Source organism: Motilibacter peucedani, from assembly GCF_003634695.1.
GTDB classification, from domain to species: Bacteria; Actinomycetota; Actinomycetes; order Motilibacterales; family Motilibacteraceae; genus Motilibacter; species Motilibacter peucedani.
The window spans coordinates 56391-171733 of sequence record NZ_RBWV01000017.1 but is presented as its reverse complement, the minus strand read 5'-3'; the positions used below and the strand labels follow the sequence as shown (position 1 = coordinate 171733).

101 protein-coding genes, 1 tRNA gene and 2 pseudogenes (1 of these 104 only partly in view) are annotated in these 115343 nt (G+C 74.4%); 53 read left to right on the top strand and 51 right to left on the bottom strand.

The genetic code is table 11. The features are described from left to right. On the bottom strand, positions 1-835 hold the 5' portion of the coding sequence (locus CLV35_RS19405; RefSeq protein ID WP_121195157.1) for an MFS transporter. The gene continues 626 nt to the left of window position 1, outside the view; the window shows 835 of its 1461 coding nt (coding positions 1-835); the start codon lies at positions 833-835; the stop codon falls past the left edge of the window. Positions 836-940: 105 nt separating this feature from the next. Here CLV35_RS19405 and CLV35_RS19400 point away from each other — a divergent pair, with 105 nt between their 5' ends. Further along, positions 941-1687 (top strand): sulfite exporter TauE/SafE family protein, encoded by a 747-nt coding sequence (locus tag CLV35_RS19400; protein ID WP_121195156.1) that lies wholly within the window; start codon positions 941-943, stop codon positions 1685-1687. Between the two features lie 22 nt (positions 1688-1709). Then, positions 1710-2513, top strand: a complete 804-nt coding sequence (locus CLV35_RS19395) for a TrmH family RNA methyltransferase (RefSeq protein ID WP_407938228.1) — start codon at positions 1710-1712, stop codon at positions 2511-2513. Here CLV35_RS19395 and CLV35_RS19390 read toward each other — a convergent pair. Continuing rightward, the gene (locus CLV35_RS19390; protein WP_121195155.1) at positions 2510-2761 is read right to left on the bottom strand and encodes a DUF6480 family protein; all 252 of its coding nucleotides are present in this window, start codon (positions 2759-2761) and stop codon (positions 2510-2512) included. The genes CLV35_RS19395 and CLV35_RS19390 overlap by 4 nt on opposite strands. A gap of 83 nt (positions 2762-2844) precedes the next feature. Between CLV35_RS19390 and CLV35_RS19385 the strand changes: the two genes are divergently transcribed. Continuing rightward, entirely contained in the window at positions 2845-3375 is a 531-nt protein-coding gene (locus CLV35_RS19385; RefSeq protein ID WP_121195154.1) for a DUF6328 family protein, read from the top strand. Here the strand turns inward: CLV35_RS19385 and CLV35_RS19380 are convergent. Both CLV35_RS19380 and CLV35_RS19375 read right to left on the bottom strand, forming a co-directional pair. Further along, positions 3352-4383, bottom strand: a complete 1032-nt coding sequence (locus CLV35_RS19380; protein ID WP_121195153.1) for an NAD-dependent epimerase/dehydratase family protein — start codon at positions 4381-4383, stop codon at positions 3352-3354. The two genes, CLV35_RS19385 and CLV35_RS19380, sit on opposite strands and share 24 nt — an antisense overlap. A gap of 4 nt (positions 4384-4387) precedes the next feature. Beyond that, entirely contained in the window at positions 4388-4609 is a 222-nt protein-coding gene (locus CLV35_RS19375; RefSeq protein ID WP_121195152.1) for a DUF6158 family protein, read from the bottom strand. A gap of 115 nt (positions 4610-4724) precedes the next feature. Between CLV35_RS19375 and CLV35_RS19370 the strand changes: the two genes are divergently transcribed. Then, entirely contained in the window at positions 4725-5285 is a 561-nt protein-coding gene (locus tag CLV35_RS19370; protein ID WP_147432018.1) for a hypothetical protein, read from the top strand. Here the strand turns inward: CLV35_RS19370 and CLV35_RS19365 are convergent. Then, entirely contained in the window at positions 5282-6145 is an 864-nt protein-coding gene (locus tag CLV35_RS19365; protein ID WP_121195150.1) for a putative RNA methyltransferase, read from the bottom strand. The two genes, CLV35_RS19370 and CLV35_RS19365, sit on opposite strands and share 4 nt — an antisense overlap. Before the next feature lie 37 nt (positions 6146-6182). Between CLV35_RS19365 and CLV35_RS19360 the strand changes: the two genes are divergently transcribed. The 6 genes from CLV35_RS19360 (at position 6183) to CLV35_RS19340 (ending at position 11321) form a co-directional block, all read left to right on the top strand. Next, entirely contained in the window at positions 6183-6980 is a 798-nt protein-coding gene (locus tag CLV35_RS19360; protein WP_121195149.1) for an SDR family NAD(P)-dependent oxidoreductase, read from the top strand. Between the two features lie 146 nt (positions 6981-7126). Then, positions 7127-7891: a GAF domain-containing protein gene (locus tag CLV35_RS19355; RefSeq protein WP_121195148.1), complete on the top strand. Its 765-nt coding sequence runs from the start codon at positions 7127-7129 to the stop codon at positions 7889-7891. Between the two features lie 50 nt (positions 7892-7941). After that, positions 7942-8706, top strand: a complete 765-nt coding sequence (locus tag CLV35_RS19350) for a S8 family serine peptidase (protein ID WP_183062087.1) — start codon at positions 7942-7944, stop codon at positions 8704-8706. 104 nt (positions 8707-8810) lie between these two features. Then, positions 8811-8957 carry a hypothetical protein gene (locus CLV35_RS20260; RefSeq protein ID WP_183062086.1) on the top strand — a complete coding sequence of 49 codons (147 nt, stop codon included), beginning with the start codon at positions 8811-8813 and terminating at the stop codon, positions 8955-8957. A 15-nt stretch (positions 8958-8972) separates the two neighbouring features. Further along, complete coding sequence (locus tag CLV35_RS19345; protein ID WP_121195146.1) at positions 8973-9632, top strand: Crp/Fnr family transcriptional regulator; 660 nt, start codon at positions 8973-8975, stop codon at positions 9630-9632. Positions 9633-9668: 36 nt separating this feature from the next. Then, complete coding sequence (locus tag CLV35_RS19340) at positions 9669-11321, top strand: MFS transporter (RefSeq protein ID WP_121195145.1); 1653 nt, start codon at positions 9669-9671, stop codon at positions 11319-11321. Here CLV35_RS19340 and CLV35_RS19335 read toward each other — a convergent pair. From CLV35_RS19335 to CLV35_RS20255, 3 genes are read right to left on the bottom strand one after another with little or no spacing between them, the layout of a single operon-like run. After that, positions 11318-15412 carry an Ig-like domain repeat protein gene (locus tag CLV35_RS19335; protein ID WP_121195144.1) on the bottom strand — a complete coding sequence of 1365 codons (4095 nt, stop codon included), beginning with the start codon at positions 15410-15412 and terminating at the stop codon, positions 11318-11320. The two genes, CLV35_RS19340 and CLV35_RS19335, sit on opposite strands and share 4 nt — an antisense overlap. Positions 15413-15450: 38 nt before the next feature. Continuing rightward, complete coding sequence (locus tag CLV35_RS19330; RefSeq protein WP_183062085.1) at positions 15451-19065, bottom strand: tetratricopeptide repeat protein; 3615 nt, start codon at positions 19063-19065, stop codon at positions 15451-15453. A gap of 41 nt (positions 19066-19106) precedes the next feature. Continuing rightward, positions 19107-19574 carry an SRPBCC family protein gene (locus CLV35_RS20255; protein WP_183062084.1) on the bottom strand — a complete coding sequence of 156 codons (468 nt, stop codon included), beginning with the start codon at positions 19572-19574 and terminating at the stop codon, positions 19107-19109. 79 nt (positions 19575-19653) lie between these two features. Between CLV35_RS20255 and CLV35_RS19325 the strand changes: the two genes are divergently transcribed. Beyond that, positions 19654-20580, top strand: coding sequence for a Rieske 2Fe-2S domain-containing protein (locus CLV35_RS19325; RefSeq protein ID WP_231122074.1), 927 nt, complete (start codon positions 19654-19656; stop codon positions 20578-20580). After that, the gene (locus CLV35_RS19320; RefSeq protein ID WP_121195141.1) at positions 20577-20864 is read left to right on the top strand and encodes a CDGSH iron-sulfur domain-containing protein; all 288 of its coding nucleotides are present in this window, start codon (positions 20577-20579) and stop codon (positions 20862-20864) included. Before CLV35_RS19325 ends, CLV35_RS19320 begins: the two co-directional genes overlap by 4 nt. Here CLV35_RS19320 and CLV35_RS19315 read toward each other — a convergent pair. After that, complete coding sequence (locus CLV35_RS19315) at positions 20803-21780, bottom strand: iron-containing redox enzyme family protein (RefSeq protein WP_231122073.1); 978 nt, start codon at positions 21778-21780, stop codon at positions 20803-20805. The two genes, CLV35_RS19320 and CLV35_RS19315, sit on opposite strands and share 62 nt — an antisense overlap. Positions 21781-21816: 36 nt before the next feature. On the opposite strand from CLV35_RS19315, the gene CLV35_RS19310 reads away from it, so the two are divergent. After that, a complete protein-coding gene (locus tag CLV35_RS19310; RefSeq protein ID WP_183062083.1) occupies positions 21817-22416 on the top strand; it encodes a DUF1990 family protein in 600 nt (199 codons plus the stop codon). Here CLV35_RS19310 and CLV35_RS19305 read toward each other — a convergent pair. Then, positions 22359-22916, bottom strand: coding sequence for a GNAT family N-acetyltransferase (locus CLV35_RS19305; RefSeq protein WP_121195138.1), 558 nt, complete (start codon positions 22914-22916; stop codon positions 22359-22361). The genes CLV35_RS19310 and CLV35_RS19305 overlap by 58 nt on opposite strands. A 9-nt stretch (positions 22917-22925) precedes the next feature. Further along, on the bottom strand, positions 22926-23939 hold the full coding sequence (gene mgrA / locus CLV35_RS19300; protein WP_121195137.1) for an L-glyceraldehyde 3-phosphate reductase: 1014 nt from the start codon (positions 23937-23939) through the stop codon (positions 22926-22928). 45 nt (positions 23940-23984) lie between these two features. Between mgrA and CLV35_RS19295 the strand changes: the two genes are divergently transcribed. The 4 genes and pseudogenes from CLV35_RS19295 to CLV35_RS20700 form a co-directional block, all read left to right on the top strand. Next, positions 23985-25097, top strand: a complete 1113-nt coding sequence (locus CLV35_RS19295) for an AI-2E family transporter (RefSeq protein ID WP_121195136.1) — start codon at positions 23985-23987, stop codon at positions 25095-25097. Between the two features lie 12 nt (positions 25098-25109). Then, the gene (locus tag CLV35_RS19290; RefSeq protein ID WP_121195135.1) at positions 25110-26006 is read left to right on the top strand and encodes a DMT family transporter; all 897 of its coding nucleotides are present in this window, start codon (positions 25110-25112) and stop codon (positions 26004-26006) included. Between the two features lie 54 nt (positions 26007-26060). Then, positions 26061-26732 carry a VC0807 family protein gene (locus CLV35_RS19285; protein ID WP_121195134.1) on the top strand — a complete coding sequence of 224 codons (672 nt, stop codon included), beginning with the start codon at positions 26061-26063 and terminating at the stop codon, positions 26730-26732. Further along, positions 26666-27292, top strand: a pseudogene (locus CLV35_RS20700) (SDR family NAD(P)-dependent oxidoreductase); the annotation flags it as partial. The gene CLV35_RS19285 and the pseudogene CLV35_RS20700, both read left to right, overlap by 67 nt. A gap of 20 nt (positions 27293-27312) precedes the next feature. Here the strand turns inward: CLV35_RS20700 and CLV35_RS19275 are convergent. From CLV35_RS19275 to hpnC, 8 genes are read right to left on the bottom strand one after another with little or no spacing between them, the layout of a single operon-like run. Further along, positions 27313-29178, bottom strand: coding sequence for a 1-deoxy-D-xylulose-5-phosphate synthase (locus CLV35_RS19275; RefSeq protein WP_121195132.1), 1866 nt, complete (start codon positions 29176-29178; stop codon positions 27313-27315). A 1-nt stretch (position 29179) separates the two neighbouring features. Beyond that, complete coding sequence (gene hpnH / locus CLV35_RS19270; protein WP_121195131.1) at positions 29180-30184, bottom strand: adenosyl-hopene transferase HpnH; 1005 nt, start codon at positions 30182-30184, stop codon at positions 29180-29182. Between the two features lie 2 nt (positions 30185-30186). After that, positions 30187-31662 carry a 4-hydroxy-3-methylbut-2-enyl diphosphate reductase gene (gene ispH, locus CLV35_RS19265; protein WP_231122072.1) on the bottom strand — a complete coding sequence of 492 codons (1476 nt, stop codon included), beginning with the start codon at positions 31660-31662 and terminating at the stop codon, positions 30187-30189. Beyond that, positions 31659-33542, bottom strand: a complete 1884-nt coding sequence (shc, locus tag CLV35_RS19260; RefSeq protein ID WP_121195130.1) for a squalene--hopene cyclase — start codon at positions 33540-33542, stop codon at positions 31659-31661. Before shc ends, ispH begins: the two co-directional genes overlap by 4 nt. Continuing rightward, positions 33532-34530: a polyprenyl synthetase family protein gene (locus CLV35_RS19255; RefSeq protein WP_231122071.1), complete on the bottom strand. Its 999-nt coding sequence runs from the start codon at positions 34528-34530 to the stop codon at positions 33532-33534. The genes shc and CLV35_RS19255 overlap by 11 nt, the downstream gene beginning before the upstream one ends. Continuing rightward, positions 34527-35864, bottom strand: coding sequence for a hydroxysqualene dehydroxylase HpnE (gene hpnE / locus CLV35_RS19250; RefSeq protein ID WP_121195129.1), 1338 nt, complete (start codon positions 35862-35864; stop codon positions 34527-34529). Before hpnE ends, CLV35_RS19255 begins: the two co-directional genes overlap by 4 nt. After that, positions 35861-36721 carry a presqualene diphosphate synthase HpnD gene (gene hpnD, locus CLV35_RS19245; RefSeq protein WP_121195128.1) on the bottom strand — a complete coding sequence of 287 codons (861 nt, stop codon included), beginning with the start codon at positions 36719-36721 and terminating at the stop codon, positions 35861-35863. Before hpnD ends, hpnE begins: the two co-directional genes overlap by 4 nt. Then, positions 36718-37548, bottom strand: coding sequence for a squalene synthase HpnC (gene hpnC / locus CLV35_RS19240; RefSeq protein ID WP_121195127.1), 831 nt, complete (start codon positions 37546-37548; stop codon positions 36718-36720). Before hpnC ends, hpnD begins: the two co-directional genes overlap by 4 nt. A 120-nt stretch (positions 37549-37668) precedes the next feature. Here hpnC and CLV35_RS19235 point away from each other — a divergent pair, with 120 nt between their 5' ends. Beyond that, a complete protein-coding gene (locus tag CLV35_RS19235) occupies positions 37669-38895 on the top strand; it encodes a PucR family transcriptional regulator (RefSeq protein WP_231122070.1) in 1227 nt (408 codons plus the stop codon). Here the strand turns inward: CLV35_RS19235 and CLV35_RS19230 are convergent. From CLV35_RS19230 to pgm, 3 genes are read right to left on the bottom strand one after another with little or no spacing between them, the layout of a single operon-like run. Further along, a complete protein-coding gene (locus CLV35_RS19230) occupies positions 38793-40790 on the bottom strand; it encodes a bifunctional phosphatase PAP2/O-acyltransferase family protein (RefSeq protein ID WP_121195125.1) in 1998 nt (665 codons plus the stop codon). The two genes, CLV35_RS19235 and CLV35_RS19230, sit on opposite strands and share 103 nt — an antisense overlap. After that, complete coding sequence (locus tag CLV35_RS19225; RefSeq protein ID WP_121195124.1) at positions 40778-41479, bottom strand: phosphatase PAP2 family protein; 702 nt, start codon at positions 41477-41479, stop codon at positions 40778-40780. The genes CLV35_RS19230 and CLV35_RS19225 overlap by 13 nt, the downstream gene beginning before the upstream one ends. Positions 41480-41491: 12 nt before the next feature. Further along, positions 41492-43135: a phosphoglucomutase (alpha-D-glucose-1,6-bisphosphate-dependent) gene (gene pgm, locus CLV35_RS19220; RefSeq protein ID WP_121195123.1), complete on the bottom strand. Its 1644-nt coding sequence runs from the start codon at positions 43133-43135 to the stop codon at positions 41492-41494. Between the two features lie 133 nt (positions 43136-43268). Between pgm and CLV35_RS19215 the strand changes: the two genes are divergently transcribed. Then, entirely contained in the window at positions 43269-43478 is a 210-nt protein-coding gene (locus tag CLV35_RS19215; RefSeq protein ID WP_121195122.1) for a hypothetical protein, read from the top strand. Between the two features lie 3 nt (positions 43479-43481). After that, a complete protein-coding gene (locus tag CLV35_RS19210) occupies positions 43482-44504 on the top strand; it encodes an NADPH:quinone reductase (protein ID WP_121195121.1) in 1023 nt (340 codons plus the stop codon). On the opposite strand, the gene CLV35_RS19205 is transcribed toward CLV35_RS19210, so the two are convergent. Then, complete coding sequence (locus tag CLV35_RS19205; protein WP_121195120.1) at positions 44494-46605, bottom strand: FUSC family protein; 2112 nt, start codon at positions 46603-46605, stop codon at positions 44494-44496. The genes CLV35_RS19210 and CLV35_RS19205 overlap by 11 nt on opposite strands. Positions 46606-46665: 60 nt before the next feature. Between CLV35_RS19205 and CLV35_RS19200 the strand changes: the two genes are divergently transcribed. Then, a complete protein-coding gene (locus CLV35_RS19200; RefSeq protein ID WP_121195119.1) occupies positions 46666-47574 on the top strand; it encodes a hypothetical protein in 909 nt (302 codons plus the stop codon). 40 nt (positions 47575-47614) lie between these two features. On the opposite strand, the gene CLV35_RS19195 is transcribed toward CLV35_RS19200, so the two are convergent. Both CLV35_RS19195 and CLV35_RS19185 read right to left on the bottom strand, forming a co-directional pair. After that, a complete protein-coding gene (locus CLV35_RS19195; protein ID WP_183062082.1) occupies positions 47615-49288 on the bottom strand; it encodes an HNH endonuclease signature motif containing protein in 1674 nt (557 codons plus the stop codon). Positions 49289-49413: 125 nt separating this feature from the next. Further along, positions 49414-50433, bottom strand: a complete 1020-nt coding sequence (locus tag CLV35_RS19185; protein WP_121195209.1) for a Gfo/Idh/MocA family protein — start codon at positions 50431-50433, stop codon at positions 49414-49416. Positions 50434-50559: 126 nt separating this feature from the next. Between CLV35_RS19185 and hrpA the strand changes: the two genes are divergently transcribed. Together hrpA and CLV35_RS19175 are read left to right on the top strand one after the other, a co-directional pair. Next, positions 50560-54486, top strand: a complete 3927-nt coding sequence (hrpA, locus tag CLV35_RS19180; protein ID WP_121195116.1) for an ATP-dependent RNA helicase HrpA — start codon at positions 50560-50562, stop codon at positions 54484-54486. Continuing rightward, entirely contained in the window at positions 54486-55310 is an 825-nt protein-coding gene (locus CLV35_RS19175) for a phosphotransferase (protein ID WP_121195115.1), read from the top strand. The genes hrpA and CLV35_RS19175 overlap by 1 nt, the downstream gene beginning before the upstream one ends. A 7-nt stretch (positions 55311-55317) precedes the next feature. Here CLV35_RS19175 and CLV35_RS19170 read toward each other — a convergent pair whose 3' ends face one another. The 3 genes from CLV35_RS19170 to CLV35_RS19160 are packed head-to-tail and all read right to left on the bottom strand — an operon-like array spanning position 55318 to position 57956. After that, positions 55318-56070, bottom strand: a complete 753-nt coding sequence (locus CLV35_RS19170) for an SDR family NAD(P)-dependent oxidoreductase (protein ID WP_121195114.1) — start codon at positions 56068-56070, stop codon at positions 55318-55320. Positions 56071-56085: 15 nt separating this feature from the next. Continuing rightward, complete coding sequence (locus CLV35_RS19165; protein ID WP_121195113.1) at positions 56086-57099, bottom strand: zinc-dependent alcohol dehydrogenase; 1014 nt, start codon at positions 57097-57099, stop codon at positions 56086-56088. Continuing rightward, positions 57096-57956, bottom strand: coding sequence for a fumarylacetoacetate hydrolase family protein (locus tag CLV35_RS19160; RefSeq protein ID WP_121195112.1), 861 nt, complete (start codon positions 57954-57956; stop codon positions 57096-57098). The genes CLV35_RS19165 and CLV35_RS19160 overlap by 4 nt, the downstream gene beginning before the upstream one ends. A gap of 65 nt (positions 57957-58021) precedes the next feature. On the opposite strand from CLV35_RS19160, the gene CLV35_RS19155 reads away from it, so the two are divergent. Beyond that, on the top strand, positions 58022-58843 hold the full coding sequence (locus tag CLV35_RS19155) for a putative protein N(5)-glutamine methyltransferase (RefSeq protein ID WP_121195111.1): 822 nt from the start codon (positions 58022-58024) through the stop codon (positions 58841-58843). On the opposite strand, the gene CLV35_RS19150 is transcribed toward CLV35_RS19155, so the two are convergent. Beyond that, positions 58797-60197 (bottom strand): Tat pathway signal sequence domain protein, encoded by a 1401-nt coding sequence (locus tag CLV35_RS19150; RefSeq protein WP_121195110.1) that lies wholly within the window; start codon positions 60195-60197, stop codon positions 58797-58799. The two genes, CLV35_RS19155 and CLV35_RS19150, sit on opposite strands and share 47 nt — an antisense overlap. Positions 60198-60313: 116 nt before the next feature. Between CLV35_RS19150 and CLV35_RS19145 the strand changes: the two genes are divergently transcribed. From CLV35_RS19145 to CLV35_RS19115, 7 genes are all read left to right on the top strand, one after another. Continuing rightward, positions 60314-62245, top strand: coding sequence for a discoidin domain-containing protein (locus tag CLV35_RS19145; protein WP_121195109.1), 1932 nt, complete (start codon positions 60314-60316; stop codon positions 62243-62245). A gap of 119 nt (positions 62246-62364) precedes the next feature. Further along, positions 62365-63753, top strand: a complete 1389-nt coding sequence (locus CLV35_RS19140; RefSeq protein WP_121195108.1) for a nitrate/nitrite transporter — start codon at positions 62365-62367, stop codon at positions 63751-63753. 49 nt (positions 63754-63802) lie between these two features. Then, the gene (locus CLV35_RS19135; protein WP_121195107.1) at positions 63803-65149 is read left to right on the top strand and encodes an FAD-dependent oxidoreductase; all 1347 of its coding nucleotides are present in this window, start codon (positions 63803-63805) and stop codon (positions 65147-65149) included. 37 nt (positions 65150-65186) lie between these two features. After that, the gene (locus CLV35_RS19130) at positions 65187-65732 is read left to right on the top strand and encodes a GNAT family N-acetyltransferase (protein WP_231122067.1); all 546 of its coding nucleotides are present in this window, start codon (positions 65187-65189) and stop codon (positions 65730-65732) included. A 97-nt stretch (positions 65733-65829) separates the two neighbouring features. Then, positions 65830-69282 carry an ATP-binding cassette domain-containing protein gene (locus CLV35_RS19125; protein WP_231122066.1) on the top strand — a complete coding sequence of 1151 codons (3453 nt, stop codon included), beginning with the start codon at positions 65830-65832 and terminating at the stop codon, positions 69280-69282. Between the two features lie 72 nt (positions 69283-69354). After that, positions 69355-70401 (top strand): right-handed parallel beta-helix repeat-containing protein, encoded by a 1047-nt coding sequence (locus tag CLV35_RS19120; protein ID WP_121195106.1) that lies wholly within the window; start codon positions 69355-69357, stop codon positions 70399-70401. 12 nt (positions 70402-70413) lie between these two features. Then, the gene (locus tag CLV35_RS19115; RefSeq protein ID WP_121195105.1) at positions 70414-71328 is read left to right on the top strand and encodes a dihydrodipicolinate synthase family protein; all 915 of its coding nucleotides are present in this window, start codon (positions 70414-70416) and stop codon (positions 71326-71328) included. 7 nt (positions 71329-71335) lie between these two features. Here the strand turns inward: CLV35_RS19115 and CLV35_RS19110 are convergent, their stop codons facing one another. From CLV35_RS19110 to CLV35_RS19090, 5 genes are read right to left on the bottom strand one after another with little or no spacing between them, the layout of a single operon-like run. Then, positions 71336-71716: a VOC family protein gene (locus CLV35_RS19110; protein WP_121195206.1), complete on the bottom strand. Its 381-nt coding sequence runs from the start codon at positions 71714-71716 to the stop codon at positions 71336-71338. A gap of 10 nt (positions 71717-71726) precedes the next feature. Continuing rightward, entirely contained in the window at positions 71727-72530 is an 804-nt protein-coding gene (locus CLV35_RS19105) for a GntR family transcriptional regulator (protein ID WP_121195104.1), read from the bottom strand. After that, positions 72527-73297 carry a 3-oxoacyl-ACP reductase FabG gene (gene fabG, locus CLV35_RS19100; RefSeq protein WP_121195103.1) on the bottom strand — a complete coding sequence of 257 codons (771 nt, stop codon included), beginning with the start codon at positions 73295-73297 and terminating at the stop codon, positions 72527-72529. Before fabG ends, CLV35_RS19105 begins: the two co-directional genes overlap by 4 nt. Before the next feature lie 44 nt (positions 73298-73341). Then, the gene (locus tag CLV35_RS19095) at positions 73342-74334 is read right to left on the bottom strand and encodes a phosphotransferase enzyme family protein (RefSeq protein WP_121195102.1); all 993 of its coding nucleotides are present in this window, start codon (positions 74332-74334) and stop codon (positions 73342-73344) included. Continuing rightward, positions 74331-75605: a class-III pyridoxal-phosphate-dependent aminotransferase gene (locus tag CLV35_RS19090; protein ID WP_121195101.1), complete on the bottom strand. Its 1275-nt coding sequence runs from the start codon at positions 75603-75605 to the stop codon at positions 74331-74333. Before CLV35_RS19090 ends, CLV35_RS19095 begins: the two co-directional genes overlap by 4 nt. A 141-nt stretch (positions 75606-75746) precedes the next feature. Between CLV35_RS19090 and CLV35_RS19085 the strand changes: the two genes are divergently transcribed. The 4 genes from CLV35_RS19085 to CLV35_RS19070 are packed head-to-tail and all read left to right on the top strand — an operon-like array spanning position 75747 to position 80543. Then, positions 75747-77351: an APC family permease gene (locus CLV35_RS19085; protein WP_121195100.1), complete on the top strand. Its 1605-nt coding sequence runs from the start codon at positions 75747-75749 to the stop codon at positions 77349-77351. A 5-nt stretch (positions 77352-77356) separates the two neighbouring features. After that, positions 77357-78361: an acetamidase/formamidase family protein gene (locus tag CLV35_RS19080; protein ID WP_121195099.1), complete on the top strand. Its 1005-nt coding sequence runs from the start codon at positions 77357-77359 to the stop codon at positions 78359-78361. Next, entirely contained in the window at positions 78358-79749 is a 1392-nt protein-coding gene (gene eutB, locus CLV35_RS19075) for an ethanolamine ammonia-lyase subunit EutB (RefSeq protein ID WP_121195098.1), read from the top strand. The genes CLV35_RS19080 and eutB overlap by 4 nt, the downstream gene beginning before the upstream one ends. Further along, the gene (locus CLV35_RS19070; RefSeq protein ID WP_121195097.1) at positions 79746-80543 is read left to right on the top strand and encodes an ethanolamine ammonia-lyase light chain EutC; all 798 of its coding nucleotides are present in this window, start codon (positions 79746-79748) and stop codon (positions 80541-80543) included. Before eutB ends, CLV35_RS19070 begins: the two co-directional genes overlap by 4 nt. Here the strand turns inward: CLV35_RS19070 and CLV35_RS19065 are convergent. Continuing rightward, positions 80476-80922: a MarR family winged helix-turn-helix transcriptional regulator gene (locus CLV35_RS19065; protein WP_231122064.1), complete on the bottom strand. Its 447-nt coding sequence runs from the start codon at positions 80920-80922 to the stop codon at positions 80476-80478. The genes CLV35_RS19070 and CLV35_RS19065 overlap by 68 nt on opposite strands. Beyond that, positions 80903-82330, bottom strand: coding sequence for an MFS transporter (locus CLV35_RS19060; protein ID WP_231122063.1), 1428 nt, complete (start codon positions 82328-82330; stop codon positions 80903-80905). The genes CLV35_RS19065 and CLV35_RS19060 overlap by 20 nt, the downstream gene beginning before the upstream one ends. Before the next feature lie 73 nt (positions 82331-82403). Between CLV35_RS19060 and CLV35_RS19055 the strand changes: the two genes are divergently transcribed. Next, positions 82404-84119 (top strand): cyclic nucleotide-binding domain-containing protein, encoded by a 1716-nt coding sequence (locus CLV35_RS19055; protein ID WP_121195096.1) that lies wholly within the window; start codon positions 82404-82406, stop codon positions 84117-84119. Between the two features lie 85 nt (positions 84120-84204). On the opposite strand, the gene CLV35_RS19050 is transcribed toward CLV35_RS19055, so the two are convergent. Further along, positions 84205-84289: transfer RNA gene (locus tag CLV35_RS19050), tRNA-Leu, on the bottom strand. 89 nt (positions 84290-84378) lie between these two features. Between CLV35_RS19050 and CLV35_RS19045 the strand changes: the two genes are divergently transcribed. After that, positions 84379-85710: a M20/M25/M40 family metallo-hydrolase gene (locus tag CLV35_RS19045; RefSeq protein ID WP_121195095.1), complete on the top strand. Its 1332-nt coding sequence runs from the start codon at positions 84379-84381 to the stop codon at positions 85708-85710. 40 nt (positions 85711-85750) lie between these two features. On the opposite strand, the gene CLV35_RS19040 is transcribed toward CLV35_RS19045, so the two are convergent. The 3 genes from CLV35_RS19040 to CLV35_RS19765 form a co-directional block, all read right to left on the bottom strand. After that, positions 85751-86011 (bottom strand): hypothetical protein, encoded by a 261-nt coding sequence (locus tag CLV35_RS19040; protein ID WP_121195094.1) that lies wholly within the window; start codon positions 86009-86011, stop codon positions 85751-85753. Continuing rightward, entirely contained in the window at positions 86008-86730 is a 723-nt protein-coding gene (locus CLV35_RS19035; protein ID WP_121195093.1) for a GAF and ANTAR domain-containing protein, read from the bottom strand. The genes CLV35_RS19040 and CLV35_RS19035 overlap by 4 nt, the downstream gene beginning before the upstream one ends. An 83-nt stretch (positions 86731-86813) precedes the next feature. After that, positions 86814-86999 carry a DUF5703 family protein gene (locus CLV35_RS19765; RefSeq protein WP_147432016.1) on the bottom strand — a complete coding sequence of 62 codons (186 nt, stop codon included), beginning with the start codon at positions 86997-86999 and terminating at the stop codon, positions 86814-86816. Between the two features lie 50 nt (positions 87000-87049). On the opposite strand from CLV35_RS19765, the gene CLV35_RS19030 reads away from it, so the two are divergent. Beyond that, entirely contained in the window at positions 87050-87412 is a 363-nt protein-coding gene (locus CLV35_RS19030; protein ID WP_121195092.1) for a primosomal protein, read from the top strand. Position 87413: 1 nt separating this feature from the next. Here CLV35_RS19030 and CLV35_RS19025 read toward each other — a convergent pair whose 3' ends face one another. Continuing rightward, positions 87414-88514: a hypothetical protein gene (locus tag CLV35_RS19025; protein WP_121195091.1), complete on the bottom strand. Its 1101-nt coding sequence runs from the start codon at positions 88512-88514 to the stop codon at positions 87414-87416. Continuing rightward, positions 88511-89446, bottom strand: a complete 936-nt coding sequence (locus CLV35_RS19020) for an aldo/keto reductase (RefSeq protein WP_121195090.1) — start codon at positions 89444-89446, stop codon at positions 88511-88513. Before CLV35_RS19020 ends, CLV35_RS19025 begins: the two co-directional genes overlap by 4 nt. Before the next feature lie 175 nt (positions 89447-89621). Between CLV35_RS19020 and CLV35_RS19015 the strand changes: the two genes are divergently transcribed. The 5 genes from CLV35_RS19015 (at position 89622) to mshC (ending at position 93912) form a co-directional block, all read left to right on the top strand. Beyond that, on the top strand, positions 89622-90479 hold the full coding sequence (locus CLV35_RS19015; RefSeq protein ID WP_231122062.1) for an undecaprenyl-diphosphate phosphatase: 858 nt from the start codon (positions 89622-89624) through the stop codon (positions 90477-90479). After that, a complete protein-coding gene (locus CLV35_RS19010; RefSeq protein ID WP_121195089.1) occupies positions 90476-91174 on the top strand; it encodes a histidine phosphatase family protein in 699 nt (232 codons plus the stop codon). Before CLV35_RS19015 ends, CLV35_RS19010 begins: the two co-directional genes overlap by 4 nt. Before the next feature lie 23 nt (positions 91175-91197). Further along, a complete protein-coding gene (locus CLV35_RS19005; protein WP_121195088.1) occupies positions 91198-91764 on the top strand; it encodes a DUF3090 domain-containing protein in 567 nt (188 codons plus the stop codon). A gap of 10 nt (positions 91765-91774) precedes the next feature. Further along, the gene (locus CLV35_RS19000; RefSeq protein ID WP_231122061.1) at positions 91775-92623 is read left to right on the top strand and encodes an SCO1664 family protein; all 849 of its coding nucleotides are present in this window, start codon (positions 91775-91777) and stop codon (positions 92621-92623) included. Positions 92624-92688: 65 nt separating this feature from the next. Beyond that, positions 92689-93912 carry a cysteine--1-D-myo-inosityl 2-amino-2-deoxy-alpha-D-glucopyranoside ligase gene (mshC, locus tag CLV35_RS18995; RefSeq protein ID WP_121195087.1) on the top strand — a complete coding sequence of 408 codons (1224 nt, stop codon included), beginning with the start codon at positions 92689-92691 and terminating at the stop codon, positions 93910-93912. Between the two features lie 31 nt (positions 93913-93943). Here the strand turns inward: mshC and CLV35_RS18990 are convergent, their stop codons facing one another. Further along, positions 93944-94807 carry a PAC2 family protein gene (locus CLV35_RS18990; RefSeq protein ID WP_121195086.1) on the bottom strand — a complete coding sequence of 288 codons (864 nt, stop codon included), beginning with the start codon at positions 94805-94807 and terminating at the stop codon, positions 93944-93946. Between the two features lie 137 nt (positions 94808-94944). Here CLV35_RS18990 and metH point away from each other — a divergent pair, with 137 nt between their 5' ends. After that, complete coding sequence (gene metH / locus CLV35_RS18985; protein WP_121195085.1) at positions 94945-98415, top strand: methionine synthase; 3471 nt, start codon at positions 94945-94947, stop codon at positions 98413-98415. A gap of 112 nt (positions 98416-98527) precedes the next feature. Then, a complete protein-coding gene (locus tag CLV35_RS18980) occupies positions 98528-99190 on the top strand; it encodes an HAD family hydrolase (RefSeq protein ID WP_231122060.1) in 663 nt (220 codons plus the stop codon). Between the two features lie 13 nt (positions 99191-99203). Here the strand turns inward: CLV35_RS18980 and CLV35_RS18975 are convergent, their stop codons facing one another. The 7 genes from CLV35_RS18975 to CLV35_RS18945 all read right to left on the bottom strand — a co-directional run bounded on the left by CLV35_RS18975 (position 99204) and on the right by CLV35_RS18945 (position 107358). Then, entirely contained in the window at positions 99204-99563 is a 360-nt protein-coding gene (locus CLV35_RS18975; protein ID WP_121195084.1) for a phage holin family protein, read from the bottom strand. 19 nt (positions 99564-99582) lie between these two features. Beyond that, positions 99583-102081, bottom strand: coding sequence for an ABC transporter permease (locus CLV35_RS18970; RefSeq protein ID WP_121195083.1), 2499 nt, complete (start codon positions 102079-102081; stop codon positions 99583-99585). Positions 102082-102086: 5 nt separating this feature from the next. After that, a complete protein-coding gene (locus CLV35_RS18965; RefSeq protein ID WP_121195082.1) occupies positions 102087-102851 on the bottom strand; it encodes an ABC transporter ATP-binding protein in 765 nt (254 codons plus the stop codon). 196 nt (positions 102852-103047) lie between these two features. Continuing rightward, entirely contained in the window at positions 103048-104781 is a 1734-nt protein-coding gene (locus CLV35_RS18960) for an MFS transporter (protein WP_231122059.1), read from the bottom strand. Then, positions 104778-105254, bottom strand: coding sequence for a MarR family winged helix-turn-helix transcriptional regulator (locus CLV35_RS18955; RefSeq protein ID WP_121195081.1), 477 nt, complete (start codon positions 105252-105254; stop codon positions 104778-104780). The genes CLV35_RS18960 and CLV35_RS18955 overlap by 4 nt, the downstream gene beginning before the upstream one ends. A gap of 147 nt (positions 105255-105401) precedes the next feature. After that, positions 105402-106088: a response regulator gene (locus tag CLV35_RS18950; RefSeq protein ID WP_121195080.1), complete on the bottom strand. Its 687-nt coding sequence runs from the start codon at positions 106086-106088 to the stop codon at positions 105402-105404. A gap of 52 nt (positions 106089-106140) precedes the next feature. Beyond that, positions 106141-107358, bottom strand: a complete 1218-nt coding sequence (locus CLV35_RS18945; RefSeq protein WP_147432015.1) for a sensor histidine kinase — start codon at positions 107356-107358, stop codon at positions 106141-106143. A gap of 157 nt (positions 107359-107515) precedes the next feature. Between CLV35_RS18945 and CLV35_RS18940 the strand changes: the two genes are divergently transcribed. From CLV35_RS18940 to CLV35_RS18915, 6 genes and pseudogenes are all read left to right on the top strand, one after another. Beyond that, positions 107516-108430, top strand: coding sequence for an SPFH domain-containing protein (locus tag CLV35_RS18940; RefSeq protein ID WP_121195078.1), 915 nt, complete (start codon positions 107516-107518; stop codon positions 108428-108430). A 13-nt stretch (positions 108431-108443) separates the two neighbouring features. Next, on the top strand, positions 108444-108641 hold the full coding sequence (locus CLV35_RS18935; protein WP_121195077.1) for a hypothetical protein: 198 nt from the start codon (positions 108444-108446) through the stop codon (positions 108639-108641). Between the two features lie 51 nt (positions 108642-108692). Next, the gene (locus tag CLV35_RS18930) at positions 108693-109877 is read left to right on the top strand and encodes a M50 family metallopeptidase (RefSeq protein ID WP_183062081.1); all 1185 of its coding nucleotides are present in this window, start codon (positions 108693-108695) and stop codon (positions 109875-109877) included. Positions 109878-109939: 62 nt separating this feature from the next. Beyond that, positions 109940-110905 (top strand): tRNA (adenine-N1)-methyltransferase, encoded by a 966-nt coding sequence (locus tag CLV35_RS18925; RefSeq protein ID WP_121195199.1) that lies wholly within the window; start codon positions 109940-109942, stop codon positions 110903-110905. A gap of 151 nt (positions 110906-111056) precedes the next feature. Continuing rightward, a pseudogene (gene arc / locus CLV35_RS18920) lies at positions 111057-112646 on the top strand (proteasome ATPase); the annotation flags it as partial. A gap of 2 nt (positions 112647-112648) precedes the next feature. After that, entirely contained in the window at positions 112649-113020 is a 372-nt protein-coding gene (locus CLV35_RS18915; RefSeq protein ID WP_121195074.1) for a VOC family protein, read from the top strand. A 23-nt stretch (positions 113021-113043) separates the two neighbouring features. Here the strand turns inward: CLV35_RS18915 and CLV35_RS18910 are convergent, their stop codons facing one another. Continuing rightward, positions 113044-113307 carry a DUF2277 domain-containing protein gene (locus CLV35_RS18910; protein ID WP_121195198.1) on the bottom strand — a complete coding sequence of 88 codons (264 nt, stop codon included), beginning with the start codon at positions 113305-113307 and terminating at the stop codon, positions 113044-113046. A 107-nt stretch (positions 113308-113414) separates the two neighbouring features. Here CLV35_RS18910 and dop point away from each other — a divergent pair, with 107 nt between their 5' ends. Continuing rightward, positions 113415-114944, top strand: coding sequence for a depupylase/deamidase Dop (gene dop / locus CLV35_RS18905; RefSeq protein ID WP_121195073.1), 1530 nt, complete (start codon positions 113415-113417; stop codon positions 114942-114944). A 52-nt stretch (positions 114945-114996) separates the two neighbouring features. Beyond that, positions 114997-115212 carry a ubiquitin-like protein Pup gene (locus CLV35_RS18900; protein ID WP_121195072.1) on the top strand — a complete coding sequence of 72 codons (216 nt, stop codon included), beginning with the start codon at positions 114997-114999 and terminating at the stop codon, positions 115210-115212. The last annotated feature ends 131 nt before the right edge of the window (positions 115213-115343 follow it).

Genomic DNA, 115343 nt, shown 5'->3' with positions numbered 1-115343 from the left:
TCCCCACGCCCACGAGCAGCGCGACCAGGTTGGTCGTCCAGACGGCCGGCTGGCGCATCATCCGCATGTCGATGAGCGGCGAGGCCGAGCGCTGCTCGACCGCAACCCACACTCCGGCGAGCACGACGGCTCCGGCGAGCAGCCCGAGCACGCGCCCGGAGCCCCAGCCCCAGGAGGGCGCCTCGCTCAGCGCGACGAGCAGGCAGACCAGCCAGGCGGAGAGGAGCACGGCCGGGAGCACGCTGATGCGGCCCTCGGTGCGCACCGGCGACTCCGGCACGAACAGCTGGGCCGCGACCGCGGCGAGCACCACGACGATGAGCGGGATCCAGAACAGCCAGTGGTAGTCGAGCGCGTCGACGATCGGCCCGGCGAGCACGATGCCCAGCCCCGCGCCGACGGCGGTGAGGGCGGCGAGGACCCCGACGGCTCCCGCCACCTTCTCGCGCGGGAACTCGTCGCGCACGATGCCGAACGACAGCGGCAGCACGCCGCCGCCCACGCCCTGGATGACGCGGGCGACGATCATCACGCCGATGTTGGTGGCCAGCGCGGCGAGCAGCGACCCTGCGCCGAGGGCGACCAGGGTCACGACGAGCATGCGCTCCTTGCCGACCTTGTCGCCGACGCGGCCCATGATCGGGGTGAACACCGACGCCGAGAGCAGGTACGCGGTGAGCACCCACGTGACGGTCGCCTGGTCGGTGTGCAGGTCCTCCTGGATCGTCGCGAGGACCGGTGTGACCAGCGACTGGAGCAGTGCGTAGGCCGCGACCGAGGCCGCGAGCACGACGAAGGTCACCTGGTGGTGGGCGCGCTGCGCGCTGCCGAGCATGAGAAGAGCCCTCCCGGAGGAAGCGGACCCTCCACTCCTCTTGTTGCCGAGCGTAGCAGAACCGGACCGCGCACTCCGGTTCGCGCCCCAGTAGGCTGCCCTCCCGTGACGCCCCTGCACGCCCTGGCCGTCGCGGCCGCAGGGGTCTTCGCCGGGGCCATCAACACGCTGGTCGGCTCGGGCACCCTGGTGACCTTCCCGACCCTGCTGGCCATCGGGCTGGGGCCGGTCGTGGCCAACACGTCCAACACGGTGGGCCTGGTCGTCGGCTCCGTCAGCGGCGCCATCGGCTACCGCCGCGAGCTCGCCGGGCAGCGCGACCGGCTGCTCCGGCTCGGCGCCGCCTCGGTCGTCGGTGGGCTGGTCGGCGGCGTCCTGCTGCTCCAGCTGCCCAGCTCGGCGTTCGAGGCGGTCGTCCCCGTGCTCGTCGGCATCGCGTGCGTCCTCGTGCTGGTGCAGCCGCGCATCGCCGCCCGTGCCCGAGCGCGGGGAGGGCGGCGCGAGGGCGGACCACTGCTGACCACTGGCGTGCTCGCCTCCGGCGTCTACGGCGGCTACTTCGGCGCTGCCCAAGGGGTTCTGCTGCTCGGCATGATGGGCTCGCTGCTCGACGAGAGCCTGCAGCGCATCAACGCGACCAAGAACGTGCTGGCAGCGCTCGTGAACGGCACGGCTGCGGTGCTCTTCATGGTGACCGCGCCGATCGACTGGTCGGTCGCGGGCATCCTGGCCGTCGGCTCGGCGGTGGGCGGCACGCTCGGCGGGCGCTACGGCCGCCGCCTGCCCGCCGGCGCCCTGCGCGTCCTGGTCTTCGTCGTCGGCGTCATCGCGATCGTCGAGCTCGTGACGTGAGAGGACGGCACACGTGAGCGAGCTGCAGGTCGTGCGCGTCGACCACCCCGCCGACCCGCGGCTGAGGGACTACACCTCACTGACCGACGGCGCGCTGCGCCGGGTGATGGAACCGGCCGAGGGGCTGTTCATCGCCGAGGGGGAGAAGGTCGTGCTGCGGGCGCTCGAAGCCGGTTACGCGCCGCGCTCGGCGCTCATGGAGGAGCGATGGCTCCCGGGGCTCGCCGAGCCGCTGGCCCGCGCCGGGGTGCCCGTCTACCTCGCCGACCAGCCCCTGATGGAGGCGCTGACCGGCTACACCGTGCACCGGGGTGCGCTGGCCTCGATGCAGCGCCGGCCGCTGCCGAGCACCGCCGAGCTGATGGCGCGCTGCCGCAGCGTCGCCGTGCTGGAAGACGTGGTGAACCACACCAACGTCGGCGCGGTCTTCCGGGCGGCGGCCGCGCTCGGGATCGAGGGCGTCCTGCTGACCCCGCGTTGCGCCGACCCGCTCTACCGGCGCTCGGTCAAGGTGTCGATGGGGGCGTCGTTCACGCTGCCCTACGCCCGGTTCGAGCGCTGGCCCGACTGCTACCGCGAGCTGTCGGAGGCCGGCTTCCGGCTGCTGGCCATGACGCCCGCCGCCGACGCCGTGGCGCTGCCCGAGCTCGTGCCCGGGTCCAAGGACGCGCTGCTGCTCGGCACCGAGGGGGAGGGGCTCTCCCCGCAAGCGCTGGCCGCGGCGGACCTGCGTGTGCAGATCCCGATGGAGGCGGGCATCGACTCGCTCAACGTGGCCTCAGCCGCCGCGGTGGTGTTCTACGCGATGCGCTGGAACCGCTGCTAGAGCGAGACCAGCCGCACGATCGCCCAGACGACGAACAGCGCGCCCACGAGCAGGCCGCCGGCGAGCACCGCGATCATCCCGAAGCGGTTCCAGAACCCGTCGTGCGGGACCTCGGGCTGCCGGTAGGCGACGCCCCCGGCCCCGCTCTCGCTGCCCTCGGCCGGAGGGGTCTCGCCGGGCGGCACGCCACCGCCGGGCTCGAGCCCGGTGATGCGCTCGTGCGGGGACTCCGCGGGGGGGACGCTCATGCTGTCAGGCTGCCCCGGCGAGGCGCCCGCCTAACCCCTGGTGCCGCACCCCACAATGGCGGACCCACACCGAGGAGGATCCGATGGCGGGCGACGGCACCAGTGAGGACGTCGGAAGCGACGGCTCGCCGCAGCGCGACGAGAGCCCGGCCGAGCGGCTCGACCGCAACCTCTCCGAGCTCCTGCAGGAGCTGCGCGTCGCGCAGATCTTCGTGCAGTTCCTGTTCGCGGCGCTGCTGGCGATCCCGTTCCAGCAGCGGTTCGAGGAGCTGAGCGACTTCCAGCGCGACGCCTACGCGGTGACGCTGGTGCTGACGCTCGCGGCGGCCGTGCTGCTGGTGGCGCCGGTGAGCTTCCACCGCACGGTGTTCCGCCACGGGCTCAAGAAGCAGCTGGTCGAGGCCTCGGACCGCCTCATGAAGGTGGGCCTGCTCGCCCTCGCGGGGGCGATGACGAGCGGGCTCGTCCTCGTGCTCGACGTCGTGGGCGGGCGCGACGCGCTGTTCTGGACCGTCGTCCCGCTCACCGTCCTGGCGTTCGCGCTGCTGTGGTACGCGTGGCCGATCTCGGTGCGCCGCGCTCACCAGCGCTCAGCGCGGCGCCAGGATCGGTGAGTCGCCGCCGGTCCCGTGCCCCACGGCGGCCACGAGGGACGCGAGCGCGTCGGCACCGGAGCGCACGGGCGCCCAGCCCAGCAGCGACTTGGCGCGTGCGGTGTCCATGAGCGGGACGCCGCGCGCGAGGTCGAGCCACCCGGGGTCGGTGGGCTGCAGGTGCGTCCGCCACGAGGACGCGACGAGCGCCCGCAGCGCTGCGTACGGTGCCGGCACCCGCCGCGCCCGGAAGGCCGACGCGAGCACCTCCGGCGTGACGACGTCGTCCGCGGCGATGTTGAAGGCGCCGGGCGCCCGGCGGTCGACGATGCGGACGATCGCGTCGCCGAGGTCGTCGGCGTGGACGACGTTCGCCACCAGCCCCGAGGGCAGCGGCAGCACCGGCACGGCGCCGCGCACCAGGCGTACGGCGGGGGCCCAGAGGCCGACGAAGTAGCGCCCTATCTCCGCACCGGCGTCCGGCTGGAGCACGAGGCCGGGACGCACCCGGCTGACCGTCTCGAAGAAGCCGTGCCCGTCGAACTCGTCGAGCAGGTGCTCGACCGCGGCCTTCTGCCGCGAGTAGAGCGAGGTGGGGATGCCGTCGTTCGACCAGCTCTCGTCGGTCACCGGCTTGGGCAGGCGGCCGCGCGGCACGGGGGCGTAGGTGCCGACGCTGGACATGTGCACCAGGTGCGGCACACCGGCGTGGGCGGCGGCCCGGAAGACCTGGCGGCTGCCGGCGACGTTCACCGTCTCGAGCAGCGCCGGGTCGCGGGACGGCATGATGGCCCACGCGAAGTGCACCACCGCGTCGGCCCCGCTCATCAGCTCGCGCAGGCGCTCCTCGGCACGCGGCGACGAGAGGTCCACCGCGTGCCAGTCGACGCCGGTGTAGGGCTCGCCCGCGTCAGGCTCCGGGGGCCGGCGGACCACGCCGGCCACGTCCCACTCGGGGTGGGAGCTGCGGACGGCGCGGAGGAAGGCGGTGCCGACGTTGCCGCTGGCGCCGGTGACGACGAGCCGCACGCGACTACGCCCGCGCCCGTGCGCCGGAGCGCAGCCGCTCGGGGTCGACCTCGCGGCCGGGCACGCGGCGCTGGTACTCCTGCTCCAGCGCCTGCGTGCGCGCGGTGTGGCTCTCGAGCGCGTCGTCGGAGCCGTGGCGCAGCGTCTCGAGCCGGGTCTCGTAGAGGTGGGCGAGCTCGCGGTGGAGGTCGTCGTCCGACAGCTCGACGGTGGGGATCCCGGTCATGGGGTGTGGAACCTCTCGCTGGGGGCCGTGTGCGCTCGACGATCGCTCGCGCACGTGCTGCCTACCCAGGCGCCGCCCAGGCATGCCGCTGATCATCCGGGGGTACGGCGGTGGCATGAGTTCACGAGTCCCCCTCGACGCGCTGTTCGCCGCCTACCTGCACGACCTCGCCGAGCTCGCCCGGCTCGCGCGCAAGGAGCAGGAGGAGGGGCTGCGCTCGGCCCAGTCGCTGGTCGGCAAGCTGGTGCTCGAGAGCGTGCGGGTCAGCGTCTACGAGCGGGTCTTCCTGCTGCCGGTCGTGGCCGACGTGCTCCCCGACGGCTCGGCCCGGGCCCAGTCGGCCGTCGGCGCCCTCGACTCGCTCGAGACGCGCGCCGCGGCCCTGGAGGGCCTCGACCACTCCTCCGCCGACGCGCTCGCGCCGCTGACGGCGCTGGTCGACGTGGTGGAGGACCTGGCGCGCGACCAGCTCACGACGCTGCTGCCCGCGGTCGCCGAGGCGCTGCCCGAGCGCGACCTGATGGCGCTGGGCGAGCGGGTCACCCCGACCATGGAGTCGGGGGCGACGCACTCGCACCCGAAGGTCACCGGCGGGCACGACCTCACGCTGTGGCCGCAGCGCGGTGTCACGAAGGCGCTGCGCGACGTGCTGAGCGCCGAGGCGGCGACCCGCTAGTCCCGCGCGTCCGACGAGCGCGGGCGCCACAGGCTGAGGGCGAAGTCCGCGGTCACGGCCACCTGCTCCGGCAGCGCGGCGACCCGCTCGGCCAGTTCTGTCGGCGAGATGTGGCGTGCGCTCGGGCCCATGCCCGCGAGGGTGGCGGCGTCGGCGCGCGCGACGGCCATCTCGTAGCGCAGGCCCTCGTTGTGGCGCAGGGAGAAGTCGGACCCGAGCGTGTCGAGCAGCCGCGCCTGCTTGCCCTCCTGCACGTCGAGCAGCCCCAGCGGCCGCCGCAGCTCGCGCAGGTGGTCGGGCCCCGGGACGACCACCACCAGCGCGCCGTCGGCGCGCAGGACCCGCGCCAGCTCGGCGGAGTTGCGCGGTGCGAACACGTCGAGGGCGACGCCGACCGAGGAGTCCCTGACGGGCAGCGACTTCCACGCGTCGGCAGCGACGGCTCCGAGCCGGGGGTCGAGGCGGGCGGCCACGCGCAGCGCCGGCTTCGAGGTGTCGATGACCACGCCGACGCGGCCGGGCAGCGCGGCGAGGACGTCGGCGGCGTACCACCCCGTGCCACCTCCGAGGTCGAGCACGCCGCCCGCCGGTGCCAGCCCGCCGGTCGTGCCGGTCGCCAGGGCGCGGACACGGGCGCGCAGCCGGTCGTAGTGCCCGGCCGCCAGGAAGTCCTGCCGGTTGCGCACCATCGCGGCGTCGTCGCCCGAGCCGGTCAGCGCCCCCGGCTGGAGCAGGCTGAGGTAGCCCTGCCGCGACAGGTCGAAGCTGTGGCCCTGGGGGCACGCGGCGCCCGCCCCGCTCGGCGCCAGCGCCGCCGCGCAGTGCGGGCAGGCGAGCAGGTCGAAGACGGCCGCGAGCACCTGGTCAGACTAGGCGTGCTGCGCGTACGGTGCCGGGATGGGCCGCTCGTCGCCCCGGACGCTCGACGGTCGCGTCGTGCTCGTCACGGGCGGCAGCGCGGGCATCGGCCGCGCCGTCGCCGAGACGCTGCACGCGCGCGGTGCGACGGTGGCGGTCTGCGCGCGCGGCGCCGAGCGCCTGCGCGCGACCGCGCAGGCCCTCCCCGGTGTGCAGGCGGTGGTCGCCGACCTCACGGTGGAGGAGGACCGTACGCACCTGTTCGACGCGGTCCTCGCCGCCCACGGCCGGCTCGACGCCGTCGTGCTCAACGCCGGTCAGGGCTGGGTGGGGCTGGTCGAGGACATGCCGGCCTCCGCGGCTGAGCGCATGGTGGCGGTCAACCTGACCGCGACCGTCCAGACCTCGGCGCGCGCGCTCCCGCACCTGCTCGAGCGCGGGGGAGACCTGGTGTTCGTCTCCTCGGTGCTCGCGTGGTGCCAGGTGCCGCCCTTCACGGTCTACGCGGCGAGCAAGGCGGGCGTCGCCGGCTACGTGCGCGGCCTGCGCCGCGAGGTCACCGGCCGCGGCGTGCGCGTGCACACCGTCAACCCGATGTTCGTCGCGACCGAGTGGCTCTCGGACAGCGGCCGAGCGTCCTGGGGCATCCCGCCGCGGCTCGTGGCGGCCGCGGTGGCGCGCTGCCTCACCAGCCGCCGGTCGCGCACGCTCTCCGTGCCGCGCGTCGTCGGCGCCGCGCGGCTCGGCGAGGTGTGGCCGGTCGACCGGGCGCTCGACGTCGTCGTGTCGGCGCGCCCGTCGCTGCTGGCGTGGACGGCCCGCAAGCTCGCGCGCTGACCCTGTCACCACGCTGACACCCGCGCTGTCACGAGGGCGACTGCTGGACCGTGCTGAGCGGAGCATCCTCGAGGCACGTGCACAGCGAGGAGGTGGGGACAGTGGCGTTCACGGGGATCCTCTTCCGTCCGTAGCAGAATGCAGCCGTGCAGCAGCCGCCCCCCGACGCAGCGGAGCTCGCCCGCCAGCTGGGGGAGCTGGCAACACGGCTGGGCCCCGCGGTGCGGCCCGTCGGCACCGAGGCGCTGCTGAGCAGCATCACCGAGACCGCGCGCCGGCTCTTCGGCGCCACCGCCTGCTCCCTCGCCCTGCTGAGCGCGGACGAGAGCGAGCTGGTCTACACCACCGCTGCCGGCGACGGCGCCGACAGCGTCACCGGCATGCGCCTGCCGTCGGGCACCGGAGTCGCGGGCTGGGTGGTGCTCTCCGGCCAGCCGGTCGCTGTCGCCGACGCGCAGGCCGACTCCCGCTTCGCCCGCGACGTCGCCGAGCACACCGGCTACGTGCCGCGGGCGCTGCTCGCCGTGCCGGTGGTCGCCGACGAGCGCGTGCTGGGCGTCCTGACCCTGCTCGACCGCGACGAGTCCCGTCCCGGTGCCGAGGACGACATGGCGCTGCTCTCGGTCTTCGCCGACCAGACCGCCCTGACCCTGCAGCACGAGCGCGCGTTCGCCGACCTCGGTGGCGTCCTGCTCCGCGCGCTGGCCTCCGCCGCCGGGGGCGGCACCCTCCAGGACGCGCTCGAGGCGGCCGCCGAGCAGGAGCAGGAGAGCGACAGCGACCTCGCCGAGCTGGCGTCGTTGATCGGCGAGCTGGGGCGCCAGGGCCCGGCCGAGCGCCGGCTCGCCCTGCGCCTGGTGCGCGAGGTCGCCGGCTACACCGCCCGGAGGTCGCCACGGCCGGCGGGCTGAGACCGGCGTGGTCCGAGGCGTTCGCGCCCGGGGCCCTGCAGCAGGTCGCCGTGCCCGCCACCGGCGTCAGCGCCGAGTGGGCCTTCGGCGGTGCGGCCGGGGCCGGGGTCGACGTGGTGGTCGTCGACAGCGGCATCGACGCGAGCCACCCCGCGGTCGGCGGCCTGGCCGGCGGCGCGGCCCTGCACTGGGACGCGGGCGCGCAGCGCGTGGTCACCGTCGAGGGGCCGCACGACGACCTCTTCGGCCACGGCACGGCGTGCGCCGGCATCATCCGCCGCGCGGCCCCCGACGCGCGGCTGCACAGCGTGCGGGTGCTGGGCGAGCGGCTCACCGGCAAGGGGCTCGTCTTCGCCGAGGGCCTGCGCTGGGCGGTGCGCTCCGGCGCCCGCGTCGTCAACCTGAGCCTGAGCAGCAGCAGCCAGGAGCTGCACCCGCTCTTCCACGACGTGGCCGACGAGGCGTACTTCGCGGGCGTGGTGCTGGTCTGCGCCGTCAACAACGTGCGGCGTCCGAGCTTCCCGTCGCAGTACGCCGCGGTCGTCTCGGTCGCGGCCAACGACGCGACCGGCCCCTTCGACATCGACTGCAACCCGCACCCGCCGGTCGAGTTCGGCGCACCGGGCATCGACGTCGAGGTCGCCTGGCCGGGCGGCGGGACGCTGGTCACGACCGGCAACTCGTTCGCCGCGCCGCACGTGACCGGGCTGGTCGCCCGGCTGCTCAGCAAGCACCCCGAGCTCTCGCCGCCGGAGGTCAAGGCGGTGCTGCGCGCCGTCTCGCGCAACGCCGTACCCGCCGTGTCACCGACATGACAGGTGCGCGGTCACCGAAGCGACTGACGCGGTGCACTGCGAGGAGCAGAGTTCTCCTCGAGGCCGGATCCACCGGCCGAGGCATCCCAGGGAAGGGCACCGCGATGAGCGAGACGCCGTACGACACCGCACCCGTCGAGACGCCGGCCGACGCCGCCGTCGAGGACGACACCGACGACACCGCGGGCCACATGGAGAGCTTCCTCTCGCGCCGCGCCGGTGCCGATGACCTGGAGGAGCCGCTCCGCTAGCCCTACGCTGCGGGCGTGGACAACGCCGGCGTGCTGGGTGCGACCCCGCTGTTCGGCGGGCTGGGCGAGCGCGAGCTCGCCGGCCTCGCGGGGCGCTCCACGGCACGCCGGCTGCGCAGGGGCCAGCTGCTGTTCGTCGAGGGCGAGCTCAGCGAGCACCTGTACGTCGTGGCGAGCGGGCGGGTCAAGGTGCTCGTCACCTCGCCGCGCGGCGAGGAGCTGCTGCTCTCGGTCGTGGGCCCGGGCGACGCGCTCGGGGAGCTCAGCGTCCTCGACGGGCTGCCCCGGTCGGCGACGGCCGAGGCGATCGAGGACACGACGCTGGTCAGCGTCCCGTCGGTCGTCGTGGCCGAGCTGCTCGCCAGCTCGCCCGGGCTCGCGCTCTCGTGGGCGCAGGAGCTCTCGGCCAGCGTGCGCCGGCTCACCGGCTCCACCAGCGACCTGGTGTTCCTCGACCTGCCGCGCCGGCTGGCGAAGTTCCTGCTGGGGGCCGACTCCGGCGGCACGGTCGAGCTCGGCCTGTCGCAGAGCGAGCTCGCGGCGCGCCTGGGGGTGGCGCGCCAGTCGCTCAACCGGGCCCTGTCCTCGCTGCAGAACCGCGGCTGGGTCCGCGTCGACGGCGCCCGCGTGGTCATCCACGACCGACCCGCGCTCGAGCGGTTCTCCAGCTCCTGACACGCACTCCTGACCGAGCAGAGAGGCAGCACCCCCATGGCGGGTCCCGCAGGTGGACGCTTCGGCAACGCCCTCCGCTCGCGCGACCTGCGCCTGCTGCTCGCCGCCTTCGGCGTCGACGCGGTCGGCGGCTGGGCCTACAACGTGGTGCTCGTCATCTACGTCTACGAGCGCACCGGCTCGGCCCCTATGATCGCGGCGACGACGGCCTGCGGCTGGGTGCCCCGCCTGCTGTTCTCCGCCTACGCCGGCGTGCTGGCCGACCGCTACGAGCGCACCCGCGTGATGGTCGCCTCGGCGCTGGCGTGCCTGGCCACGACCGCGGTGCTGGCGGCGGTGGTCTTCACCGACGGGCCGGTGGTGCTGGTCCTCGCGCTGCACGTGCTCACCGCGTCCGCCGCGACGGCCTACGGCCCGGCCGCCCGCGCGATCGTGCCCGAGACGGTGCCGGAGAAGGACCTGGCCTCGGCCAACGCGCTCTTCACCGTGCTCGAGAACCTCGTGGTGGTCGTGGGTCCGGCCATCGGGGGACTGCTGCTCCTCACGGGCGAGCCCGGCTGGGGGGTCGTCGTCAACGCCGCGACCTTCGTCGTGTCGGCGCTGCTCGCCCGCTCGCTCCGGGTCCGCAGCGCCGGCGGGGCGGCCGACGAGGACGGCGGCCTGCTCGCGCAGGTGCGCACCGGGCTCACCGCACTGCGCAACGAGCCCGTCGCCCTCGTGCTGGTGCTCTACTGCGCGCTCGACAGCGGCATCTACGGCGCGCTCGCCGTTCTCTACGTGCCGATGAGCGAGCAGTTCGGCACCGGGCCCAAGGGCTACGGCTACCTGCTCGCCAGCATGGCGCTCGGCGGCGTGCTCGCCGGCGGCCTGGTCAACCGGCTCGCCTCGTCGTCGCGGCTGGCGCCCGTCATCGTCGGCGGCATGTGCGTCATGGCGCTGCCGGTGGCGGCCTCGGCGCCGGTCACCTCGCCGGTCGTCGGTGCGCTGCTGCAGGTCGTCGCCGGCACGGGCATGGTCGCGGTCGACGTGCTGGCGATCACCGCGCTGCAGCGCGACCTGCCGCGCACCGTGCTCAGCCGCGTCTTCGGCGTGCTCGACACGGTGGTGCTGGCCGGGATCCTGCTCGCGAGCGCCCTGGCGAGCGCGGTGCTGGCGCTCACCTCGCCGAAGGCGACACTCGTCATCATGGGGCTCGGCTTCGCAGCGGTCAGCGTCGCGGCGGTCCGCCCGCTGCTGCGCGCCGACCGCACCGCCGCCGCGGAGCACGCCGCACTGCGTCCCCGCGTCGCGCTGCTCGAGGTGCTCGACCTGCTGGCCGCCGCCCCGACCGGCGTGCTGGAGCAGCTCGCCCGGGCGGTCCAGGAGGTCGAGCTGGCCGCCGGCGCCGTCGTCGTGCGCGAAGGGGAGCCGGCCGACGCCTTCTACGTCGTCACGAGCGGAGAGGTGGCGGTGACCGCCGCGGGCGACGAGCTGCTGCGTACGCTCGGCGACCGCAGCTACTTCGGCGAGATCGGCCTGCTGCGCGGCCTGCCGCGCACCGCGACCGTCACGACCACCGAGCCCACGACGCTGTGGCGCATCGCGGCTGCCGACTTCTCCGCGGCGCTGGAGACCAGCGCCCCCAGCGCCTCGATGCTGCGGGTGGCCGGTGCCCGGCTCGCACGCAGCGGCCCGGCCCTCGCCGCCTAGCGACCCATGACCACGGTGGCCGAGGCGCTCGCTCCGTAGAGCGGGTCGGCCGGGGAGCCGGGGACGTCGGCACCGAAGACGGCGGTCACGGCGAGCACCCCTGGGACCAGCGTCAGACCACTGAGGTCCACCCGACCGTCGGCGTCCGTGCGGCGCACGGCGTGCACGACATGGACGACGCGGCCCTTGCTCGTCCCCCAGGCGTCGACGAGCACCGCCTTGTCCTGCAGCCGCGTGCTCCCGCTGGTGAGCGTGAAGGTGCGCGCGACGGTGGCGCCGGGCGTCAGGAGCGTCAGCGCCTTGCCCACCGTGAACGCGGTGCGGGTGGCGCTCGCAGGCGCGTGCGTGGCGTCACCCGCGTAGGAGGCGGTGACCGCGTACGACCCCGGAGTGGTACGCAGTGGCAGCCGCACCGTCGCGCTGCCGTCGGCAGCCGTGGTGCCCGTGGCGCTGGTCGCGCCGAGGGCGACGGTGACCGTGCTGCCGGTCGGAGCGCCCGTCACGCGGGTGGTGAAGGCGACCGTGTCGCCGTAGCGGCCGCTGCGCGGCGAGGTGCCCAGCGACAGCGACGTGGGCGCCTGCACCGGCGGGACGGCGCTCGGCACGACGGGCGCATAGCCGTCGTCGGAGGCGTCGTCGAAGGCGACGAGCCCGACGCCGTTGACCGCCTGCACCACGAAGCGCACGTCGGCCGCGGACTGCCCGGCAGGCAGCGCGAGCTCGCCGGTCCACACCCGCGAGTCGGTCGCCGACTGCCGCAGGTCGAGGGAGGCCCACGTGCCGTGCAGCGGGCCGGCGCCTGCGGTGTAGGTGATCCACGCGGACTGGATGCCGGCCGACGGGTCGCCGGTCACCGTGGCGGTGACCGCCACCCTGGTGCCGTCGGCGCTGGCGGTGCCGCTCACCTGCGAGATCGAGGGCGGCGCCGCGAGGGCCGGGGTGTTGGCGCCGTAGGTCGAGATGTTGCTGCTGTAGAACAGCTGCAGCCCCAGTGAGGAGTAGCGCCGCTCGGTCGAGGTGGTCGCTCCGGGCTCCGCGCGGTACTGCGCCGGGGTCACCACCAGTCGGGTCCGCCCGTCACCGGTGCTGGTCAGCGCGCCCGACCAGTTCGGCGTCGCCAGCCGGTGGGGGAAGAACGAGCTCGACGCGAAGCTGGTGTGGATGCCGTTGTGCTCGGTGCCCGGCGCTCCGGTCAGCGGCGTCGTGCCGGGGGTGTCGGCGTACGTGCCGCTGCGGAACCCGACCCCGCGCAGGACCGAGCCGTCGGCGCTGGTCACGTCGAGCACCTGCTGCGGCAGCGCCGGCAGAGCCGGCGCGGTCTGCACGCCGTCGGGGCCGGTGAGCCAGCGGTAGGAGGCGCCGGTGGGGGTCCCGTCGAGCCCGAGCACCGCACGCGAGGCGACGGTGGTCGCGGGGGCGTCGTCGAGCGGGGCGGTACGCAGCCCCAGCACCGCGCCCGGCGTGCCGTCCGCGACGGGCGCGGTGCTCAGCGCCGGCGTCGCCGGGACGGGAGAGGCCCGCCCGGGCAGGTCGAGCCCCGTCATGGGCAGGCCGTAGACGGAGGCCTCGAGCAGCGTCTTGACGTCGATGCCGGTGAGGCTGCCGAGACCGGCGAGGTAGTCCTGCTTGGCCTGCACGAGGGCGGGCCCGACCCGCACGGCGGTGCCGGCGGTGCCCGAGCGCAGCTGGTGGGCGAACTGGGCGTAGAGCTTGGCGCTGTAGGCCAGGAAGTCGGTGTCGGCGTACTGGTAGCCCGTGCCGGCCACCAGTGTGGCGCCCTGCTGCGCCATCTCCTGCGCCCAGTCGAGGCCGTTCGTGAGCCCGGCGATGCCGTCACCGTCGGCGAGGCTGTAGCCCGAGTGGCAGCCGGCGCTGAAGACCAGCGAGCCGGCGAGGAGGCCGGGACGGGCTGCGAGGTCTGCAGTGGTCACGGTCGTTTCGTAGTCGGCGGCCAGGGCGTCGGAGCTGCCGAAGTGCCCGGCGAGGAAGACGATGTCGTGGCGTGAGCCGAGCAGCGCGCTCTTCAGGTCTGTGGCGGTCCAGGAGTGCTGGCGGTCGGGCCGACCGCTGACGGTCGTGGTCGTGGTCGGCACGCCCTGCGCGGTCACCAGCGCATCGGTCGTCGCCCCGGAGCCGAGGCCGGCGACGAGGTCGGCCTGCACGGCGTCGGCGGCGCTGGTGAGGAAGTCGTAGCCGGTGACCAGCGAGCGCTTCGGCGTCGGCAGCGTCCCGCCGGCGAGGCCCAGGAACCGGTCGACCTGTGCGGTGATCTCGGCCGGCGTCTCGACCAGCCTCCCGACGGCGAGGTCGGGAACCGGCAGCACGCTGCCTTTGACGTTGAGGTCGTTGAGCGTGCCGTAGGCGTCCTGCCCGAGCACCAGGTTGCTGCGCAGGCTGGCCTGCGAGCCGGAGTCGTCGCGCACCGGCGGCACGAAGTCGGACTCGGGCCCGAGCCCGGCGTCGTCGGCGTAGCGGAAGAACGGCACGACCGGGTCGGCTCCGGCGATGACGACGTACTTCAGCGTCGAGCCGGCGCCGCGGTAGGCGTTCACCACGTCGCGCAGCGACTGCGCCACGAGGTTCTTCGCGTAGGCGCAGCGCGGATGGGCGTCGGCCTGGGCGTTCAGCAGCCGGGTGCGCGCCACGTCCGCCGCGTCGACCACGACGCCGCGCTGGTCGGCGGCCAGGCGCCCCAGCGTCGCGAGGTAGGAGGTCTTCGCCGTGCCCGTCAGCCCGAGCCGGGCGGTGTCGGTCAGCACGACGGTCGCCGGCGTGCCCGACACGGCCGGCAGCGGCGTACCCGACCCGGTGTCGAGGGTGAACCCGGTGCACGGGCCACCGGTCGTCGTGAGCCGTACGGTGAACGGCGTCGGGCCCGCGCCGTCGCGCGACTGCACCCGGACGTAGAAGCGCCCGGTGCTGTTCCAGGTCCCTGCGCTCACCGACTCCGCCGCCACGCCGTCGTTCGCCGAGACGGCGATGAGGCTGCGGGTCTGCGCGCCGGAGAACGCGTCGAGGAAGGCCTGGTCAGGGCTGTAGATCGACGGCGAGTAGATCGACGGCGAGTAGATGGACGGCGAGTAGATGGAGGGGCTGTAGATCGACGGCGAGTAGATCGAGGGCGAGTAGATCGAGGGGCTGTAGATCGACGGCGAGTAGATGGACGGCGAGTAGATCGAGGGGCTGTAGATCGACGGCGAGTAGATGGACGGGCTGTAGATCGACGGCGAGTAGATCGACGGCGAGAACGCGTCGCCCGACTGCTCCGACCCCAGTCGCGCCAGGTCCGAGGTCGAGCGCAGCGAGGTGAAGGCCGCGCCGATGTCGGTGTAGAGCGTGAGGTCCGCGTCGGCCGACAGGCCGGTCAGCCCGACGGTCACCGTGCTGCTCGGGACGACGGGGAAGGAGTACCACCGGGCCTCGCCCGTGCCGCCCAGCCGGCCCGCGGTGTCCGTGCCCTCGGCCAGCGGGGCCGCATTGGTCCACGAGGTGTTCTGGGCGACGGCGACGGGGTCGTAGTCAGGCACCGGGACGAGGCTGACGGCGTCGACGAGGGTGCCGAGGGTGTCGCTGACGCTGCGGTCGGCGAGCTCGACCGTCATCGTGCCGGAGCTGGCGCGCACCGTCTCGGTGAAGACGTGCCAGTCGGCGTCGGACAGCGCCGACCCGTCGGCCGTGCGCTCGGCGACGACCGTGCCGTCGACGCGCACCTTCAGCGCGTTGTCGGCGACGCCCGGCCGCGCGCTGAAGGCGTAGCTCAGCTGGTAGGCGGCACCCGGCGTCACGTCGACGTCCTGGGCGAACGAGGTCGAGCAGTCGCTGTCGAGCTCGGCGACCTGGTCGCCGTCGTACGCAGTGACCGTCGAGCGGTTCTCCACCTCGATGCCGCACGGGCCCGTCTGCCGCCAGGCGCCTGCGGAGGGCAGCACGTCGTAGGTGCCGACCGCCACGGCCGGGTCCTCGAACGAGCCGTTGGAGAGCAGGTTCCCGGCGGGCGCCGCAGCGGCAGCCCCGGCGGTAGCGGGGAGCACCGCGACGGCGAGCAGCAGGGCGGTCAGCAGGGCCGCGGGGCGGACGGGCAGGGAGCGCATGCGCTCACGGTAGGTCTGCGGGACAGGCCTGCGACGGGCTATTGGGCAATCCGCCGGACGAGGGACACCAGGCCGGTCCGGTCGAGCGCCCGGCCGGCCTCGACGAGCCCGTCGGCGCCCGGCAGCTGCAGGGCGCCGGCCATCGCGTCGGCCAGCAGCCGCTCCGTCGCGGGCGGCCGCTCGGCACCGAGCTCGTCGCGCAGGGCGTCGGCCGCTCCGAGCAGCGTGAGCGCGTCCTCCGCCGCGCCCTCGCGGGCCGCGAGCGCCACGACGTCCTCCACCAGCAGCGCCAGCGACCACGAGTCGTCGTGGTCGAGGTAGGCCTGCAGCGCCGCGCGGTAGTGCCAGGCGGCCTCACCGGGCTCGTCGAGCCCGAGCAGGGCGTTGCCGAGGTTGTGCTCGCCGACCGCGACCACCCACAGGTCGCCGACCTGGGCCGCGAGCCGCATGGACTCCTCGACGTGCTCGGTCGCCTGCTCGTAGTCGTGGCGCAGCAGGGCGACCATGCCGAGGTTGTTGCGCGAGACGCAGACGGCCCACGGGTCGCCGACCTCCTCGCGCACCGCGAGCGCCTGCGAGCCGAGCTCCCAGGCCTGGTCGAGGTCGCCCTCCTGCTCGGCGACGACCGCGAGGTTGCTCAGCAGTGCGCCGACCGCTGCCCGGTCGCCCAGCCGGTCGCGCACCTCGAGGCTGCGCCGGTAGGCGGTGCGGGCCTCGGCGTACCTGCCCTGCTGCGAGGCGAGCGTGCCCTCCAGGTGCAGCACCGCGGCCAGCTCGGCCTCGTCGAGCTCGCGCTCGCGCGCCTCTGCCAGCCGCTCGGCGGCCTCGGGGAAGCGGCCCTGCTTGCGAGCCACCTCGGCCAGGTCGAGCAGCACGCGCACCGCGCCGGCGCGGTCGCCCTGCGCAGTGCAGCCCTCCCACGCCTCGAGGTAGGTCTCGCGCGCCTCGGCCCACTGGCCGCGCAGCTCGAGCACCTTGCCGAGCCGCTCGAGCAGCGACGGGCGGTCGTCGTCGAGCACGACCTCGAGCGCCTGGCGGTAGTAGGCGACCGCCGCGTCGTTGGCGTACCTCGCCTGCGCCGCCTCGCCCGCACGCACGAGGTAGTCGCGCTTGCGGGCGGCGTCGGACCCGCGGCCGAAGTGGTGCGCCAGCAGGTCGAGCGCCGCGTCGCCCGACGTGCGCTCGATCCACCCGCCGATGCGGTCGTGCAGCACCCTGCGGGTCGCGAACGGCAGGCTGGCGTAGGCGACCTCCTCGGTCATGGCGTGCCGGAACGCGTAGCGCCCGGGCTCGGGCTCCGGCAGCACGAGCGTGGCGAGCGACGGGTCGGCCAGCGAGCCCCGCACGTCGTCGTCGCCACCCAGCTCGGGGTAGGCGCCGGCCAGCACGTCGGTGCCGAAGCGGCGGCCCACGACGCTGGCGACCTTGACCGTGCGCCGCGGGTGCTCGGCCAGGTCGTCGATGCGGGTGAGCACGAGCCGCTGGAGGCTGCTCGGGAGCTCCAGCGTGCCGCTGGCCGCGCTGCGCAGGTCGACCCCGCGGTCGACCAGGTGGGCGAGCAGCTCCTCGACGTGGAACGGGTTGCCCGACGCGCGTGACACGACGCTGCGCAGCACGTCGGGGGCCACCTCGTCGGCCGGGTGCCCGGTGAGGTCCTCGACGCGCAGGCGGGCGAGGCGCAGCGCGGTGGGCTCGTCGAGCTCGCGCAGCTCCAGGCGGCGTACGTGCTCCGCGCTCGGCAGCGCGGCGTCCGGGCCCGGCGCCGGGCGCCCCGAGACGACCAGCAGCAGCGGCAGCCGCGCGGCCGCGCGCGCGACGGTGGCGAGCAGGTCGAGCGAGAGCGAGTCGAGCCACTGCGCGTCCTCGAGCACGAGGACGAGCAGGGAGTCCTGCGGACGCGCCAGGAGGTACTGCACGACCAGTGCCTCGAGCGAGGTCTTGCGCAGCTTGGCGTCGAACGACGCGGTCAGCGCGGTGTGGGCGATCTCGACGCCCAGCACCGCGCCGACCAGCGGGAGGCGGGGGAGCAGCGTCGGGTCGGCCGCCAGCAGCAGCTCGCGGGCGCGCGCCTCCACGACGGTCGCGTCGGCGGTGGCAGACAGGCCCAGCGCGGAGCGCAGCGCCGGCCGCCAGCCGCCGTAGCCGCCGTCGGCCCCGAAGGCGGGCGCGACGCCCTCGTGCACCGGCACCTCGCGCGCCGCGAGCGCGTCGGACAGCGCGGCGAGCAGCCGGCTCTTGCCGAGCCCGGCCTCGCCGACCAGCTGCACGACCTGCCCGGAGCCGCTGGCCGCGAGCTCGGCGGCCTCGACCAGCGCCGCCAGCTCGACCGACCGGCCCAGCATCGGCCCGGCGTAGCGGCGGGCGCGCGGCGGGGGAGCAGCCAGCCGGTCGAGCAGCCGCCACGCTGCGACGGGCTGCGCCTTGCCCTTCACCGCGACCGGCGCGAGCTCCTCCCACACGAACCCCTCGCCCGCCGCCCGGCGCAGCTCGTCGGAGACCCACACCGTGCCGCCGGGGGCTGCCGTCATCAGCCGCGCGGCCAGGTTGACCGCGTCGCCGAGGCAGCAGAACGTACGCCGCTCGGCGCTGCCGTAGGTGCCGCTGCGCAGGCGCCCGGTCGAGAGCCCGACGGCGAGGCCGCGCTCGCCGTCCGGGTCGGTGGCCAGCAGCTCGAGCGCGCTGGCGCACGCCCGGGCCGCGTCGTCCTCGTGCGCGACCGGGGCGCCGAACACGGCGTAGAGGTAGGCGCCCTTGTCGCCGATCGTGAGCTGGAGGACGTTGCCGCCGTTGGCGTGCACGATGCGCTGCGCGCGGGTGACGAGCGCGTCGAGCGCCGCCGGCGCACCGGGGTCGTCGTCGAAGTCGAGCCCGCCGAAGCGCACGAACACGGGCACCGCCGGGCGCAGGTCGGCGAGGAACTCGCCGCGACCGGCCGTCAGCCGCTCGTAGACCGAGGGCAGCACCCACGAGCGCACGTCGCGCTCGGGCAGCCGGGGAGGGGAGGGACGCTGCTCCGGCAGGCGGACGCGGTGCCTCGTGCGCAGCGCCACCGCGCCGTCGAGCTCGACGGCGCTCCCTACCGAGCGCACGGCGCCCGGGTCGAGCACCACCTGGCCCGGCAGGGCGGCGCCCTCGGCGACCGCGAGGGCGTCGACCACCCGCCCGGCGAGCACGTCGATGAGCTGGATGCCCGGGTCGCCGACGACGAAGCGGTGCGCGGCGCCGACGGCGACCGCGACCTTGAGCCGCAGTCGTACGCTGCGCCCGCCCGGCGTCGTGCGCTCGCCCACCCGCTCGATCGCGTCCTGCATCGCGAGCCCGCAGGCGGTGGCGCGGGTGCCGTCGTCGCCGTCGAGCCAGCAGGTCACCGCGTCGCCGCTGAAGTAGATCGCCTCGCCGCCGTGGGCGTCGAGCACCCCGAGCAGCGCGTCGAAGACCTGCTCGAGGGCGGCGGTGACCTCCTCGGCACCGCGCGCCGGCCCCAACTCGGCGGCCAGGGTCTCGGTCAGCGGGGTGAAGCCGGAGATGTCGGCGAACAGCGCGGCGCCGCGCACCCTCTCGGGCAGCGCGGCGCCGTCGGCGAGCGCCCGCCGGCGGTCACCGGGGATGTAGGCCTGCACGTTGTCGGCGGGGAGCAGGTCGGCGTGGTCCACGACCCGGCCAGGGTCGCACAGCGGGCCGCCGCCGCGGGCGACTAGGCGGTCGGCGGCGCGTCCACGTCGCCGCGCCAGGCGCCGGTCTCCTGGCCGCCGCGCGACTCGATGAAGGTCTTGAACCGCTGGAGGTCGCCCTTGACGCGGCGCTCGACGAAGCCGAGCTTGTCGCCGGCCTGCTCGACGACGCCCTCCGGCTCGAAGTCCATCTGGACCATGATCCGGGTCTTGGCCGCGTCGAGCCGGTGGAACGTCACGACGCCGGCGTTGCTGGAGCCGTCGACCGACTTCCAGGCCACGCGCTCGTCGGGGTGCTGCTCGGTGATCTCGGCGTCGAACTCGCGCTGCTGCCCGGCGATCTTCGTCACCCAGTGGGTCATGGTGTCGCTGGTCTGGTCGATGCGCTCGACGCCCTCCATGAACTCGGGGAAGGTCTCGAACTGGGTCCACTGGTTGTAGGCGGCGGACACGGGGACCTCGACGTCGATGCTCTGCTCGACGGTGCTCATGGGCTCTCTCCTCTGCAGTGCGGGTACGTGCTTCCTCCCCACCCCTGCCCCGTGGCAAAGTTGTCCAAAACTGGTTCAAGTGGCCGCACGTTCGCTGTGGCCGGGCCGGGGGAAGTGGGACAGCATGCGCCTCACCACGACGATCGAGCGGTCCATGGAGAAGGTGGAGGACGCCGGCGTCCTCGACAAGGTCTCCCAGCCGCTGCTCACCGCTGTCCGCCGGCTCACGGGCGCCTCGCCCGCGGTCACCGACCTGCTCCACGGCGTGCCGGTCGGCCACCCGGTGCACCCCGCGATGGTGCTGCTGCCGGCCGGCGCCTTCATCTCGGCCAGCACCCTCGACTTCGTGCCGCGCACCGGCAGCGCCGTGCCCGTCCTGATCGCCACCGGCATCGCCACCTCGGTCCCCGCGGCCGCCGCCGGCTTCGCCGACTGGTCCGAGCTCCACCCCCAGCAGCAGCGCGTCGGGCTCGTGCACGCCGCCTCCAACGGGCTCGGCGTCGCCTTCTACGCCGCCAGCCTGGTGGCGCGGCTGCGCGGGCGGCCCGTGTCGGCGCGGGTGCTCGGCCTGGCCGGCCTCAGCGCGATCGGCGTCGGCGGCTACCTCGGCGGCCACCTCGCCTACCGGCAGGGCGCGGGGGTCAACCACGTCGAGGACGTGCCGCACCTGGTGCCGCCGGGATGGAACGACGTGTGCGCCATCGACGACCTGCCCGAGGGGCGACCGGCGCTCCAGCACCTGGGCGACGTGCCGCTGCTCGTCGTGCGGCGCGGCAAGCAGATCGACGTGCTCTCCGACCGCTGCTCGCACCTGTCGGGCCCGCTCCACGAGGGCACGCTCTCCGAGGTCGACGGCGCCACCTGCGTGACCTGCCCCTGGCACGGCAGCACCTTCGCCCTGGCCGACGGCAAGGTCGTCCGTGGTCCGGCGACCGTCAAGCAGCACTCCTTCGACGTCCGGGTCGAGGCCGGCCGCCTGCAGGTGCGCCTGCCCCACGCCGGATGAGCGACGAGCCCACGATCACGCCCTACCGCGACGGCCCGCTCATCGTGCGCGGGAGCTTCCGGCTGGTCGACGAGGACGGCGCCGAGATCGACCCCGGTCGGGAGACGGTCGCGCTCTGCCGCTGCGGCAAGTCGGGCGTGAAGCCCTTCTGCGACGGCTCGCACCGGCGCGCGGGCTTCCGGGCGGGCAGCTCGCCCGCCCGGCCCCGCCCGGCCGCCGAGCTCAGGCGGCGAGAGCTGACCAGCCCTGCAGCAGGTGCAGACCCATCCGCGCCTCCACCGTGAGGTAGGCCGCGGTCCCGAACAGCACGTCGGCCCGCAGGCCCGGCTCGGCCGCCACCAGCGAGCCGGCCAGGTCCTTGGAAGCCAACTGCTCGTGCACGGCGTCGGCCTCGACGTGCTCGTCGTAGTAGACGGTGCTCGCCTCGCTGCAGCGCAGGCGCCGCAGCCCGGCGCCCAGCCGGCGGCAGGGCTCGGTCGAGGTCATCTCGATGCCGCACAGGTGCCCGACCGCCGCGCCGCGCCAGCGCCGCGAGATGCCGAACATCGTCATCAGCGTCGTGGCCGCGAGGGAAGGGGCGCTCGTCGTGTCGACGTGCGCGCCGTAGGTGTCGACGAGGCCGAACTCGCGCATCATCCGCGCGAACAGTGCCGAGTGCATGCGAGCGGGGCTGCCGCCGCCGTACTCGTCGGACTGGATCTCGACCAGCGCGGCCTTGGCCCGCCCGCTGATGCGCGGGATGACGAACGTGTGCGGGTCGGCCTCCTTGAGGTGGTAGACCGACTTCTGGGCCAGGAAGTCGGCCCACTGCTCCCGCGTCCCGTGGCGCGAGAGGTGGCGCGAGAGCGACGGACCGCTGTCGAGCTGCTCGATCACCGACTCCAGCGCCAGGTCGACCGGCCCGCCCGGGTCGCGCACGTCGGCCACCAGCGGGCGCAGGTCGCGCTCGACCGCGCGCTCGAGCGTCCGGGCCGCCCGCACCACCTGCGGGTCCCACTCCGCGTCGTCGGGGACGCCCTCGAGGCCGCTGTGGTGCAGCTCGTAGAGCGCGAACAGCGAGACCTGCAGGTCGTCGTCGGCGAGCGCGTCGGAGGTGTCCGCCGCCAGCTCCGCCGCGAGCGCGAGGGTGGGCTCGGAGACGGTGCCGGTGGGTAGGTCGTGGAGGAGCGCCGACGACACGGGGCCGCGGGAGAGAGGCATGCGCATGGACCCCCTATGCCCCCAAGAGGTGCGCTGATGCGCTCGGTGCGCCTCCGCCGCCCCTCGCGCGCCCAGCTGGCCGCGCTGCTCGCGCAGCGCGCGGACGCCCCGCAGTCCTACGCCGAGGTCGGCATCAGCCTCGAGGACGTGGCGCCGCCGCGGGGCTGGGGCCAGAGCGTCGGCCGCCGCTCGCTCGGGAGCGGGGAGCAGGTGTGGCTCGCCGCCCGGGAGGCGCTGCTGGCGTGGGACGCGCACCGCGGCGCACGCGTACGCGTCGAGCCGCCCGCCGCGCCGCTGGCGGTCGGCACCGTGGTGGCGGTCACGGCGGGGGCGCCGCTGGGCGCGATCGTCGGGGTGTGCCGCATCGTGCGGGTCGTCGACGAGCCGCACCGGTTCGGCTTCGCCTACGGCACCGTGCCGCCGCACCCCGAGGTGGGCGAGGAGAGCTTCCTGGTGACCCGCGACCCGGTCAGCGGCGAGGTGGTGTTCACCGCGCGCTCGGTGTCGCGGGCCGTCGCGCTGCTCGCGCGCCTGGCCCCGCCGCTGGCGCGGCTGGCGATCGCGGGCTACACCCGGGCCTACGCCCGGGCGGTGTCGCGCTCGACCGCGTCGAGGTCGGAGGGCCGCAGCCGGTAGACCTGCAGCACCAGGTCGTAGTACTTGTCGGTCTCGCCGACCCACTCCATGCCCAGGCGCTTCGCGACCGCACCGGCGCGCTCGTTGCCGGGGCGCACGACGGCGAACACCTCGTCGGTCGCCTGGCTGAACGCGTAGCGCGCGAGCGCGCGGGAGGCCTCGGTCGCGTAGCCGTGGCCCCAGGCGCCGGGGGCGAGCTGCCAGCCGATCTCGACGTCCTCGTCGTGCGGCGGCAGCGGGCGCAGCTCCATGCCGCCGATGACCGCGCCGTCCTCGCGGCGCACCACGGCCCACCGGCCGTAGGGCGGCACGAGCCCGGGAGCCTCGGCCGCCCAGCGCGCCAGGTGCTCGCGCATAGCCTCCACGTCGCCCGGGCGTTCGAGCGCAGGGGTCAGCCAGCGGGCGACGGAGGCGTCGCCGAAGACCGCCAGCGCAGCCTCGGCGTCGTCGGCGGTCCAGTCGCGCAGGACCAGGCGGTCGGTCGTCAGCAGGTCGGCCACGAGCGCAATCTACCGGCCCGCGCCGTCCTCCCCACCGGCGGCCAGCGCGTCCTCGATCATGGCCAGCTCGTCGTCGGCGAACTCGAGGTCGGCCACCGCGGCGACGTTGGCCTCCAGCTGCGCCACGCTGCTGGCGCCGACCAGCGCCGAGGTGACCCGGCCGCCGCGCAGCACCCACGAGACCGCCAGCTGGGCGAGGCTCTGGCCCCGGCTGCGGGCGAGCTCGTCAAGGGCGCGCACCCGCCCGAGCGTGGCCTGCACCTGCTCGGCCGACAGGAACGGGCTCGAGCCGGCCGCCCGGGAGCCCTCGGGGATGCCGTCGAGGTAGCGGTCGGTCAGGATGCCCTGCTCCAGCGGCGAGAACGCGATGGAGCCCGCGCCCACCTCGTCGAGCGCGTCGAGCAGGCCGTCCTCGACCCAGCGGTCGAACATCGAGTAGCGGGGCTGGTGGATGAGCAGCGGGGTGCCGAGCCCGGCGAGGATCCGCGCGGCCTCGCGCGTCTGCTCGGGGGAGTACGACGAGATGCCGACGTAGAGCGCCTTGCCCTGCTGCACCGCGCTGGCCAGGGCGCCCATCGTCTCCTCGAGCGGGGTGTCGGGGTCGGGCCGGTGCGAGTAGAAGATGTCGACGTAGTCCAGGCCGGTGCGCGCCAGGCTCTGGTCGAGGCTGGCGAGCAGGTACTTGCGCGAGCCCCACTCGCCGTAGGGCCCGGGCCACATGCGGTAGCCCGCCTTCGTCGCGATCACCAGCTCGTCGCGGTAGGGCTTGAGGTCGGTGCGCAGCACCTCGCCGAACCCCGTCTCCGCCGATCCGGGCGGCGGGCCGTAGTTGTTGGCGATGTCGATGTGGGTGACGCCGAGGTCGAACGCCCGGCGCAGGATCGCGCGCTGGGTCTCGAGGGCCGTCCCCTCGCCGAAGTTGTGCCACAGGCCCAGCGACACGGCGGGCAGCAGCAGCCCGCTGCGCCCCACGCGGCGGTAGGCCATGGTGTCGTAGCGGGTCTCGGCGGCGTCGTAGGGCACGGTTCCTCCAGCAGGGGTGGCGTCGGGAGTAGTTTCCTGCCCACCATGGACGTCGAGACACCAGGCCCCAGCGGGGTGCCCGAGAGCCTGCAGACCGCCGCCGCGTGGACGTGGCGGGTGATCCTGCTCGGCGTGGGGGCGTGGCTGCTCCTGCGCGTCGTCGAGCGGCTCTCGCTGGTGGTGCTGCCGATCATCGCCGCCGTGCTGCTCACCGCCCTGGCCATGCCGGCCGTGCGGCTGCTGCGCCGGATCGGCGTCGGCGCGGCCGGCGCCGCCGGGATCGTGCTGGTCGTCGGCCTGGGCACGATCGGGCTGGTCGTCTGGTGGATCGCCAACCGCGCCATCGCCGAGTCCGGCGAGATCGCCGACGAGCTCGGCAAGGCGCTCGACCGGCTCCCGGTGCGCAGCGAGACGCTCGCCGGGTGGCGCAACGACGCGGTCGACGCGCTGCGCCGCAGCAGCGGCGGGGTCGGCGGCGTGCTCAACGGGCTCGAGGTCGCGAGCCATGTCCTCGCCGGCACGGTGCTCACCCTGTTCATCACCTTCTACCTGCTCTACGACGGCGCCCGGGTCTGGTCGTGGGTCGTCGCGATGCTGCCCCGCGGCCGGCGGGCCACCGCCCACGAGGCCGGCGCGCAGGCGTGGCAGCGGCTGGCCGGCTGGGTGCGCGGCACCGTGATCATCGGCGTCATCCACGGCGTGGTGGTCGCCGTGTCGCTGGTGGTGCTCGACGTGCCGCTCGTGGCTCCGCTCTCGGTGCTGGTGTTCCTCGGCAGCTTCATCCCGATCGTCGGCGCCTTCATCTTCGGCGGTGCTGCGGTGCTGGTGACCTTCGCCGCCCACGGCTGGGTGTCTGCGGCCGTCCTCGTCGGCATCCTGACGCTCGACAACCAGCTGGAGGCCCACGTCCTGCAGCCCTTCCTCGTCGGGCGCTACGTGCGCCTGCACCCGCTGGCGGTCGTCATCGCGGTCACGGTGGGCGAGGTGCTCGAGGGGCTCGTGGGCGCGGTCCTGGCCGTCCCGCTGACCGCCGCCGCGTACGCCGCCTTCAGCTACGCGCGCGGCACCGCCCCCGCGGTGGTGCTGCTGCCCTCGGAGGCTGGGCCGCCGGGCGAGCTGCCGGGCCGCCCGACCGGCGGCGGCGTCCCCCTCCTCTAGCAGACTGTCCCCGTGCCGACCGTCGTCGTGCTGGGCCTGCTCGCCGCGTTCCTGTTCGCGGCGGCAGCGAGCCTGCAGCAGCACTCGGCGCACGGCATCGCGCGCGCCGCCGGGCCCACCTCCTCGGCCCTGCCGGTCGTGACGCTGGTCCACAGCCTCGTGCGCTCGCGGGTCTGGCTGCTGGGCTGGGTCGTCAACCTCGGCGGCTTCCTCAGCCAGGCGGCGGCCCTGCACCTCGGCAGCGTCTCGGTCGTGCAGCCGCTGCTGGTCACCCAGCTGCTCTTCACGCTGCCGCTGGCCTCGGCGTGGGCACGCCGGTGGCCGGCCCGCCGCGACTGGCTCGCCGCCGCCACGGTCTGCGCCGGCGTGGCGCTGTTCCTCTCGGTCGGGCACCGCTCCGAGACCGACGCGCAGCCCGACCGCGCCAAGGTGCTGCTCGCGCTGGCCACCACGCTGGTGCTGGTGACGGTGCTCGTACGCGTCGCCGCCGGCCGCCCCCGCGCCCGGCACGCCTTCCTGACCTCGGTCGCCGCCGGGCTCTGCTTCGCGCAGAGCGCCGTGCTCATGAAGCTCACCGCGACCGACCTGCTGCACCGCGGGGTGGCCGCCACGGCGGTCGACTGGCCGGGCTACTGCCTGGCCGGCTCGACGCTGCTGGGCCTGCTGCTCGAGCAGCAGGCCTTCACCGCCGGTGCGCTGCCCCTCGCGATCTCGGCGATGACCATCACCAACCCCGCGGCGAGCTACCTGGTCGGCGTGCTGGCGTTCGACGTGAGCCTGCCCGACAGCCCCGGGGCGCTGGCGACCCTGTCGGCGTCAGGCCTGCTGCTCGTCGTCGGCGTCGTGGGCCTGGCCCACAGCCCCTACAGCCGAGCGGGCGCTACAGCCGCGGTTCCCGTGTCACGATAGGGACAGAGACCCGAACACCCGCAGACCGCACGCCCGCAGGGACCGAGGAGCTCGATGACCGCACCGCAGCACCACCGCAGCCCGGCCGAGGGCCACGTCGTCGTCGAGCTCGCGGCGCTCCGGCCCACGCTGGTGCGCGCCGGGCGCCTGCTGCTCGAGACGGTGCTCGTGCCGACACTGCTGCTGGCGGTCCTCATCCACGTCGTGGGCGTCGTCCCCGCGCTGGGTGCCGCGCTCGGCTGGTGCTACCTCGCGCTGCTCGTGCGCTGGGTCGTGACCCGCCACGTGCCCGGAACGCTGCTGCTCAGCACCAGCATGCTCACCGGCCGCGCCGGCATCGCCATGGCCACCTCGAGCGCGCTGCTCTACCTCGTGCAGCCCGCGGTCGGCTCGGGCGTGCTAGCCCTGCTCTTCCTGGGCAGCGCCGCGCTCGGCCGGCCCATCACCATGCGGTTGGCCCGCGACTTCGTGGCCCTGCCGCCGCACGTGCTCGAACGGCGGGCGACCCGGCGGATGTTCACGCAGGTCGCGCTCGTCTGGGGCGTGTCGCGGCTGCTCGACGCCACGATGAGCGTCGGGTTCCTGCGCTCCTCGCTCGACCTCGCGCTGATCGGGCGCGGGCTCTTCAGCCCGCTGCTCACCCTGCTGACCGTCGGGCTGTGCTCGGTGCTGGGCTGGCGGGCGCTGGCCCGCGACGGCATCCGCCTGCGCTTCTCCGCGGCCTGAGCGCCCGGTCCGGGGTGCAGCTCGCCGACGCGGTCGTCCTGGTCACCGGCGCGAGCCGCGGGCTCGGCGCCGCCACCGCGCGCGAGCTCGACGACCGCGGGGCCGTCGTGGTCGCCGCCGGCCGCGACCGGGGGGCGCTCGACCGCGTACCCGCCGGTCTGCGGCTCGTCGCCGACCTCGCCGAGCGCGACGCCGCCACCAGCCTGGTCGGCCGGGTCCTGCAGCACTACGGCCGGCTCGACGGCGTCGTCGCCAACGCCGGCGTCGGCTGGGCGGGGCCGTTCGCCGAGATGCCCGAGGACCGCTTGGCGTCCTTGGTCGACGTGAACGTCCGGGCCCCGCTGCTGCTGGCACGCGCGGCCCTCCCCCCGCTGCTCGAGCGTCCGCAGGCCGGCATCGTGCTGGTCGGCTCGATCGCGGGACACGTCGGCGTGCCGGGGGAGGCGGCCTACAGCGCCACGAAGGCGGCCCTCGCGGTGTTCGCCGATGCCCTGGGCGACGAGCTCGTAGGCACGGGCGTCTCGGTCTCGACCGTCTCGCCAGGGGTCGTCGACACGGAGTTCTTCACGACCCGCGGCGCCTACGACCGCCGGTTCCCGCGGCCCAGGAGCGCCGAGCGCGTGGCGCGCGTCGTGGTCGACTCGCTCGAGTCGGGCAGGCCGCGCAGGCTCGAGCCGCGCTGGCTGACGATCCCCGCGCGGCTCGCCGGGGCCGCACCGGGCACGTACCGCCGCCTGGCCCGACGCTTCGGCTGAGACGTCAGCACCGCGGCCACGATGCCGTCGGCGTCCAGGCCGTGCTCGGCCAGCAGCACGTCGCGCTCGGCGTGGCGCACGAACTCCTGGCGCACCGCGAGGGGCACGACCCGGGCGTCCGAGCCCGCCAGGGCGCGGGCCACCGCGTCGCCGAAGCCGCCGACCGCACCGCCGTCCTCGACGGTGACGACCAGGCGGTGGCGCGCGGCCGCCGCGATCACCTCGGGGTCGAGGGGGAGGACCCAGCGCGGGTCGACCACCGTGACGCCGAAGCCCGGCAGCCGCCGGGCCGCCTCCACCGCGGCGTGCGCCGACGGGCCGGTCGCCAGGACGAGCACCTGTGCTCCGTCGCCGGCGACCAGCACGTCGGCCTGCCCGAGCCGCCCGGTCCCCTCCAGGTCGGGCGGGGTGCAGCCCTTGGGGTAGCGCAGCGCCGTGGGCCCGGCGGTGTCGAGCGCCTCCCTCAACAGCTCACGCAGCCGCGTCGCGTCGCGCGGCGCGGCCACCCGCATGCCGGGGACCATGGCCAGCAGCGCGAGGTCCCACAGGCCGTGGTGGCTGGGCCCGTCAGGTCCGGTGACTCCCGCGCGGTCGAGCACCAGCGTCACGGGCAGCCGGTGCAGGCCCACGTCGAGCAGCGTGGAGTCGAAGGCGCGGTTGAGGAACGTCGCGTAGAGCGCGACCACCGGGTGCATCCCTCCCATCGCCAGCCCGGCCGCCGAGGTGACCGCCTGCTGCTCGGCGATGCCGACGTCGCGCACCCGCTCCGGCGCCACCGCCGCGAGCCGGTCGAGCCCGGTCGGCGCGACCATCGCGGCGCTGAGCGCCACCACGTCGTCGCGCACGGCCGCGACAGCCGCCAGCTCGGCACCGAACACCGAGGTCCACGAGGGCCGGTCGCTCGGGGCGGGCGCAGACACCGCGTGCATGCGGTCGACGTCGTCGGCGAGCGCGGGCGCGTAGCCCTCGCCCTTGCGCGTCACGCAGTGCACGACCACCGTGCGCCGCGAGCGGCGGGCGTGGCGCAGCGCCGCCTCGAGCGCGCCGACGTCGTGGCCGTCGACGGGCCCGAGGTAGCCCAGGCCGAGCTGCTCGAACACCGAGGGCGCGTCGCCGGCGCGCAGCCGCGCCAGGTGCTCGGCCAGGCCGCCGACGGTCGGGGCGTAGGAGCGCTCGTTGTCGTTGAGCACGACGACCAAGGGGCGCCTGGGGGTGCGGGCGCAGTTGTTCAGCGCCTCCCACGCCATGCCGCCGGTGAGCGCGCCGTCGCCGACGACCGCCACCACCGTGCGGTCGTCCTCGCCGCGCAGCGCGAACGCCGCGGCCAGCCCGTCGGCGTAGGCCAGCGAGGTCGAGGCATGGCTGTTCTCCACCAGGTCGTGCACGCTCTCGGCGCGCGACGGGTAGCCCGAGAGGCCGCCGTCGCTGCGCAGCCCGCCCATCGCGGCAGCGCGCCCGGTGAGCATCTTGTGGACGTAGGCCTGGTGCCCGGTGTCCCAGACGAGCGGGTCGCGGGGGCTCTCGAACACCCGGTGCAGCGCCAGGGTCAGCTCCACGACGCCGAGGTTCGGGCCCAGGTGGCCACCGGTACGCGGGACGACGTCGACGAGCACGTCGCGCAGCTGCGCGGCGAGCTCCGGGAGGCGGTCGGCCGGTAGGGCGCGCAGGTCGGCCGGGCACCGTACCGTCACCTCAGGCTCCGACCGCGGCCCGCACCGACTCCCGCAGCGAGCCCATCGTGGCGATCACGGCCGTCGGCTCGTAGCCGCAGTGCGCCATGCAGTTCTCGCACCGCGGGTCCTTGCCGCGGCCGAACTTCGACCAGTCGGTCTCCTCCACCAGCTCGCGGTAGGTCGCCGCATAGCCGTCGTCGAGCAGGTAGCACGGCCGCTGCCACCCGAGCAGCGAGTAGGACGGGATCCCCCACGGTGTGCACTCGAAGTCGGTCTTGCCCTCGAGGAAGTCGAGGAACAGCGGCGAGTGGTTGAGGCGCCAGCGCTTGCGCCGCCCGTCGGCGAACGCCTTGGAGAACAGCGCGCGGGTCTGCTCGACGCCGAGCCAGTGCTCCTGGTCGGGGGCCTTCTCGTAGGCGTAGCCGGGGGAGATCTGCATGTTGTCGACGCCGAGCTCGTCGTTGAGGAAGTCGAGCACGTCGATGACGTCCTGCGGCGAGTCGGTGTCGAAGAACGTGGTGTTGGTCATGACGCGGAAGCCGCGCGCCTTGGCGTCCTTGATGGCCGCGACGGCCTGGTCGAAGACGCCGTCCTTGCAGACGGAGGCGTCGTGCCGGTCGCGGAGGCCGTCGATGTGCACCATCCACGCGAAGTTGCGGTGCGGGGTGAACTTGTCGATGTGCTTGGGCAGCAGCACGGCGTTGGTGCACAGGAAGACGATCTTGCGCTTGGCGAGCAGCTGGCGCACGATCTCGTCGATCTGCTTGTGCATCAGGGGCTCGCCGCCGGCGATGGACACCGCCGGCGCGCCGCTCTCCAGCACCGCACCGACCGCCTGCTCCACCGACATGCGCTGTCGCAGCACGGATGCGGGCTGCTCGATCTTGCCGCAGCCGGCGCACTTGAGGTTGCACGCGAACAGCGGCTCGAGCTCGACGAGGAGGGGGTACTTCTCGCGGCGCAGCGCCTTCTGCTTGAGCAGGTAGGCACCGATCTTCAGGTTCTGGCGCAGCGGCATCGCCACGGTCAGGACACCTCCCGAGGCAGGGTGAAGCGGACGTCCTCGTCGACGACGGAGGACTCTCGGACAGTGGTGGTCCCCAGCCCCGACAGGGCGGCGACCACCTCGTCGACCAGGTGGGGAGGCGCAGAAGCGCCTGCAGTGACGCCGATCCGGCTCACTCCCGCGAGCCAGCGCAGATCGATGTCGCCGACGTCGTCGACGAGGTACGCAGTGGTGCCGCACCGCTCGGCCACCTCGACCAATCGGCGCGAGTTGGAGGAGTTCGCCGAGCCGACCACGAGGACGAGCTCGGTCTGGGCGGCCACGGCCCGCACCGCCTGCTGGCGGTTGGTGGTGGCGTAGCAGATGTCGTCGCGCCGGGGGGCCGACAGGGTGGGGAACCGCTCGCGCAGGACGCCCGCCACCTCCTCGGCCTCGTCGACGGCGAGGGTCGTCTGCATGACGTAGGCGACCCTTCCCGCGTCCCGTGGCGCGATCACGCGGGCGGCGGCCGCGTCCTCGACGACCAGCACGTCGCCGGGGGCCTCGCCGACGGTGCCCTCGACCTCCTCGTGGTCGCGGTGCCCGATGACGAAGACCGTGTCGCCGCGACCGGCGTAGCGCCGCACCTCGGTGTGCACCTTCGCCACCAGCGGGCAGGTGGCGTCCACGACGGTCAGCCGCCTCGCCTCGGCCTGCGCGCGCACGGCAGGACTGACGCCGTGAGCCGCGAGGACCACCACCGCGCCCTCGGGCACCTCCTCGAGCTCCTGCACGAACACCGCGCCGCGCTCCTCGAGAGAGCGCACGACGTGGGCGTTGTGGACGATCTGGCGGCGCACGTGGACAGGCGCGCCGTAGCGGTCGAGCGCGCGCTCGACGATGTCGATGGCGCGCTCGACACCGGCGCAGAACGAGCGCGGCCCGGCCAGGACCACCTCTCGCGGACCCAGGGCGGCGGCCCACTGCTCGAGCGCCGGGGCCGCCGCCCGCAGGGACGCCAGGGCGCGCAATCCGCGGGCGGGCGTGCCGGGGGAGACCAGCGGGCGGTCGGGGGTGTCGACGACGGCGCGCACCACGGCGTACGGTCCCTCGCCGGTCACGAGCCCGGCGGACTCCATGTCGACCAGCACCGCGCCGGACGTCGCCAGAGCTCGGCGTTCGGCGGTGCCGTCGACGATCGCGGCCGTCGAGGCGACGGGCCCGAGGTGCACCCGCAGCCCGGTGCGCCTCAGCGCCGCGGCGAGCAGCGGTGCGGAGGGAATGAGGACCGCGTCCCCGTCACCGCGCACCTCGGTCGCCACGACGAGGTCGCCCGGCTCGAGCCCGGCCACCAGCGCACCGCCGACCCCTGCCACCACCGCGGGTCCCTGCAGCGTGGAGCCGGCGCGGGCGGAGCGCGCAGGTCCCATGCCCGTGCGCACGACGCGCAGGCCCGGCAGGACGCCGCACAGCGCCGCCTGCTCGACGGCCAGCGGGGTGCAGACGGTGACGGTCACGACCCGCCTCCCGAGACGTAGCGGCCGAGCGCCGAGACGGGGAAGACCATCCGGTAGAGGTGGTAGTTGATGTAGAAGTCGCCGGGGAAGCCGGTGCCGGTGAACTGCGGCTCGTCCCAGGTGCCGTCGTCGCGCTGGTGCTCGACGAGCCAGCGAACCCCGGCGTCGAGAGCAGCCGAGCGCTCACCGGCGGCGAGCAGCGCCAGCAGCGCCCACGCGGTCTGCGAGGCGGTCGAGTCGCCGCGCCCGACCCACGACGGATCGGTGTAGGAGCGCAGGTCCTCGCCCCACCCGCCGTCGTCGTTCTGGTGCTCCTCGAGCCAGCGGACTGCCCGCCAGATGGTCGGTGAGGTCACCGCGACGCCGGCAGCGACGAGAGCGGGCACCACGGCAGCGGTGCCGTAGACGTGGTTGGCGCCCCAGCGCCCGAACCACGACCCGTCGGCCTCCTGCGCCGCGAGCAACCACTCGACACCACGCCGGCACTCTGCCTCGTCGGCGCGACCGGCCGCGGCTAGCATCTCGACCACGTGCGCGGTCACGTCGGCCGACGGCGGGTCGATCACGGCGCCGAAGTCGCAGAAGGGCAACCGGTAGGCCAGCTCGCGGGTGTTGTCGGCGTCGAAGGCGCCCCAGCCGCCGTCACGGCTCTGCATGCCCGCGGTCCACGTGATGCCACGTGAGACCGCCGCGTCCAGCCGCGCCTGGTCGGGCACGCGGACGCGCTGCAGCGCGAGCACGATCTCGGCGGTGTCGTCGGTGTCGGGGTAGCCGTCGTTCTCGAACTCGAAGGCCCAGCCGCCCGGCTGCAGCTCCGGCCGGCGCACGGCCCAGTCGCCGCGCACCCGGATCTCCTCGTCGACCAGCCACTCCGCCGCCGCCACGACCGCGGGATCGTCGGCGGGTGTGCCCGCGTCGAGCATCGCGGTCAGCGCCAGGGCGGTGTCCCACACCGGTGACTGGCACGCCTCGAGGCGGCGCACGGTGCCCTCGGGCGTCTGCTCGCGCACCAGGAAGCCCTCGAGCCCGGCGATCCCGCGGGCGACGGCCGGGGAGTCGAGCGGGTGCCCGAGGAGCACCAGGGCGAGGATCGAGTAGACCCATGGCGGCTGGATCCCGCCCCACGAGCCGTCGGCCTCCTGGCGCGCCATGACCCAGTCGGCAGCCCGCCGCATCGCGCGCCGGCGCAGCGGCCGCACCGGGTGGCGGCCGTAGGCCCGCAGCACCCGGTCGAGCCGCTCGAACGCGCCCTCCCAGGTCCACGGCCGCCGGAGCCCGAGGGGTCCGGCTCCCGAGCGGAGCTCGTCGATGCCGAAGGGCAGCGGGCGGCTCGGGCGCAGCGTCGCCACGACCGTCAGCGGGACGACCGTCTGACGGGCCCAGCACGCCCAGTCGTAGACGTTGAAGGGGAACCACCGGGGCAGGAGCACGAGCTCCGGCGGCAGGGTGGGCAGGTCGTCCCAGTCGACCAGCCCGAACAGCGCGAACCACAGTCTCGTGAACACCCGCGTGCGCTCGACACCGCCGGCACCACGGACGAAGGCTGCTGCCGCGCGCATGTGCGGCTCGTCGGGGGAGTCGCCGGCCAGGCGCAGCGCGACCCACGCCTCGGCTGTGGTCGAGAGGTCGCCCGGGCCACCGAAGAACGTCGCCCAGGTGCCGTCGTCGCGCTGCTGCGAGCGGATCCAGCGGGCGGTCTGCTCGGTCTCCTCGGCGCCACGGATGCCGAGGAACTCGCGCACGAGCAGGTCCTCGGCGTCCATCGTCACGTTGGTCTCGAGCTCGCCCTTCCACCAGCCGCGCGGGTCCTGCAGGCGGCGCAGCGCGTCGACGCCGCGGCTCAGCGCGGCCTCGACGGTGGTGAGGGTCTCAGTGGTCACGGGACCCCACGAACCTGGCCAGCGCCACGAGCTCCGCGCACGGGCCCGCCTCGAGCCCGGGCTCGTCGAGCGCCTGCTCGGCGCGCTCGAGCAGCTCGTCGACCAGCTCGCCGGCCCAGGCGCGGGCGCCCGCCGCCTCGACCAGGTCGCTGGCCCGGGCCACCTGCTCGGCGTCGAGCGGACCTCCCGCGGACACGAGCGCCGCCAGCTCGGCGGCCTCGGGACCCGCGGAGCTCAGCGCGTAGGTCACCGGCAGGGTCTTCTTGCGCGCGTGGAGGTCGGCGCCGACCGCCTTGCCGGTCACCTGCGGGTCGCCCCAGATGCCCAGCAGGTCGTCGACCAGCTGGAAGGCCAGGCCGACGCTGTCGCCGAAGCGCGAGAGCGCGTCGACGCTGCGCGGCGGCGCCCCGGCCAGCACGGCGCCGATGGCCGAGCTCGCCGAGATCAGCGCCGCCGTCTTGCCGCGGGCCATGGCCAGGCACTCCTCGAGCGTCACGCTCCCGCGCGACTCGAAGGCGACGTCGTCGTACTGCCCGCGGATGAGCTCGCGGGTGGCCGAGGCCAGCAGCCGCATGGCCGCCGGCGCGTGCGGGGAGGCGGCGTCGAGCAGCGCCTCGTAGGCGGCAGAGAGCATCTCGTCGCCGGCCAGGATGGCGGCCGGCGCGCCCTCGAGGGCCCAGACCGTCGGCCGGTGCCGGCGCTCGACGTCGCCGTCCATCACGTCGTCGTGGAGCAGCGAGAAGTTGTGCACCAGCTCGACCGCGGCCGCGCCCGGCAGCGCGGTCGACGCGGGAGCGCCCACCGCCTCGGCGGAGAGCAGGGCGAGGGCCGGCCGCAGCGCCTTGCCGCCGCCGCCCTCGCGGGGCGTGCCGTCCACCTCGGCCCAGCCCAGGTGGTAGGCGCACAGCCGCGCGCTCTGCGGGCTCATCGAGGCGACCGCCCGGCGCAGGGTGGGCAGGACGGTCTCCTGGGCGCGAGCTGTGATCACAGGGCGGTCCTCTCCGGGGTCGGCGCGTGCGCGAGCAGCCGGGCCGCCTCGAGCCCGCTGCGCACCGCTCCCTCCATCGTGGCGGGCCAGCCGGTCGCGGTCCACGCCCCGGCGAGGACGACGCCGGGCACCGAGGTGGCCGCGGGCGGGCGGTCGGCGGCGCTCCCGGGCGCCGGCCGGAACGTCGCCTGCGGCTCGCGGGTGACGAACGCGTCGAGGACGCCCGCGCCGCGGGCGGCAGGCAGCAGCTCGCGCAGCGCCGGCACCATCCGCGCCAGCAGCTCGGCCGAGGGCAGGCGCACCTCGCGGTCGGCGGCGGACAGGCTCACCGCGAGGTACTGCGCGTCGGGCGAGTGCGCCCGCAGGCCTGACTGCCCGCTGCGGTCGAAGACGAACTGCACGGGCGTGCCGACCCCGGCCACGAGCTCGCCGTCGAGCACGCGGCGGTCGAGCACCACGTGCACGTTGACGATGGGGGAGGCGCCCAGCCGGCCGGCCCACCCCGGCCGCAGGTCGAGCGCGCTCGGTGGCAGCAGCCGCTCGGCGGCCGCGGGCGGCACGGCCAGCACGACCGCCCTACCATCCAGTTCCAGCGACGCGACCCGCGAGCCGAGGCGCACGTCGACGCCCGCCGTCCGCAGCGCGGCGAGCGCCGCGTCGCCGTGGATGCGCCCGAGCGGCACCCGCGCCCACCCCAGGTCGGCGCCGCCGGGCTCGCCGAGCAGGCCGGTCTGGAACACGGTCGCCGCCAGCGCGAGCGAGGCGTCGTCGGCCCGCGCGTTGAGCGTGGCGACGCCCACGAGGTCCCACAGCGCCTCGACCGCCCGCGAGCCCTGGCCGTGCGCCGCCAGCCACGCTCCGAACGACGTGCCGTCGGCGGCGCTGCGCTCGACCCTGCCGAGCGCCAGTGCAGCGCGTGCGGCCGCCAGCCGCTCGGCGAGCGTGAGCGGCGCGTAGCCGAGCAGGCTGCGCGCGAGGTGCAGCGGCACGGGCAGCGCGGCGCGGCGGACGTGCGACGTACGTGCAACGCCCGGCCGCCGGACCGGCACGTCGAGCCGCCGCTGCAGGTGCGTGTCGCCCTCGGCGCCCAGGCGGCGCAGCAGCCCGCGGTAGGCCGAGCAGCACCGCATGAAGACGTGCTGGCCCGTGTCGACCTGCAGGTCGACGCCGAGGCCGGACGTCTCGGCCGAGCGGACGAACGAGCCCGCCAGCCCGCCGAGCCGCGGGCGCGCCTCGTGCAGCACGACCTCGAAGCCGTCGTCCGCGAGCCGCAGGGCGGCCGAGATGCCGGCCAGACCACCTCCGACCACGGTGACCGGGCGCGCGGCGCTCATGCACCCAGCCCGGTCAGCGCCCGCGCGGCCACGACGGCCTTCTCGCGGCCGGTGAGCGAGAGCCGCGCACCGAACACTGCGGACGGCTGCTCGTCGATGCGCTCGAGCAGCCGCCGGTAGATGCCCGCCATGGCCGCGCAGCACGCGGCGGAGCGCCGGTCGAGGAGGGGCACGAGACGGAGGCCGTCGGCGTACCAGTCCCTCGCCCGCGCCGCGCTGTGGTGCACCAGCCGCGTCAGCCCGCCGTCGACGTCGACCAGCGTCCCCCGCTCGTCGAGCTCGAGCTGCACGCCGAACGCGTCGAGGTCGGACTGCGGCACGTAGACCCTGCCGTTGAGGAGGTCCTCGCGCACGTCGCGCAGGATGTTGGTCAGCTGCAGGGCGATGCCGAGGTTGTCGGCGTAGGACTCGGCGTCCGGGTCGGGCCGGCTGCCGAAGACGCCGAGGCAGAGCCGTCCGACCGTGCCCGCCACCCGCCGGCAGTAGCCGACGAGGTCGTCCAGGTCGGCGTAGTGGTGGCCCACGACGTCCATCTCGACCCCGTCGACCAGCTCGAGGAACGCCTCGACCGGCACGGGGTAGCGGCGTGCGGCGTCGGCCACCGCGCACAGCACCGGGTCGCTGCTGGCGTGCAGGTGCTCGATCTCGGCGCGCAGCGCCGCGAGGCCGGCGACCTTCTCGGCCTGCGCCAGCTCGCCGTCGCCGATGTCGTCGATGCGCCGGGCGAGCGCGTAGAGCGCGCACAGCGCGTCGCGCTTGACCGGCGGCAGCAGCCGGATGCCGTAGTAGAAGTTGCGCGCCTGCTCGCGGGTGATGCTCGTGCAGACCGAGTAGGCGCTGACGGTCGTGGTGCTCATGCCGCCCGCCGGAGCAGGTGTCGTAGGCCGTGGCGCACCGCGTCGCGCCGCTGCGGTCTCGGGGTGGCCGAGAGGACGTCGCCGCCGCTGCGGCGCAGCGCGTCGACGGTCGCCCAGCCGCCGGCGACGTAGCCGGTCACGGCGAGCCTCGCCCAGCCGTGCAGCTCGCGGGTCAGCGACGCGCCCGCCGACAGCAGCTGCGCGGCCCGGTCGGTCTCGTGCAGCACCAGCGCGCGCAGCGCGGGCGTCGCCGCGAGACGGTCGAGGTCGGACTCGAGCACACCCCACGCACGCAGGTCCTCCTGCGGCAGGTAGACCCGGCCCGCCCGGCGGTCCTCGCCCACGTCCTGCCAGTGCTCGAGCAGCTGGAGGGCCGTGCACACGCGGTCGGAGCGCTCGACGCGCGAGGGCGTCGACTCCCCGAACAGCGCCAGCACCAGGCGTCCGACGGGAGCGGCGGACAGGGCGCAGTAGCCGAGCAGGTCGTCCCACGTCTCGTAGGTGCCGACGCGCTGGTCCATGAGGTTGGCGGCGACGAGGTCCTGGAAGGGCTGCTCCGGCAGCCGGCGCCGGCGCGCGGTGGGCACGAGCCCGACCAGCGCGGGATGGCCGGGCCGCGCGGTCCACACCCGGTGCAGGTCCGCGGAGAACTCCTGCAGCAGCGCGGTGCGGTCGCCCTCGGCGGAGTCGCCCAGCTCGTCGATCGTGCGCACCACGTCGTAGACGGCCAGCAGGTCGGTCCGGGTCGCGGCAGGCAGCACGCGCAGGGCGACGGGGAAGTTCTCGCCCGCCGCGGCTGCCGGGTGGAGCTCGGCCGTGGAGTGCACGGACCCATCCTTCGAGCAGCGGCGCGCGGGCGTCTGCACCCCAGGAGCACAATAAGTCGCTGGGAATTGTCACGGCCGTACAAGATGCTTCGTCCTACGGACGCGTCGAGAGGAGCCGGTGTGGCGGGCAGCGAGCGCACGGTACGCCTGCCCTCCAGCCGTGCGCCGGACGACGGTCGCGACCGCCTGCTGGGGGCGCTCGTGGCCGGCCTCCCGCCGCTGCTGGGCGAGCTCGCCGAGACGCTCGCCGACGTGCTGCCCGACTACTCGGCCTTCGTGCGCGACAACCTCGACGAGGTCACCAGCACTGGCCGGCTGGGCATCGAGCGCCTGGTCGAGCTGGCTCGCGAGATCGCCGCCACGGGCACCGGACCGCTCCCGCGCTCGGACGAGCCGGAGGTGCAGCACGCGGTCTTCGAGGAGATCGGGCGCGCCCAGTGGCGCGAGGGCCGGGAGCTGCGCTCGTTGCTGGCGGCCTACCAGGTGGGGTCGCGCCTGGCCTGGCGGCACATCTCGCGGACGGCCCTCGGCGCCGGGGTGGACGCGGGCGGTCTGGCGGCGCTGGCCGAGGCGCTGTTCCTGCTCGTCGACCAGCTGTCCTCGGCGTCGGCCGAGGGGTTCCTCCAGGAGCAGACCGATGCCGCCGGTGCCCGGGCGCGGATGCGCGACGAGCTCGTGGAGCTGCTGCTCTCGGACCGCTCCGACACCGGTGCCGTCGCCGCCGCGGCGGCGCGCGCGGGCTGGCGGCTGCCGGTGAAGGCAGCCGTGGTCTTCCTCGACCCGACCCTGCCGGCGGCCGAGCGCATCGTCTCCCGGCTCGAGCCCTCGATGCTCCCGGTGCGGCGGCTGCGGATGCTCGGCGCGATCGTCCCCGACCCGCCCGAGCAGGGTCGGCGCGAACGGCTGGCGACGCGGCTGCAGGGCGCCGGCGCCGTGATCGGGCCGCTCGTGCCGGTCAAGGACCTGCCGGCCAGCCTCCACGTCGCCGAGGCCGCGGCGCTGCTGCGCCGCAGCGGCGTGCTGCGCGAGGATCCGCTCTTCGTCGACGAGCACCTCGACGCGATCATCGTCTGGCGCGACCCCGCGCTGCTCGCGGCCCTGCGCGAGCAGGTGCTGCGCCCGCTCGACGGGCTCGCCCCGGCGACGCGCGAGCGGCTGGTCCAGACGCTCGCCTCCTGGCTGCTGCACCTCGGCGACCGGCAGGCTGTCGCCTCGGAGCTCCACGTGCACCCGCAGACGGTCCGCTACCGCATGGGCCAGCTCCACGACCGCTTCGGCGACTCGCTCCAGGACCCCGCCGTGCGCGCCCGGCTGGTGCTGGCGCTCGCCTGGTCGCCCTCGGCCTGAGCCGCCAGCTCGTCGAGCACCGCCGCGACACCCGCGGCCAGCGCACCGGCGTCCACAGCTCCCGGGTCGGTGCCCACCCCGATGCAGAAGTCGCCGTCCCAGCCCAGGGCGCCGACTCCCACGGCGGTGCCGGGCGCCAGCGGCACGAGCGGGAACGCGGCCAGCAGCGGCGCACCGGCCAGCGCCAGGCGCTCGTCGGCACCAGGCATGTTCGAGACCACCGCCTGCAGGAAGCCCGGCCCGTAGACCGCCCGCGCGAACGCGGCGTGCGCCCGCGCCGGGAGCAGCGCGCCGACGCGCTGCTGGACGAACCGCGACGCCAGCGCGCGCGTGGGCGTGCGCAGCCGACCCGTACGCGCCGCGACCTGCCGCAGCCGGTGGTCCTCGGGCTGCGGACCCAGCGGCACGTCGACCATGACCGCCGAGGTGGCGTTGCCCTCGGCGCCCGGCCGCCGGACCATCAGCGGCACCGCTGCGCGCAGCTCGCCGACTTCCCCGACGCCCGCCCGCGACAGCCCGCCGGCGACCGCGCTGAGCAGCACGTCGGTCACCCGAGCGCCGTGGGCGCGGGCGGTGCGGCGCACCTGCTCCATGGGCACGACGACGGTGGCGAACGCACGCGACGGCCCGCCCCCCGGCAGCTGCAGCCGCGGGCGCCCGTCGGTCGCCAGCTGCGCCAGCCCGACGACCGTCGCACCCGCCCGCGCGAGCATCCCGGGCCGCCGGTCGCGGCCCGGCGCGGCGGCCGGCCCGGGTGGAGGCTCGAGCAGCAGCCGCGCCTGCGCGACCACGCCGATGCCGTCGGCGACGACGTGGTGGACGAGCAGCACGAGCGCCGCCCGGTCGGGCGCCAGGCCGTGCACGAGGACGACGCGCCAGAGCGGCCGGTCGCGCGGGAGCGCCGAGCCGGCCAGCTCGCCGACCAGGTCGAGGAAGCCCTGCTCACCCTCGACCGTGCGCAGCTCGACGTGCCGGTCGAGCTCGAGCGTCGCGTCCTCGACCCAGCGCGGCCGCCGCCAGGCCGAGTCGGTCGTCAGGCGCTGGCGGAAGCGCGGGAGCGCAGGCAGCGCGGACCGCACGACGCCGCGCACCTGCTCGAGCGTCGGGGCCGGTCGCTCGGAGGTGTCGAGCAGGACCACCCCTCCCACGTGCTGGGGCGCCGCGGGCGTCTCCACCCGCAGGAAGAACAGGTCGGGCGCGGCCACCCGGTCCGGTGCCGTCAGCGAGGTCGAGAGCCACACCAGCACCGCGCCCGCCACCGCGTCGAGCAGGAAGTGGTTGCCGGTGGCGAGGATGACGAACAGCGTCAGCAGCACGTGCAGGGCGCTGAGCACCTGCGTGCGCCGGCCGCCGGCGATGAGCGCGAGCACCGCGCTCACCCACATCGCCCACGCCAGGTGCAGCGAGGGCATGGCCGCCAGCTCGTTGGCGTGGCTCACCAGCGGCGACCCCCACGACCCCCACGTGCGGCCGAGCCGCACGGTGTCGACGATGCCGCTGCCCGGCAGCAGGCGCGGTGGCATGAGCGGCCACAGCGCGAAGCAGGCCACGCCCAGCAGGTTGAGGACCACGAACGACGTGCGGGCCCAGCGGTAGGTCTCGGGCCGGCGCCACCAGAGCCAGAACAGCAGGGCGAAGCTGCTGATGACGTACGTGGTGGCGTACTCGTAGTTCGCCAGCACCCGCAGGGTGGAGTGCGGCGCCAGCCAGGAGTTGAGCGCGCGCTCCGGGTCGAGGTGGAGGGCGTGCTCCAGGCGCCGCAGGCGGTGGGCGTGGTCCTCGGCGGTCTGCCGGCGACCCGACCAGTCCAGCCCCGAGACGACGCTGTAGACGGCGAAGACCGCGAGCCCCAGCGCCAGCTCGCGCCGCCACGGCGGCCGCGTCACCGGCGCCATCTGCTGCACGCTGCCCAGGCGACGAGCAGGCAGAGCACGCCGACGATCCCGTCGACCCAGTAGTGGTTGCCGGTGACGACCACGACCCACGTGGTCGCCACCGGGTCGAGCAGCATCAGCCACCGCCACCGCGAGCGTGCCGCCCAGATGACGGTGCCGGCGAACAGGAACGCCCAGGCCACGTGCATCGAGGGCATCGCGGCGTACTGGTTGAGCAGCCCGTGGTTGTGCGGGTCGGCGCCGTAGACCGACTGGCCGAAGCGCACGCCGGTGTCGACGATGCCGAAGTCCGGCCGCATCCGCGGCGGCATCAGGGGATAGACGACGTGCCCGACGAGCGCGAGGGCCGTGGTCGCGACCAGCACCCGCCGGAACGCGTCGTACTTCTCCGGACGCACCAGCAGCAGGTAGAGGCTGACCAGGCCGAGGGTGACGAAGTGCTCGAACTCGTAGTACACGTTCGCGACCCTGACGAGGTCCTCGGAGTGCAGGGCGAAGCGCTGGAGCGCCGCCTCGCTGGGCAGGTGGAGGCGGCGCTCCAGCGACCAGACGTCGCTGGCGTGGCCGGGGGCGCCGGTGGTGTGCCGGCCGGCGAGCCCCCGGCCGACGCTGTAGACGAGCCACAGACCACCGAGCACCACCAGCTCGTGGAGCAGCCGGACGGCCGGGCGACGCTGCTCGGTCCGCATCCGGCCGGGCCGTCAGCCGGCGAGAGCCGCGGAGACCACCTCGCGCGCCTCGTCCTGGATGCGGGCCAGGTGCTCGGGGCCCTGGAAGCTCTCCGCGTAGATCTTGTAGACGTCCTCGGTGCCCGACGGCCGGGCGGCGAACCACCCGGACTGCGTGGTCACCTTGAGCCCGCCGATGGCGGCGTCGTTGCCCGGCGCCTTCGTGAGCTTGGCCGTGATCGGCTCGCCCGCGAGCTCGGTGGCCGTGACCTGCTCCGGCGAGAGCTTGGCGAGGCGGGCCTTCTGCTCGCGGTCGGCGGGGGCGTCGACGCGGGCGTAGGCAGGGCTGCCGTACTGCTCGGTCAGGCGGGCGTAGTGCTGGCTGGGCGTCTTCCCCGTGACCGCGAGGATCTCCGACGCCAGCAGGGCCAGCAGGATCCCGTCCTTGTCCGTCGACCACACGCGGCCGTCGCGGCGCAGGAACGAGGCGCCCGCCGACTCCTCGCCGCCGAAGGCGACCGACTGGTCGAACAGCCCGGGCACGAACCACTTGAAGCCGACCGGCACCTCCACCAGCCGGCGGCCGAGGCCCTCGGCCACCCGGTCGATCATGCTGGAGCTGACGAGGGTCTTGCCGACGCCGGCCTGCGCGGGCCACTGGTCGCGGTGGGAGTAGAGGTACTCGATCGCGACGGCGAGGTAGTGGTTCGGGTTCATCAGCCCGGCGTCCGGGGTCACGATGCCGTGCCGGTCGGCGTCGGCGTCGTTGCCGGTCGCGATGTCGAACTGGTCGCGCTTGCCGATGAGCGAGGCCATCGCCGAGGGCGACGAGCAGTCCATGCGGATCTTGCCGTCCCAGTCGAGCGTCATGAAGCGCCACGTGGGGTCGACCAGCGGGTTGACGACCGTCAGGTCGAGCGAGTGGCGCTCGGCGACGGCCGCCCAGTAGTCGACGCTGGCGCCGCCGAGCGGGTCGGCACCGATGCGTACGCCGGCGCTGCGGATGGCGTCGATGTCGAGCACGCCGGGCAGGTCGTCGACGTAGGTCGCCATGAAGTCGTACGTGCCGGTGGTCTCCGCGGCGCGCGCCGTGGCGTAGGTCACCCGCTGGACGCCCTGGAGCCCGGCGCGCAGCAGCTCGTTGGCGCGGTCCTGGATCCAGCCGGTGATCTCGCTGCCGGCCGGGCCGCCGTCCGGAGGGTTGTACTTGAAGCCGCCGTCGGCCGGCGGGTTGTGAGACGGGGTCACGACGACGCCGTCGGCGCGGTGGGCCGGCCCGCTCTCGTTGTGCCGCAGGATCGCGTGGGAGACCGCCGGCGTGGGGGTGTAGCGGTCGGTGGGGTCGACGAGCACCGTCACGCCGTTGGCCGCGAAGACCTCGAGGGCGGTGACGAACGCCGGCTCCGACAGTGCGTGGGTGTCCTTGCCGAGGAAGAGCGGGCCGTCGATGCCCTGGCCCGCGCGGTACTCCGCGATCGCCTGGCTGGTCGCCGCGATGTGGTCCTCGTTGAACGCCGTGTTCAGCGCCGACCCCCGGTGGCCCGACGTGCCGAAGGCGACGCGCTGCCCCGCATCGCTGGGGTCGGGGTGTCCCGCGTAGTAGGCGGTCACCAGCTTGGCGACGTCGACCAGGTCCTCGGGCTGCGCCGGCGTTCCGGCCCGCTCGTGCGTCGGCATGTGTCCTCCACGGTTCGCGACTGCTCTGCATCCTGCTGCACCTGCCTGCCCACGTCGACAACGGGTCACGCGGGTCGCCCGCACCTGCACGGGGCAGGAGGGGGGTGAACGTCCCCGAGGGAAGAGGCTCGTCATGCCCATGCTCATCCGCCGTCTGCTGCGCAGCCGTCTGCTGCTGGCCGTCGCGCTGCCGCTGGCCGCCCGTGGCGCCGCTGCTGCCGGCCACCGGCTCGAGTCGACCCGTGGCCCGAGCAGCACCAGCCGCGCGCTGCTGCAGACCTCCCAGTTCCTCGCGCCCCGGCGCCGTCCCCGCGGCCTGCTCGGCCGCGTGCTGGGGAGGTAGCGCGTGCGTGCGGTCGTCCACACCGAGACCGGGCCGTCCTCGGTCCTGCACGTCGTCGAGCGCGAGGTCCCTGAGCCGGGGCCGGGGGAGGTGCGCGTACGCGTCGAGCGCTCGGGCGTCAACCCCACCGACTGGAAGTCGCGCGAGGGCAACGGCCCCGGGCAGCCGCTGAAGTTCCCGCAGGTCGTCCCCAACCAGGACGGCGCCGGCGTGGTCGACGCGGTCGGGCCCGGTGCCTCGCTTCCGGTCGGCGCGCGGGTCTGGCTCTGGCAGGCCGCGTGGCAGCGGCCCGAGGGCACGGCGCAGGACCACGTCGTGCTGCCCGAGCACCTGGCCGTCCCGCTGCCGGAGTCGGCGAGCGCCGACCTCGGCGCGAGCCTCGGCATCCCCGCCATGACCGCGCACCGGGCGCTCACGCTGGCCGACGGCTTCCCCGCCGTCCTGTCGCCCGGCTCCCTGGACGGCCGCGCAGTGCTCGTCGCGGGCGGCGCCGGTGCGGTCGGCAACGCGGCGATCCAGCTCGCCCGCTGGGCGGGAGCGCACGTCATCACCACCGTCAGCTCACCGGAGAAGGCCGAGCTGGCGCGGGCGGCGGGCGCGCACGAGGTCGTCGACTACAAGCGCCAGGACGTCGCGGCCTCGGTGCGCGCCGTCGCTCCGGACGGCGTCGAGCTCGTCGTCGAGGTCGCTCCCGCGGCGAACGCCGAGATCGACGGCAAGGTGCTCGCCCGCGGCGGCACCGTGGCGATCTACGCCAACGACGGCGGCGACGACGTCGTGCTGCCGGTGCGCACGCTGCTGTCGTCCAACAGCCGCTGGCAGTTCGTGCTCGTCTACACGATCTCCGAGCAGGCCAAGCTCGACGCCGTGGCCGGCATCACGGCCGCGCTCGCCGACGGCGCCCTGGACGTCGGTGAGGCGCGCGGGCTGCCGCTGCACCACGTGCCCCTCGAGCAGACCGGCCGCGCGCACGACATGGTCCGCGACGCGGTGGTCGGCAAGGTGCTGGTCGACGTCAGCGGATGACGCCCGCGAGGTGCGCCATGGTGTCGAGCGCGTCGACGACGATGTCGGTCTCGAGCGCCACGAGCCTGCGGTGCACCGTCGCGTCGCCCAGCTCGGCCGCGAGGCGCAGCTGGGCGGCGCGCAGCGCGGGGTACGCGTGGCGCCGCGGCCGCCCGCGCAGCGCGTCGTCGAGCACCGCCCCTGCCCGCCGCAGCTCGGCGACGAAGGGTGCGACCTGGGGCAGCTCCTCGGCGTCCTGTCCGGGCAGCCGCGCGTGAAGGGAGAGCAGCGCCTGCGCGTCGCGCTGGGCGGCGGCGATGACGCCTTCGGCCAGTGCGATGTCGAGCAGGTCGCCCTCAGCCGCGCGCCGGGCGCGGGGCTCCACGGCGAAGCGCTGCACTGAGGCCTCCGCGCTGGCCCGCGCCCGTCGGGTGTCGGCCTGCGTGCGCGCCAGGCCGGCGCCGGTGCGGGCGGTCGCCGACGCGTACGCCTCGAGCACGTCGCTCGCGTAGGCCACCTGCGTGGTCACCAGCTCGGCCAGCCGCTCACGGACCCGGCCGGCCTCCCACGTGGGCCACGCGGCGTAGGCGACGAGGGCCAGCGTGCCGCCGATCGCCGTGTCGACGAGCCGGTCGAGCGCCGCCTGGCGACCCGGCAGGCCGACCAGGGCGAGCAGGAAGACCACGTAGCCCGTGAGGAACGTCGAGAAGATCGCCTGGTTGGCGCGGAAGATCAGGTAGCCGACGAACGCGCAGAGCGACACGAGCACGACGAGCGCCCCGGCGGCCGGTCTCAGCTCGGCCGCCACGACGGTCGCGACGAGGGCTCCCAGAGCCGTTCCGATGACGCGGGCGACGCCCCGGCTCATCGTCGAGGCGAAGTCGGGACGCAGGACGACGAGCGCGGTCAGCGCGACCCAGTAGCCGTGCGGCAGCGGGAAGGTGTGGAACAGCAGCGACGCGACCAGCACGACCGCGGCGAGCCGCAGGGCGTGGCGCATCGTCTCGGAGCGCAGGTCCCACGACGCGCGCAGCGCCAGCATCGGCTCCGCCAGCGGCGGCAGCAGGTGCGGCTCGCTGATCTCGAACAGCTGCGACGACCCTGCCCGTGGCGCGTCGGGCCCGTTGCGGCTCGCCAACCCGCTCGCCACGCGCGCCGCCGAGCGCAGCTGCCCGCGCAGCGCCTCGATGCTGGCGACCACCGAGGGCCGCAGTCCGTCGGTCGCGCTGGCCTCGGCGCCGGCGGGCTGCGCCTCGTGCGGGAACCACGGAAGCAGCTCGTCGGCGACGCCGCCGAGGTCGACGGCCAGCTGGCCGAGGGCGGCGTCGATGCTGCGTACGTCGTCGTCCCTCCGCCTCCCGAGCGCGCGGGCACGGGCGTGCGTGAGCGCTGACAGCTCGAGCCGCACGCGGCCGGCGATGTCCACCAGCGCGCGGAACCCCGCGCGCGGACCGTCGCGGCCGAACGGGTTGGGGTCGCCGAGCACGGCCGCTGCGGCGCTCAGCTCGTCGGCCCGCGGGGGCGGCACGTCACCGGGTGCGCCCACCGCCTGGCCCGCGTAGTCGGCGAGCGCGCGGTAGACGGCTGCGACGGCGCGCCGCTCGGCGGCGTAGGAGCGCAGCGGCCACACCGCGACGACGAGGGCGGTCTGCAGGAGGCCGCCGGCGAGCACGAGCAGCGAGCGCGTCACGGCCTCGCGCGCGGTCATGGCGAAGTCGCCGGCGATGAGCAGGGCGACCGCCGCCTGCAGCCCGACGACCGTGCCCGGCGGGCCGAACGCCGTGGCCATGCCGGCCGCGAACGCCCACACCGCGACGGTGCCGACCGCGAGCGGCTCCCACCGCACGACGAAGGCGCCGACCAGGGTCGAGAGCGCCATCGCGATGCTCGTGGCGACCGTCGCCTGCACCCGGCTGCGGTAGGCGCCCTGGATCGAGGCGATGCCGACCGAGAACGCCCCGGCTGCCGCGGCCACCGCGGACGCCGGCGACCCGGCTGCCACGCCCACGACGAGCACGACCGCCACGCCGACGGCCGCCCGCACTGCCGCGCCCGGGAGCAGCAGCGAGCGGTCGACCGCCGCCAGCTGGCGCACGAGCGATCGCACGGTGCCCGTCGCCATGGCGCAGAGTCTGCCGCAGCGCTGCCCCGGGCGACGGTCGGCGGGTGGCAGGGTGTCGCCATGGACTTCGAGCAGGTGCTCGACGAGCTCTTCACCGAGCCGCCCGAGGGGTTCGTCAAGCGCCGCGACGAGCACGCCCGCGCCGCCAAGGGCTCCGGCGACGCTGCTCTGGCCAAGCGGATCTCGGCGCTGCACCGCCCCACGGTGTCGGCCTGGCTCGTCAACCGCCTGGTGCGCGAGGACCGCCCCGCGGTCGCGCAGCTGCTCGCCCTCGGGGCCCAGCTGCGCAAGGCGAGCACCTCGCTCGACGCCGACTCGCTGCGCGCCTTCTCGCGCGAGCGGCACACCGTCGTCGCCGCGCTGGGCCGGCAGGCTGCGCACAGCGGCCAGGCGGCTGGCGGGCGGGTGACCGCCGACGCGGTCCGCGAGCTCGAGCAGACGCTCGAGGCGGCGTTGTCCGACGAGGACGCTGCCGCGCAGGTGCTCGCCGGCACGCTGGTGAAGCCGCTGGAGTACGCGGGGTTCGGGCCGGCGCTAGGGGCTGCTGGAGGTGGCGCGGCCCCCGTCGGGGGTGGGGCTGCGAGGGTGCCGGCGGGTGAGGGGGCTGGCGGCGAGGCAGGGGAGGGAAAGGGCGCCGCAGGCGAGGCGGCGGCGGGCGGGACGGCCGCGCGTCGGGAGGCCGAGCGCGCCGAGGCGGCCGAGCGCAAGGAGGCCGAGCGCAAGGAGGCTGAGCGTCGTCGCCGTGAGGCGGTGGCCAAGGCGGAGGAGGACCTGCGCGCGACCCGGGAGGCTCACCGCGTGCGGGTGACGGAGGCGGACGAGGCGCGCGCGGAGCTCGAGCGGGTGAGGGCGGCTCTCGGCGAGGCGGAGGAGCGGGACGCTCAGGCCCAGGCCGCCGCCGAGGCAGCCGCGCAGGAGGTCATCGCTGCCGAGGCCGCCCTCACCGAGGCGCGCGCGTCCGCCGGCTGAGCGCGGGCGTCACGCGCTCCGCCACCCTCGCCCTGACCGGCTACACGGTGGGTTGGGGTGGGACGGGGATGGTGTAGGTGCGGCCGAGTGGTGTGCGGTGGGCGATGGCTCCGTCGGGGGTGGTCCAGGTGCGCCAGCCGTGCCAGGTCTTGAGGTTGTGGTGGCGTCGGCAGCGCGGTCCGAGGTTGATGGTGGTGGTGGGGCCGCCGCGGGCGGGGTCCTGGTGGTTGAACGGTCTTGTGTGGTCCAGGTCGGCGGTCTCGGCGGGTGCGGAGCAGCCGGGGTGTCGGCAGGTCTGGTCGCGGGCGACGACGAAGGCGCGGGTCCGCCCGCTGGGGGTGTAGCGGTGCGGGGTCGCGTCGAGCAGCTGCCCGGTGGCCGGGTCGGTGACGAACCGGGCCCAGGTGCCGTCCGCGGCCAGCGCGCGCGCCATGCCGGCCGGGATCGGGCCGTAGCCGGCGAGCTCACCGGGGTGCTGCGTGAGGCCGAGCAGGGTGTCGGCGCTGATCGTGACCCGCACCAGCGGGCGGGCCGGCTCCGCGGCCAGCACCCCGGGGATGAGTTCGGGGTGGGCGGCGAGCGCGGCGGCGAGCGCGACGAGCGCGTCGGCGCGCTCAGCCGCACCCACCCGCCTGCGTGACCCCGACCGACCCGCGCCCGCTCCGACACCGCCGGCGGTGTCGCCGTCCCGGCTGGTGGTGGCGTCGTTCTCGGTGGTGCTGGTGGTGGCGCGTAGGGCGGTGGCCAGGGTGTCGAGGGCGCCGAGGACGGTCTGCCCGGCCGGGGCGGGCAGCACCGCGGTGATCATCACCAGGGCGTCGGGGAGCGGGACCATCCGCACCCCGACCGACTCGGCCGCGGCGGTGTGGCGGGCGGCGTGCCCGGCCGGGTCGACCCGGGCGACCGCCCGCACCAGCGAGCGCCGCAGCTGCGCCGGGGTCTGCTCCGGCGCGGCGGCAAGTACCCGCGCCTCGACCGCCGCGAGGTGCGCGGGGTCGGTCAGCGGCGCGCACACCTCGACCACCGCCTGGGCGTGCGCCCAGGTCAGCAGGCCGCGTTCGAGCAGCCACCGGGTGCCCGGGTGCGCGGCGTGCAGGCGGGCGCCGCGCTCGAGGCGGGCGTCGATCGAGCGCGGGGAGATCCGCAGCGCGGCGGCGAGCTCACCGGCGGCGGCTTCCGCGCCGGACCAGCGCGGCACCCCCACCGGGTCCGGCGCCGGCATCGAGACCATCAGCGCCCGGGCGCGCTGCACCGCGGTCTCCCGCTGCGCGCACGCCCACGCCGCGACCCGGTCCCACGCCTGCGCGACCCCCACGCTCAGCTCGGCCTCGTCGAGCGCCCGGGACTCGCACCGCGGGCCGCCCGGGTCGATCCACCACACCTCGGCGGCCGGGTCCCGCGGGTCGTCCAGCGTGCACAACGCCGCGACCAGCCCCGGCGAGGGCGCCACCCCGGCCAGCGCCTCGCCCGACACCCGGCCCGGGCCCGCCAGCTGCAGCAAAAGCTCATCGCCCGGCGCCCAGCCCACCCGCCCCGGCTCCTCCGGGAACGAGCCCTCCGGGATCGACGACTCGGGGGTCCACTGCTCGTCGGCCCAGCGCGGGTCCGACCAGTCGACCCACTCCACGAGCTCCGGGTCCACCAGCTCCCCTAACCACGTCGCGTCCGGCGGCGGCATCAGGTCGACCAGAGAAGGCCCCGCACCTCGCTCCACCGCCACCACCCCACCCGCCGTTCGAACGTGTGTTCGAATGCTACCGGAGGGTCGAGGCAGCCGCAAGACCCGAACGGTCGACCGCGCGGGCAAAGCAGCAGCGGGCGGCCACGGCGTACCGCGTGTCAGCGCTCCTGCGGGTAGACCAGCCCGATCTGGCTGCGCACCTCGTCGAGCGTCCGCATGATCGCGACGGTCTCGTCGAGAGGCAGCAGCTCGCTCTCCGGCGCGCCGGACGCCAGGCACCGACCGACCTCGGCCGCCTGGTGGCGCAGCCCGTGGCCCTCGTGCGGCTGGTCGTAGCGCTCGAGCACCTCGCCGTCGCGCGAGGTCACGCGGAAGGAGGTGGGGGTGTACCACGTACGGTCGATCTCGATCCGCGCCTCGGTGCCGTTGACCGCCGCGACGTTGGCCGTGGCGGCCGAGAGCGTCGTGCTGACCAGCGCCGACGCCCCGCCGGCGTGCTCGAGCAGGATCGAGGTGTTGGCGTCGACGCCGGTGAAGGCCTCCGACGACCGCGCGGTGACCCGCGAGGGGGTGCCGAGCACGAACGACGCGAACGACACGGGGTAGATGCCGAGGTCGAGCAGCGCTCCGCCGCCCAGCTCAGGGGCGAACAGCCGGTGCGAGGCGTCCTCCTCGAACCACTGGCCGTGGTCGGCCGTGACGGTCACGACGTCGCCGAGGGAGCCGGAGGCGAGGATCTCGCGCACCCGGCCCATGTGGGGCAGGAAGCGGGTCCACATCGCCTCCATGAGGAACTGGCCGCGCGAGCGCGCGAGGTCGACGAGCTCCTGCGCCTCGGCGGCGTTGAGGGTGAAGGGCTTCTCGACCAGCACCGCCTTGCCGGCCTCGAGGGCCAGGCGCGCGGCGTCGGCGTGGCCGGGGTGCGGGGTCGCGACGTAGACCGCGTCGACGGCGTCGTCGCTCACGAGGGCGTCGTAGCTCGCGTGCCGGTGGGCGTCTGCGACGCGGGTGCCGGTGGACTCCTCGAGGAAGGCCGCGAACGAGTCGGCACCCTCGGACGAGCGCGACCCGACCGCGCCGACCACCGCGTCCGGCAGCAGGGCCAGGTCCTTCGCGAAGGCGCGGGCGATGCCGCCCGTGCCGACGATGCCCCAGCGCACCCCTTCGCCGCTGTCCACCACGTGTGCCTCCTGCTGTGCCGTCGGTAGACCCGGGCAACCGGCACCGGGGTGCGTCGCAGCCTACGGCGCTCGACCCGCCACGAGGAGGGGTACCTCGCAGAGGCACCTAGACTCGAGAGCGAGATGGCGAGCGTCCACGAGAACCCGGTCTCCGACCTGCAGACCCGGGTACGCGGCTTGGCCACCCGCGACGCCCGTCGCCTGCAGCGCCGGCTCGACGGTGCACGCCGCGTGCGCGACGCGGCGCGGCGTACCGGTGCGCTCGACGAGGTCGCGAAGGCCGTCGCGAGCGCCGAGCAGCGGCTCGCGGACCGCGCCGCGACCGTACCCGTCGTCCGCTACCCCGACCTCCCGGTCAGCCAGCGCCGCGACGACATCCTCGCCGCCATCCGCGACAACCAGGTCGTGATCGTCGCCGGCGAGACCGGCTCCGGCAAGACGACCCAGCTGCCCAAGATGTGCCTCGAGCTCGGCAGAGGAGTGCGCGGCACCATCGGCCACACCCAACCCCGCCGCATCGCGGCGCGGGCGGTCGCCGAGCGCATCGCCGAGGAGCTCGGCCAGGAGCTGGGGGAGTCGATCGGCTTCAAGGTCCGCTTCACCGACCGCGGCGGCAGCGACTCGCTGGTCAAGGTGATGACCGACGGCATCCTGCTGGCGGAGCTGCAGAACGACCGCGACCTGCTCGCCTACGACACGATCATCATCGACGAGGCGCACGAGCGCAGCCTCAACATCGACTTCCTGCTGGGCTACCTCAAGCAGCTGCTGCCGCGCCGGCCCGACCTCAAGGTCGTCGTCACCTCGGCGACGATCGACACCGAGCGCTTCTCGCAGCACTTCGACGGCGCGCCCGTCGTCGAGGTCTCGGGCCGCACCTTCCCGGTCGAGACGCGCTACCGCCCGCTCGTGGAGTCGGCCGACGACGACGACGCCGAGGGGACCGAGCCGCGCGACCTGATGACGGCCATCGGCGACGCCGTGCAGGAGCTCAGCGCCGAAGGCCCGGGCGACATCCTGGTCTTCCTCAGCGGCGAGCGCGAGATCCGCGACGCTGCAGACGCTCTCGGCAAGCTCGACCTCCGCTTCACCGAGATCCTCCCGCTCTACGCGCGGCTGTCCGCCGCCGAGCAGCACCGCGTCTTCTCCTCGCACACCGGCCGTCGCGTCGTGCTGGCGACCAACGTCGCTGAGACCTCGCTGACGGTGCCTGGCATCCGCTACGTCGTCGACCCCGGCACCGCGCGCATCTCGCGCTACAGCTCGCGGCTCAAGGTGCAGCGACTGCCGATCGAACCGGTGTCGCAGGCGTCGGCCAACCAGCGCAAGGGCCGCTGCGGCCGCGTCGAGGCCGGCGTCTGCATCCGGCTCTACTCCGAGGCCGACTTCGACTCGCGCCCCGAGTTCACCGACCCCGAGATCCTGCGCACCAACCTCGCCTCGGTCATCCTGCAGATGACGGCGCTGGGCCTGGGCGAGATCGAGCGGTTCCCGTTCGTCGAGCCGCCCGACAGCCGACAGGTGCGCGACGGTGTCGCCCTGCTCGAGGAGCTCGGTGCGCTCGGGCCCGGGGAGGGCTCGAACCGTACGCTGACCGACGTCGGCCGCCGCCTCGCGGCGCTGCCGCTCGACCCGCGCCTCGGGCGCATGGTGCTGGAGGCCGAGCGCAACGGCTGCCTGCGCGAGGTCATGGTCGTCACGGCCGCGCTCTCGATCCAGGACCCGCGCGAACGCCCTGTCGACAAGCAGCAGGCCGCCGACGAGAAGCACGCGCGCTTCGCCGACAAGGAGTCGGACTTCGCCTCGATCCTGCGGCTCTGGGACTACGTGCAGGAGCAGCAGGACGCCCTGTCGTCCAGCGCTTTCCGGCGCCTGTGCCGAAGCGAGTTCCTCAACTACCTGCGGGTGCGCGAGTGGCAGGACGTCTTCTCCCAGCTGCGCCAGACCGCGCGCTCGATCGGGCTCGCCCGCAACGAGGAGCCGGCCGACCCGCAGCGCGTGCACCTCAGCCTGCTCGCCGGGCTGCTCTCGCACCTCGGACTCCGCGACGCGTCGACGCGCGACTACCAGGGCGCGCGCGGCGCGCGCTTCGCGCTGTGGCCGGGCTCGGCGCTGGCGCGCAAGCAGCCGCAGTGGGTGATGGCCGCCGAGCTGGTCGAGACCTCGCGGCTGTTCGGGCGCGTGGCGGCCAAGATCGAGCCCGAGTGGGCCGAGAAGCTCGCCGAGCACCTCGTCAAGCGCACCTACAGCGAGCCGCACTGGTCGAAGGACCGCGCCGCGGTGATGGCCTACGAGCGCGTGCTGCTCTACGGCCTGCCGCTGGTCGCGCAGCGCCGCGTCGGCTACTCGAAGGTCGACCCGCAGCTGTGCCGAGAGATGTTCATCCGGCACGCGCTCGTCGAGGGCGACTGGCGCACGCACCACGCGTTCTTCGAGCACAACCGCAGCCTCCTGGCCGAGGCGGGGGAGCTCGAGCACCGCGTACGCCGTCGTGGCCTCGTCGTCAGCGACGACGAGCTCTTCGACTTCTACGACACGCGCGTCGGCAAGGACGTCGTGTCCGGCAGGCACTTCGACTCGTGGTGGAAGAAGACCAAGCGGGACCAGCCCGACCTGCTGACCTTCACCCCCGAGATGCTCGTGAGCGCACCCGAGGGCACCGACGTCGGCGCCGACTACCCCGACGCGTGGCGGCAGGGCGACCTCGTCTTCCCGCTGACCTACTCGTTCGAGCCGGGCACCGCCGACGACGGCGTCACCGCGCAGATCCCGATCGCCGCCCTCAACCGCGTGCGGGCCGACGACTTCGACTGGCAGGTTCCGGGTCTGCGCGAGCAGGTCGTGACCGAGCTGATCCGCTCGCTGCCCAAGGCGATCCGCCGCAGCTTCGTGCCCGCCCCCAACTACGCCGCTGCTGTGCTGCCCCGGATGGTCCCGCGCAAGGAGCCGCTGCTCGACGCGCTCGAGCGCGAGCTCGAGAGCATGGCCGGCGTGCCGCTCGACCGCGGCGACTGGGACCTCTCGAAGCTCCCCGGCCACCTCCGGATGACCTTCGTCGTCGTCGACGACAAGGGCAAGAAGCTCGGTGAGGGCAAGGACCTCGCTGCCCTGAGGGCGAAGCTCGCGCCGTCGGTGCAGGCGACCCTGTCACGCGCCGGGAGCGACCTCGAGCGCAGCGGTCTCACCGACTGGCCAGGAGGGGTAATACCAGGCAAGACCACTGAGGTGCTCGGCGGTCTCAAGGTCGAGGGCTTCCCCTCGCTCGTCGACGAGGGTGCCACCGTGGCGCTGCGGGTGCTCAGCTCCGCTCGAGAGCAGCACGACGCGATGCCCCTGGGCACGCGCCGGCTCCTCCTGCTCAGCATCCCCTCGCCGGTCAAGCCGGTCGTGTCCGGGCTGTCCAACTCCAGCAAGCTGGTGCTCGCGCGCTCGCCGCACGGCAGCGTGGCCGCCCTGCTCGACGACTGCACCGTCGCGTCGGTCGACGAGCTCGTGCGCCGCCACGGCGGTCCGGCGTGGGACGAGCCGGCCTTCCGCCGCCTGCGCGACGCCGTGCGCGCCGACCTCGCCGACACCGTTCTGCGCGCCCTGGGCGACGTCGAGCAGGCGCTCGACGCAGTGCGCGAGGCGGAGTCGCGCCTGCGGCGCATCACGAGCGTCGCCCTGCTGCCGGCGCTCTCCGACGTGCAGCGCCAGCTCTCCGATCTCGTCTTCAACGGGTTCGTGACCGCCACCGGGCTCTCCCAGCTGCCGCACCTGCCGCGCTACCTGCGGGCCGTCACCCGCCGTCTGGAGCGGTTGCCCGACGACCCGCGCGCCGACGCCGTACGTATGGCGCAGGTCGCCCGCGCCCGCCAGCTCTACGACGACCGCGTCGCCAAGCTGCCGCGCGAGCGGCACGGCGACCCCGACGTCGTCGCCGTGCGCTGGATGCTCGAGGAGCTCAGGGTCAGCCTGTTCGCCCAGCAGCTGGGCACACCGACCCCCGTGTCGGAGCAGCGCATCGCGAAGGCGGTCGCCGCACTGCGGCCGTCGAGTCCGCAGGGCTGATGCACCCCGAGGAAGCCGCTCGTGCCGTGGCGGCGGCCACCGCGACCGCTTCGCAGCTCGGCCTGCCGGTCACCGACACGGTGGTCCTCAACGACTCCGACAAGCTGACCGTGCGCCTCCTGCCGTGCGACGTGGTGGCGCGGATCGCGCCCGAGCGACGGCAGGCCGCGGCGCTGGAGGTGCAGGTCGCGCGCGGGCTCGCCCTGGCGGGTGCGCCGGTGGTGGCGCTCGACCCGCGCGTGGCGCCCGGCGTGCGGCTGCGGAACGGCTTCGTCATCACGCTGTGGACGTCCTACGACGCTGCGACAGGGAAGGCGCTGCCTCCCGGCGACTACGCGGATGCGCTCGCGAGGCTGCACGCCGGGTTCCGCAGACTCGACGTCGACGCGCCGCACGCGGTCCACCGGGTCGAGGATGCACTGCGCGTGCTCCAGGCTCCGGACCGGACGCGGGAGGTCCCTGCCGGTGACCGGGCCCTGCTCACCGAGGTCCTGGGCCGGGGTCGCCGCGTCCTCGACGAGCACAGCGGGCGGCAGCAGCTGCTGCACGGCGAGCCGCACCCCGGCAACGTCCTCGACACCTCTGACGGGCCGCTGTTCATCGACTTCGAGACGTGCTGCCGGGGGCCGGTCGAGCTCGACCTCGCCCACGCACCCGAGGCGGTCGCCGACCACTACCCGGGTGTCGACGAGACCCTGCTGCACGAGTGCCGGCTGCTCGTGCTGGCGATGATCACCGCGTGGCGCCTCGACCCCGCCGACCAGCTGCCGGACGGGCAGCGGCTGGCGGCGCAGTGGCTGGGGCAACTGCGCGCCCTGCTGTGACGCCCGCTCAGCTCCGCGGCGGCAGGCGCAGGGCGCTGAGCCCGCCGTCCACGGTGAGCACCGTGCCGGTCGTCGACCCCGAGAGCGGGCTCCCGAGGTAGGCGATCGCCGAAGCGACCTCGGCGGCAGTGACGAGCCGGCCCATCGGCTGGCGCGCCCGCAGCTGGGCGGCCGCGGCGGCCGGGTCGTCGGCTGCGTCGAGCAGCCGGCCCACCCATGGCGTGTCGGCGGTGCCGGGCGCCACGCAGTTGACCCGGATGCCCTCGGCGACGTGGTCGGCGGCCATCGCGAGCGTCAGCGCGAGGACCGCGCCCTTGCTCGCGCCGTAGAGCGCCCGCTGCGGCAGACCGACGCGGGCGACCACCGAGGAGGTGGCTACCACGGCGGCGGCCCGCGACCGGCGCAGGTGGGGCAGTGCCGCGGCGGTGACCCGGGCGATGCCGACGACGTTGACGTCGAGCACCCGGTGCCACTCGTCGTCGTCGTTGGCCGCGACGTCGCCCTGGGCGCCGATGCCCGCGTTGTTGATGCAGACGTCGAGACCACCGAGCTCGGCGACCACTCGGCCCACGGCAGCGTCCACCGAGGCTCGGTCGGTCACGTCGCACTCGACGCCCAGGTGGCGCGGCTCGGCCGTCGACAGGTCGCGGTCGAGCACGGCGACCCGTGCGCCGCGGTCGGCGAGCAGATCGGCGGTCGCCGCGCCGATACCACTGGCGCCACCAGTGACCACTGCTACCAGTCCCGCGTAGTCATCCATCGTGCCGCCTCCCGCTCAGAGCCTGGGGTCGATGTGGATCTTCGGTCCGCGCCCGGCAGCGGCAAGCCGCTGGCCGGCCAGCGCCGCGGCCGCGCCGTCGAGCCCCACCGTCGCCGCCACCAGCGGCCTCGGGTCGACCCGGCCGTCGGCGTAGTGCTCGATCGCGCCCTCGAAGCCGCCCGAGCCGCTCAGCACGCCGACCGTCGTCACGTCCTTGAGCACCATCGCGCGGGTGTCGACCAGCGACGGCCTCGACGCCAGCCCGATGCAGACGACCCGGCCGCCCGGCTCGACCAGCTCGAGCGCCCTGGCCGGCACCTCGGCACCGTTGCTCGCATCGAGCATCGCGTCGAAGGGCAGCGCGGGCAGCTCGTCGGCCGGCCAGGTGCCCGTGACGCCCAGGCCGCGGGCGAGCTCGAGCGACTCCGCCGTGACGCCCGCGACGTGCACCTCCATGCCGGAGGCCAGCGCGAACTGGGCGCAGAGCAGGCCGATCGTCCCCGGCCCCCAGACGAGCACCCGCCGGCCCCGCTCGGCTCCCGTCGCACGCACCGCGCGCACGGCGTTGGCGCCCGGCTCCACGAGCGCTCCAGCCGTCGCGTCGATGGCGGCGGGCAGCGTACGCAGCGCGCCCACCGGCATGAGCAGCTGCTCGGCGAGCGCGCCGTGCCAGCCGTGGCGGATGCCGACCTCGTAGCGGTCCTCGCACACGTGCTGGCGCCCGTCGAGGCAGCGGGAGCAGCGGCCGCACCCGAGCATCGTGTCGCCCGTGACGCGCCGGCCCAGCCACGCCTCGTCGTCCGAGGACCCGACCGCTGACACCACGCCGCACCACTCGTGGCCGGGACGCAGCGGGTAGGACGCCTGGCCCGAGTGCAGGTAGGTCATCTCGCCGGTCCACAGCTCGTGGTCGGTGCCGCACACGCCCACGCGCTCGACGTCGACGACGGCCTGACGCGGCCCGGCCGACGGCGGGTCGACGTCGACCACCTCCGCGGCGCGCGGGCCCGTCAGGACGAGCGCCCTCATGGCGCGGCGACCACCTGCTGGCGCTGGCTGCCGAGCACGGAGATGCCGAGCTCCATGACGTCGCCGGGGCGCAGGAACACCGGCGGCCGCTGGCCCATGCCGACACCGGGCGGGGTGCCGGTGTTGATGAGGTCGCCCGGCTCGAGCACCATGAACTGGCTCAGGTAGTGGACGATGAAGTGCGGGCCGAAGAGCATCGTCGCGGTCGACCCGGTCTGCCGGCGCACGCCGTTGACGTCGAGCCACATCGGCAGGTCTGCGAGGTCGGGCACCTCGTCGGGCGTCGCCAGCACCGGGCCGCACGGGTTGAACGTCTCGCAGGACTTGCCCTTGACCCACTGGCCGCCGCGCTCCATCTGGAAGGCGCGCTCGCTGACGTCGTTGACGGTGACGTAGCCCGCGATCGCAGCCGCGGCTGCGGCCTCGTCGGGCAGGTAGCGGCAGCGCTGCCCGATGACGATGCCGAGCTCGACCTCCCAGTCGGTCTTCTCGGAGCCGCGGGGGACGTGCACGTCGTCGTCGGGGCCGATGAGGGTGTTGGGCGACTTGGTGAAGACGATCGGCTCGGCCGGCACGGCCTGCCCGGTCTCCGCCGCGTGGTCGCTGTAGTTGAGCCCGATGCACAGGATCTGGTGCGGCCGGGCGATCGGCGCACCCACTCGCTGGCCCGCGACCGGGCGCTGCGTCCCCGCGGCGAGGAGGCGCTCCACGACCTCGGGCAGCCGGCTCATCCCGCCGCTCCCGAAGAAGCGCTCGTCGAAGTCGCCCACCTCGTCGGACACGTCGACGTAGGCGTCGTCGCCCACCCGGACGGCCGCCCGCTCCTCGCCGACGGGGCCGATGCGCATCAGGAACACGGGCGATCTCCTATCGTGGGCCTGCTACCGGAGCCGAGTGCTCCGCAGGCTAACGGAAGGCCCCGATGCCGCGGCACCTCGATCCACAGGACGCCCTCGTGGCGCGCCTGCGGGCCGCCGGGTGCGTGTTCGCCGAGGACGAGGCGGCGCTGCTCACCTCCGCCGCCCGCGACCGCGACCACCTCGACGCGCTGGTCGACGAGCGGGTGGCCGGACGCCCGCTCGAGCAGGTGCTCGGGTGGGTCGAGTTCTGCGGCCTGCGGCTCGCGGTCGCACCGGGAGTCTTCGTGCCGAGGCGGCGTACGGCGCTGCTCGTCGAGCGCGCGGCGGCTCTCGTGCCCGCCGGGGGAGTGCTGGTCGACCTCTGCTGCGGGTGCGGCGCGGTCGCCGCGGCGGTCACCGCACGCGTACCCGATCTCGAGGTCCACGCCGTCGACGTCGACCCGGTGGCCACCGCCTGCGCCGCCGCCAACCTGCTCGGTCCAGGCACTGTCCACACCGGAGACCTCTACGCACCACTTCCCGGCCGGCTGCGCGGCCGGGTCGACGTGGTCGTCTGCAACGCGCCGTACGTGCCCACCGCCGCCATCGAGCTGATGCCGCGCGAGGCGCGCGACCACGAGCCGCGGGTCGCGCTCGACGGCGGCCGCGACGGCGTCGACGTGCAGCGGCGGGTCGCCGCCGGCTCGCGCGACTGGCTCGTCCCTGGGGGCTCGCTGCTGGTCGAGACCGGCGAGGAGCAGGCGCCGCGTACGCTGCGCGCCTTCCGCGACGCCGGCCTGGTCGCGCACGTGGTGCGCTCCGAGGAGCTCGACGCGACGGTGGTCGTCGGCACCCCGCCTACAGCTCGCGGTACTGCATCGGGTTCTTGTGCCGGCTCCCCATGAGGTACCAGGACGTGGCGCCCACGTGCTGGGACTGGGCGTAGCTGAAGCCGAAGCCGGTGTCGAGCAGCGAGCTGGCGGCGACGATGCCACCGCTCACCGGCTGCCCACCGACGGTCTGCCCGCCCCCGAGCGTGGCCTGCACCCCGCGCACCTGCGCCAGCAGCGCCTGCGCCCTCGCGGAGTCGCCCTCCTGGTCCCGGTCCACCAGCGCACAGACCAGCTGGCCGGTCCCCTCGAGCCAGACTCCGTCAGGGTCGACCGGCAGGCCGTTGTAGGACGCGCCGGAGGTCTTGCTGACGTCGCTGAACGTGACGCCGGTGAACGTCGTGCCGGCAGGCAGCTGGCTGCCCGGTGAGGTCGGCGTGTCCGTCACGGCGAGGGTGGACCCCGCCCAGTCGAGGCTCGCGGCGAAGCGGTCGTCGCGCAGGGCCAGCCAGCTCCAGGTCTGCACGTCGAGCGGCTTCGGGCTCGGGTTGATCGCGATGCCGTCGTTGCTGCCGGTGTAGAAGAACCCGCCGCCCGGCTCCCACATCTCCTCGACGAAGGCGAGGGCGTGCTCCGCGTGCTCGGTCCACTGCCCGTCGCCGGTCAGCTCGGTGAGCATGGTGAAGAAGGCGTAGCAGTCGATGTTGTGCTCGGTGGAGTGCGCCAGGACCTTGTGGTTCGCCGCGTCCACCCCGAAGGAGAAGCCGCCGAGCGGCAGCGTGGAGTACGCGTTGTCGACGATCCAGCGGGCGATCCGGACGGCGCCGGCGGTGAACCGCTCCTCCTTCTCGCGGGCGCCGAGCTGGACGAGCGCGATGCCCGGCCACGCCATGTCGCCGACCGCGGTGCCGAGGAAGCCGAACTGCCAGCCGATGTTGGCGTCGCCGTCGGGCAGCACGAACCCGTAGGGCTGCGGGCTGCCGTCGTAGAACGTGTAGGGCCCGACGTTGTAGGCCTGACGCAGCCGGCCGTCGGAGTAGCCCGGGTCGTGGTCCATGGCGTAGAGCAGGCCGTCACCGAGCTGCACGGCCCGGGTCCGTGTGGCCTTGCGCGTGCCGCCGAGGTAGGCGCAGACCGCGAGGGCGTTGTCGTAGACGAACGCCGTGCTGAACAGCCCGTTCTGGTCGGAGTAGCTCTGCGCCAGGCGTGGTGCGCCCGGGCCGGCCCACCGGTCGGTCATCGCGTCGAGGAACGCACAGGCGGCGTCCTGCGACCTGCCCGGAGCGAGTCCGCGGGGCGTGGTCGGCCCTGCCGGCGCTGCGGACGCAGCGGGCAGTCCACCGGCCAGGCCGGCTGCGAGCGCGAGGGAGCCGCCGATGACCGCGCGGCGGGAGAGGAGGGGGGCGGGGTCGTACGTGGCACGCGTCATCGCTGTGCGGCTCCTCGACTAGGTCGACCGGCACACTCCAGACGACCCCGACCGGGTTGTCAAGGGCGTCCGGGTGTTTGCTAGCAGGGTCGTCCCGAGACCCGAGGGAGATCACCATGAGGCGTCGCACCGTCGCGACCGCAGCCGCCGGCTCGGCCGTCGCCCTCTGCCTGGCCGGCGCACCCGCCGTGCAGGCCGCCAGCTCCTACAGCGACCCCGTGCCGCAGGCGCGGGTGTGGGTGACGACCGTCGACCGGGCCGAGCTGCTCCACGAGCGCTCGCCCGTGCCGTTCACCGCCCACGACACCTCGCAGGTCACGATCCGCGTCGACCCCAGCGCGACCTACCAGAGCATGGACGGCTTCGGCGCCGCCCTCACCGACTCCTCGGCCGCCGTGCTGTCGTCGCTGCCGCAGGCGCAGCGCGACGCGACGATGCGCTCGCTGTTCGACCCGGTGCAGGGCATCGGCATCAGCTTCCTCCGCCAGCCGGTCGGCTCGTCGGACTTCACCGCCTCGCCGACGCACTACACCTACGACGACGTCGCGCCCGGGCAGACGGACTTCCCGCTCGCGCACTTCTCGGTCGCCCATGACGAGGCCCAGGTGCTGCCCCTGCTCCGACAGGCCAAGGCGCTGAACCCGTCGCTGAAGGTCATGGCGACGCCGTGGAGCCCGCCGGCGTGGATGAAGACGGGGGACTCGCTGGTCGGCGGCCGGCTGAAGGACGACCCCGCGGTCTACGACGCCTACGCCCGCTACCTGGTGAGGTTCGTGCAGGCCTACGCAGCGGCCGGCGTCCCGGTCGACTACCTCTCGGTCCAGAACGAGCCGCAGAACCGTGCGCCGAAGGCCTACCCGGGCACCGACATGCCGGTGCGCCAGGAGGTCGCCGTCATCGAGGCGCTCGGCCCGATGCTCCAGGCGGCGAGCCCCCGCACCAAGATCCTCGCCTACGACCACAACTGGTCGACGCACCCCGACGACGTGGCCACGACGCCGCCGGGGGAGAGCCCGGAGACCGACTACCCCTACGAGGTCCTCGACAGCCCGGCCGCGCAGTGGGTGGCGGGGACCGCGTACCACTGCTACTCCGGCGACCCGGGCGCGCAGAGCGCCCTGCACGCCGCGCACCCCGGCAAGGGGATCTGGTTCACCGAGTGCTCGGGCTCCCACGGCCCGACCGACACGCCCGCACAGGTCTTCCGTGGCACGCTCACCTGGCACGCGCGCACCCTGACCGTCGGCACCACCCGCAACTGGGCCAAGTCCGTCGTGACCTGGAACGTCGCCCTCGACAGCACCGGTGGCCCGCACAACGGCGGGTGCGACACGTGCACCGGCCTGGTGACGCTGCAGCCCGACGGCTCGGTCACCACCGACGCGGAGTACTACACGATCGGCCACCTGTCGAAGTTCGTGCAGCCCGGGGCCGTGCGCATCGCGTCGAGCTCCTACGGCACGCCGGGCTGGAACGGCCAGCTCACCGACGTCGCGTTCCGCAACCCCGACGGCTCCACCGCCCTCGTGGTGCACAACGAGAACGACGACCCCCGCAGCTTCACCGTGGCGCAGGGCGGTCGGTCGTTCGACTACACGCTGCCGGGCGGGTCGCTCGCGACGTTCACGTGGCCGCGCAGCCGCGTGCTCGACGACAAGCTCGACCTGCTCGACACCTCCGGCGCGACCGCCACGGCCAGCCCGGCCGGCGAGGGCCCGGCGGCCGCGGTCGACGGCGACGGCTCGACGCGGTGGTCGAGCGGCCAGGCGCAGGCGCCCGGGCAGCACCTCACGGTCGACCTCGGCGAGCGCACGCACTTCCGACGGGTGTCCGTCGACAGCGGCGGCAACCTCGGCGACTACGCCCGCTCCTGGGCGCTGTCGGTGAGCGACGACGGCACGACCTGGCGCACGGTGGCCACCGGGGTCGGCACAGGCCAGGTGACCGACGTCGACGTGCCGCGCACCCGGGCCCGCTACGTGCGCATCACCTCCACCGGCTCCAGCGGCAGCTGGTGGAGCATCGCCGACCTGCGCTTCTACGACTGAGCGGGTCGCTCGAGGGACGGTCTCCTCACGCGCCGGAGCGCCCGGGCGTGCGGAGACCGTTGCACGAACGACAAGCGGGCCGCATCGAGCCGAAACGGCGCGTCCCTAGCGTCCGGCACATGACAGCAACCACGCAGCCACAGCTCGACCTTCAGCCGACCCGCCTCGCCGTCCCGGCCCAGCGCCGGGGCCGGTGGATCGAGGACTGGCGCCCCGAGGACCCGGTGTTCTGGGCCGCCACCGGCGAGCGGGTGGCCCGCCGCAACCTCGGCTTCTCCATCTTCAGCGAGCACATCGGGTTCTCGGTGTGGTCGATGTGGTCGGTGCTCGTGCTCTTCCTCGGGCCGAAGTACGGCTTCACGCCCGCTCAGAAGTTCCTGCTCACCTCGACGCCGACCGCCGTCGGGTCGGTGCTGCGCCTGCCCTACACCTTCGCCGTGGCGCGCTTCGGCGGCCGCAACTGGACGGTCGTGTCGGCGCTGCTGCTGCTCGTGCCGCTCGTCGCCGGTGCCGCGGTGCTGCGGCCGGGGGTCTCGTTGGGCACGCTGCTGGTCGTGGCCGCGCTGGCAGGCGTCGGCGGCGGCAACTTCGCGTCGTCGATGACGAACATCAACGCGTTCTACCCCGAGCGCAAGAAGGGCTGGGCCCTCGGGCTCAACGCCGGGGGCGGCAACGTCGGCGTCGCGGTCGTGCAGCTGGTCGGCCTGCTCGTGCTGGCCACGGCCGGCAAGGAGCACCCGCGGATCCTGCTGGGCGTCTACCTGCCGCTCGTCGTGGTGGCAGCGCTCGGTGCGGCCCTCACGATGGACAACCTCGCCCAGGCCCGCAACGAGAAGGGCGCGATGCGCGAGATCCTCTCCGAGCCGCACACCTGGGTCGTCTCGCTGCTCTACATCGGCACCTTCGGCTCGTTCATCGGCTTCGGCTTCGCCTTCGGCCAGGTGCTGACCGTGCAGTTCCACTCCGAGTTCGACACGCCGGTCAAGGCGGCCTCGCTCACCTTCCTCGGCCCGCTGCTCGGCTCGCTGGTGCGGCCGCTGGGCGGCCTGCTCGCCGACCGGTTCGGCGGGGCTCGGGTGTCGCTGGCCAACTTCGCCGCGATGGCCGCCTCAGCGGTCGTCGTCCTGGTCGCCTCGACACAGCACTCGCTCGGCTTCTTCCTCGTCGGGTTCGTCGGGCTGTTCACCTTCTCGGGCATCGGCAACGGCTCGGTCTACAAGATGATCCCGGCGCTGTTCCGCGCGAAGGCCTCGGCGGCGAAGGCAGCCGGTGCCGACCCGCAGCAGCAGGACTTCCTGGCGCGTCGCCGCTCCGGCGCCCTCATCGGGCTCGCCGGCGCGATCGGCGCCTTCGGCGGCGTGCTGGTCAACCTCGCGTTCCGCCAGTCGTTCCTCGACACCGGGGCCGGCGACCGCGCCTACGTCGCCTTCCTCGCCTACTACGCGGTGTGCTGCGCCGTGACCTGGGCCGTCTACGTCCGGCCGCGCCCGGGCCGTCCGGCCGTCTGACCGCCGGGGCGGGTGGCGCGGCGTACGGGCCGGGTGCGAGAGTGACCGCGTGCTCCGGGTGGCCGTCGTCGGCTCCGGCCCGGCGGGGATCTACGCCGCCGAGTCGCTGGTGGCGCACGGGCCGGCGCAGGTCGACGTCTACGACCGCGTGCCCTGTCCCTACGGCCTGGTCCGCTACGGCGTGGCACCCGACCACGAGAAGATCCGCTCCATCAGCGCCTCGCTGGCCAAGGTCTTCGACTCCCCGGACGTCCGGTTCCTCGGCAACGTCGAGGTCGGCACCGACATCACGCTCGAGGAGCTCGGCGCGCGCTACGACGCCGTCCTCGTCTCGTCGGGCTCCTCCGCCGGACGCGGGCTCGGCATCCCAGGCGACGGGCTCCCCGGCAGCTTCACCGCCACCGAGCTGGTGTCGTGGTACTGCGGCCACCCCGACACCCGCATCGACGCCTTCACCGACACTGCCCGGCACGTCGTCGTGGTCGGCATGGGCAACGTGGCCGTCGACGTCGCCCGCATCCTGCTCCGCCCCGCCGACGAGCTCGCCCGCACCGACGTGCCGCCGCACGTTCTCGACGTGCTGCGCGCCAGCCCCATCGAGTCGGTCTCGCTGGTCGGGCGGCGCGGGCCGGCCGAGGCGCGCTGGACGACCAAGGAGCTCAAGGAGCTCGGCTCGCTGACCGGCGTCGACGTCGTCGTCGAGCCGGCCGAGCTCGCGGTCGACGCGGCGGGGGAGCAGCGGCTCGCCGCAGAGCCCGGCGCACGGCGCAACCTCGACGTCGTGCGCGAGTGGGCGCAGCGCCCGCGCGCCGGCGCCAGCCGTACGCTGCGCGTCCGCTTCCTCCAGCGCCCGGTCCGGGTGCTGGGCACCGAGCGCGTCGCGGGCGTCGAGCTCGAGCGCTGCGTGCTCGACGGGCACGGCGGCGCCACCGGCACCGGCGAGACCGAGCGCGTCGAGGCCGGCATGGTGGTGGCGTCGGTCGGCTACCGCGGCGTGGCCGTGCCGGGTCTGCCGTTCGACGAGCGCTCCGGCACGATCCCGCACGAGCGCGGACGGGTCGTCGACGCGGCCGGCGAGCCGGTGCCCGGCGTCTACGTCGCCGGCTGGATCAAGCGCGGCCCCAGCGGCGTCATCGGCACCAACAAGCACGACGCCCACGAGACGGTGGCGACGCTGCTCGAGGACGCCGCGGCCGGCCGGCTGCCTCAGCCGGGTGGGACGGGCGACGCGCTGGAGCTGCTCGCCTCGCGCGGCGTCCACGTCGTCACCTGGTCGGGGTGGCGCGCGATCGAGCAGGCGGAGCTCGCCCTGGGCGAGAGCCTCGGCCGCGGGCGCACCAAGATCGTCGGCCGCGACGACCTCGTCGCCGCCGCCCTGCGCGCCGCCGGGGCCTGACGCCGAGGCACCAGGGACGCCCCGGCACACTGTCGGGGTGGGCGTACGCATCGAGCAGGTCGACTGGGACGACGAGCGGGCGGTCGAGCTGCGCCGCCAGATGGACGCCGAGATGCTCGAGCGCTACGGCGACCGGCCCAACCCCGACCCCGACGCGGTCGCGCGTGCTCTCCACGTCGAGGCCGCCGACCTCGCTGCCACCCTGCTCGCGCTCGACGACGACGGCAGCGCCCTGGGCCACGTGGCGGTGCGCCGGCACGGCGACGAGTGGGAGCTCAAGCGGCTGGTCGTCACGGGTGCGGCCCGCGGCCGCGGCGTCGCCACCGCACTGGTCGACGCCGGGCTCGAGGTGGCGCGCGCCGGCGGGGCAGCGCGGATGATCCTGCAGACCGGTGACCGGCAGCCGGACGCGGTGGCGCTCTACGAGAAGCTCGGCTGGACGCCCATCCCGATCTACCCGCCCTACGAGGTCGTGCCGTTCTCGCTCTGCTTCGAGAAGGTCCTCCGGCCGGAGCAGGAGCAGGGTCGCTCTCCGAGGAGCAGCGCAGAAACGCAGGAGCGCCGGGGCACCCCGGGCCGGTAGCCTGGGCAGCGCCGCGCTGCCGGGCCGCCAGGAGCAGGCGCCCGGCTACGACGCCGAGCGCTTCCCACGCTGCAGCCCCCGACTCCGGAGCATCCCTGTGCCTGCCCGTCCCGCACCGCTCGACTGGCGACGGCTCGGACGCCGCGGGCTGACCGTGGCGCTGGTGCTGCTGACCCTCGCCGCGGCGGCCGAGACGGCCGGAGCCGTGGTCGGCGGCCGCCTCGCCGGCGGCACCGGGTCGCGCTGGGCGCTGGTCGCCGTGCTGGCCGTCTTCCTGCTCGGCTCGGGGGTCCTCGACGCGCTCGGGGCGACCGTCGCCTCCGACGTCGTCGGCCGCGCCGAGCACGTGCTGCGCGTCGACCTGCTGGGCGCCGCGCTCGGCCAGCCGCTGCGCACCCTGCAGGAGCAGGCGGTCGGCGAGGTCATCGACCGCGTCGACGACGACGTCAACCAGACCGGCCGGCTGATGCGCACGACCGGCGTCAACGTCGTACGCGCCCTGCTCCGCAGCGTGCTCGCCTGGCTCGTCGCCGGGCTGAGCTGGCCGGGCTCCTGGGTCGCGTTCCCCCTGGCCGCAGGTGCGGCGTGGCTCGGCGCACGCCCGAGCGCCCGGATCATCGCCGAGCGCAAGCTGGCCGAGGAGATCGCCTGGTCGGAGCACGCCGCCCAGTTCGAGGAGGCGGTCGCCGGGCGCGACGACGTGCGGACCGCGCTCGGCCAGGCGCACGTGCTCAGGCAGTACGCGTCGCGCTGCGCCGCGCTCTTCGAGCGGGTACGCGCCACCGCCACCGCCTCCGGCACCACGACCCTGCGCACCGGGCTGGTCGTGCAGGGCATGCTCGCGGCGCTCGCAGTGGGTGGCGTGGCGCTGGTCTCGAGCAGCACGCTGGAGGTCGGCGGACTGGTGACGATCTGGCTGCTGGCCAGCAGCTTCGTCGGCCAGCTCAACCAGGTCGCGCACCACCTGCCAGAGATCCAGGCCGGCCTGGGAGCGCTCACGCGCATCAGCAGCCTGCTCGAGACGCCGCAGGAGCCGGTGGGCGGACGGCCGCTCCCGGACGCACCCGCCGACGTCCGCTTCCGCGAGCTCACCTTCGCCTTCGCCGACGAGGAGGGCCCGTCCTTCGCGCTGCGCGACGTCGACCTGGTCGTGCCCGCCGGCACGACCTGCGCCCTCGTGGGCCGCACCGGGTCGGGCAAGTCGACGCTGACCTCGTTCGTCTCGCGCGCCGTCGAGCCGCCGCCCGGCACCGTCCTCGTCTGCGGGCAGGACGTGTGCGACACCGAGCTCGAGTCCCTGCGCCGCGCCGTCGGGGTCGTCACCCAACGCACCGAGCTGCTCGCCGCCTCCCTGCTGGAGAACGTCACGCTGTTCGCGCCGGTGGCGCGCGAGCAGGTCGAGGCCGCGTTCGACGCGCTCGAGCTCGGCGAGTGGCTCGCTGCGCTGCCCGACGGGCTCGACACCCTGCTCGGCCCCGACGGCGTGACGCTGTCGGCGGGGGAGCAGCAGCTGGTGGCGTTCGCGCGGCTGCTGGTCCGCGACGTCCGCGTCGTCGTGCTCGACGAGGCGACCGCGCGCATGGACCCCGAGACCGAGCGCCTGGTCGTGCGCGCCTCCGAGAAGCTCCTCGCGGGGCGCACCGGCCTGGTCGTGGCCCACCGGCTCGCCACGACCGAGCGCTGCGACTCGGTCGCCGTGCTCGACGCCGGCCGAGTGGTGCAGAGCGGCCCGCGGGCCGTGCTGGCCGCCGAGCCGGGCCCGTTCCACGAGCTGCTCGCGGCCGCCGGCGTCGAGCAGACCACCGGCGAGCGCGCAGCGCCGCTGAGCCGCACCGAGCGCCGGCGCGAGCCGCGCCCGGTGCACCCCGTGCGGCCGAGCCTGCCCCGCACGATGCTGCGGGTGCTGGGCACCCACCGGCGCTGGGGCCTGCTCGGGGCCATCGGCTTCGGGCTCACCTCGCTGGTCGGCGTCTCGGGCGCCTTCACCGGCTGGCTGTGGGGCAAGCTCGTCGCCGACCTGCGCGCCGGCCAGACGCCGTGGGCGGCCGCGACCGTGCTCGCCGTGTGCGTCATCATCGGCCCGTTCGCGGTCGCCTTCGCCGTGCGCATCTACCCGCTGTGGTGGGTCGGGGTGAGCCTGCGCCTGCGGCTCGCGGTGCTGCGCGGCCAGACCATGCAGCAGCGGCTGGAGCAGTCGTCGGCCGGCGAGGTCACCGCGCGCGCCCTCGACTCCGACCGGCTGGTCTGGTACGCCGACCGCTGGGTCGACATCGTCCTCGCCGTCGTCGCGGTGACCGCCACCGCGATCCTCAGCGGCAGCTGGCTGGCTCTCGCAGTGGTCGCTGGTGTGCTGCTGTTGTCTGCACTGGTCTCAGCGGGTGGCGCGCCGCTTGCCGGCCGGGCCGCGCGACTGGCCGGTGACCAGCGCGCGGAGTTCGGCCGTGCTCTGGCCTCCGCGCTGGAGGCGAGCCGCACGATCAAGCTCGCCGGCGCGACCGCGGCGGTCGAGCACCACCTGCGCTCGGTCGACCGGCGACGGATCGCCGTCCACATCCGTGAGTGGCGCGTACGCACGCTGCTCAACGGCGTGCCGCAGGTGCTCGTGCAGGGCGGCGTCGTCGCCGCGTGGGCGGCCTACGCCGCCGGGCAGTGGGGTGTCGCCGGCGCACTGCTGGTCGCGACGTCAGTCAGCGGCTACGGCTGGTTCGGCATCGTCATGGGCGCCGCCGTCACCGAGGCGCCCGTGGCCAACCGCTGGCTGCAGGCGGCGGCGCAGTACGCCGGCACGCCCGACCTGGTGAGCCTGCCGCCGGGCGTCGACCTGGTGAAGGGCACCGCCCCGCTGCCCGAGAGCCCGTCGCGGGTGCCGCTGCGCCGGCTGCAGCTCGAGGGCTTCACCGCCGTGCACGACGACGGGACCGTCGGCGTCGAGGAGGTCGACCTGACCGTCGACCGCGGCGACGTCGTGCTGCTCGCGGGCCGCGTCGGCTCCGGCAAGTCGAGCCTGCTGCGCAGCCTCGCGGGCCTCGTCGACCACGAGGGCCGGGTGCTCTGGAACGGGCAGGAGGTCACCTCGCCCGAGGACTTCCTGCGCCCGGGGCAGGTCGCCTACGTCGGGCAGGTGCCGCGCGTGCTGTCGGTCTCCTTCGTCGACAACGTCACGCTCGACCACGACCGCAACGCCAAGCCGGCGTTCGAGACCGCGCGGCTGCACGCCGACCTCGCCGCGGCGGGCGGCGACGGCGTGGTCGTCGGGCAGCGCGGCGTACGCCTGTCGGGCGGTCAGGTGCAGCGCCTGGCGCTCGCGCGGGCGCTGGCCGCAGAGGCCGAGCTGCTCGTCGCCGACGACGTGTCGAGCGCGCTCGACGCCCGCACCGAGCTCGAGCTGTGGGAGGGGCTGCGCCGCAAGGGCACCACGGTGATCGGCACCAGCTCCAAGCGCTCGGCGCTGGCACGCGCCGACCGGGTGGTGGTCCTGGAGGACGGCCGCGTCGTGGCGAGCGGCACGTGGGGCGAGCTGGCCGAGCGGTGGGGGCACCTCGCCGCCTGAGGTCCGGCCCGCTGGCGAGGAGCCGTGCGATGCTGGCACGGCTCCGCCGCCGTCCCAGAAGGGCCCCGCTCCGTGCACCTCAGGCTCCCCGTCCTGCGTCCGCTCGTCGCCCTCGGGGCCGTCGCAGCTCTCGTGACCGCCGCCGCCCCGGCAGCGAACGCCGCGACCGCCCGCGCCCAGGTCGTCCGCGTCGCCACGTCGGCGCAGTTGGTCGCCGCGCTCGCGCACGCCCGGCCCGGCGACGTCGTCTCGCTGGCCGACGGCACCTACGACACCCACCGGGGCTTCACCGCCAGCCGCAACGGCACCGCCCGCGAGCCGATCACGCTCAAGGGCAGCCGGCGCGCGGTCGTGACCGGCGGCGGGGTGTCCGGCCACTACGGCCTCTGGATCACCGGCGACCACTGGCGGGTCGTCGGCCTCACCGTCGCGCGGGCCGACAAGGGCATCGTGCTCGACGGCTCGGTGGGCACCGTCATCGACTCGGTCGACGTCCACGACGTCGGTGCCGAGGGCATCCACTTCCGCTCGTCCTCGTCCGACGGCGTCGTCCGCCGCTCCACGGTCCGCCGCACCGGCCGCGTCAAGGCGCAGTTCGGGGAGGGCGTCTACGTCGGCTCGGCCCACACCAACTGGCGCTCGAAGCACAAGGGCGTCCGCTTCGGCGAGCACGGCGGGCACGGCCCCGACCGCAGCGACCGGGTGGTCGTCGAGCGCAACGCGTTCTCCGACACCACCGCCGAGGCGGTCGACGTCAAGGAGGGCACCACCGGAGGCGTGATCCGCGCCAACACCTTCCGCAACACTGCCTACGCCGGAGGCCAGTTCGCCGACTCGTGGGTCGACGTGAAGGGCAACGGCTGGACCGTCAGCGGCAACCGCGGCACCGGCCCGGCGACCGCGTGCCCGACAGCCGCCCCGTGCCGCGACGCCTTCCAGGTGCACTCGGTGCTCCCCGGCTGGGGCACGGGCAACCTCTTCGCGGGCAACACCGTCCAGGGCGGGGTCCCCGGCTACGTGGTGGCTGTCGAGCCAGCCGACCCCGCGCTGGGCACCGTGGTGCGGTGCGACGACACCGGTGCGGCTGCCGGCACCAGCAACCTGCCGTGCGTGCCGTGAGCGAGGCAGCTCGTGGCTGAGGTGCTGCGCGGCGTCATCCCCGTCGCGCCCACGGTCTTCGACGAGGACGAGCGGCTCGACCTCGACGGGCAGCGGCGGGTCACCGACTTCCTCGTCGACGCGGGCTCAGCGGCGATCTGCGTGCTGGCGAACTACTCCGAGCAGTTCTCGCTCAGCGATGACGAGCGCCTCGCGGTGCTGGAGACCACGATGGGCCACGTGGCCGGCCGCGTGCCGGTCATCGTGACGACCAGCTCCTACAGCGCACGCATCGCCCGTCAGCGCTGCCTCGACGCCGAGCGGCGCGGTGCCGACGTCGTGATGCTCATGCCGCCGTTCTTCGGCGCCACGATGTCCGTGCCCGCGCGCGCTGTCGTCGACTGGTTCGAGCGGGTCACCGACGGCCTCGCGGTCGACGTCATAATCCAGGACGCACCCATGAGCCCGACGCTGCTGTCCGTCGACCTGATCGCCGAGCTCGCCCGACGGGTGCCGCAGCTGCGCCACGCGAAGATCGAGATGCCCCGCACGGCCGAGAAGGTACGCGCGCTGGCCACCGCCGCCGGCGACGACCTCCCCGGGCTCTACGACGGCGAGGAGGCGATCACGCTGGTCCCCGACCTCGACGCCGGCGTCACCGCCACGATGAGCTCGGCGTCGGTGCCCGACGTGCTGGCCGCCGTCGTCGCGGACTACGCAGCGGGCGAGCGCGACGCGGCCGTCGCGCGGTGGGAGGCGGTGCTCCCGCTCATCCACTACGAGAACCGGCAGGTCGGCCTCGCCGCCGCCAAGGTGCTGCTCGCCGAGGGCGGCGTCATCGGCTCGGCGCGCTGCCGGTCGCCGTTCCCCGAGCCCTCGCCCGTGGTGCGCGCCGAGCTGGTCGAGCTGGCCCGGCGCAGGGACCCGCTCGTGCTCCGCTGGGCCTGAGCGGCCGTCAGGGCCAGGTGCGGGCCAGCCGCGCGAACGTCTCGTCGTCGCTGTGCTGCGGTATCACGCAGAGCAGGTGGCCGCCCGGCGCCCGCAGCGTCCTGCAGTCGAGCCAGCGCCCGACCTCCACGGCCCCGAGGGCGAGCAGGCGCGCGGTCTCCGCGTCGAGGTCGTCGGTCTCGATGTCGATGTGGAAGCGCGGCGCGTCGTCGACCGCCTGGACCGACACGACGAGGTCGGGGAACGCGCCGGGCAGGTCGGTGAACTGCTCCTCGCCCTCCACCGGCCGGGCCGGCACGCCCAGGGCCGACGACCAGAAGCCCGCAGTGGACCCGGCCTGGGCGGCGGGCGTGTCGATCAACAGGGTCGAGAACCGGCTCCGGTGCACCCGGCGCACGCTAGCAGCGGGCGTACGCCGTGGTCCGCTGTGCGTCCGTCAGCTCGCCGGAGCTCGTCACCCGCAGCTCGACCCGGTCGGCGCGGAACAGGTCGTGGGCGTGCTCGAAGGGCGAGCCGTCGGCGTCGACCGTCGTGCGCGTGATCGCCAGCAGGGGAGCGCCGACCGCCACCCCCAGCGTGGTCGCCTCCTGGGGACCGGCGGCCACGGCGGTGATCCGCTCGTCGGCCGCGCCCAGGCGCACGCCGTAGGCCCCGGCCAGCAGCTCGTAGAGCGAGCCGTCGAGGCGGCGTCGCGGCAGGTCGGGGAACCGCGCCGCCGGGAGCACCGCCTGCTCGATCGAGAGGGGCACCTCGTCGGCCGAGCGCAGTCGCAGGACCTCCACCACCGGCGCGCCGGGCGCCAGGCGCAGCTCGGTGCCGGTCCGCAGGGAGGCGGCGACGACGCGCACCGCGAGCACGCGCGTCGCGGCGGCGAAGCCCTGCTCGGTGAGCATCGCCGGCACACCGCGCAGGAGGCCGAGGTCGCGCTGCACGCGAGGTCCCGCGACGTACGTGCCGCCGCGGCGCCCGGGGACCCGGCGCACCACGCCCTCGTCCTCGAGCGACGCGAGCGCCTGGCGCAGCGTCGAGCGGCTGCACGACAGCTGCTGTGCGAGCCCGCGCTCACCGCCGAGCCGCGACCCGGGGCCTTGCCCGGGGGCAGCGGCCAGCACCAGCAGCCGGTGCCGCACCTGCTCCGCCGTGCTGCCCAGGCGCGCCCGCACGGCGCCGGGCGCGGTGTCGACCCCGGCGGCGCCCGTCACGCCAGGGCCGAGGGCGACTCGGGCAGCACCTGGCCCCCGTCGACCACCAGCGCCTGCCCGGTCACGTAGCCCGCCTCGCGCGAGGCGAAGAACAGCGCTGCGTGCCCGATGTCCTCCACGGAGCCGAGCCGGCGGAGGGGGATGACGGCTTCGGTGGAGCGCAGGTAGTCCTCGCCCATCTCGGCGAGTCCCTCGGTGGCGATGTTGCCGGGGAGCACCGCGTTGACGGTGATGCCGTGCGGTGCCAGCTCGACCGCCGCCGTGCGCATGTAGCCGAGCTGCGCGGCCTTGCTCGCGCCGTAGTGCGCCCAGCCGGGATAGCCCGTCACCGGACCGGTGATCGAGGAGGTCAGCACCACGCGACCCCGGCCGCTCGCGACGAGCAGGGGCAGGCAGGCGCGCACAGCGAGCATCGTGCCCTTGACGTTGGTGGCGTAGACGAGGTCCATGTCGGCCTCGCTCATCGTCGACAGCGGCGACTCGGGGAAGATGCCCGCGTTGGCGCAGAGGACGTCGAGCCCGCCGTGGCGGTCGGCAGCCGCAGCAGCCACCTCCTGGGCGTCGGCCGCGCTCGCGGCCTCCGCGGCGACGAACGACACCCGGCCGCCGAGCTCGCCCAGCTCCTTCGCCGCCAGGTGTCCGCGCTCCTCGTCGCGCCCGGTGATGAGCACCTGCGCGCCCGCCCGCGCGAAGACCGCGGCGATGCCGCGGCCGATGCCACGCGTACCACCTGTGACCACTATGGAGAGGCCGTCGACGTCGAACATCCTGCTGCCACCTGCCTTCTGGTCCGTGTGCGGGAGGGTGCCGGTCATGGCCAGAGCGACCCGCCGCCCGAGGTGAGGAAGCGCTCGGCCAGCTCGCAACTGTCGCGCGTGAACCCGACGCCCATGGCCCGGGCCTGCTCGGTCTCCGAGTGCGAGCCGATCCACGCGAGCAGCAGGATCCGGCGCAGCATGACGAAGGTGGGCAGCATGGCCTCGTCCCCGTCGCTCAACGGCGCCTCGCTGCGGTAGCCGTCGACCCAGGCGGCGACGAGCTCGGGCGCCTCCGGGAGGTGCTCGATGAACGACAGCGAGGCGGCCAGGTCGTAGAGGTACCAGCTGAACCCGCAGTCGTCGAAGTCGATGACCGTCACGTCGTCGCCGTCCACCAGCAGGTTCGCCAGCCGCATGTCCGCGTGCACGAGCCCGAACCGGTCCGGGTCGTCGCCGTAGCCCGCGAGCCTGCGCCGCACCAGCCCGGCGGCGGCACCGAGCACCTCGAGCTCCGAGCGGCCGACGCCCAGCCCGTCCTGCCACCGGCCCCAGTGCCCGCCGCTGCCGATCGACGTGTCAGCGTCCCAGCGGAACCGCTGGAAGCCGGTCGGCCGGGACCAGCCCCGGGCATGGGCGTGCAGGCGCGCGGTGAGTGCGCCCAGGCGTGGGAACGAGGGCAGCAGCCTGGTCTCGTCCGGGTGCACGCCGGGCACGTGCGCGAAGAGGACCGCGTGGCGCCCGCCCGGCGCGAGCACCGCGACGCGCTCGCCCGACACGGTGGGAATGACCGGCGGCGTACGCACCACCCCCTCCGCGCGGAGCGCGGAGACCCACGCGAGCTCGCTCTCGATCGCGTCGCGGGAGTGGTAGCCCGGACGGTTCAGCCGCAGCACCAGGGCTTCGGCGCCCTCTGGCTGGACGAGGAAGGTCGCGTTCTCGGAGACGCTGAGCAGGCGGACCGCACTTCCCTCGAGCCCGTAGCAGGGAAGCGCCCTGGCCGCCTGCTCCTCCCAGGTCGCCGGAGCGGCGGCGGGCTGCGCGGTCACGCGTGCCCCTCCGCGGTGCGGGCCACGGCGGCCTCCAGCCGGTCCAGCACCCGCAGCGCGGTCTCGTCGTCGAGGAGCAGGCCCGGCTTCCACTGCAGGACGCGTGGGTCGAGCGAGGAGAAGATCGCCCAGACGCCGGACTCGTAGAGCGCGCGCATGACCGGCTTGGCGCCCTCGGCCGTGGCGAAGACCAGGCCCATGACGAGCCCGTCCTGGCGGACCTCGACGAGCCAGTCGGGGAACGCGTCACGCAGCGCGCCCAGCCGCTCGGCGAACAGCGCCGAGAGCTCGGCTACCCGCACCGCAGTCTCGACGCGCTGGGTCATCTCGAGCACCTTGAGCGCCACCACGCAGCCGAGCTCCGCGCCGCCGAACGTCGAGATGTGGGCGAACCCGTCCTCCTCGAGCCAGCCGCCCGCCCTCTCTCCGAGCAGGACGGCCGAGACGGGGTAGAGCCCGCCCGAGAGCCCCTTCGCCGTCACCAGGACGTCGGGCTGCACGTCGTGCTTGCTGATGGCCCACAGCTCGCCGGTGCGCATGAGCCCCGTCTGCACCTCGTCGGCGACGTAGAGCGTGCCGTGCAGGTCGCAGAGGTCCTTGACGGCGCGCAGATAGCCGGGTGCCGGCATGGGGAAGCCGTAGGTCGCGGGGATCGTCTCGAGGATGACGGCCGCGGCGTCACCGGGGGCGAGTGCCGCCTCCATCGCCTCGAGGTCGTTGAACGGCACCTGCACGAACTCGTCCGGCTGGTCGGCGAGGAAGATCTCGGCGTACCTCGCGTCACCCGTGGCGACAGCGAGACCGGTGTGGCCGTGGTAGCCCTTGACGATCGAGACGATCTTGCGCCGCTTGGTGGCGTAGCGCGCGCTCTTGAGCGCGATGTCGATGGCCTCGCCACCGCCGCTGCCGTAGGCGACGTGCTTCAGCCCCGGCGGCGCGCTGGCGACGAGCTCCCTCGCCAGCGCCGCGCGGGCGACGGACGGGAAGTGGTGGTTGCCGATGTCGAAGCGGCCCAGCGCCTCGACGAGGGTCGCGGTCAGCTCGGGGTTGCGGTGGCCCAGGTTGTAGGTGCCGCCGTTGAGGTGCATGTCCACCAGCTCGCGCCCGGCCATGTCGGTCAGCACGTAGCCCGAGCGCTCGCCGATGACGAGCGGCACGCCCGCGTCCGACCAGAAGCGCGTCTTGCCCGGGTTCCAGAACCGGTCGGAGAGCTCGAGGACCTCGTCCTTGTCGATCGGCAGGTCCGGCAGCAGGGTCGTCACCGTCGTCATGCGCCCAGGATCGTGCGGGAAGTGTTTCCGGCAGGGACGGCTGATGTAAAAGGCGTGAAAAGGCTTGCTCGTCGGCCTTGTGGCAGCCTCCCGCGCCCGTCAGCATCGCAGCCACCGCATACCGGAAGGGAGGGCTGCCGGATGACCGCGCAGACCCAGACCTCGTCCGCCACGCCGGCCCTGCCGGCGCAGCGCGAGGGTGTCCAGCGCCTCAAGCCCGGAGCCGTCGGGCTCGTGGGCGTCCTGTTCATGGCGCTCGCCAACGCGGCGCCCATCACGGCGATGACCGGCAACCTGCCCATCGCGGTGGGCTACGGCAACGGTGTCGGGGCGCCCGCGGGCTTCTTCTTCGCCACCGTCGTGCTCACCGTCTTCTCCGTCGGCTACGTCGCGATGGCCAAGCACATCACGGCCACCGGCGCGTTCTACGGGTTCATCTCCCACGGCCTCGGACAGGCATGGGGAATGGCGTCGGGATTCCTCGCCACCATGGCCTACGTGGTCTTCGAGGCCTCCCTGGTCGGCATCTTCTCCTCCTTCGCCAAGACCACGGTCGAGGCCTTCGACGGCCCGTCGATCAGCTGGATCGCCTACGCCCTGGCGTGCATCGTGGTGATCGCCGCCCTCGGCTACTTCGACATCAGCCTTTCGGGCATCGTGCTCGGTGTCTTCCTCGTCACGGAGGTGGCGCTGCTGGCGATCCTCGCCGTGCGCATCCTCTTCGACGGTGGCGGCCCGGACGGCTTCCTGCCCAGCGCCATCAACCCGGCGAAGGCCTTCTCCTCCGCGCCCACCAGTGCAGACGGCGCGATCGTCGGCACGGCCGGGCTCGGGCTCTTCTTCGCCTTCTGGTCCTGGGTGGGCTTCGAGACCACCGCGGTCTACGGCGAGGAGTCGCGCAACCCGAGGAAGATCGTGCCTCGCGCCACCCTCATGGCCGTCATCGGGCTCGGGCTGTTCTACACGTTCGTGTCGTGGATGGTCCTCGCTGCCAACGGGTCGGCCAAGTCGGTGGACGTCTCGCGCGGCTCCACCGGCAACGCGTTCGACCTGTTCTTCGAGCCCACCAAGGCGCTGCTCGGCTCGGCGTCCCTCGACGTCTACAAGGTGCTGACCGTCACCGGCTCCTTCGCCTGCGCACTGGCGTTCCACAACGCCGCCTCCCGCTACCTGTACGCGTTGGCGCGCGAGGGCCACAGCGCCGGCCTCGCCCGCACGCTCGGCTCGACGCACCCCACCCACGGGTCGCCGCACATCGCCTCTGTCGTGCAGAGCGTCGTCACGCTCGCCATCACGCTCGGCTTCTTCTGGCTGCAGCACCCGACCAAGGCCGCGCCGGACGTCGCCTACATCCACCTCTACGGGCTGATGGCGATCCTCGGGACGATGGCCATCATGATCGTGCAGGGCATCTGCTCGGTGTCGGTCATCTGGTACTTCCACGTCAAGAAGGAGCACCCGGAGACCGCGTCGTGGTGGCGCACGCTCCTCTGCCCGCTCGTGGGCGCTGTCGCCATGGGCTACGTGGTCTTCCTGCTCTTCCAGAACCTGGACTTCGCGGCGGGTGCCGCATCCGGCAGTCCGGTGTTCAAGGCCACGCCCTACCTCGTGGTCGGGGTGTTCCTGCTCGGTCTGGTCTGCGCGCTCGTCATCCGGTCGCGCGACCGCGCCAGCTACGACCGCATCGGTCGCACCGTCATGGAGCACGAGACACCGGCACACCTCTCCGACCGGGTCGCGGTCTGAGCGGCGTGCTGCGCTGGGAGCCCGACCCCGAGGCCGACCCCGCCGGACAGGTCTACACGTTCGGCGGGGCGGCCCCGGTCGCCACGCTCGCGCCGGGCAGCCTGCTGGACACCTGGACGCTCGACTGCTTCGGCGGCCGGGTCACCTCCGTGGACCACCTGGCCAGCCAGCGGGTCGACCCGCGCTACCTCAACCCTCAGACAGGGCCCTTCTGGGTGGAGGGAGCCGAGCCGGGCGATGCCGTGGCGGTCCACTTCGCCTCCATCACCCCGCGCTACGCCCGCGGGGTGAGCAGCACCGTGCCGTTCTTCGGGGCGCTGACCTCGACCGGGCGCACGATGACGCTGCAGCCGGCGCTCCAGGAGCGGACATGGGTCTACGAGATCGACGTCCCGGGCGGCGTCGTCCGCTACGCGGCGCTCGACTCGCCCTTCACGGCCGACCTACCGCTGGACCCGATGCACGGGACCGTGGGAGTCGCCCCGCCCCTCGGTGAGGTCCGGTCGTCGCTGACCCCCGGGTCCTGGGGAGGCAACATGGACACGCCGGAGATGCGGGCCGGCACCACGTGCTACCTGGGCGTCAACGTCCCCGGGGCGATGCTGAGCCTCGGCGACGGCCACGCGAGGCAGGGCGAGGGCGAGACCTGCGGGGTCGCCGTCGAGTGCGCCATGGACACCGTCGTGGCCGTCGACCTCGTCAAGGGCGTCGGGCCGGCGTGGCCGCGGCTGGAGGACGACACCCACATCATGGTCGTCGGCTCAGCGCGTCCGCTCGAGGACGCGTTCCGCATCGCGCACGCCGAGCTGGTCGCCTGGGTGGCCGAGCTGACGGGCCTCTCGTTGCTCGACGCCTACCAGCTGGTGTCGCAGACCGCGCTGACGCCCGTTGCCAACGTCGTCGACACCGACTACTCGGTCGTCGCGAAGGTGCCGAAGTCGGTGCTGGGCGCGGTCAGCGTGATGGGCGGCGCGCACGAGCGGCTTCAGGCGCTCGGGGGCCGGGCATGACGTGGTCCGCGAGCGTACGCGGTGAGACCTTCCGCTTCGCCGACCTGCGCGAGCTGCTCGCCAAGGCCAACGAGGAGAAGTCCGGCGACCAGCTCGCGGGCATCGCCGCCGGCAGCCGGCGCGAGCGGGTGGCGGCCAAGACAGCGCTGGCCGACGTGCGGCTCGGCGACATCGTCGCCGACCCGGTCATCGACGACAGCACCACCGAGGCGCTGCTCGCCGCCCACGACAGCGACGCCTTCGCCGAGATCGCCTCCCTCACGGTCGGCGAGCTGCGTGAGCTGGTGCTGCACCCGTCCTTCGCGCAGGACTGGCCACGGCTCGCGGGCGCGATCACGCCAGAAGTGGCTGCCGCGACGGCGAAGCTGATGAGCAACCTCGACCTGGTCGCCGCCGCCCACCCGTTGCGGGTGATCACCACGTGCCGCACGACCATGGGCGAGCCGGGGGTGCTCGGCTGCCGGGTGCAGCCGAACCACCCGGCCGACGACGTACGCGGCATCCTCCTCTCCGCGCTCGACGGCCTGCTGCTCGGCTGCGGCGACGCCCTCATCGGCGTCAACCCGGCGACCGACTCCGTGGACTCCTGCGCCGCGGTCCTGCACGGCCTGGCCGCCTTCGTGGACCGCCTGGCCCTGCCGACCCAGACCTGCGTCCTGGCCCATGTCACGACGCAGCTGGCGGCCCTCGAGCGGGGCGCGCCGGTGGACCTGCTCTTCCAGTCGGTCGCCGGGACCACCGCGGCCAACGCGAGCTTCGGCATCGACCTGGCGCTGCTGGCGGAGGGGCGGGAGGCGGCGCTCGAGTCGCACCGCGGCCGCGGCTACGCGGGCGAGCACGTCACCTACTTCGAGACCGGGCAGGGCAGTGCGCTCTCCGCAGAGGCGCACGCGGGCACCGACCAGCTCGTCTGCGAGGCGCGCGCACAGGCCGTCGCGCGGCTCTTCGACCCCTTCCTGGTCAACTCGGTCGTCGGCTTCATCGGCCCGGAGTACCTCGCCGATGCCAGGCAGATCACCCGCGCGGGGCTCGAGGACCACTTCGTCGGCAAGCTCATGGGCCTGCCCATGGGGTGCGACATCTGCTACACCAACCACGTCGACGCCGACCAGGACAGCAACGACGACCTGCTGCTGCTGCTGGCGTCGGCGGGCTGCACGTTCGTGATGGGCGTCCCCGCCAGCGACGACGTCATGCTCCACTACCAGTCCACCAGCTACCACGACGTCGCCACGGCGCGCCGCGTCCTCGGGCTCCGCCCGGGGCGTGAGCTCGTGGAGTGGCTGGAGGCAGCAGGGCTGTGGAGGGGCGGTGCGCTCGTCGACACGTCCGCGTCCGCCCTCCCCGGGGGCGCGCCCGGACGCGTGCTGGCGGAGCTGACCGCATGACGGGCGACGAGCTCTTCGGGGCGCGCGAGCTGGAGTCGTTGGCCGCGGTGCGCGCCCGGGTCGCCGGTGTCACGCCGGCGAGGCTGCTCGTCGGCCGGGCCGGCACGTCCTACTCCACGCGTACGCTGCTCACCCTCCGCGCCGACCACGCCGCCGCTCGGGACGCCGTCACCGCGCCGCTCGACCTCGAGGACGGGCCGCTGGCCGCAGCCCTGCGCGACGTCGGCGCGCTCGTGGTCTCCTCGCGCGCCCGCACGCTGCAGGAGCACCTTCGCCGTCCCGACCTCGGGCGCCTGCTCGACGAGGACGACCGCGGGCTGGTCCGCGACCGGTGCCCCGCCGACGTCGACCTGCAGGTGGTCGTGGGCGACGGGCTGTCGGCCGCGGCCGTGGCGGTGCACGTGCCCGTCGTCCTGCCGGCGCTGCTGGCCGCTGCGCGTGACGCCGGCTGGTCGGTGGGTCTGCCGGTCCTGGTGCGCAGGTGCCGGGTGGGCGTGCTCAACGACGTGGGCGAGGTGCTGCGCCCGCGCGCGGCGGTGCTGCTGGTGGGGGAGCGGCCAGGTCTCGCCTACGCCGAGAGCCTGTCCGCCTACGTCGCCTGGCGTCCCGGGCCCGGGCAGACCGACGCCGACCGGGTGGTGCTCTCCGGCATCAGCGCGGGCCACCGGCAGGGCCTCCCCGCGCACCGGGCCGCGGAAGCCGTCCTGGCCGCCGTCGCCTCGCGGCTCAGCCCTGAGCGGCGGCCCGGTCTGCAGGGGGGTCCAACCTCGTCAGCAGGGCGGCCAGCTCGGTGAGCTCGGTCGCGGTCAGCTGCTGCAGCGGGGGAGGCGCGGCGCCGATGACCGCCCGTGCCTCGGCCAGGGTCTCGGTGCCCTTGTCGGTGAGGGCGACGAGCTTGCGCCGGCGGTCGGCCGGGTCGGCCGTCCGCTCGACGAGGCCGAGCGCCTCCAGCGAGTTGACGATGACCGTGGTGTAGGGCCGGTCCACCTGGAGCGCCTCGGCCAGCTCGCTGTGGGCCCGCGGGCCGTCCTCGAGCAGCATGAGCAGCTTGATCCGGCCACGCCCGGTGCCCAGCGCGAGCCCGAGGTGCTCGCGGAGCTGGCGGCGCGCCGCGTACGCCTCGACGAACCCCTGCAGCTGGGCCCACACCTGCTCAGGCGTCGGCGAGCTCACGCGACCCCTCCTCCTCGAAACCGGCGCTGACGCGGGCGGCAGTGCGCAGCGCGCCCGGTCCGGTGGCCAGCACGCCCAGCACCGCGACCACGACTCCGCAGCCGGCGGTGACGCCCCAGACGGCGTGGCTCGCCCGCGCGAAGGCCGCGCCCGACGTGCCCGCCACGAGCGACCCGCTGACCGCGACGCCGAGCGACGCCCCCACCTGCCGACTGGTCGAGGCGACCGCCGCGGCCACGCCGGCCTGCGAGCGCGGCATCCCCGAGGTGGCGGTGTTGGTGATCGGCGCGTTCACGAGCCCGAAGCCGAGGCCCACCAGTGCGTACGCCAGCAGCAAGTGGCCTGTCGAGGTCTGCGGCGAGAGCCGCAGCAGCAGCGCCGATCCCGCGACGGTCGCGACGCCGGCGAGCACGAGGGGTACGCGTGGGCCGCGGCTCGCGACCAGCCGCCCGGAGAGCGGGGCGCAGACCCCGGCGACCAGCGCCATGGGCAGCGTGCGGAGGCCGGCCTCGACGGGGGAGCAGCCGCGTACCTGCTGCAGGTAGAGGGTGTTGACGAACAGGAAGGTGCCGAGGACGGCGAACGCCGCGACCGCGGTGACCGTCGCCGCGGTGAACGGCACCGAGCGGAAGAACCGCAGCTCCAGCAAGGGTTCGCTCAGGCGCAGCTCGACGACCAGCAGCGCGACCAGTGCGGCTGCCGCGACGGCGTAGAGCCCGAGGCTGCCCGGTGAGGTCCACCCGCGCTCGGGCGCCTCGATGATCGCGTAGGTCAACGACCCCAGGAACACGACGACCAGGGCCTGGCCCGTCGGGTCCAGGGCCCGGGCGCGTGCGGCGCGCGACTCCGGGACGACCAGGTTCGTCAGCACGAGGGCGAGGATGCCGATGGGCACGTTGACCCAGAAGACCGCGCGCCACCCGAGCGAGTCGACGAGCGCTCCGCCGACCAGCGGGCCGAGCGCCATGCTGACCCCGACGACACCGCCCCAGACGCCGATGGCGCGAGCGCGCTCGCGCGGGTCGCGGAAGGTGTTGACGAGGATCGCCATGGCCACCGGGTTCAGCATCGAGCCGCCCACCGCCTGCACCATGCGGAACAGCACCAGTGCCCAGAGCGCCGGCGCCAGGCTGCAGAGCAGCGACCCCGCGGTGAAGAGGACGAGCCCCGTGCGGAAGACCCGCTTCCTGCCGAGGCGGTCGCCGAGCGAGCCCGAGAGCATCAGCAGCATCGCCAGCACGAGCGTGTAGGCGTCGACGATCCACTGCAGGCCACTGAGTGGTGCGTGGAAGTCGCGGCTGACGGCGGGCAGCGCGACGTTGACGATCGTCACGTCGAGGCTCACCAGCAGCAGGCTCATGCAGCAGACGCCGAGCACCAGCCAGCGCCGGTCATCCGTTGTAGTCACACCACCATTGTGCGACTACAACGGTCGGATGGCAAGCACCGGCTCGGCACAGGAGCCCCTATCGTCGCCCGCTATGACGGAGCGCCGGGGCGGAGCGGTGCCGGAGAGCCGCAGCGGGGCCCGGACCGCCGCGCGGACGGCCGGAACCGCCTGCTGGGCGGCGGTGCGCACGACGGCGGCGGCGCCCGAGCTCGCCGCGATCCAGCTCGCCTGGGCGGCGGTCACCGCGTCGGTGTCCCTCGCGACCGTCGCGCTGACGGTCGCGGCGTACCGGCAGGCCGGCGCAGGCGGTGTCGCCCTCGCCGTGGTGCTGCGCGCCCTGCCCAGCGTCGTGACCGGGCCGCTGATCGCCCTGTGGATGCGGCGGGCCACGCCCTACTCGCTCATGGCGGTGGCCGCGGCGGCGGGTGCGCTCGCCGCCGGCGCGAGTGCGGCGTCCGTCGGTTCGCTCCCGGCGCTCGTGGGCTGCGGGCTCGTCATGACCGTGGCGGCCCGCAGCTTCCGGACGGCCCAGCTGGCGGTCCTTCCCCGCGTCACCCGCGGGCTGCGGCAGCTCACCGCTGCCAACGTGATGTGCACGGCGGTCGACGGGCTGGGCGTGCTGCTCGGACCGGTGGTCGCGGCCGCCTGCATCGCGCTCGCCGGCCCGGTCGCCGCCTTCGTCGCCGCAGCTGGCCTGCTCCTGCTCGGCTCGGGCCGGATGCTGGTGCTCCGGCTGTCCGCCGGCCGTCCCGCAGACCCCCTCCCGCCGTTCGAGGGGTCCCGCGACGGTCCCCGCCCGTCGCTGCTCCTCCTGCTCCGGCTCCCGGTTCCCCGTCTGGTGCTCGGGCTGCTCCTGCCGCAGGCTGCGCTGTCCGGCGCGCTGCGGGTACTCTACGCGCCGGTGTCGGACACCCTCGGCGGGGGCGACGCCGCTGTGGGACTGCTGACCTCGGCGTTCGGGGTCGGCGGGCTGCTCGCCTCGCTCTGCATGTTCGCGCTGGCCGGGTCGTCACGGCTCGGCATGCTCGTGGCGGCGGGCCTGTCGCTGTGGGCCGTGCCCCTCGTCCTGGTCAGCGGCGCGCCGGACCTGCCGGCCGCGCTGGTCCTGCTCGCCGCGGTCGGCGCCGGCAACGCGGTCTTCGACGTCGCGAGCATCACGCTGCTGCAGCGCGGTGTGCCCGACCCCTTGCTGGGCAACGCCTTCGCGCTGCGTCAGACCCTGTCGGTGCTCGCATCGTGCGCCGGTGCCGCCGTGGCGGCTCCCGTCGCCGACGCCGCAGGCACGCGGTGGGCCCTGGTCGCGCTGGCACTGCCGGTGTGCCTGCTCGTCCTGGTCGTCCTGCCCGGCCTGCACCGCCTCGACCGCACGCTGGGCGGCCCGGCCGGTGGGGTGGCGCTGCTGCGCGCGCTCCCGGCGTTCGAGCTCCTGCCGGGACCCGAGCTGGAACGGCTCGCGCTGCGGCTGCGACGCCAGGACGCCGGAGAGGGCGAGGTCGTGGTCCGCCAGGGCGAGGCCGGCAGCTCCTACTGGGTCGTCGAGGCCGGCACCCTGTCGGTGCTGGTCGACGGTGCGGAGGTCGGGCGCCTGGGACCCGGCGACGCGTTCGGGGAGATCGCGCTGCTCCGCGACGTGCCGCGCACGGCGAGCGTCGTCGCTCGCAGCGACGTGGTGCTGCAGGCGCTGGAGCGCGAGGACTTCCTGGCGGCGATGGCCTCTCCCGCAGTGCTGGCCACCTGGGACGCCGTCGTGGACGCCCGGCTCGACCGGGCCGCGCCCGCGGCCCGGCAGGGCGACGAGCGGGCGTAGCAGGGCCTGCGACGCACGAGGCCCCGCGCGACGGGAGTCGCGCAGGGCCTGGGGGATCCTGCGAGGAGCTGTGGTGCACGAGGTGTGTCCGAGGGGGGACTTGAACCCCCACGCCCGATAAAGGGCACTAGCACCTCAAGCTAGCGCGTCTGCCATTCCGCCACCCGGACATGCCGCTCGACCCGGCACCGGAGTGACGGCCTTGCGGCAGACGTAGACGATAGCAGGGCTCGGCACCCGCCCTGGCAGGATGGCGCCCATGAGCACCGAGGCGAGCCCGTCGAGCACCCGAGTCGACCCCGAGGACGAGGTCGTCGAGCTGTGCTCGGAGCTCATCCGCATCGACACCTCCAACTACGGCGACGGTTCGGGGCCGGGGGAGCGGGTGGCCGCCGAGCGGGTCGCCGAGCTGCTCGCCGAGGTGGGGCTCGACCCGGTGATGGTGGAGAGCGAGCCCGGCCGCGCCAGCGTCGTCGCGCGCATCGAGGGCTCCGACCCGAGTCGCACCGACGCCCTGCTGCTGCACGGCCACCTCGACGTGGTGCCGGCGCGCGCGGAGGACTGGCAGGTCGACCCGTTCTCCGGGGAGGTGCAGGACGGCTGCGTCTGGGGCCGTGGCGCCGTCGACATGAAGGACATGGACGCGATGATCCTGGCCGTGCTGCGCGCCCGGCTGCGCGAGGGCCGCCGGCCCGCGCGGCCGGTCGTCGTCGCGTTCCTCGCCGACGAGGAGGCCAGCGGCCACAAGGGCGCCCACTTCGTCGCCGACCACCACGCCGACCTGCTGGAGGGCTGCACCGAGGCGATCAGCGAGGTCGGCGGCTTCTCCGTCCACGCCGGCGGCAAGCGGTTCTACGCGATCGAGACCGCCGAGAAGGGCCTGGCCTGGATGCGCCTGCGCGCGGCCGGGCGGGCGGGCCACGGCTCCATGGTCGCCACCGACAACGCCGTCACCGAGCTGTGCGCCGCGGTGACCCGCCTGGGCCAGTACCAGTGGCCGCTGCGCATGACCAAGACCGTGCGGCTGTTCCTCGAGGCCGTCAGCGAGGAGACCGGCGTCGCCTTCGACCCCGACGACCCGAGCGCACTGCTCACCGAGCTCGGCGCGCTCGCGCGCATCGTCGGCGCGACGCTGCGCAACACCACCAACCCGACCGTGCTCCAGGCCGGCTACAAGGCCAACGTCATCCCGCAGGAGGCCTTCGCGCAGGTCGACGGCCGCTTCCTCCCCGGCTACGAGGACGAGTTCTTCGCCACCGTCGACGAGCTGCTCGGCCCGAACGTCACGCGCGAGTTCGTCGCCCACGACATCGCCGTCGAGGTCGACCCCGGCGGCGCGCTCTGGGAGAAGATGGAGGCCGCGCTGCTCGCCGAGGACCCCGGCGCCCGCGTCGTCCCCTACTGCCTCTCCGGCGGCACCGACACCAAGTCCTTCACGCCGCTGGGCATCACCGGCTACGGCTTCGCCCCGCTGCGGATGCCCGCCGACCTCGACTTCAGCGGCATGTTCCACGGCGTCGACGAGCGGGTGCCGGTCGACGGCCTGCAGTTCGGCGTACGCGTGCTCGACCGCCTGCTCGACAGCCTCTGAGGGGACGGCCGTCCGTCTCGACGGCCGTCGCGAGCCGCCGCTAGGGCTCGCGGGACGAGGGCACCCGCAGCGCCTCGGCCAGCTCGTCGAGGCGCTCGTTGACGGCCTGCGCGAGCATGTCGCGCTGCATGGCCGGGAGCTGGACCAACCCCTGGAGCCATCCCTCGACCTCGAGCTCGTCGGCCTCGCCGCCCAGCGAGAAGTAGCGCAGCCACACCGACGAGAGCGTCACCGCCTTGCGGGCGAGCGCGGCGGCGAGCGCGCGGCGCTGCAGCTCCGCGCGGTCCTCGGGCTCGCTCACCGCTCGCGCCGGGCGGTCGACTCGACCAGAGCGCGGGCCACGCTCTCGACGGGGCGGTGCTCCTGGTTGGCCATCGACACCAGCTCGGCGAAGGCCCCCGCCTCGTCGAGCCCTCTCGAGGACATGAGGATGCCCCGGGCGAGCGCGCCGAGCTCGCGGGCGCGCAGCGCGTCCTTCAAGCCCTCGGACAGCCGCTCCGACGCGTCGTAGGCCTGCACGTTGGCGAGCAGCAGCGCCGCCTGCACGCTGAAGAGCCCGAGCAGGTACGCGGCGCGGTCGCCGAGCGCGCCGGGCTCCGCCGCGTAGACCTTGATCACGCCGACCACCACGTCGCCGGCGACGAGCGGGGTGCTGAGCGCCGACCCGAAACCGATGTCCTGCGCGCGGGCCGCCCAGCGCGGCCAACGTCGGTCGGTCGCCGTGTCGTCGACGCGCACCATCGTGCGGCTGCGGTAGGCGGCCAGGCAGGGGCCCTCGTCCAGGTCGTACTGCAGCTCGTCAGCCCGCTCGACGTCGGGGCCGGTCGCCGCCGCGGTCTGGCGGGTGCCGTCGCGGTCGACGAGCGTGATGCCGACGCCCGACGCGCCCGGCACCGCCTCGAGGGCCAGCACCGTCACCAGCCGCAGCGCGGTGTCGACGGTCTCGGAGCTGATGAGCAGCCCGTTCATGCGCGCGAAGACGGCGACCAGCTCGGAGGGCACCGCCATCGGCTCGCTCATCCCCTGGATGTTCCCCGCAGCGCCGTCCGCGACGCCCCCTGCCCCGACCCCCCGCCTCCCTCATCGCGGTCCTGGGGGTTGCGTCAGGCGGTGCGGGTGACGCGGATGACCCGACGGCGCAGCTCGACCCAGCGGCGGCCGTCGGGGTAGAGCCGCAGCCGCGCCAGCTCCCAGTGGCCGTACTCCGCCTGCTCGGTCAGGAAGCGGCGCGCGTCACCGCGGGTCGTGCCCCGCGGCATCGACAAGGTCCGGGTCTCCCACTCACGCACCCGACCACTGTAGGGGCGGCGCAGGGCCCCGGAGCGGTAGCGTTCCGGCTGTGCCCGCACCCGACGCCCCTGGCTCGCACCTCCCCGACCCCACCGAGGAGGACGTCCGCACCGCTGCCCGGGCCTTCGTGACCGCCTTCGACCGGCACCTGCGCACGGTCGAGACCCGCTCGGGCGAGGCCGACCCCCGCGTCGCCGAGGCCTTCGGCGAGCTGCGCACCGCCTTCCTCGACTACGAGGACACGCTCTACGACGTCTACGACGAGGTCGTCCCGTTCGAGGTCGTCGAGGACGACGAGTTCGACGACGACGAGGACGACGACGAGGACGAGCTCGACGACGAGCTGGACGAGGACGACGACGAGGGCGACGAGGACGTCGAGGTCAGCGACCTGGGCGACGGGCGCCGCTAGCTCACTCCTCGAGCAGACGGCCCAGCCGCGTACGCCGTGGCCGGGCCGGCAGCGCCACCGCCGCGGGGAGCGCGGCACCGAGCCCGGTGACCAGCGAGACGTGCCGGCGGGCGCGGTGCAGGGCGCCGAGCACCAGGTCACGGCGGACGGCGCCGGCCGCCGAGGGCGGCAGCACCAGCACCACGGCCTCGGCGTCCTCGCCCCAGCCGGCCGCCGGCTCCACCCGGGCGGGGGTCGCGGCACCCAGGGCCCGCACGCCCGCCGCGCCGCGGACCAGCGGCGAGAGCACGAGCACCTCGCCGGCCGCCACGCCGAACGCCCGGGGGATCGAGGCCTCCATCAGCTGGGCAGCGCGCGCCGCAGCCCGCTCGTCGGTGTCGACCGGCACCACGACCACGCTGCGCTCCGGGGTGGCCAGCGCTTCCGGCGGCGGCAGGACGCCGGCCCGCACCGCCGCGCGCAGCTGCTCGAGCGCCGAGGCGTCCGCCGGCGGCGCGTCGACCCGCACCACCTCCAGCGACGCGCTCGCGGCCAGGTCGCGCAGGACCGCCCCCGGCGTCGCGGCGGGCAGGTCGGGGTCGCCGGCCACCACGACCGAGCCGCCCTCGGGCACCTCGGCGAGCTGCTCGGCGAACGACGCGAGGTCCAGCCGCTCGGCGTCGTCGAGCACGAGGTCGGGCTCGCCCGGCAGGGCGGCGACGGCCGCGTCGCGCGCCTCGCCGCGCGGCCCGACCACGACGCGCACGCTGCCCTCGGTGACCAGCAGCCGCTCGACCTCCTCGGCGGCGTCCTGCTCGAGCAGCGCCAGGCCGGGCAGCGCCAGCACGCCGTCGTCGAGCAGTGCGACGGCGCCCGCGTCGAGCGCCCCGCGCAGCCCGGCGGCCGGGTCGCCGACCTCCAGCGCCCCGAGCGCGCGGACGAGCACCTCGGCCGGCAGCCAGGTCGACCCGTCGCGAGCAGCCCGCGACAGCAGCCAGCACGCGAGGGCGGCCGCCCGCACGCCGTCGGGCGGCGGCGGGCCCGCAGCGGCGGCGCGCCCCGGCGTACCCCCCGGTGCCAGCAGCGCCGCGGACCACGCGTCGCCCAGCAGCCCCTCGCTCACGCGCGCGGCGCGGCCGACACGTCGTCGAGCGCCGAGACGATGGCGGGCGGCAGCTCGGGGGCCGCTTCGGCGGCCAGGGAGGTACGCAGCTGGGCCGGTGTGCGCGCGCCGACGACCCCGGCGCTGAGGCCCGGGCGGGCGAGCAGCCAGCCGAGCGACACCGCGAGCGGGGTGGTGCCGAGGCCGTCGGCGGCGGTCGCGACCGCGTCGGTGACCGAGCGCGCGCGGCCGTGCAGCAGCGACTCGAGCTCGGGGCCCGAGCCCGACGACGCGGCCCGCGAGTCCGACGGGATGCCGTGGCGGTACTTGCCCGTGAGCACGCCGCGGCCCAGCGGAGCACCGGCGAGGACGCCGAGCCCGAGCGACGTGCTGGCCGGCACCAGCTCCTGCTCGGCCCGTCGGGCCACCAGCGACCACTCCGCCTCGGCCGCCACCAGCGGTGTGCGGTGCAGCGCCTCCTGCAGCGTGGCCGCCCGCGCGGCCTGCCACCCGGTGGTGCCGGAGAGCCCGACGTAGGCGGCGCGCCCGCTGCTCACAGCGGCGTCGGCCGCCGAGAGCGCCTCGTCGACGGGCACGTCGTCGCTCCAGCCGTGCAGCAGCCAGAGGTCGACAGCGCCGGTGCCGAGCCGGGCGAGCGAGGCGTCGAGCCCGCGGAGCAGGCCGCGGCGCGAGCGCCCGGCCGCGGCCGACGAGCGGGAGGCGAGCACCAGGTCGGCGCCGGCGTGCGCGCCGGCGAGCAGCGCACCCACGACCGACTCGGCCGCGCCGGCGCCGTCGTCGGGGGAGGTCTGCAGCAGGGTGCCGCCGCCGTCGCGGAAGGCGCGCAGCAGGTCGGAGGCGTCGAGCTCGTCGACCTCGCGGCCCCACGTCGAGGTGCCGAGGCCGAGCCTCGAGACCCGCAGCCCGCTGCGTCCCACCTGCCGGATCTCCACGGGTCGCGAGCCTAGCGGCGGGCGGGGGACCTGCCTGACGCGGCGCGCGCGGTTCAGGTCGATGTCAGGTCCGGCCCGGTAGTCTTCGCCCCGGTCGAGGCGGTGCCGGGTCAATGACGGTCGGGCAGTGCGCCCGCCCGCCGACCCGTCCGTGACCCCTTCGCCAGGAGACCGCATGACCGACTCGATGAACGCCCTGCAGGCCGCCGTGCTGGGGGTGGTCGAGGGGCTCACCGAGTTCCTGCCCGTGTCCTCGACCGGCCACCTCACCATCGTCGAGAGCCTGCTCGGGCTGAAGGTCGACGACGACGGCGTGACCGCGTTCACCGCCGTCATCCAGGTCGGCGCCATCCTCGCCGTCATCCTGTTCTTCCGCGCCGAGATCATTCGCATGGTCACGGCCGTCGTGCGCGGGATCCGCGACCCCGAGGAGCGGCGCTCGCTCGACTTCCGGCTGGCGATGTACGTCGTGGCGGGCACCATCCCGGCCGGCATCATCGGCCTGGCCGCGCAGAAGCTGGTCGAGGGCCCGCTGCGCAGCCTCTACATCGTCGGCGCCTCGCTGGTCATCTGGTCCGGTGCGATGTGGTGGGCCGAGAAGCACGGGCGCCAGGAGCGCGGCGAGGCGCAGCTGACCCTGCGCGACGGCGTGGTCGTCGGCCTCTCCCAGGTGCTGGCGGTGCTCTTCCCCGGCGTCTCCCGCTCGGGCGCGACGATCTCGACGGCGCTGTGGCTGGGCGTCGACCGCGTCGCCGCGACCCGGCTCTCGTTCTTCCTGGCCATCCCGATCCTGCTCGCCGCGGGCGTGCTCGAGCTGCCCAAGGCGCTCCACCCCGCCGCCGACGCTACGCAGATCGGCGCCGGCAACCTGCTCATCGGGACGGTGGTGTCCTTCGCCGTCGGCTACGCCGCGGTCGCCTGGCTGCTGCGCTTCGTGGCCTCCAACAGCATCGCGAAGTTCGTGCCCTACCGGGTGGTCGTCGGCGTGGTCGTGCTGGTGTCGGTCGCGGCCGGCTGGATCGACGCGACGTGAGCACCGTGGTCCTGGTCCGGCACGGGCGTACGACGGCCAACGCCTCCGGCGTGCTCGCCGGGTGGAGCGAGGGCGTGGGCCTCGACGACACCGGGCGCGCGCAGGCGGTCGCGACGGGCGCGCGGCTCGCCGGCGTACCCCTCGCCGCCGCGGTCGTCAGCCCGCTGCAGCGCTGCCAGGAGACCGCCGACGCGCTGCTCGCCGGGCGCGAGGTGCCCCGCCGCGACGACGCCCGCCTGGGGGAGTGCGGCTACGGCGACTGGACCGGCAAGGAGCTCAAGGTCCTCGCCAAGGACCCGCTGTGGAAGGTCGTCCAGGACCACCCGAGCGGCATGCGCTTCCCCGGCGGGGAGTCGCTGCTCGAGGTGCAGACCCGTGCGGTCACGGCCGTGCGCGAGACCGGCGCCGCGCTGCCCGACGACGCGGTCTGGCTGGCCGTGTCGCACGGTGACGTCATCAAGGCGGTGCTGGCCGACGCGCTGGGCATGCACCTCGACGCCTTCCAGCGCATCGTCGTCGACCCGTGCTCGGTCTCGGTCGTGCGCTACACCTCGACCCGCCCGTTCGTCTTGCGCATGAACGACGCCGGGCCCGACCTGTCGTGGCTCGCTCCTCCGGCGCGCAAGAGGCGCAGCCGGCGGTCGGCCGCGAGCAGCGCCGACGCCGTCGTCGGCGGCGGGTCCGGACCCGCCTGACGGCCCGCGGATAGGCTCTCCTGGTGCCACGACAGCTGTTCGAGTACGACCCGCCCGAGCGCTTCGTCGCCGGGACCATCGGCGAGCCCGGGGCCCGCGCGTTCTACCTGCAGGCCACCGCCTTCGGCCGCACCACCACGGTGGCGCTGGAGAAGGGGCAGGTGGCCGCGCTCGCCGACCGGGTCGAGGACCTCCTCGACGAGGTCGTCCGGCGCACGGCCGGCACGGCCGCCGTGCCCGCGGTCGCCCCGGCCGACCTCGACGACGACGGCCCGCTCGAGCTCCCCGTCACCGAGGAGTTCCGCGTCGGGACGATGGCCCTGGCCTGGGACGCCGACACCGAGCAGCTGGTCGTCGAGGCGCAGGCGCTGGTCGAGGACGACGAGGCCGCCGAGGAGCCGCTCTCCGACGACGACTCCCCCGAGGGTCCCGACCTGCTCCGCGTGCGGATGTCCGGTGCGGCCGGGCGCGCGTTCGCCAAGCGGGCCAAGGCGCTGGTGGCCTCGGGCCGGCCGGCGTGCCCCTTCTGCGGGCTGCCGCTCGACCCGGGCGGGCACATCTGCCCGCGCGCGAACGGCTACCGGAGATGACACTGGTCGCGTGAGCCAGAGCAGCCAGGGCAGCGGGGGCGGCGCCGGCGACGGCGTCCGCCTCGAGACCGCCGACGCGCTCGAGCTGCTTCGCCACGGCACCATCGAGGTCGAGGGCCGCATGGTCGACGCGTCCAACGCGACGCTGTTCGCCCGCATCTCCCACGCGGGCGTCAGCTCGTCGTGCATCTACAAGCCGGTTGCCGGCGAGCGCCCGCTGTGGGACTTCCCCGACGGCACGCTGGCCGGCCGGGAGGTCGCCGCCTACCTCGTCTCGGAGGCGGGCGGCTGGGGCGTCGTGCCGCCCACCGTCCACCGCGACGGGCCGTTCGGCCCGGGCATGGTGCAGCTCTGGGTCGACACCGACGACACCGTCGAGCTCGTCGACATCCTCCCGCGCCCGGCGATGCCACGGGGCTGGTGCGCCGTCCTCGACGCCCGCGGCAACGAGGGCGAGCAGGTGGTGCTCGCCCACGCCGACGACCCGCGGCTGCGCTCGATGGCCGTCTTCGACGTCGTGGTCAACAACGCCGACCGCAAGGGCGGCCACATCCTGCCGGTCGGGCCGGCGCCCGACGATCCGGTGCACGGCGTCGACCACGGCATCAGCTTCAACGTCGAGGAGAAGCTGCGCACGGTGCTGTGGGGCTGGGCGGCCCGCCGACTGCGCCCGGAGGACGTCGAGGCGCTCACCCGCGTCGAGGCCGCCCTCGGCGGCTCCCTCGGCGCCGCGATGGCCGGGCACCTGACCCGCGCCGAGGTCGCGGTCACGACCCGACGCGTACGCCGCCTGCTCCGTGCCGGCAGCATGCCGCTGCCCTCGGAGGGGTGGCCGGCGATCCCCTGGCCGGCGTTCTAGGCGTCCGAGGGGTTCTGGGACCGGGCGCGGTCGGGCGCCCGGCAGCGGCGAACTAGGCTTGCGCGGTGCTCGCCTGGCCGGCCCCCGCGGTCCCCGAACTCCCCGGCACCGGCTACGGCCTGGTGCTCCACGACTCCGCGACCGGTGCCCCCGTCGCCGTCGGAGGCGGGGAGCGCAGCAGCCTCTACGTCTGCGGCATCACGCCCTACGACGCGACGCACATGGGCCACGCGGCGACCTACGTCGCCTTCGACCTCGTCCAGCGCGTCTGGCGCGACGCCGGCTCGACCGTGCGCTACGCCCAGAACGTCACCGACGTCGACGACCCGCTGCTCGAGCGCGCCGCCGCCACGGGCGTCGACTGGCGCGAGCTCGCGGCGAGCGAGGTGGCGCTGTTCCGCGAGGACATGGCCGCGCTCGGCGTGATCCCGCCGGACGCCTACGTCGCGGTGACCGACGTCGTGCCGGCCGTCGCGGCCGCCGTGGCCCGGCTGCTCGAGGCCGGCACCGCCTACGCCCTGGACGACGGCGACGTCTACTTCGACGTCAAGAGCGACCCGGAGTTCGGGTCGGTCTCGCACTTGTCCGACGCCGAGGCGGTGGCCCTGTCGGCCGAGCGCGGCGGCGACCCCGAGCGCCCGGGCAAGCGCAACCCGCTCGACCCGCTGCTGTGGCGCGCCGAGCGGCCCGGCGAGCCGGCGTGGGACTCGCCCGTCGGGCGCGGGCGCCCCGGCTGGCACATCGAGTGCACGGTCATCGCCCTCGACGCGCTCGGCGCCGGCTTCGACCTGCAGGGCGGCGGCAGCGACCTGGTCTTCCCCCACCACGAGATGAGCGCGGCGCACTCCCACGCGCTCGGATCGCCCTTCGCGCGCGCCTACTCGCACGCCGGGATGGTGGGCTACGACGGGGCCAAGATGTCCAAGTCGCGCGGCAACCTCGTGCTCGTCTCGAGGCTGCGCGCCGAGGGGCGCGACCCCGCCGCCGTCCGGCTGGCGCTGCTGGCCCACCACTACCGCTCCGACTGGGAGTGGACGCCGGCCGGGCTCGAGCAGGCCGAGCAGCGCCTGCGCACCTGGCGCGACGCGCTCGCCATGAACGAGGGCCCGGCGCCCGAGCCGGTGCTCGAGCAGGTGCGCCGCGCGATGGCCGACGACCTCGACTCCCCGCGCGCCCTCGGCGCCGTCGACGCGTGGGCCGAGGCGGCGCTGCGCGGCGAGGGCGACGTGCCGGGCGCCGCCGGCCTGGTCGCGCGCACGGTCGACGCGCTGCTCGGCGTACGCCTCTAGCCGGTCGAGGGGCCCGTCGCCGCCGCGCCCGTCAGCCGTGCGCGGTGGGCGGCCCGTCGCCGCGGCGGCGCAGGTAGCGCTCGAACTCCTTGGCGATGGCCTCGCCGCTCGCCTCGGGCAGCTCGGCGGTGTCCTTGGCCTCCTCGAGCCCGCGGACGTAGTCGGCGACCTCGGAGTCCTCGGCCGCCAGCTCGTCGACCCCGTGCTCCCAGGCGCGGGCGTCCTCGGGCAGCTCGCCGAGCGGGATGCTCAGGTCGAGCAGGTCCTCGACGCCGCGCAGGAGCGCGAGGGTCGCCTTGGGCGACGGCGGCTGGGCGACGTAGTGGGGGACCGCGGCCCACAGCGACACCGCGGGCATGCCGACGCGGCCGGCCGCGTCCTGCAGCACGCCGACGATGCCGGTCGGGCCCTCGTAGGTGGAGACCTCCACGCCGAGCTGGCGCGCCAGCCCCGCGTCGGTCGCCGAGCCGGTGACCGGGATGGGCCGGGTGTGGGGCGCGTCGGCCAGCAGCGCGCCGAGGGTGACGACCATCTCGACGCCGAGGTCGGAGGCGAGGGCGAGCACCTCGGCGGTGAACGCGCGCCAGCGCATGTTGGGCTCGATGCCGCGCACCAGGACGACGTCGCGGCCGGTGCCCGGCAGCCGGGCCCACGAGAGCCGCGTCGTGGGCCACGTGACGTGGCGGGTGCCGTCGTCGTCGATGGAGACCATCGGGCGGTTGACCTGGAAGTCGTAGTAGTCGTCGGGGTCGATGGCCGCGACGGGGGAGGCGTCCCAGACGCGCTCGAGGTGCTCGACCGCTCCGGTCGCCGCCTCGCCTGCGTCGTTCCAGCCCTCGAAGGCCGCGATGAGCACAGGGTCCACCAGCTCGGGGACGCCTTCGAGCTCGATCACGCGCAACTCCTCGGTCCGGGTCGGCGGGCGCGACACCGGGTCAGCACAGCCTACGCTCGCGCCCGCCGCGTAGGCTGGGCCCCACGCGCCACCCCGTGGCGCGCCTGCTGGCCTGCCCGCTCCACCCGGAGGTGCCCGTGTCCCGAACCCCCTCGTCGTTGCGGGAGGCGCTGTCCCAGCGCGTCGTCGTGGCCGACGGGGCGATGGGCACGATGCTGCAGGCCCAGGACCCGACCCTCGACGACTTCGAGGGCCTCGAGGGCTGCAACGAGGTCCTCAACGTCACGCGTCCCGACATCGTGCGCTCGGTGCACGACGCCTACCTCGCCGTCGGGGTCGACTGCATCGAGACCAACACCTTCGGCGCCAACCTCAGCGCCCTGGGCGAGTACGACATCCCGCACCGCGTCTACGAGCTGTCCGAGGCCGGCGCCCGCATCGCCCGCGAGGCGGCCGACGCGTGGTCCACACCTGACCACCCGCGCTGGGTCATCGGCTCGATCGGGCCCGGCACCAAGCTGCCGACGCTCGGCCACACCACCTACCGGGCGCTGCGCGACGCCTACGAGGCCAACGCGGCCGGGCTCATCGCCGGCGGCGCCGACCTGGTCCTGGTCGAGACCGCGCAGGACCTGCTCCAGGTCAAGGCGGCCGTCGTCGGTGCCAAGCGCGCCATCGCCAACAGCGACCGCGACGTGCTGCTCTTCGCGCAGGTGACCGTCGAGACGACGGGCACGATGCTGCTCGGCTCCGAGATCGGCGCGGCTCTCACGGCGATCGAGCCGCTGGGCGTCGACGGCATCGGCCTCAACTGCGCCACCGGCCCGGCCGAGATGAGCGAGCACCTCCGCCACCTCGCGCGCCACGCGGGCATCGCTCTCTCCTGCATGCCCAACGCGGGCCTGCCGCAGCTGACCTCCGACGGCGCGTCCTACCCGCTCACCCCCGGCGAGCTCGCCGACGCCCACGACGCGTTCACCCGCGACTACGGCCTCTCGCTCGTCGGCGGCTGCTGCGGCACCACCCCCGAGCACCTTCGTGCGGTGGTCGAGCGCGTACGCGGCCGTGCGGTCGCCGAGCGCACCCCGCAGCGCGAGCCCGGCGTCGCCAGCCTCTACACCGCCGTGCCGTTCAAGCAGGACGCGTCCTACCTGTCCATCGGCGAGCGCACGAACGCCAACGGCAGCAAGGCGTTCCGCGAGGTCATGCTCGCCGGGCGCTACGACGACTGCGTCGAGATCGCGCGCGACCAGACCCGCGACGGTGCTCACCTGCTCGACGTCTGCATCGACTACGTCGGCCGCGACGGCGTCGACGACATCCGCCAGGTCGTGAGCCGGTTCGCCACCGCCTCGACCCTGCCGCTCGTGCTCGACTCCACCGAGCCCGCGGTCCTCGAGGCCGGGCTCGAGCTGCTCGGCGGGCGCCCGGTCGTCAACTCGGTCAACTTCGAGGACGGCGACGGCCCGACCTCGCGCTTCCGGCGCATCATGCCGCTGGTCAAGGAGCACGGCGCCGCCGTCGTCGCGCTGACCATCGACGAGGAGGGCCAGGCGCGCACCGCGGAGGCCAAGGTACGCATCGCCTCCCGCCTCATCGACGACCTGACCGGCGAGTGGGGGATGCGCGTCGAGGACATCATCGTCGACTGCCTCACCTTCCCCATCGCCACTGGCCAGGAGGAGACCCGGCGCGACGCGCTCGAGACGATCGAGGCCATCCGGGAGGTCAAGCGCCGCTACCCGTCGGTGCAGACCACGCTGGGGCTCTCGAACGTCTCCTTCGGCCTCAACCCGGCCGCCCGCATCGTGCTCAACTCGGTCTTCCTCCACGAGTGCGTCGAGGCCGGCCTCGACTCGGCGATCGTGCACGCGGCCAAGATCGTGCCGACGGCGCGCATCCCCGAGGAGCAGCGCGAGGTCGCGCTCGACATGGTCTACGACCGCCGGCGCGAGGGCTACGACCCGCTCGAGCGCTTCCTCGACCTGTTCGAGGGCGTCGACGCCGCGTCCGTGCGCGCCACCCGCGCCGAGGAGCTGGCGGCCCTGCCGCTCGAGGAGCGCCTGGCCCGCCGCATCATCGACGGCGAGCGCAACGGGCTCGAGGCCGACCTCCAGCAGGCGCTCGACTCGGGCTTCACCGCGCTGCAGGTCGTCAACGACCACCTGCTCGGCGGCATGAAGGTCGTCGGCGAGCTGTTCGGCTCCGGGCAGATGCAGCTGCCGTTCGTGCTCCAGAGCGCCGAGGTCATGAAGGCCGCGGTCGCCTGGCTCGAGCCGCACATGGAGAAGTCCGACGACGGCGGCAAGGGCAAGATCGTGCTCGCCACGGTCAAGGGCGACGTCCACGACATCGGCAAGAACCTCGTCGACATCATCCTGTCCAACAACGGCTATGACGTCGTCAACATCGGCATCAAGCAGCCGGTGTCGGCGATCCTCGAGGCCGCCGAGGAGCACGACGCCGACGTGATCGGCATGTCCGGCCTGCTCGTGAAGTCGACCGTGATCATGCGCGAGAACCTCGAGGAGCTCAACGCCCGCGGCATCGCCACGCGCTTCCCGGTCATCCTGGGCGGCGCGGCGCTGACCCGCGCCTACGTCGAGGAGGACCTCGCCGAGATCTACGCCGGCCAGGTGCGCTACGCCCGTGACGCGTTCGAGGGCCTGCGCCTCATGGACGCGATGATCGGGGTCAAGCGTGGCGTCCCTGGCGCCCAGCTCCCCGAGCTGCGCAAGCGCAAGGTGCGCGGCGCGACCATCACGCTGACCGAGCCGGAGGACATGCCGGCCCGCTCCGACGTGGCGCTCGACAACCGCGTCCCCGAGCCGCCGTTCTGGGGCACCCGTGTCGTCAAGGGCATCGCGCTGGCCGACTACGCCGCGTTCCTCGACGAGCGGGCGACGTTCATGGGCCAGTGGGGCCTCAAGTCGACCAAGGGCGACGGGCCGTCCTACGAGGAGCTCGTCGAGACCGAGGCGCGCCCGCGGCTGCGCATGTGGCTCGACCGCATCCGGTCGGAGTCGCTGCTCGAGGCCGCGGTCGTCTACGGCTACTTCCGGGCGTGGAGCGAGGGCGACGACCTGGTCGTGGCCGGCGAGGACGGCGGCGAGCTGCAGCGCTTCACGTTCCCGCGCCAGCGCCGCGACCGGCACCTGTGCCTGTCGGACTTCTTCCGTCCCAAGGACTCCGGCGAGACCGACGTCATCGCCTTCCAGGTCGTGACCATGGGCAACCGGGTCAGCGAGTTCGCCAACGAGCTGTTCGCAGCCAACTCCTACCGCGACTACCTCGAGATCCACGGGCTCTCGGTGCAGCTCACCGAGGCGCTGGCGGAGATGTGGCACGCCCGCGTGCGCGAGGAGCTCGGCTTCGGCGCCGAGGACGGCGACCTGGCGGGGATGCTGCGCGGCCAGGACTACCGCGGCTCGCGCTACTCCTTCGGCTACCCCGCCTGCCCCGACCTCGAGGACCGCGCGAAGCTCGTCGCGCTGCTCAACCCCGAGCGGGTCGGCGTCTCCCTGTCGGAGGAGCTCCAGCTCCACCCGGAGCAGTCGACCGACGCGATGATCGTCCACCACCCCGAAGCGAAGTACTTCAACGTCTAGTGTCCGAAGCCGTCGTGCGCTGAGCTGCCGCTCCGCGCACGCGGCTTCGGACACCGCGCTTCGGACACCACGCCCCTGCGAAAGGCCGACCGTGTCCTCTGCCCTGCAAGCCGTGTTCTTCGACATGGACGGCACGCTCGTCTCCAGCGAGGAGCTCTGGTTCGAGAGCGAGCTCGCCATCTGCTCCGAGCTCGGAGGTGTCTGGACCGAGGCTGACCAGGAGGCGGCGCTGGGCGGGCAGCTCACGACGACGGCGGCCATGCTGCTCGCCCGGGCCGGTCGCGACGACATGGGCGTCGACGAGGTCGCGCAGTGGATGCTGACCGACATGGAGCGGCGACTGCGTACCTCTCCGGTCCACTGGATGCCGGGTGCGCGCGAGCTGCTCGAGTCCGTACGCGCCGCAGGCGTGCCGTGCGCGCTGGTGACCGCGTCCTACCGCTCGCTCGCCGACGCCGTGCTCGACGCCGTGGGCCACGACCGGTTCGACACCACCGTCGCCGGTGACGAGGTGCCGAACATGAAGCCCGCTCCCGACGCCTACCTCGAGGCCGCCCGCCGGCTCGGCGTCGACCCGCGCGGCTGCGTGGTCATCGAGGACTCGCCGACCGGCGTGCGCGCCGGCGAGGCCGCCGGCTGTGCCGTGCTCGCGGTGCCGAGCCTCGGGAGCGTCGAGCCGGCACCGACGCGTACGCTCGTCGGCTCGCTCGAGCAGGTCGATCTCGACTTCCTGCGTGGTCTGGTCGACGCGCCGCTGCGCCAGGCGAGCGCCTGACGCAGCGGGGGCCTCAGTCCTCGCCGACGTCGCGCACGACGCGGTTGAGGACCGTCGAGACGATCGAGATGACCAGCGCCCCCAGCACCGCGGCCCAGAAGCCGTCGACGTCGAGGTGCACGGTCAGCTTCGCGGTGATGCCGACCAGTGCCGCGTTGACCACGAGGGCGAACAGCCCCAGCGTGAGCAGCGTCAGCGGGAACGCCAGCACCCGCAGCACCGGCCCGATCACCGCGTTGACGAGGCCGAAGAGCAGCGCCACCCACAGGTAGGTCGCCCAGCCCCCGCTCACCTGGATGCCCGGCACGATCCAGGCGGCCAACCAGATGGCGAGGACCAGCACGAGCCAGCGGAGCGCGAGTCGGAGCACCATGCCGGCAGCCTAGGGGGCCTCAGTCGGTCGCGATCGCCTGCAGCACGTCGAGCCGTGCCGCCCGTCGCGCCGGCAGCACCGCGGCGAGCACCCCTGCCAGGGCCGCGACCACGAGGTAGACCACGAGGCTGCCCGTCGGGATGCCGAGCTCGGTGATGCCCTGCCCGGCCAGCGCCCGCTGGAGCGCGACGCCGATCGCCGTGCCCACGACCAGGCCGAGGATCCCGCCGAACACGCAGATCACCACCGACTCCACGCGGATCATCCGCTTGACCTGCCGCCGGCTCATGCCCACCGCCCTCAGCAGACCGAGCTCACGCGTCCGCTCGATGACCGAGAGCGCCAGGGTGTTGACCACGCCCAGGATGGCGATGAGCACCGAGAGGGCGAGCAGGATGCTGAGCAGGTTGACCAGCTGACCCACCTGGTCCTGCGCCTTCTTCACGAACTCCGAGCGGTCCTCGACCGAGATCGTCGGGTAGGCCTTGGTGACCTTGTCCAGACCACTGCGTACCGAGGCGAGCTGCGCGCCGTCCTTCACCTGCACCAGCGCGGCGAAGCTGCGCTGCGAGGCGAAGTGCGTCGCCTGCGCGTCGGAGAGGATGTAGTCGCCCGCAAGCGCGTTGTCCTTGTAGATGCCGCGGACCTGGAACTGCCCTGTCGACCCGTCGGAGAACGAGATCGGCACGCTCGAGCCCACCGAGAGCCCGCGGTCGTCGGCCACCTTCTTCGAGACCAGCAGCTGGTTCCCCTGCACGCCGTCGGGCTTGCCCGCGTCCTTCGCCAGCAGGATGCCGCGCCCGACCGCGTCACTGGGGATGGCGAGGACGTAGACGCCCTTGCCGCCGGTGCGTACGTTGTCGCCCTTCAGCGGCGCGACCGCGCTGACGCCCGGCACACCGCGCGCCGCGTCGACGACCGTGTCGGGGAACCCGCCGTTGTCGGTGTCGAGCAGGAAGTCGGCTCCCACGCTGTCGGTGGCGATCTTCGAGACGCTGGCCTTGAACGACGCACCGAGGACGCTCACGCCGCTGATCAGGGCGAGCCCGATCATCAGCGCCGAGGCGGTGACCGCGGTGCGGCGCGGGTTGCGGACGGTGTTCTGGCCGCCGAGCCGGCCCGGCATGCCGCGGCGGAACAGCAGCCCCACCGTGCCGGCGATCGGACGGGCGAGCAGCGGCGAGAGCGCGGAGATGCCGAGGAACGCGACGAGCGTGCCGAGTCCCAGCCAGATCAGCGGCGCGCCGTTGAGGCCCGCCACGATGCCGACGATCCCCACCGCGAGCAGGCCCGCGCCGGCGACCGCCTGCCGTCCGAGCGGACGGTCCGCCGTGGCCGCGTCGCGCAGCGCCGCGACGGGCGCGATGCGCGATCCCCTCCGGGCCGGCAGCAGGGCGGCGACCGCGGTCACCAGGATGCCCACCGCGAAGGACACCAGCACCGTACGCAGCGCGATGACCGTCGGAGCGTCGGGCAGGTCGACCCCGAAGCCCGAGAGCAGGGCCTTGAGGCCGTAGGAGATGCCGATGCCGGCCGCGAGCCCCAGCGCGCTGGCGATGAAGCCGACGACGACCGCCTCGGCCAGCACTGAGCGGATCACCTGACCCCGCGAGGCGCCGATCGCGCGCAGCAGCGCCAGCTCGCGCGTCCGCTGCGCCACCAGCATCGAGAAGGTGTTGAAGATGATGAACGCGCCGACGAACAGCGCGATGGCGGCGAAGACCAGCAGGACGGTGTTGAAGATCTTCAGCCCGCTCTTGATGTCGTCGGTCTGCTCGGCCGCGAGGGCGGTGCCGGTCAGAGCTTCGGTGCCGCTGGGCAGCACGCGGTCGACCCGCTGCAGCAGCTCGTCCTGCGAGACGCCGGGCTTCGCGACGAGGTCGATCTCGTCGTAGGTGCCGGCGCGGTTGAGCACCTGGTGCGACTCCGCTTCCGTGAACCACACCGAGGTCTCGCCGCCGAGGGACTTGCGGCCGCGGTCGTAGCCGAGCACGCCGGAGACGGTGTAGGTCTTGGCGGGCCCGTCGGTGAGCACGGGCACCCGGTCGCCGACGGTGTAGTGGCCCTTCTCGGCGGCGAGCCCGTTGAGCACGACCTGGTCGTCGGTCGTGGGCGGGCCGCCGGCCGTGAAGTGCCCGGTCTCGAGCGTGCCGCCGACCCAGTTGAAGCCGAAGGTGGGCGGCCCGGCCGAGCCGACGGCGTCGCCGTCCTTGTCGACGATGGTCGCCGAGCCGACGACCTGGCCGTGCGCCTCCTTGACGCCGTCGACGTGCGCGACGGTGTCCGCGAGCGCGACGGGCACCGGCGTACGCGTGTCGCTGGTCGTCGTGGACTTCCCGCGCACCGCGACGGCGATGCTCTTGTTGACGTCGGTGAACAGCGAGTCGAAGGTCTTCGACAGCGAGTCGGTGAGCACGAAGGCTCCCGAGACGAAGCCGACGCCGATGACGATGGCGAGGGCCGAGAGGACGAGCCGCACCTTGCGGGCGAGCAGGCTCCGGAACGTGGCGCGCAGCATGGGGGTCAGGACCTCCGGCCGAGGCCGTCGAACTGCTTCATGCGCTCGAGCACCGACTCGGCGGTCGGGGCCGCCATCTCGTCGACCACCCGGCCGTCGGCCAGGAACAGCACGCGGTCGGCGTAGGCGGCGGCCACCGGGTCGTGGGTGACCATGACGATGGTCTGGCCCATCTCGCGCACGCTGCGGCGCAGGAAGCCCAGCACCTCGGCGCCGGCGCGCGAGTCCAGGTTGCCCGTCGGCTCGTCGGCGAACACGATCTGCGGCCGGCTCGCGAGCGCACGGGCGCACGCGACGCGCTGCTGCTGGCCGCCGGAGAGCTGGGTCGGCTTGTGCCCGAGGCGGTCGCGCAGGCCGACGGTGTCGATGACCGTGTCGAGCCACTCCTTGTCGGGCTTGCGCCCGGCGATGTCCATGGGCAGCGTGATGTTCTCGAGCGCCGTCAGCGTCGGCAGCAGGTTGAACGACTGGAAGATGAAGCCGATCTTGTCGCGGCGCAGCCGGGTGAGGGCCTTGTCGTTGAGGCTCGTCAGGTCGGTGTCGCCGATCAGGATGCTGCCGCCCGTGGCGTCGTCGAGCCCGGCGACGCAGTGCATCAGGGTCGACTTGCCCGAGCCGGAGGGGCCCATGATCGCGGTGTACTGCCCGGTCGCGAAGTCGACCGACACGTCGTCGAGCGCCACGACCCGGGTGTCGCCGGTGCCGTAGACCTTCGACAGGTGCACGGCTCGTGCGGCTGTCCCCGTCAGGTCGAGGGTGGAGGTGGTCATCGCTGTTGCTCCCCGTTGTCGCCAGTCCTGTTGTCGTCGCCGACGAACCTAGTGATCACCGGGAGGCATGACGTCGTCCTCCAGGCGGGGATCCGGTCTCCTACCTGGGGTGGAGGAGCGAGCCGGACGACCCTGGGACGCACGACGTCCCCCAGGGAGGACCCCTGGGGGACGTGCGGTCCCGCGGTGGGCCGTGCTAGCCGGCCGGGTGGCCGACGAGGCCGCCGGCCGGGTCGGCGCGCAGCTCGCGCGCCGGCTCTCCGCTGCGCAGCAGCACGACCGAGCGGTGGACGCTGCGGGTCAGCGCCGTGGTGAGGCTGCCCTCGGCCAGCTGGGCGGCGGCACCCCGCGGCGACGAGCCGACGGCCACCAGGCGGGCGTCGACCTCGTCCGCGTGCTGGGCGAGCACCCGGCCGGCGGCCGCGTGGTCGCCGACGCTGTGCAGGAGCAGGCCGCTGGCGCGTACGCCGTCGGCCGCGAGCCGGTCGAGGTGGCCGACCAGCCGGGCGCGGGCGTCCCGCTCGTCCTCGGGGGTGATGGCGAGCTCCTCCACCACCGCGGTCTCGCGGACGTGCACCACCTCGAGGGGGCTGCCGCTGGTCCGGGCGATCTCGGCCGCGGCGCTCACGACGCCCTCTGCGTCGGAGGTGGAGCCGACCGCCACGACGACCGGACGCGTGCCGCGCTCGGCCGCGGTGCCCACCGGCTCCAACGTCGGCTGCAGCACCTCGTCGGCCTCGGACTGGCCCTGCTCCGCCGCCTCGAGCAGCCGGTGGCCGGTGGCCAGCACCGCGATGGCGAGGACGAACGCGGCGGCGCCGACGTAGAACGGCACGCTGAGGTCCCAGTGGTCGGCGAGCTTGCCGGCGGCGTAGGGCGCGAGGCCGCCGCCGATGAACCGCACGAATCCGTAGGCCGACGACGCGACCGGGCGCTCGACGGGCGACACGAGCATGACGGCCTGCGTCGTGAGGGTGTTGTTGATGCCGATGAACGCGCCGCTGACGATGACGGCCACGATGACGACCCAGCTGCGGTCGACACCCGCGCCGATCGCGGCCAGCACCACGCCCAGGGCCAGCAGGTTCGCGTAGAGCACCTTGGCGGTGCCGAAGCGGCCCTGCAGGCGAGGTGCGACGAAGACGCTGAAGACCGCCACGAGGACGCCCCAGGCGAAGAACACGTAGCCGAGCCGGATCGCGCTGAGCTCCATGGGGTAGGGCGCGTAGCCGAGCATCGTGAAGAAGCCCCAGTTGTAGAGCAGCGCCGTCAGGCCCATGGTCAGCAGGCCGCGGTGGCGCAGCGCCGCGAGCGGCGCGGTGAGCGGGGTCGGCGTCGCCGGCGTGGGCAGCGAGGGCACGAACAGCACGGTCGCGACGAGCGCGATACCCATGAGGACGGCGACGCCGTAGAACGGCCCGCGCCAGCTGATGCTGCCCAGCTCGCCGCCGAGCAGCGGCCCGACGGCGATGCCGAGGCCGAGGGCCGTCTCGTAGAGGATGATCGCGCCCGCGAACCCGCCGCTCGCCGAGGCGACGATCACGGCGAGGCTGGTGGCGATGAAGAGGGCGTTGCCCAGGCCCCAGCCGGCCCGGAAGCCGACGATGCCGTTGACGCTGCCGGCCGTGCCGGCGAGGGCGGCGAAGACCACGATGATCGAGAGCCCGACCACCAGCGTGCGCTTGGCGCCGATGCGGCTCGACACCGCGCCCACCACGAGCATCGCCACCGCGGTGACCACCAGGTAGCTGGTGAACAGCAGCGACACCTGGCTCGGCGTCGCGTGCAGCTGCTCGGAGAGGGCCGGCAGGATCGGGTCGACCAGGCCGATGCCCATGAACGAGATGACGCACGCGAAGGCGACGGCCCAGACGGCACGGGGCTGTGTGAACGGGCTGGCCGTCGTCGCGTGCGCAGAGGAAGCGGTCACTGCGGATCTCCAGTGGTGGTGCGTGGTGTGGTGGTACGTGGAGTGGTGGCGCTCTGGCCGAGCGAAGTGAGACGGTCGAGCGCGGGAGTGGCCCGGCGTACGGCACCGCGGTCGTCCGGGGAGAGCTGGTCGAGCAGGCGGCGCAGCGCGTCGGCGCGCTCCGTGCGCCGCCGGCCGATGAGCGCCTCGCCGTCGGCAGTGGCCGAGACGAGCACTACCCGGCCGTCGTCGGGCGAGGGGGCGCGGGTGACGAGGCCTGCGCGCTCGAGAGTAGTCACCAGCTGGGTCATGCCCGGCTGGCTCACGCCCTCGCTCGCAGCGAGGTCCGTGAGCCGGGACGGGCCGCCGTGCACCAGCCGTGACAGCGCCGCAGCAGCCGGCAGGCTGAGCTCGCCCTCCGTGGCCAGCCGTCGCACGACCCGGACGAGCTGCTCGAGAACCCTTGCGAGCTCCAGGTCCGCTGCGTCGGTCACGCACTCAACTGTATAAGCGTCTTATGTAAATCGCGAGAGCATGCTCGAGCCGCCGGAACGACGTAGGTGTGCGTCAGATGTCGTCATGGCGACACAGGACGCACAGCTACGACCGACGCGCCGCGCGGGGCGCCGGAGCCACCCGCGTCAGGCCCCGCCCGGCCGCACAAGCCCGCTCTCATAGGCGAACACGCACGCCTGCACGCGGTCTCGCAGGTCGAGCTTGGTCAACACGTGGCCGACGTGCGTCTTGACCGTCGTCTCGGAGACGAAGAGCTCGGCCGCGATCTCGCCGTTCGACAGGCCACGTGCGACGAGCCGCAGCACCTCGAGCTCCCGCTCGGTCAGCCGCGACAGCGTGTCGGGCACCACGGGCGTACCCGTCGGCAGCGACGCAGCGAAGCGGTCGAGCAGTCGACGCGTCACCCGCGGCGCCACCACGGCGTCGCCGGCCGCCACCACTCGGATCGCCGCCACCAGGTCGTCGGCCGGGGCGTCCTTGAGCAGGAAGGCGCTGGCGCCTGCGCGCAGGGCCTCCACGACGTACTCGTCGAGGTCGAAGGTCGTGAGCACCAGCACCCGCGCGTCGACGCCCGGGTCGGCGACGATGCGGCGGGTCGCCTCGACGCCGTCCATGCGCGGCATGCGGATGTCCATGAGCACGACGTCCGGACGCAGCTGGCGCGCCCGCTCCACCGCCTCGACGCCGTCGGCGGCCTCGCCGACGACCTCGATGCCGTCCTCGGCCTCGAGGATCATGCGGAAACCGGTACGCAGCAGCGGCTGGTCGTCGACGAGCATCGTGCGGACCGCCGGGCCCGGGGGAGGCGTCATGGCTCGAGTCTGGCGTACGCGGCGCACACGTATGCGCCTCGAGCGGGCCCGGTCACGGCGCGACCGCGTCGACCGGGATGCGGGCGTGCACCGCGTAGCCGCCGCCCGCCCGCGGGCCGACGCGCAACGATCCGCCGTAGAGCGCGACGCGCTCCTGCATGCCGACCAGGCCGTGGCCCGAGCGCGTGCCCGGGGGAGCGGCGACTGCGGCCGCGCCGCGCCCGGAGTCCTCGACCGCGACGCAGATGGCGCCCGGCTCGCACGCCACCCGCACGACAGCGGCGGCGGGGCCCGCGTGCTTCAAGGTGTTGGTCAGCGCCTCCTGGACGATGCGGTAGACGGTGAGGTCGACGCCGGCAGGCACGTGCAGCGGCGGGTCGCAGAGGTCGACGTCGACCGCGAGCCCGGCCTCGCGCACCTGGCCGACGAGTGCGGGCAGGTCGGCCATGCCGGGGGAGGGGGCCAGCTCGGCCGTGGTCTGGCCCTCCTCGCGCAGGACGCCGACGATGCGGCGCATCTCGCCGAGGGCCGCCCGGCCGGTCGACTCGACCGCGGCCATGGCCTCCTTGCTGCGGGCGACGTCGCGGTCGACCGTGCGCTGCGCCGCCGCCGCCTGCACCGTCATGACCGACAGGGAGTGCGCGACGACGTCGTGCAGCTCGCGGGCGATGCGGGAGCGCTCCTCCGCGAGCGTCGCCCGCAGGTCAGCCTCGCGCTCGCTCTCGAGCCGCTGGGCGCGCGACTCGAGCTCGGCGGTGTAGGCACGGCGGTAGCGGATGCTGCGGCCCAGGGCCCATGCCGCGACGTAGATCCCGGCGCTCAGGAACGAGGTCCAGAAGGTGTCGGCCACCCCGTCGACGAGGGTGACGACGACGTAGGCGGCGAGCGCCAGCCCTAGCAGCGTGACCGCCTGCGCCCGCTCGAGCAGGACGCCGACCGTGTAGAGCACGACGAGCGCCGACACGCTGCCTACCTCGGCCGGGTAGTGCGTCCCGTAGGCGACGCACACGCCGGTCACGACGCAGCAGAAGGCGACCACCGGCGTACGCCTGCGCAGCGCGACCGGCAGGGTGTAGCTCAGGAGCAGTGCGACCGCCGTGACGCCCACCGGGTGCAGGTCGGGCACCTCGTCGGCGGTGTCGAGGCTGGCGCGCACCTCGGCGGACATCGTGGCCAGCCCGAGGGCGACGAGGCAGGCGGCGAGGGCGGCGTCGAACGCCATCGGCCGGGCGTGCCACCACCGGCGCACACCGCTCCACACCTCTGCCACCAGCGCACAGTACGTGCCGGCGCAACGAGCCCGCGTCGCCCGCCGGGCTGATCGTGCCCGGTGCCCCTCATCCCCAGGGACGAGACCCCTTGTGCCGCGCTTCGCCCAGTGATATCACAGTGATATCAGTTTTCCGCAGTCTGGGAGGAGCGCGACGATGTCTGTGCTGGAGACCCCGGTCGAGCCCAAGGGCGTCCCCGTCGGCCACGAGGGCGCGCGCGTCGACATCTCGGAGCGCCCCGCCCGCGACCTGGGCGCCTGGCTGGCGGTGCTGCTGCTGCTCGCGCTCGTCGCCGCGGCCGTGGTGCTCGGCTCCACGACGCTGCCGGCGCTGATCCTCGTGCCGGCGGTGCTGTTCGTCGTCGTGCTCTGCTCGATCGTCGTGGTCCAGCCCGGGCAGACGCGCGTGATCCAGTTCTTCGGCCGCTACGTCGGCACGGTGCGCAAGCCGGGGCTGTCGTGGGTGCTCCCGCTCACGACGCGCTCGTCGGTCAGCGTCCGGGTGCGCAACTTCGAGACCCGGCACCTCAAGGTCAACGACGCCGACGGCAACCCGGTCGAGATCGCCGCGATCGTCGTCTGGCAGGTGGCCGACACCTCGAAGGCGGTCTACGCGGTCGACGACTACCGCAACTTCGTCTCGGTGCAGGCGGAGTCCGCGCTGCGCCACGTCGCCACGACGCACCCCTACGACGACGCCACGGAGGACGGCACCTCGCTGCGCGGGTCCACCGACATCGTCGCGGGCGAGCTCGCCGCCGAGGTGGCGCAGCGCGTCGCGCTGGCGGGCGTCGAGATCGTCGAGGTCCGCATCAGCCACCTCGCCTACGCCTCCGAGATCGCGCAGGCGATGCTGCGCCGCCAGCAGGCCAACGCGGTGGTCGCGGCCCGTTCGCGCATCGTCGAGGGCGCTGTCGGGATGGTCGAGATGGCTCTGCAGCGGCTCAACGAGGGCGGCATCGTCGACCTCGACGAGGAGCGCCGGGCCGCCATGGTGAGCAACCTGATGGTGGTGCTGTGCGGCGACCAGCCGGCCTCGCCGGTGGTCAACGCCGGGTCCCTCTACACGTGACCCGGCTGCACCGATGAGCCCCGAGCGCAAGCAGGTGCTGCTGCGCATCGACCCCGAGGTGCACGACGCCCTGAGCCGCTGGGCCGGTGACGAGCTGCGCAGCGTCAACGCCCACATCGAGATGCTGCTGCGCCAGGCGCTGACGACGGCCGGTCGGATGCCGCGCAAGGCCGGTCCGCTGCCCCGCCGCGGGCGGCCGCCGGCCGGCTGACGCCCGCTCGCGGCCGGGCGGGCGCGGCAGCGCCCGCCTACGATGCCCTGCGTGGGTGGCGCGGAGGTCCGGGGGCTGCGGCTGGGACGCGTCTGCGGCGTACCCGTCGTCGTACGCCGCGGCTGGGCCGCCGTCGCCGCGCTCCTGACGTGGGCGTTCGAGCCGGTCGTCGACGACCAGGTGCCAGGCCTCGGTGCCGGCGCCTACGCCGTGTCCGCCGCCTTCGCGGTGCTCCTCTACGCCTCCGTGCTGGTCCACGAGCTCGGCCACTCGCTGCTCGCCCGGCGCCTGGGCCTCGGCGTGACGCGCATCGAGATCGGCCCGCTGGGCGGCGGCTCGCTCCTGGCGCAGGAGCCGGCCGGGCGCCGGCACGAGGCCGCCATCGCCGCGGTCGGGCCCGTGTGCTCGCTCGTCCTGGGCGCGCTCGGGACGCTGGCCGCGGGAGCCGCGCCCGACGGCGGGGTGGCGCGCGCCCTGGCCCTCGAGCTCGCCGTCGCCAACCTGCTCGTGGGCGTCGTCAACCTGCTGCCGGGCCTGCCGTTCGACGGTGGCCGGGTGCTCGTCGCGCTGCGCTCCGGCGGGCCGGGCGGACGGTTGCGCGGCGTACGCTCCGCGGCCCTCGCCGGCCGCACCCTCGCACTCGTCGTGGCGGGCGCGCCGTTCGCCGCCGCGCTCGCCGGCTGGACCCGGCTCGACCTCGCGCTGGTGGTGCTCGCCGCCGCCTCGGGCGCGTGGCTCTGGGTCAGCTCGGCCGCCGCGGCCAGGACCAGCGAGCTGCGCCTGCGGGTGCCCGGCCTGAGGGCGGGCGCGCTGCTGAGCCAGCCGCTCCGGCTGCCCGGCGACACCCCGGTGTCCGAGGCGCTGCGACGGGCCGGGGGCGCCGGAGTGGCCGTCGTCGACGGCCTCGGACGGCCGGTGGCGTACGCGTCGGCCCGGCAGCTGCGCACCGTCCCCGAGCTGCGCCGTCCGTGGACGGCGGTCGGCGGTCTCGCCGCGCCCCTCGGCCCGGCGGTGACCGCGACGCTCGGCGGGCGCGAGCTCCTCGACACGCTCGCCGGGTCGCCTGCGGAGGCCTACGGCGTCACCGCGGGCGCCGTCGACGGCACGGCCGAGCTGGTCGGCGTGCTCGTCGCGCGCGACGTGGCCGCAGCGCTGGGAGCCGCTTCCCAGCCGGTGGCCTACCCTCGACGCGCACCGGGGGCCCGGCTGCGTACCAGCCGGAAGGACGTCGTGTGAGCAGCGGGACCGAGACAGGCGCGACCGGCGAGAGCGGCGGACCCCTTGGCCGCGCCACGCCCGTGCGGGCGACGGGCGCCGCCCACCGGCGGGGCGTGTTCCGCGTCGGCGACCTCGTGCAGCTGACCGACCCCAAGGGACGGCACTCGACGATCCCCCTGGTCGAGGGCAAGGACTACCACACCCACCGCGGGCACTTCCCGCACGACGAGCTCATCGGGGCGCCCGAGGGCACCGTGGTGACGACCACCGGCGGCACCGAGTACCTCGCGCTGCGCCCGCTGCTCTCCGACTTCGTGCTCTCGATGCCGCGCGGCGCCACGGTCGTCTACCCGAAGGACGCCGGCCAGATCGTCGGGATGGCCGACATCTTCCCCGGCGCCCGCGTGCTCGAGGCCGGCGCCGGGTCAGGCGCGCTCTCGTGCTCGCTGCTTCGGGCCGTCGGCGACACCGGCCGGCTCATCTCCTACGAGCGGCGGCCCGAGTTCGCCGAGATCGCGGCGCGCAACGTCGAGGCGTTCTTCGGCGAGGGGCACCCGGCGTGGAGCCTGGTCGTGGGAGATCTGGTCGAGCAGGTGGAGGCGGAGCTGGCCGCGGGTCCTGTCGAGCCCGTCGACCGCGTCGTGCTCGACATGCTCGCGCCCTGGGAGTGCCTCGACACCGTGTCGAAGGTCCTCGCGCCCGGCGGGGTGCTGTGCTGCTACGTCGCGACGACCACCCAGCTGTCGAAGACCACCGAGGCGATGCGCGCGGCCGGCGTCTACACCGAACCCAGCGCCTGGGAGTCGATGGTGCGCGGCTGGCACCTCGAGGGGCTCGCCGTGCGCCCCGAGCACCGGATGGTCGGGCACACCGGCTTCCTGGTGACCACCCGCCGGATGGCCGACGGCGTCGTGCCGCCGGTGCGCCGGCGCCGCCCGTCCAAGGGCGCACAGGCCCTCGCCGAGGCCGCCGGCGAGGCCGCCGGCGAGGCCGCCGGCCCGGCCGCCGCTCCGGCCGCCACTCCCGGAGGAGGAGTTCAGGAGTAGCGGTGTCGCCCCCCGCGGGTAGGGTCGGGATCGTCGGGTCCGGCCCTACGCGCGGACCCAACGGCTGTGGAGGTGAGCGCTCGTGTCCAACCCCCTCGAGCCGCGTGGCTCGTTCTCGAGCGGTGCTGGCTCTGACGACGTCTGGGCGCGGCTGTCCGCGGCCCAGCAGCAGAACGAGCGTCTCGTCGCGACCCTGCGCGAGGCACGCAACCAGATCGTCGCGCTCAAGGAGGAGGTCGACCGGCTGGCCCAGCCGCCGGCCGGCTTCGGCACCTTCCTCGAGACCGTCGACGAGGGCACCGTCGACATCATGAGCAGCGGGCGCAAGATGCGCGTGTCCGTCAGCCCCGACGTCGAGCTCACCGAGCTGCGCCGGGGCCAGGAGGTCCTGCTCAACGAGGCGATGAACGTCGTCGCGGCCCTCGGGTTCGAGTCGGTCGGCGAGATCGTGCTGCTCAAGGAGGTGCTCGCCGACGGCGAGCGCGCGCTGGTCATCGGGCGCACCGACGAGGAGCGCGTGGTCCGGCTGGCCGAGCCGCTGCGCGACGTGCCGATCCGGGCCGGCGACTCGCTGCTGCTCGAGTCGCGCACCGGCTACGTCTACGAGCGGGTGCCGAAGTCCGAGGTCGAGGAGCTCGTGCTCGAGGAGGTCCCCGACATCGACTACTCGCTCATCGGCGGCCTGCGCGGCCAGATCGAGCAGATCCGCGACGCGGTCGAGCTGCCCTACCTCCACGCCGACCTGTTCCGCGAGCACAAGCTGCGCCCGCCCAAGGGCGTCCTGCTCTACGGCCCTCCCGGCTGCGGCAAGACGATGATCGCCAAGGCGGTCGCCAACTCGCTGGCCAAGAAGGTCGCCGAGGTGACCGGCCAGCCCCAGGGGAAGAGCTTCTTCCTCAACATCAAGGGCCCGGAGCTGCTCAACAAGTACGTCGGCGAGACCGAGCGCCACATCCGGCTGGTCTTCCAGCGGGCGCGCGAGAAGGCCTCCGAGGGCGTGCCCGTCATCGTGTTCTTCGACGAGATGGACTCGCTGTTCCGCACCCGCGGCTCCGGCGTCAGCTCCGACGTCGAGAACACCATCGTCCCGCAGCTGCTCTCCGAGATCGACGGCGTCGAGGGCCTCGAGAACGTCATCGTCATCGGCGCCTCGAACCGCGAGGACATGATCGACCCGGCGATCCTGCGGCCCGGCCGCCTCGACGTGAAGATCAAGATCGAGCGGCCCGACGCCGAGTCGGCGCGCGACATCTTCTCGAAGTACATCACCCCCGACCTGCCCCTCCACTCCGAGGACCTCGCCGAGTTCGGGGGCAGCCGCGAGGCCACGGTGGCCGGGATGATCCAGCGCACGGTCGAGCGGATGTACGCCGAGGTCGAGGAGAACCGCTACCTCGAGGTCACCTACGCCAACGGCGACAAGGAGGTCCTCTACTTCAAGGACTTCAACTCCGGCGCCATGATCCAGAACGTCGTGGACCGCGCCAAGAAGATGGCGATCAAGGACCTGCTCGAGTTCGGCGTGCGGGGCCTGCGCATGAACCACCTGCTCAACGCGATCGTCGACGAGTTCAAGGAGAACGAGGACCTGCCCAACACGACCAACCCCGACGACTGGGCGCGGATCTCGGGCAAGAAGGGCGAGCGGATCGTCTACATCCGCACGCTGGTCACGGGCAAGCAGGGCAGCGAGGCCGGCCGCTCGATCGACACGGTCGCCAACACCGGGCAGTACCTCTAGCCATGGCGCTCTCGCTCTACTCCACGGTGCTCAACACCGGGGACCTGCGCCGCTCCTACGAGTTCTGGCACGGCCTGCTCGGGGCCACGCCGCGCGACGCCGACCAGGACTTCTCGGAGTTCCTCGCGCACGGCTGGGTGACGCTGGTGCTGCCCGGCGGCGGCCGGCTCGCGCTGCAGGCGGGGGCGCTCGCCCCCGTCGAGCGCGACCAGCCGATCCACCTCGACCTCGTGGCCGACGACCGCGCGGCCGAGGTGGCAAGGGCCGTGTCGCTGGGCGCCTCGGAGGTGGGCGACTGGCCCTACCCCGACGACGCCGACTACACCGTCCTGCGCGACCCCGACGGGCACCTGTTCTGCGTCGTCGACGAGTAGGGCGCCGTCCCGAGCCCGTCCCGTCAGTGAGCGTGGACCGTGCCGTCGGCGTGCCGGTGCTCGTGCACCTGGGCCCGCGCCGAGGGCCGCACCTCGAGCTCGCCGAGCAGGTCCCTCGTCGCGTCCGCGACGGCGGCCACGGCCCGGTCGAACACCTCGGCGTTCGAGCGTCCCGGCGCCCGGAAGCCGCTGATCTTGCGCACGTACTGCAGCGCAGCGGCTTGGATGTCGTCGTCGGTCGGGTCGTCGACGTACGGCGCGCGCAGAGTCTTGATGCTTCGGCACATGCGCCGACCGTAGCGCCGGGGACGGGAGCGCGACAGCACCGGCGGCCGAGTGCGCTCCGGCGACGGGTCGTCCCGCGCCTGCGCCGGATCGCGCCTAGGCTCGGTGCATGACCGCGCGCAGGGTGATGGGCACCGAGACCGAGTTCGGCGTGAGCCTGCCCGGTGCTCCGGGGGCCAACGCGACCCTGCTGTCCTCGCAGGTGGTCAACGCCTACGCCGCCTGGCTGGCCGCCGGCGGCGGCAGCCGGGCCCGCCGGGCGCGCTGGGACTTCGAGGAGGAGAACCCGCTGCGCGACGCGCGGGGCTTCGACCTCGCGCGCGAGAGCGCCGACCCCTCCCAGCTCACCGACGAGGACGCCGGGCTGGCCAACCTCATCCTGCCGAACGGCGCGCGCTTCTACGTCGACCACGCCCATCCGGAGTACTCCTCGCCGGAGACGACCACGCCGCGCGCGGCGGTGCTGTGGGACAAGGCGGGCGAGCGGGTGGCCGAGCGCGCAGCCAGGCTCGCGGCGGGCCTCCCGGGCGGCGCTGCGGTGACGCTCTACAAGAACAACACCGACAACAAGGGCGCCTCCTACGGCTCCCACGAGAACTACCTGATGGCCCGCTCGACCCCGTTCGCCTCGATCGTGCGCCAGCTCACGCCGTTCTTCGTCACCCGACAGGTCGTCGCGGGCGCGGGACGGGTCGGCATCGGGCAGGACGGGCGGCGCGAGGGCTTCCAGGTCAGCCAGCGGGCCGACTTCTTCGAGGTCGAGGTCGGGCTCGAGACCACGCTCAAGCGCCCGATCATCAACACGCGCGACGAGCCGCACGCCGTTGCCGACAAGTACCGCCGGCTCCACGTGATCATCGGCGACGCCAACATGTCCGAGGTCTCGAACCTGCTCAAGCTCGGCACCACGGCGCTCGTGCTCGAGATGATCGAGCAGGGCGTGCTGCAGGACCTCGACCTGCCGGTGGCCAAGCCGGTGGCCGAGCTGCACGCCGTCTCGCACGACCCGTCGCTCACCCACCTCGTACGCCTGGCGTCCGGGCGCCGGCTCACCGCCGTGCACCTGCAGATGGAGTACTTCGAGCAGGCCCGCAAGTTCGTCGAGGACCGCTACGGCTCCGACGCCGACCCCGACACCGTCGAGGTGCTCGACCGGTGGGAGTCGGTGCTGACGCGGCTCGAGGCCGAGCCGATGTCGCTCTCCCGCGAGCTCGACTGGGTCGCCAAGCTGGCGATCCTCGAGGGCTACCGGTCCCGCGACGGGCTCTCGTGGGGAGCGCCGCGGCTCGAGGCGGTCGACCTGCAGTACTCCGACGTCCGGCAGGACCGCGGGCTCTACAACGTGCTCGTGGCCAAGGGACGCTTCGAGCGCCTGCTCGACGACGCCCAGGTGCTCGAGGCCTCGCACGAGCCGCCCGAGGACACCCGCGCGTACTTCCGCGGGCGCTGCATCGAGAAGTACCCCGACGCGGTCGCGGCAGCGTCCTGGGACTCGGTGGTCTTCGACCTGCCGGGCCGAACCTCGCTGCAGCGGGTGCCGACGCTCGAGCCGCTGCGCGGCACCCGGGCGCACGTCGGCGACCTGCTCGACCGGTGCGACACGGCCGAGGAGCTGGTGGAGGCCCTCACCGGCGGGTGAGCGTCGGTCGGGGTCTATAGGGTCGGGGCAGACGAGCGCACAGGAGGCGACGGTGGCCAGCAGGGAGACCGGCGGGCAGCGGCAGGAGTCCGCCCGCACGAGCGACGAGCAGGTCGACGAGGAGCAGGCGCAGGCCTCGGGCGACGTGGCCGAGCGCAAGGCGCAGCTCGACGACGACATCGACGCGATCCTCGACGAGATCGACGAGGTCGTGGAGACCAACGCCGAGGACTTCGTGCGCGGCTTCGTCCAGAAGGGCGGGGAGTGAGTGAGCGACCCGCTCGCGACCGGCGGCCTGCCGGCGGCGTTCCGCACGCCCGGCAGCTCCTCGTTCACCGACTTCCTGGGCTCCTACGCCCCTGACCTGCTGCCCGGCCGGCGGCCGGCGCTGCCGACCGC

Excerpts from the sequence above, each read along its gene's own strand:
- CLV35_RS19390 (WP_121195155.1), bottom strand. The coding sequence starts at position 2,761 with ATGAGCGTCCCCCCCGCGGAGTCCCCGCACGAGCGCATCACCGGGCTC.
- CLV35_RS19385 (WP_121195154.1), top strand. The coding sequence starts at position 2,845 with ATGGCGGGCGACGGCACCAGTGAGGACGTCGGAAGCGACGGCTCGCCG.
- CLV35_RS19375 (WP_121195152.1), bottom strand. The coding sequence starts at position 4,609 with ATGACCGGGATCCCCACCGTCGAGCTGTCGGACGACGACCTCCACCGC.
- CLV35_RS19370 (WP_147432018.1), top strand. The coding sequence starts at position 4,725 with ATGAGTTCACGAGTCCCCCTCGACGCGCTGTTCGCCGCCTACCTGCAC.
- CLV35_RS19360 (WP_121195149.1), top strand. The coding sequence starts at position 6,183 with ATGGGCCGCTCGTCGCCCCGGACGCTCGACGGTCGCGTCGTGCTCGTC.
- CLV35_RS20260 (WP_183062086.1), top strand. The coding sequence starts at position 8,811 with ATGAGCGAGACGCCGTACGACACCGCACCCGTCGAGACGCCGGCCGAC.
- CLV35_RS19340 (WP_121195145.1), top strand. The coding sequence starts at position 9,669 with ATGGCGGGTCCCGCAGGTGGACGCTTCGGCAACGCCCTCCGCTCGCGC.
- CLV35_RS19335 (WP_121195144.1), bottom strand. The coding sequence starts at position 15,412 with ATGCGCTCCCTGCCCGTCCGCCCCGCGGCCCTGCTGACCGCCCTGCTG.
- CLV35_RS20255 (WP_183062084.1), bottom strand. The coding sequence starts at position 19,574 with ATGAGCACCGTCGAGCAGAGCATCGACGTCGAGGTCCCCGTGTCCGCC.
- CLV35_RS19320 (WP_121195141.1), top strand. The coding sequence starts at position 20,577 with ATGAGCGACGAGCCCACGATCACGCCCTACCGCGACGGCCCGCTCATC.
- CLV35_RS19315 (WP_231122073.1), bottom strand. The coding sequence starts at position 21,780 with ATGCCTCTCTCCCGCGGCCCCGTGTCGTCGGCGCTCCTCCACGACCTA.
- CLV35_RS19310 (WP_183062083.1), top strand. The coding sequence starts at position 21,817 with ATGCGCTCGGTGCGCCTCCGCCGCCCCTCGCGCGCCCAGCTGGCCGCG.
- CLV35_RS19295 (WP_121195136.1), top strand. The coding sequence starts at position 23,985 with ATGGACGTCGAGACACCAGGCCCCAGCGGGGTGCCCGAGAGCCTGCAG.
- CLV35_RS19285 (WP_121195134.1), top strand. The coding sequence starts at position 26,061 with ATGACCGCACCGCAGCACCACCGCAGCCCGGCCGAGGGCCACGTCGTC.
- hpnE (WP_121195129.1), bottom strand. The coding sequence starts at position 35,864 with ATGAGCGCCGCGCGCCCGGTCACCGTGGTCGGAGGTGGTCTGGCCGGC.
- hpnD (WP_121195128.1), bottom strand. The coding sequence starts at position 36,721 with ATGAGCACCACGACCGTCAGCGCCTACTCGGTCTGCACGAGCATCACC.
- CLV35_RS19230 (WP_121195125.1), bottom strand. The coding sequence starts at position 40,790 with ATGGCGCCGGTGACGCGGCCGCCGTGGCGGCGCGAGCTGGCGCTGGGG.
- CLV35_RS19225 (WP_121195124.1), bottom strand. The coding sequence starts at position 41,479 with ATGCGGACCGAGCAGCGTCGCCCGGCCGTCCGGCTGCTCCACGAGCTG.
- pgm (WP_121195123.1), bottom strand. The coding sequence starts at position 43,135 with ATGCCGACGCACGAGCGGGCCGGAACGCCGGCGCAGCCCGAGGACCTG.
- CLV35_RS19215 (WP_121195122.1), top strand. The coding sequence starts at position 43,269 with ATGCCCATGCTCATCCGCCGTCTGCTGCGCAGCCGTCTGCTGCTGGCC.
- CLV35_RS19205 (WP_121195120.1), bottom strand. The coding sequence starts at position 46,605 with ATGGCGACGGGCACCGTGCGATCGCTCGTGCGCCAGCTGGCGGCGGTC.
- CLV35_RS19200 (WP_121195119.1), top strand. The coding sequence starts at position 46,666 with ATGGACTTCGAGCAGGTGCTCGACGAGCTCTTCACCGAGCCGCCCGAG.
- hrpA (WP_121195116.1), top strand. The coding sequence starts at position 50,560 with ATGGCGAGCGTCCACGAGAACCCGGTCTCCGACCTGCAGACCCGGGTA.
- CLV35_RS19175 (WP_121195115.1), top strand. The coding sequence starts at position 54,486 with ATGCACCCCGAGGAAGCCGCTCGTGCCGTGGCGGCGGCCACCGCGACC.
- CLV35_RS19170 (WP_121195114.1), bottom strand. The coding sequence starts at position 56,070 with ATGGATGACTACGCGGGACTGGTAGCAGTGGTCACTGGTGGCGCCAGT.
- CLV35_RS19165 (WP_121195113.1), bottom strand. The coding sequence starts at position 57,099 with ATGAGGGCGCTCGTCCTGACGGGCCCGCGCGCCGCGGAGGTGGTCGAC.
- CLV35_RS19155 (WP_121195111.1), top strand. The coding sequence starts at position 58,022 with ATGCCGCGGCACCTCGATCCACAGGACGCCCTCGTGGCGCGCCTGCGG.
- CLV35_RS19150 (WP_121195110.1), bottom strand. The coding sequence starts at position 60,197 with ATGACGCGTGCCACGTACGACCCCGCCCCCCTCCTCTCCCGCCGCGCG.
- CLV35_RS19145 (WP_121195109.1), top strand. The coding sequence starts at position 60,314 with ATGAGGCGTCGCACCGTCGCGACCGCAGCCGCCGGCTCGGCCGTCGCC.
- CLV35_RS19140 (WP_121195108.1), top strand. The coding sequence starts at position 62,365 with ATGACAGCAACCACGCAGCCACAGCTCGACCTTCAGCCGACCCGCCTC.
- fabG (WP_121195103.1), bottom strand. The coding sequence starts at position 73,297 with ATGTTCGACGTCGACGGCCTCTCCATAGTGGTCACAGGTGGTACGCGT.
- CLV35_RS19090 (WP_121195101.1), bottom strand. The coding sequence starts at position 75,605 with ATGACGACGGTGACGACCCTGCTGCCGGACCTGCCGATCGACAAGGAC.
- CLV35_RS19085 (WP_121195100.1), top strand. The coding sequence starts at position 75,747 with ATGACCGCGCAGACCCAGACCTCGTCCGCCACGCCGGCCCTGCCGGCG.
- eutB (WP_121195098.1), top strand. The coding sequence starts at position 78,358 with ATGACGTGGTCCGCGAGCGTACGCGGTGAGACCTTCCGCTTCGCCGAC.
- CLV35_RS19070 (WP_121195097.1), top strand. The coding sequence starts at position 79,746 with ATGACGGGCGACGAGCTCTTCGGGGCGCGCGAGCTGGAGTCGTTGGCC.
- CLV35_RS19055 (WP_121195096.1), top strand. The coding sequence starts at position 82,404 with ATGACGGAGCGCCGGGGCGGAGCGGTGCCGGAGAGCCGCAGCGGGGCC.
- CLV35_RS19045 (WP_121195095.1), top strand. The coding sequence starts at position 84,379 with ATGAGCACCGAGGCGAGCCCGTCGAGCACCCGAGTCGACCCCGAGGAC.
- CLV35_RS19035 (WP_121195093.1), bottom strand. The coding sequence starts at position 86,730 with ATGAGCGAGCCGATGGCGGTGCCCTCCGAGCTGGTCGCCGTCTTCGCG.
- CLV35_RS19015 (WP_231122062.1), top strand. The coding sequence starts at position 89,622 with ATGACCGACTCGATGAACGCCCTGCAGGCCGCCGTGCTGGGGGTGGTC.
- CLV35_RS18975 (WP_121195084.1), bottom strand. The coding sequence starts at position 99,563 with ATGGTGCTCCGACTCGCGCTCCGCTGGCTCGTGCTGGTCCTCGCCATC.
- CLV35_RS18970 (WP_121195083.1), bottom strand. The coding sequence starts at position 102,081 with ATGCTGCGCGCCACGTTCCGGAGCCTGCTCGCCCGCAAGGTGCGGCTC.
- CLV35_RS18965 (WP_121195082.1), bottom strand. The coding sequence starts at position 102,851 with ATGACCACCTCCACCCTCGACCTGACGGGGACAGCCGCACGAGCCGTG.
- CLV35_RS18950 (WP_121195080.1), bottom strand. The coding sequence starts at position 106,088 with ATGACGCCTCCCCCGGGCCCGGCGGTCCGCACGATGCTCGTCGACGAC.
- CLV35_RS18940 (WP_121195078.1), top strand. The coding sequence starts at position 107,516 with ATGTCTGTGCTGGAGACCCCGGTCGAGCCCAAGGGCGTCCCCGTCGGC.
- CLV35_RS18935 (WP_121195077.1), top strand. The coding sequence starts at position 108,444 with ATGAGCCCCGAGCGCAAGCAGGTGCTGCTGCGCATCGACCCCGAGGTG.
- CLV35_RS18915 (WP_121195074.1), top strand. The coding sequence starts at position 112,649 with ATGGCGCTCTCGCTCTACTCCACGGTGCTCAACACCGGGGACCTGCGC.
- CLV35_RS18910 (WP_121195198.1), bottom strand. The coding sequence starts at position 113,307 with ATGTGCCGAAGCATCAAGACTCTGCGCGCGCCGTACGTCGACGACCCG.
- dop (WP_121195073.1), top strand. The coding sequence starts at position 113,415 with ATGACCGCGCGCAGGGTGATGGGCACCGAGACCGAGTTCGGCGTGAGC.